Annotated in this window: 110 protein-coding genes, 2 tRNA genes and 1 riboswitch (1 of these 113 cut by a window edge); of the genes, 57 read left to right on the plus strand and 55 right to left on the minus strand. The window is 64.4% G+C overall.

Annotation, left to right across the window (positions count from 1 at the left end):
* The 3 genes from ACZ1JX_RS16910 to ACZ1JX_RS16920 all read left to right on the plus strand — a co-directional run.
* A protein-coding gene (locus ACZ1JX_RS16910) for an alpha/beta hydrolase family protein (protein WP_465124654.1) crosses the window boundary here: on the plus strand, nt 1–986 show its 3' portion. Its footprint begins 925 nt before the window's first position; the window shows 986 of its 1,911 coding nt (coding positions 926–1,911); the start codon falls outside the window, past its left edge; the stop codon is at nt 984–986.
* A 78-nt stretch (nt 987–1,064) separates the two neighbouring features.
* Nucleotides 1,065–1,484 carry a DUF983 domain-containing protein gene (locus tag ACZ1JX_RS16915; protein WP_465124655.1) on the plus strand — a complete coding sequence of 140 codons (420 nt, stop codon included), beginning with the start codon at nt 1,065–1,067 and terminating at the stop codon, nt 1,482–1,484.
* A gap of 132 nt (nt 1,485–1,616) precedes the next feature.
* Entirely contained in the window at nt 1,617–3,032 is a 1,416-nt protein-coding gene (locus ACZ1JX_RS16920) for a sugar porter family MFS transporter (RefSeq protein WP_465124656.1), read from the plus strand.
* Nucleotides 3,033–3,036: 4 nt separating this feature from the next.
* Here ACZ1JX_RS16920 and ACZ1JX_RS16925 read toward each other — a convergent pair whose 3' ends face one another.
* From ACZ1JX_RS16925 to ACZ1JX_RS16940, 4 genes are all read right to left on the minus strand, one after another.
* Entirely contained in the window at nt 3,037–4,341 is a 1,305-nt protein-coding gene (locus ACZ1JX_RS16925) for a cytochrome P450 (RefSeq protein WP_465124657.1), read from the minus strand.
* A gap of 18 nt (nt 4,342–4,359) precedes the next feature.
* Nucleotides 4,360–5,901 carry an acyl-CoA synthetase gene (locus ACZ1JX_RS16930; RefSeq protein WP_465124658.1) on the minus strand — a complete coding sequence of 514 codons (1,542 nt, stop codon included), beginning with the start codon at nt 5,899–5,901 and terminating at the stop codon, nt 4,360–4,362.
* Nucleotides 5,902–6,071: 170 nt separating this feature from the next.
* The gene (locus ACZ1JX_RS16935; protein ID WP_465124659.1) at nt 6,072–6,632 is read right to left on the minus strand and encodes a fasciclin domain-containing protein; all 561 of its coding nucleotides are present in this window, start codon (nt 6,630–6,632) and stop codon (nt 6,072–6,074) included.
* A gap of 33 nt (nt 6,633–6,665) precedes the next feature.
* Entirely contained in the window at nt 6,666–7,598 is a 933-nt protein-coding gene (locus tag ACZ1JX_RS16940) for a hypothetical protein (RefSeq protein WP_465124660.1), read from the minus strand.
* 91 nt (nt 7,599–7,689) lie between these two features.
* Between ACZ1JX_RS16940 and ACZ1JX_RS16945 the strand changes: the two genes are divergently transcribed.
* Nucleotides 7,690–8,373, plus strand: coding sequence for a polyamine aminopropyltransferase (locus ACZ1JX_RS16945; protein ID WP_465124661.1), 684 nt, complete (start codon nt 7,690–7,692; stop codon nt 8,371–8,373).
* 842 nt (nt 8,374–9,215) lie between these two features.
* Here ACZ1JX_RS16945 and ACZ1JX_RS16950 read toward each other — a convergent pair.
* The 5 genes from ACZ1JX_RS16950 to ACZ1JX_RS16970 form a co-directional block, all read right to left on the minus strand.
* Nucleotides 9,216–9,572 (minus strand): hypothetical protein, encoded by a 357-nt coding sequence (locus ACZ1JX_RS16950; protein ID WP_465124662.1) that lies wholly within the window; start codon nt 9,570–9,572, stop codon nt 9,216–9,218.
* A gap of 18 nt (nt 9,573–9,590) precedes the next feature.
* A complete protein-coding gene (locus ACZ1JX_RS16955) occupies nt 9,591–10,415 on the minus strand; it encodes a hypothetical protein (RefSeq protein WP_465124663.1) in 825 nt (274 codons plus the stop codon).
* Nucleotides 10,416–10,509: 94 nt separating this feature from the next.
* Entirely contained in the window at nt 10,510–11,082 is a 573-nt protein-coding gene (locus ACZ1JX_RS16960) for a Smr/MutS family protein (RefSeq protein ID WP_465124664.1), read from the minus strand.
* Nucleotides 11,079–12,296: a murein transglycosylase A gene (gene mltA / locus ACZ1JX_RS16965; RefSeq protein ID WP_465124665.1), complete on the minus strand. Its 1,218-nt coding sequence runs from the start codon at nt 12,294–12,296 to the stop codon at nt 11,079–11,081. The genes ACZ1JX_RS16960 and mltA overlap by 4 nt, the downstream gene beginning before the upstream one ends.
* Nucleotides 12,297–12,304: 8 nt before the next feature.
* Nucleotides 12,305–12,991 (minus strand): Tim44/TimA family putative adaptor protein, encoded by a 687-nt coding sequence (locus ACZ1JX_RS16970; RefSeq protein ID WP_465124666.1) that lies wholly within the window; start codon nt 12,989–12,991, stop codon nt 12,305–12,307.
* 237 nt (nt 12,992–13,228) lie between these two features.
* Here ACZ1JX_RS16970 and secB point away from each other — a divergent pair, with 237 nt between their 5' ends.
* The 4 genes from secB to ACZ1JX_RS16990 all read left to right on the plus strand — a co-directional run bounded on the left by secB (nt 13,229) and on the right by ACZ1JX_RS16990 (nt 17,275).
* Nucleotides 13,229–13,747 (plus strand): protein-export chaperone SecB, encoded by a 519-nt coding sequence (secB, locus tag ACZ1JX_RS16975; protein WP_465124667.1) that lies wholly within the window; start codon nt 13,229–13,231, stop codon nt 13,745–13,747.
* A gap of 36 nt (nt 13,748–13,783) precedes the next feature.
* Nucleotides 13,784–15,355: a murein biosynthesis integral membrane protein MurJ gene (gene murJ, locus ACZ1JX_RS16980; RefSeq protein WP_465124668.1), complete on the plus strand. Its 1,572-nt coding sequence runs from the start codon at nt 13,784–13,786 to the stop codon at nt 15,353–15,355.
* 10 nt (nt 15,356–15,365) lie between these two features.
* The gene (gene trpS, locus ACZ1JX_RS16985; protein WP_465124670.1) at nt 15,366–16,385 is read left to right on the plus strand and encodes a tryptophan--tRNA ligase; all 1,020 of its coding nucleotides are present in this window, start codon (nt 15,366–15,368) and stop codon (nt 16,383–16,385) included.
* 155 nt (nt 16,386–16,540) lie between these two features.
* Nucleotides 16,541–17,275, plus strand: coding sequence for a DUF4136 domain-containing protein (locus tag ACZ1JX_RS16990; RefSeq protein ID WP_465124671.1), 735 nt, complete (start codon nt 16,541–16,543; stop codon nt 17,273–17,275).
* Between the two features lie 209 nt (nt 17,276–17,484).
* Here the strand turns inward: ACZ1JX_RS16990 and dut are convergent, their stop codons facing one another.
* On the minus strand, nt 17,485–17,952 hold the full coding sequence (gene dut / locus ACZ1JX_RS16995) for a dUTP diphosphatase (RefSeq protein WP_465124672.1): 468 nt from the start codon (nt 17,950–17,952) through the stop codon (nt 17,485–17,487).
* The gene (gene coaBC, locus ACZ1JX_RS17000; protein WP_465124673.1) at nt 17,939–19,141 is read right to left on the minus strand and encodes a bifunctional phosphopantothenoylcysteine decarboxylase/phosphopantothenate--cysteine ligase CoaBC; all 1,203 of its coding nucleotides are present in this window, start codon (nt 19,139–19,141) and stop codon (nt 17,939–17,941) included. The genes dut and coaBC overlap by 14 nt, the downstream gene beginning before the upstream one ends.
* 101 nt (nt 19,142–19,242) lie before the next feature.
* On the opposite strand from coaBC, the gene ACZ1JX_RS17005 reads away from it, so the two are divergent.
* The gene (locus ACZ1JX_RS17005; protein ID WP_465124674.1) at nt 19,243–19,641 is read left to right on the plus strand and encodes a hypothetical protein; all 399 of its coding nucleotides are present in this window, start codon (nt 19,243–19,245) and stop codon (nt 19,639–19,641) included.
* 34 nt (nt 19,642–19,675) lie between these two features.
* Here the strand turns inward: ACZ1JX_RS17005 and ACZ1JX_RS17010 are convergent, their stop codons facing one another.
* From ACZ1JX_RS17010 to ubiE, 4 genes are read right to left on the minus strand one after another with little or no spacing between them, the layout of a single operon-like run.
* Nucleotides 19,676–20,239 (minus strand): DUF1993 domain-containing protein, encoded by a 564-nt coding sequence (locus ACZ1JX_RS17010; RefSeq protein ID WP_465124675.1) that lies wholly within the window; start codon nt 20,237–20,239, stop codon nt 19,676–19,678.
* A complete protein-coding gene (locus tag ACZ1JX_RS17015; protein ID WP_465124676.1) occupies nt 20,236–21,372 on the minus strand; it encodes an acyltransferase family protein in 1,137 nt (378 codons plus the stop codon). The genes ACZ1JX_RS17010 and ACZ1JX_RS17015 overlap by 4 nt, the downstream gene beginning before the upstream one ends.
* A 13-nt stretch (nt 21,373–21,385) precedes the next feature.
* The gene (ubiB, locus tag ACZ1JX_RS17020) at nt 21,386–22,945 is read right to left on the minus strand and encodes a 2-polyprenylphenol 6-hydroxylase (RefSeq protein WP_465124677.1); all 1,560 of its coding nucleotides are present in this window, start codon (nt 22,943–22,945) and stop codon (nt 21,386–21,388) included.
* Between the two features lie 4 nt (nt 22,946–22,949).
* On the minus strand, nt 22,950–23,699 hold the full coding sequence (gene ubiE / locus ACZ1JX_RS17025) for a bifunctional demethylmenaquinone methyltransferase/2-methoxy-6-polyprenyl-1,4-benzoquinol methylase UbiE (RefSeq protein WP_465124678.1): 750 nt from the start codon (nt 23,697–23,699) through the stop codon (nt 22,950–22,952).
* 60 nt (nt 23,700–23,759) lie between these two features.
* Here ubiE and mutM point away from each other — a divergent pair, with 60 nt between their 5' ends.
* Nucleotides 23,760–24,572, plus strand: a complete 813-nt coding sequence (mutM, locus tag ACZ1JX_RS17030) for a bifunctional DNA-formamidopyrimidine glycosylase/DNA-(apurinic or apyrimidinic site) lyase (protein WP_465124679.1) — start codon at nt 23,760–23,762, stop codon at nt 24,570–24,572.
* 373 nt (nt 24,573–24,945) lie between these two features.
* Nucleotides 24,946–25,500, plus strand: coding sequence for a hypothetical protein (locus tag ACZ1JX_RS17035; protein WP_465124680.1), 555 nt, complete (start codon nt 24,946–24,948; stop codon nt 25,498–25,500).
* 237 nt (nt 25,501–25,737) lie between these two features.
* Here the strand turns inward: ACZ1JX_RS17035 and ACZ1JX_RS17040 are convergent, their stop codons facing one another.
* The 11 genes from ACZ1JX_RS17040 to ACZ1JX_RS17090 all read right to left on the minus strand — a co-directional run bounded on the left by ACZ1JX_RS17040 (nt 25,738) and on the right by ACZ1JX_RS17090 (nt 32,362).
* Complete coding sequence (locus tag ACZ1JX_RS17040; protein WP_465124681.1) at nt 25,738–26,469, minus strand: hypothetical protein; 732 nt, start codon at nt 26,467–26,469, stop codon at nt 25,738–25,740.
* 30 nt (nt 26,470–26,499) lie between these two features.
* Nucleotides 26,500–27,642, minus strand: a complete 1,143-nt coding sequence (locus ACZ1JX_RS17045; protein ID WP_465124682.1) for a hypothetical protein — start codon at nt 27,640–27,642, stop codon at nt 26,500–26,502.
* On the minus strand, nt 27,624–28,493 hold the full coding sequence (locus ACZ1JX_RS17050; protein WP_465124683.1) for a hypothetical protein: 870 nt from the start codon (nt 28,491–28,493) through the stop codon (nt 27,624–27,626). Before ACZ1JX_RS17050 ends, ACZ1JX_RS17045 begins: the two co-directional genes overlap by 19 nt.
* The gene (locus tag ACZ1JX_RS17055) at nt 28,493–28,723 is read right to left on the minus strand and encodes a hypothetical protein (protein ID WP_465124684.1); all 231 of its coding nucleotides are present in this window, start codon (nt 28,721–28,723) and stop codon (nt 28,493–28,495) included. The genes ACZ1JX_RS17050 and ACZ1JX_RS17055 overlap by 1 nt, the downstream gene beginning before the upstream one ends.
* Nucleotides 28,720–29,001, minus strand: coding sequence for a hypothetical protein (locus ACZ1JX_RS17060; RefSeq protein WP_465124685.1), 282 nt, complete (start codon nt 28,999–29,001; stop codon nt 28,720–28,722). The genes ACZ1JX_RS17055 and ACZ1JX_RS17060 overlap by 4 nt, the downstream gene beginning before the upstream one ends.
* Complete coding sequence (locus ACZ1JX_RS17065) at nt 28,998–29,216, minus strand: hypothetical protein (protein WP_465124686.1); 219 nt, start codon at nt 29,214–29,216, stop codon at nt 28,998–29,000. The genes ACZ1JX_RS17060 and ACZ1JX_RS17065 overlap by 4 nt, the downstream gene beginning before the upstream one ends.
* A 3-nt stretch (nt 29,217–29,219) precedes the next feature.
* On the minus strand, nt 29,220–29,444 hold the full coding sequence (locus ACZ1JX_RS17070; RefSeq protein ID WP_465124687.1) for a hypothetical protein: 225 nt from the start codon (nt 29,442–29,444) through the stop codon (nt 29,220–29,222).
* 91 nt (nt 29,445–29,535) lie between these two features.
* Complete coding sequence (locus ACZ1JX_RS17075; RefSeq protein WP_465124688.1) at nt 29,536–30,219, minus strand: hypothetical protein; 684 nt, start codon at nt 30,217–30,219, stop codon at nt 29,536–29,538.
* A 49-nt stretch (nt 30,220–30,268) separates the two neighbouring features.
* On the minus strand, nt 30,269–30,763 hold the full coding sequence (locus ACZ1JX_RS17080; protein WP_465124689.1) for a hypothetical protein: 495 nt from the start codon (nt 30,761–30,763) through the stop codon (nt 30,269–30,271).
* Between the two features lie 96 nt (nt 30,764–30,859).
* Complete coding sequence (locus ACZ1JX_RS17085) at nt 30,860–32,095, minus strand: tyrosine-type recombinase/integrase (protein WP_465124690.1); 1,236 nt, start codon at nt 32,093–32,095, stop codon at nt 30,860–30,862.
* Between the two features lie 193 nt (nt 32,096–32,288).
* A tRNA-Gly gene (locus tag ACZ1JX_RS17090) sits at nt 32,289–32,362 on the minus strand.
* A 167-nt stretch (nt 32,363–32,529) separates the two neighbouring features.
* On the opposite strand from ACZ1JX_RS17090, the gene ACZ1JX_RS17095 reads away from it, so the two are divergent.
* From ACZ1JX_RS17095 to ACZ1JX_RS17105, 3 genes are all read left to right on the plus strand, one after another.
* The gene (locus ACZ1JX_RS17095) at nt 32,530–32,820 is read left to right on the plus strand and encodes a DUF2218 domain-containing protein (protein WP_465124691.1); all 291 of its coding nucleotides are present in this window, start codon (nt 32,530–32,532) and stop codon (nt 32,818–32,820) included.
* Nucleotides 32,821–32,914: 94 nt separating this feature from the next.
* Complete coding sequence (locus ACZ1JX_RS17100) at nt 32,915–33,859, plus strand: fumarylacetoacetate hydrolase family protein (RefSeq protein WP_465124692.1); 945 nt, start codon at nt 32,915–32,917, stop codon at nt 33,857–33,859.
* 64 nt (nt 33,860–33,923) lie between these two features.
* Nucleotides 33,924–36,041: an acetate--CoA ligase family protein gene (locus tag ACZ1JX_RS17105; protein WP_465124693.1), complete on the plus strand. Its 2,118-nt coding sequence runs from the start codon at nt 33,924–33,926 to the stop codon at nt 36,039–36,041.
* Between the two features lie 57 nt (nt 36,042–36,098).
* Here the strand turns inward: ACZ1JX_RS17105 and ACZ1JX_RS17110 are convergent, their stop codons facing one another.
* The 7 genes from ACZ1JX_RS17110 to lgt form a co-directional block, all read right to left on the minus strand.
* Entirely contained in the window at nt 36,099–36,770 is a 672-nt protein-coding gene (locus ACZ1JX_RS17110; RefSeq protein WP_465124694.1) for a phytanoyl-CoA dioxygenase family protein, read from the minus strand.
* Between the two features lie 7 nt (nt 36,771–36,777).
* Nucleotides 36,778–37,314, minus strand: a complete 537-nt coding sequence (locus ACZ1JX_RS17115; RefSeq protein WP_465124695.1) for an adenine phosphoribosyltransferase — start codon at nt 37,312–37,314, stop codon at nt 36,778–36,780.
* A gap of 107 nt (nt 37,315–37,421) precedes the next feature.
* Nucleotides 37,422–38,237 (minus strand): cytochrome c1, encoded by an 816-nt coding sequence (locus tag ACZ1JX_RS17120; RefSeq protein WP_465124696.1) that lies wholly within the window; start codon nt 38,235–38,237, stop codon nt 37,422–37,424.
* Between the two features lie 31 nt (nt 38,238–38,268).
* Entirely contained in the window at nt 38,269–39,558 is a 1,290-nt protein-coding gene (locus ACZ1JX_RS17125) for a cytochrome b (protein ID WP_465124697.1), read from the minus strand.
* Nucleotides 39,559–39,569: 11 nt separating this feature from the next.
* A complete protein-coding gene (petA, locus tag ACZ1JX_RS17130) occupies nt 39,570–40,133 on the minus strand; it encodes a ubiquinol-cytochrome c reductase iron-sulfur subunit (RefSeq protein WP_465124698.1) in 564 nt (187 codons plus the stop codon).
* 278 nt (nt 40,134–40,411) lie between these two features.
* Nucleotides 40,412–41,467 carry a class I SAM-dependent methyltransferase gene (locus ACZ1JX_RS17135; RefSeq protein ID WP_465124699.1) on the minus strand — a complete coding sequence of 352 codons (1,056 nt, stop codon included), beginning with the start codon at nt 41,465–41,467 and terminating at the stop codon, nt 40,412–40,414.
* Complete coding sequence (gene lgt / locus ACZ1JX_RS17140; RefSeq protein WP_465124700.1) at nt 41,464–42,351, minus strand: prolipoprotein diacylglyceryl transferase; 888 nt, start codon at nt 42,349–42,351, stop codon at nt 41,464–41,466. Before lgt ends, ACZ1JX_RS17135 begins: the two co-directional genes overlap by 4 nt.
* Nucleotides 42,352–42,530: 179 nt before the next feature.
* On the opposite strand from lgt, the gene ACZ1JX_RS17145 reads away from it, so the two are divergent.
* Genes ACZ1JX_RS17145 through ACZ1JX_RS17155 form a run of 3 tightly spaced genes read left to right on the plus strand, consistent with a single transcriptional unit; the run spans nt 42,531 to nt 47,635 of the window.
* A complete protein-coding gene (locus ACZ1JX_RS17145) occupies nt 42,531–44,234 on the plus strand; it encodes a class I adenylate-forming enzyme family protein (protein WP_465124701.1) in 1,704 nt (567 codons plus the stop codon).
* Between the two features lie 48 nt (nt 44,235–44,282).
* The gene (locus ACZ1JX_RS17150) at nt 44,283–47,027 is read left to right on the plus strand and encodes a [protein-PII] uridylyltransferase (protein ID WP_465124702.1); all 2,745 of its coding nucleotides are present in this window, start codon (nt 44,283–44,285) and stop codon (nt 47,025–47,027) included.
* Nucleotides 47,028–47,074: 47 nt separating this feature from the next.
* Nucleotides 47,075–47,635, plus strand: coding sequence for a YqgE/AlgH family protein (locus ACZ1JX_RS17155; RefSeq protein WP_465124703.1), 561 nt, complete (start codon nt 47,075–47,077; stop codon nt 47,633–47,635).
* Between the two features lie 127 nt (nt 47,636–47,762).
* Here ACZ1JX_RS17155 and bfr read toward each other — a convergent pair whose 3' ends face one another.
* Complete coding sequence (bfr, locus tag ACZ1JX_RS17160) at nt 47,763–48,242, minus strand: bacterioferritin (protein ID WP_465124704.1); 480 nt, start codon at nt 48,240–48,242, stop codon at nt 47,763–47,765.
* Nucleotides 48,243–48,355: 113 nt separating this feature from the next.
* A complete protein-coding gene (locus ACZ1JX_RS17165; protein WP_144907489.1) occupies nt 48,356–48,532 on the minus strand; it encodes a (2Fe-2S)-binding protein in 177 nt (58 codons plus the stop codon).
* 154 nt (nt 48,533–48,686) lie between these two features.
* Nucleotides 48,687–48,803, plus strand: a riboswitch (SAM-I-IV-variant riboswitch).
* Nucleotides 48,804–48,852: 49 nt separating this feature from the next.
* Between ACZ1JX_RS17165 and ACZ1JX_RS17170 the strand changes: the two genes are divergently transcribed.
* The 13 genes from ACZ1JX_RS17170 to ACZ1JX_RS17230 all read left to right on the plus strand — a co-directional run bounded on the left by ACZ1JX_RS17170 (nt 48,853) and on the right by ACZ1JX_RS17230 (nt 61,794).
* Nucleotides 48,853–49,761 (plus strand): homoserine O-succinyltransferase, encoded by a 909-nt coding sequence (locus ACZ1JX_RS17170; protein WP_465126449.1) that lies wholly within the window; start codon nt 48,853–48,855, stop codon nt 49,759–49,761.
* Between the two features lie 263 nt (nt 49,762–50,024).
* The gene (rpmI, locus tag ACZ1JX_RS17175) at nt 50,025–50,228 is read left to right on the plus strand and encodes a 50S ribosomal protein L35 (RefSeq protein ID WP_039333769.1); all 204 of its coding nucleotides are present in this window, start codon (nt 50,025–50,027) and stop codon (nt 50,226–50,228) included.
* 13 nt (nt 50,229–50,241) lie between these two features.
* Complete coding sequence (gene rplT / locus ACZ1JX_RS17180; protein ID WP_196275514.1) at nt 50,242–50,604, plus strand: 50S ribosomal protein L20; 363 nt, start codon at nt 50,242–50,244, stop codon at nt 50,602–50,604.
* 135 nt (nt 50,605–50,739) lie between these two features.
* A complete protein-coding gene (locus ACZ1JX_RS17185; RefSeq protein ID WP_465124705.1) occupies nt 50,740–51,624 on the plus strand; it encodes an AraC family transcriptional regulator in 885 nt (294 codons plus the stop codon).
* Between the two features lie 44 nt (nt 51,625–51,668).
* On the plus strand, nt 51,669–52,769 hold the full coding sequence (pheS, locus tag ACZ1JX_RS17190; RefSeq protein ID WP_465124706.1) for a phenylalanine--tRNA ligase subunit alpha: 1,101 nt from the start codon (nt 51,669–51,671) through the stop codon (nt 52,767–52,769).
* Nucleotides 52,766–55,156: a phenylalanine--tRNA ligase subunit beta gene (gene pheT / locus ACZ1JX_RS17195; RefSeq protein ID WP_465124707.1), complete on the plus strand. Its 2,391-nt coding sequence runs from the start codon at nt 52,766–52,768 to the stop codon at nt 55,154–55,156. The genes pheS and pheT overlap by 4 nt, the downstream gene beginning before the upstream one ends.
* A complete protein-coding gene (locus tag ACZ1JX_RS17200; protein WP_465124708.1) occupies nt 55,153–56,037 on the plus strand; it encodes an aldose 1-epimerase family protein in 885 nt (294 codons plus the stop codon). The genes pheT and ACZ1JX_RS17200 overlap by 4 nt, the downstream gene beginning before the upstream one ends.
* Before the next feature lie 9 nt (nt 56,038–56,046).
* A complete protein-coding gene (locus ACZ1JX_RS17205; RefSeq protein WP_465124709.1) occupies nt 56,047–57,567 on the plus strand; it encodes a peptide chain release factor 3 in 1,521 nt (506 codons plus the stop codon).
* A 58-nt stretch (nt 57,568–57,625) separates the two neighbouring features.
* Complete coding sequence (locus ACZ1JX_RS17210; RefSeq protein ID WP_465124710.1) at nt 57,626–58,498, plus strand: alpha/beta fold hydrolase; 873 nt, start codon at nt 57,626–57,628, stop codon at nt 58,496–58,498.
* On the plus strand, nt 58,498–59,055 hold the full coding sequence (locus ACZ1JX_RS17215) for a pyridoxamine 5'-phosphate oxidase family protein (protein ID WP_465124711.1): 558 nt from the start codon (nt 58,498–58,500) through the stop codon (nt 59,053–59,055). The genes ACZ1JX_RS17210 and ACZ1JX_RS17215 overlap by 1 nt, the downstream gene beginning before the upstream one ends.
* 7 nt (nt 59,056–59,062) lie before the next feature.
* The gene (locus ACZ1JX_RS17220; protein WP_465124712.1) at nt 59,063–59,776 is read left to right on the plus strand and encodes an endonuclease/exonuclease/phosphatase family protein; all 714 of its coding nucleotides are present in this window, start codon (nt 59,063–59,065) and stop codon (nt 59,774–59,776) included.
* 225 nt (nt 59,777–60,001) lie between these two features.
* Entirely contained in the window at nt 60,002–60,340 is a 339-nt protein-coding gene (locus ACZ1JX_RS17225) for a P-II family nitrogen regulator (protein ID WP_465124713.1), read from the plus strand.
* A gap of 35 nt (nt 60,341–60,375) precedes the next feature.
* Nucleotides 60,376–61,794 (plus strand): ammonium transporter, encoded by a 1,419-nt coding sequence (locus tag ACZ1JX_RS17230; protein ID WP_465124714.1) that lies wholly within the window; start codon nt 60,376–60,378, stop codon nt 61,792–61,794.
* A gap of 285 nt (nt 61,795–62,079) precedes the next feature.
* Here the strand turns inward: ACZ1JX_RS17230 and ACZ1JX_RS17235 are convergent, their stop codons facing one another.
* Together ACZ1JX_RS17235 and rpmG are read right to left on the minus strand one after the other, a co-directional pair.
* On the minus strand, nt 62,080–62,739 hold the full coding sequence (locus ACZ1JX_RS17235; RefSeq protein WP_465124715.1) for a LolA family protein: 660 nt from the start codon (nt 62,737–62,739) through the stop codon (nt 62,080–62,082).
* A 97-nt stretch (nt 62,740–62,836) separates the two neighbouring features.
* Nucleotides 62,837–63,004: a 50S ribosomal protein L33 gene (gene rpmG, locus ACZ1JX_RS17240; RefSeq protein ID WP_011446825.1), complete on the minus strand. Its 168-nt coding sequence runs from the start codon at nt 63,002–63,004 to the stop codon at nt 62,837–62,839.
* Between the two features lie 188 nt (nt 63,005–63,192).
* Here rpmG and phhA point away from each other — a divergent pair, with 188 nt between their 5' ends.
* Nucleotides 63,193–64,131, plus strand: a complete 939-nt coding sequence (phhA, locus tag ACZ1JX_RS17245; protein WP_465124716.1) for a phenylalanine 4-monooxygenase — start codon at nt 63,193–63,195, stop codon at nt 64,129–64,131.
* Nucleotides 64,132–64,204: 73 nt separating this feature from the next.
* Here the strand turns inward: phhA and ACZ1JX_RS17250 are convergent, their stop codons facing one another.
* The 4 genes from ACZ1JX_RS17250 to ACZ1JX_RS17265 form a co-directional block, all read right to left on the minus strand.
* Nucleotides 64,205–64,489, minus strand: coding sequence for a hypothetical protein (locus tag ACZ1JX_RS17250; RefSeq protein WP_465124717.1), 285 nt, complete (start codon nt 64,487–64,489; stop codon nt 64,205–64,207).
* Nucleotides 64,490–64,562: 73 nt separating this feature from the next.
* Entirely contained in the window at nt 64,563–64,829 is a 267-nt protein-coding gene (locus tag ACZ1JX_RS17255; protein WP_465124718.1) for a GlsB/YeaQ/YmgE family stress response membrane protein, read from the minus strand.
* 93 nt (nt 64,830–64,922) lie between these two features.
* Nucleotides 64,923–65,735, minus strand: a complete 813-nt coding sequence (locus tag ACZ1JX_RS17260; protein ID WP_465124719.1) for an undecaprenyl-diphosphate phosphatase — start codon at nt 65,733–65,735, stop codon at nt 64,923–64,925.
* 42 nt (nt 65,736–65,777) lie between these two features.
* Nucleotides 65,778–67,580: an ABC transporter transmembrane domain-containing protein gene (locus ACZ1JX_RS17265; protein ID WP_465124720.1), complete on the minus strand. Its 1,803-nt coding sequence runs from the start codon at nt 67,578–67,580 to the stop codon at nt 65,778–65,780.
* Nucleotides 67,581–67,751: 171 nt separating this feature from the next.
* Between ACZ1JX_RS17265 and ACZ1JX_RS17270 the strand changes: the two genes are divergently transcribed.
* On the plus strand, nt 67,752–69,008 hold the full coding sequence (locus ACZ1JX_RS17270; RefSeq protein ID WP_465124721.1) for a polyhydroxyalkanoate depolymerase: 1,257 nt from the start codon (nt 67,752–67,754) through the stop codon (nt 69,006–69,008).
* Between the two features lie 53 nt (nt 69,009–69,061).
* Here ACZ1JX_RS17270 and ACZ1JX_RS17275 read toward each other — a convergent pair whose 3' ends face one another.
* The gene (locus ACZ1JX_RS17275; protein ID WP_465124722.1) at nt 69,062–69,724 is read right to left on the minus strand and encodes a hypothetical protein; all 663 of its coding nucleotides are present in this window, start codon (nt 69,722–69,724) and stop codon (nt 69,062–69,064) included.
* Nucleotides 69,725–69,921: 197 nt separating this feature from the next.
* Here ACZ1JX_RS17275 and ACZ1JX_RS17280 point away from each other — a divergent pair, with 197 nt between their 5' ends.
* Entirely contained in the window at nt 69,922–70,899 is a 978-nt protein-coding gene (locus ACZ1JX_RS17280) for a glycosyltransferase family 2 protein (RefSeq protein WP_465124723.1), read from the plus strand.
* Here ACZ1JX_RS17280 and ACZ1JX_RS17285 read toward each other — a convergent pair.
* The 3 genes from ACZ1JX_RS17285 to ACZ1JX_RS17295 form a co-directional block, all read right to left on the minus strand.
* A complete protein-coding gene (locus ACZ1JX_RS17285; protein WP_465124724.1) occupies nt 70,880–71,341 on the minus strand; it encodes a MaoC family dehydratase in 462 nt (153 codons plus the stop codon). The two genes, ACZ1JX_RS17280 and ACZ1JX_RS17285, sit on opposite strands and share 20 nt — an antisense overlap.
* Before the next feature lie 81 nt (nt 71,342–71,422).
* A complete protein-coding gene (locus ACZ1JX_RS17290) occupies nt 71,423–72,793 on the minus strand; it encodes a putative O-glycosylation ligase, exosortase A system-associated (protein ID WP_465124725.1) in 1,371 nt (456 codons plus the stop codon).
* Nucleotides 72,786–72,947: a hypothetical protein gene (locus tag ACZ1JX_RS17295; protein WP_465124726.1), complete on the minus strand. Its 162-nt coding sequence runs from the start codon at nt 72,945–72,947 to the stop codon at nt 72,786–72,788. The genes ACZ1JX_RS17290 and ACZ1JX_RS17295 overlap by 8 nt, the downstream gene beginning before the upstream one ends.
* Nucleotides 72,948–73,013: 66 nt before the next feature.
* Between ACZ1JX_RS17295 and ACZ1JX_RS17300 the strand changes: the two genes are divergently transcribed.
* The 4 genes from ACZ1JX_RS17300 to ACZ1JX_RS17315 all read left to right on the plus strand — a co-directional run bounded on the left by ACZ1JX_RS17300 (nt 73,014) and on the right by ACZ1JX_RS17315 (nt 82,176).
* Nucleotides 73,014–74,240, plus strand: a complete 1,227-nt coding sequence (locus ACZ1JX_RS17300) for a TIGR04063 family PEP-CTERM/XrtA system glycosyltransferase (RefSeq protein ID WP_465124727.1) — start codon at nt 73,014–73,016, stop codon at nt 74,238–74,240.
* A gap of 54 nt (nt 74,241–74,294) precedes the next feature.
* Nucleotides 74,295–75,830, plus strand: coding sequence for a hypothetical protein (locus tag ACZ1JX_RS17305; protein WP_465124728.1), 1,536 nt, complete (start codon nt 74,295–74,297; stop codon nt 75,828–75,830).
* A gap of 258 nt (nt 75,831–76,088) precedes the next feature.
* Nucleotides 76,089–80,729 (plus strand): glutamate synthase large subunit, encoded by a 4,641-nt coding sequence (gltB, locus tag ACZ1JX_RS17310; RefSeq protein WP_465124729.1) that lies wholly within the window; start codon nt 76,089–76,091, stop codon nt 80,727–80,729.
* 13 nt (nt 80,730–80,742) lie between these two features.
* Nucleotides 80,743–82,176, plus strand: coding sequence for a glutamate synthase subunit beta (locus ACZ1JX_RS17315; protein ID WP_465124730.1), 1,434 nt, complete (start codon nt 80,743–80,745; stop codon nt 82,174–82,176).
* 222 nt (nt 82,177–82,398) lie between these two features.
* Here the strand turns inward: ACZ1JX_RS17315 and ACZ1JX_RS17320 are convergent, their stop codons facing one another.
* Complete coding sequence (locus ACZ1JX_RS17320; protein WP_465124731.1) at nt 82,399–83,727, minus strand: hemolysin family protein; 1,329 nt, start codon at nt 83,725–83,727, stop codon at nt 82,399–82,401.
* A gap of 179 nt (nt 83,728–83,906) precedes the next feature.
* Here ACZ1JX_RS17320 and ACZ1JX_RS17325 point away from each other — a divergent pair, with 179 nt between their 5' ends.
* Entirely contained in the window at nt 83,907–84,599 is a 693-nt protein-coding gene (locus ACZ1JX_RS17325; RefSeq protein WP_465124732.1) for a YiaD family glycine zipper/OmpA-like lipoprotein, read from the plus strand.
* 129 nt (nt 84,600–84,728) lie between these two features.
* On the plus strand, nt 84,729–85,724 hold the full coding sequence (locus tag ACZ1JX_RS17330; protein ID WP_465124733.1) for an aldo/keto reductase: 996 nt from the start codon (nt 84,729–84,731) through the stop codon (nt 85,722–85,724).
* On the opposite strand, the gene ACZ1JX_RS17335 is transcribed toward ACZ1JX_RS17330, so the two are convergent.
* Nucleotides 85,721–86,503 carry a 3'(2'),5'-bisphosphate nucleotidase CysQ gene (locus ACZ1JX_RS17335; RefSeq protein WP_465124734.1) on the minus strand — a complete coding sequence of 261 codons (783 nt, stop codon included), beginning with the start codon at nt 86,501–86,503 and terminating at the stop codon, nt 85,721–85,723. The two genes, ACZ1JX_RS17330 and ACZ1JX_RS17335, sit on opposite strands and share 4 nt — an antisense overlap.
* Nucleotides 86,504–86,725: 222 nt before the next feature.
* Between ACZ1JX_RS17335 and sucC the strand changes: the two genes are divergently transcribed.
* From sucC to ACZ1JX_RS17350, 3 genes are all read left to right on the plus strand, one after another.
* Complete coding sequence (gene sucC / locus ACZ1JX_RS17340) at nt 86,726–87,925, plus strand: ADP-forming succinate--CoA ligase subunit beta (RefSeq protein ID WP_465124735.1); 1,200 nt, start codon at nt 86,726–86,728, stop codon at nt 87,923–87,925.
* A 203-nt stretch (nt 87,926–88,128) separates the two neighbouring features.
* Nucleotides 88,129–88,881 carry an electron transfer flavoprotein subunit beta/FixA family protein gene (locus ACZ1JX_RS17345; protein ID WP_465124146.1) on the plus strand — a complete coding sequence of 251 codons (753 nt, stop codon included), beginning with the start codon at nt 88,129–88,131 and terminating at the stop codon, nt 88,879–88,881.
* Nucleotide 88,882: 1 nt separating this feature from the next.
* Nucleotides 88,883–89,815, plus strand: a complete 933-nt coding sequence (locus ACZ1JX_RS17350; RefSeq protein WP_465124145.1) for an electron transfer flavoprotein subunit alpha/FixB family protein — start codon at nt 88,883–88,885, stop codon at nt 89,813–89,815.
* Between the two features lie 337 nt (nt 89,816–90,152).
* On the opposite strand, the gene ACZ1JX_RS17355 is transcribed toward ACZ1JX_RS17350, so the two are convergent.
* The 5 genes from ACZ1JX_RS17355 to ACZ1JX_RS17375 form a co-directional block, all read right to left on the minus strand.
* Nucleotides 90,153–90,836, minus strand: coding sequence for a glutathione S-transferase family protein (locus ACZ1JX_RS17355; RefSeq protein WP_465124736.1), 684 nt, complete (start codon nt 90,834–90,836; stop codon nt 90,153–90,155).
* A gap of 196 nt (nt 90,837–91,032) precedes the next feature.
* Nucleotides 91,033–91,581, minus strand: coding sequence for a glutathione peroxidase (locus tag ACZ1JX_RS17360; protein ID WP_465124737.1), 549 nt, complete (start codon nt 91,579–91,581; stop codon nt 91,033–91,035).
* 16 nt (nt 91,582–91,597) lie between these two features.
* The gene (locus ACZ1JX_RS17365) at nt 91,598–92,257 is read right to left on the minus strand and encodes a CoA transferase subunit B (RefSeq protein ID WP_465124738.1); all 660 of its coding nucleotides are present in this window, start codon (nt 92,255–92,257) and stop codon (nt 91,598–91,600) included.
* 21 nt (nt 92,258–92,278) lie between these two features.
* A complete protein-coding gene (locus tag ACZ1JX_RS17370) occupies nt 92,279–93,136 on the minus strand; it encodes a hypothetical protein (RefSeq protein ID WP_465124739.1) in 858 nt (285 codons plus the stop codon).
* Complete coding sequence (locus ACZ1JX_RS17375; RefSeq protein WP_465124740.1) at nt 93,133–93,843, minus strand: CoA transferase subunit A; 711 nt, start codon at nt 93,841–93,843, stop codon at nt 93,133–93,135. Before ACZ1JX_RS17375 ends, ACZ1JX_RS17370 begins: the two co-directional genes overlap by 4 nt.
* Before the next feature lie 106 nt (nt 93,844–93,949).
* Here ACZ1JX_RS17375 and ACZ1JX_RS17380 point away from each other — a divergent pair, with 106 nt between their 5' ends.
* A complete protein-coding gene (locus ACZ1JX_RS17380) occupies nt 93,950–94,822 on the plus strand; it encodes a LysR family transcriptional regulator (protein ID WP_465124741.1) in 873 nt (290 codons plus the stop codon).
* Here the strand turns inward: ACZ1JX_RS17380 and ACZ1JX_RS17385 are convergent.
* Nucleotides 94,819–95,463 carry an HAD-IA family hydrolase gene (locus tag ACZ1JX_RS17385; RefSeq protein WP_465124742.1) on the minus strand — a complete coding sequence of 215 codons (645 nt, stop codon included), beginning with the start codon at nt 95,461–95,463 and terminating at the stop codon, nt 94,819–94,821. The two genes, ACZ1JX_RS17380 and ACZ1JX_RS17385, sit on opposite strands and share 4 nt — an antisense overlap.
* Before the next feature lie 148 nt (nt 95,464–95,611).
* On the opposite strand from ACZ1JX_RS17385, the gene ACZ1JX_RS17390 reads away from it, so the two are divergent.
* The 3 genes from ACZ1JX_RS17390 (at nt 95,612) to ACZ1JX_RS17400 (ending at nt 99,948) form a co-directional block, all read left to right on the plus strand.
* Nucleotides 95,612–96,391 carry a universal stress protein gene (locus ACZ1JX_RS17390; protein ID WP_465124743.1) on the plus strand — a complete coding sequence of 260 codons (780 nt, stop codon included), beginning with the start codon at nt 95,612–95,614 and terminating at the stop codon, nt 96,389–96,391.
* A gap of 44 nt (nt 96,392–96,435) precedes the next feature.
* The gene (locus ACZ1JX_RS17395; RefSeq protein ID WP_465124744.1) at nt 96,436–96,888 is read left to right on the plus strand and encodes a COG3650 family protein; all 453 of its coding nucleotides are present in this window, start codon (nt 96,436–96,438) and stop codon (nt 96,886–96,888) included.
* A gap of 741 nt (nt 96,889–97,629) precedes the next feature.
* Nucleotides 97,630–99,948: a CDC48 family AAA ATPase gene (locus ACZ1JX_RS17400; RefSeq protein ID WP_465124745.1), complete on the plus strand. Its 2,319-nt coding sequence runs from the start codon at nt 97,630–97,632 to the stop codon at nt 99,946–99,948.
* Between the two features lie 34 nt (nt 99,949–99,982).
* On the opposite strand, the gene ACZ1JX_RS17405 is transcribed toward ACZ1JX_RS17400, so the two are convergent.
* Nucleotides 99,983–101,305 carry a sensor histidine kinase gene (locus ACZ1JX_RS17405; RefSeq protein WP_465124746.1) on the minus strand — a complete coding sequence of 441 codons (1,323 nt, stop codon included), beginning with the start codon at nt 101,303–101,305 and terminating at the stop codon, nt 99,983–99,985.
* Between the two features lie 171 nt (nt 101,306–101,476).
* Here ACZ1JX_RS17405 and rpmH point away from each other — a divergent pair, with 171 nt between their 5' ends.
* The 7 genes from rpmH to dapE all read left to right on the plus strand — a co-directional run bounded on the left by rpmH (nt 101,477) and on the right by dapE (nt 106,926).
* A complete protein-coding gene (gene rpmH, locus ACZ1JX_RS17410; protein WP_039336437.1) occupies nt 101,477–101,611 on the plus strand; it encodes a 50S ribosomal protein L34 in 135 nt (44 codons plus the stop codon).
* A gap of 37 nt (nt 101,612–101,648) precedes the next feature.
* A complete protein-coding gene (gene rnpA / locus ACZ1JX_RS17415) occupies nt 101,649–102,050 on the plus strand; it encodes a ribonuclease P protein component (RefSeq protein WP_465124747.1) in 402 nt (133 codons plus the stop codon).
* A complete protein-coding gene (gene yidD, locus ACZ1JX_RS17420; RefSeq protein WP_084278662.1) occupies nt 102,047–102,256 on the plus strand; it encodes a membrane protein insertion efficiency factor YidD in 210 nt (69 codons plus the stop codon). The genes rnpA and yidD overlap by 4 nt, the downstream gene beginning before the upstream one ends.
* A 34-nt stretch (nt 102,257–102,290) precedes the next feature.
* The gene (yidC, locus tag ACZ1JX_RS17425; RefSeq protein WP_465124748.1) at nt 102,291–104,093 is read left to right on the plus strand and encodes a membrane protein insertase YidC; all 1,803 of its coding nucleotides are present in this window, start codon (nt 102,291–102,293) and stop codon (nt 104,091–104,093) included.
* Complete coding sequence (yihA, locus tag ACZ1JX_RS17430) at nt 104,090–104,743, plus strand: ribosome biogenesis GTP-binding protein YihA/YsxC (protein WP_465124749.1); 654 nt, start codon at nt 104,090–104,092, stop codon at nt 104,741–104,743. The genes yidC and yihA overlap by 4 nt, the downstream gene beginning before the upstream one ends.
* A gap of 381 nt (nt 104,744–105,124) precedes the next feature.
* Nucleotides 105,125–105,802: a glutathione S-transferase family protein gene (locus ACZ1JX_RS17435; RefSeq protein ID WP_465124750.1), complete on the plus strand. Its 678-nt coding sequence runs from the start codon at nt 105,125–105,127 to the stop codon at nt 105,800–105,802.
* Nucleotides 105,799–106,926 (plus strand): succinyl-diaminopimelate desuccinylase, encoded by a 1,128-nt coding sequence (dapE, locus tag ACZ1JX_RS17440; protein WP_465124751.1) that lies wholly within the window; start codon nt 105,799–105,801, stop codon nt 106,924–106,926. Before ACZ1JX_RS17435 ends, dapE begins: the two co-directional genes overlap by 4 nt.
* Here the strand turns inward: dapE and msrA are convergent.
* Entirely contained in the window at nt 106,923–107,459 is a 537-nt protein-coding gene (gene msrA / locus ACZ1JX_RS17445; RefSeq protein ID WP_465124752.1) for a peptide-methionine (S)-S-oxide reductase MsrA, read from the minus strand. The two genes, dapE and msrA, sit on opposite strands and share 4 nt — an antisense overlap.
* 87 nt (nt 107,460–107,546) lie before the next feature.
* Between msrA and ACZ1JX_RS17450 the strand changes: the two genes are divergently transcribed.
* The 4 genes from ACZ1JX_RS17450 (at nt 107,547) to ACZ1JX_RS17465 (ending at nt 109,919) form a co-directional block, all read left to right on the plus strand.
* Nucleotides 107,547–108,389, plus strand: a complete 843-nt coding sequence (locus ACZ1JX_RS17450; RefSeq protein ID WP_465124753.1) for a class I SAM-dependent methyltransferase — start codon at nt 107,547–107,549, stop codon at nt 108,387–108,389.
* Nucleotides 108,390–108,440: 51 nt separating this feature from the next.
* Nucleotides 108,441–109,289 (plus strand): N-carbamoylputrescine amidase, encoded by an 849-nt coding sequence (gene aguB, locus ACZ1JX_RS17455; RefSeq protein ID WP_465124754.1) that lies wholly within the window; start codon nt 108,441–108,443, stop codon nt 109,287–109,289.
* A 23-nt stretch (nt 109,290–109,312) separates the two neighbouring features.
* The gene (folK, locus tag ACZ1JX_RS17460; protein WP_465126450.1) at nt 109,313–109,780 is read left to right on the plus strand and encodes a 2-amino-4-hydroxy-6-hydroxymethyldihydropteridine diphosphokinase; all 468 of its coding nucleotides are present in this window, start codon (nt 109,313–109,315) and stop codon (nt 109,778–109,780) included.
* Nucleotides 109,781–109,843: 63 nt separating this feature from the next.
* Nucleotides 109,844–109,919, plus strand: a tRNA-Lys gene (locus tag ACZ1JX_RS17465).
* Nucleotides 109,920–109,990 lie beyond the last annotated feature (71 nt).

A 109,990-nucleotide genomic window follows, 5' to 3' on the forward strand; every position in this document is an offset into this window, starting at 1 on the left:
TATGGATCGACGAGGGCCGGAAGAAGATTCAGGCGCAGCTGGAGGCGAACTTCCCCGGCAAGCAGATCCGCATCGTCAGCCTCAGCGAGGACGAGAAGGTCCTCCTGTTCAAGGTCGAAAGTCCTTCTGCACCGGGCGCCTACTATGTGTTCGAAGCCGGCCAGCCACTCACCCGGCTTGCGCTTGAAAACGCGACGCTCGGGACAAGAGCGCTGGCACCGGTCAGGACCGTTGCCTACAAGGCCCGCGACGGGATGGACCTGACTGCGGTGCTGACTCTGCCCGCAGGCGTCGACGCGAAGAACCTGCCGGTAATCGTGATGCCCCACGGTGGTCCCGCCGCGCGCGACGACGAGAGCTGGGATTGGTGGGCGCAGTTCCTGGCCGATCGCGGCTATGCGGTGATCCAGCCCAACTTCCGCGGTTCCACCGGCTTCGGCACGGCATTCCAGCAGGCCGGTGCGGGCCAGTGGGGCTACAAGATGCAGGACGATGTCGACGATGCCCTTGCCTATCTCGGCAAGGAAGGGATCGGCGACGTCAAGCGGGCTTGCGTGGTCGGCGGTTCCTACGGCGGGTACGTTGCCATGCGCGCGGCCGAGCGCAATCCGGACCTCTATCGCTGCGCGGTGAGCTATGCCGGGGTTGCCGATCTGCCCGAGATGATCAAGTACGACCGCAACTTCATCGGCGGTCTTGGCAGCACCGAATATTGGCGCACGCGCGCAGAGGACCTGTCAGAAGTCTCTCCGAACAATCACGCTTCACGGACAGCAATTCCGATTCTGGTGATCCACGGCAAGAAGGATCGGCGCGTTCCGTTCGCGCAGTCGAAGAACTACGTCGACAGGCTCAAGAAGGCGGGCAAGGCGCACGAGTTCTTCATCCAGCCCGAGGGCGACCACTTCTTCAGCCGCGAGGAAGACCGGCTGACCTTCCTGACCCAGATGGAAGCCTTCCTCGACAAGCACAACCCGGCGAACTGATCGCGGCCTTCGGGCTTTGCGGTTGCGCGGTGGAGGCCTATGGGGGCTGCAACCGCGCAACTGCAGGGCGTTCGTTTCATGGCCTTTTTTACCCAGAACCCCAAGTTCGACTGGATCCTTCGCTGCGGCTGGAAGGGCCTGTGCCCGAAGTGCGGCAAGGGCCCGATGTTCGCGGGCTGGCTCAAGCTGCAGAAGACCTGCCCGGAATGCGGGCTGGATTACCGCTTTGCCAATGCCGACGATGGTCCGGCCTTCTTCGCGCTGTGCATCACGGCTTTCCCGCTGACCTTCTTCGCGGTCTGGCTGGAGGTTGCCTACGCGCCGCCGTGGTGGGTCCATGTGCTGACATCGGTGCCGATCCTCGGGATCGGCTGCCTTGCCACGCTGCGACCGTTCAAGGGCTGGCTGGTCGCCTCGCAATATGTGAACAAGGCAACCGAGGCTGGCACCGAAGGCCTGTGGGCCAAGCTCCACGCACGCGAGGACGAAGCACAGTAAGGCAATCGCCCGAAGGCAGACGTATGCGTTGATTGCAGATTGCCGCAAACCGGTTAGGCATGGCCCAAGATGATCCCGGGGAACGTTCACGCATTGGGGGACGTGACGCCTGCGGGACAATTGGAGAGCGGAATGTCTCAAGGCAACGGCGCACACGGCGCAGGCGGCAACCTCGGGTTTATCGGACTGATCGTCGCGGTCGCCACCATCGGCGGCTTCATGTTCGGCTACGATTCCGGCGCGATCAACGGCACGCAGGACGGGTTGAAGCATGCCTTCGGGCTGGGCGAGGCCGAGCTGGGGCTGACGGTCAGCTCGCTCCTGCCCGGCTGCGCGCTGGGCGCGTTCCTTGCCGGACGCTTTGCCGACATCTGGGGCCGCCGCGCGGTGATGATGATGGCGGCGGCGCTGTTCGTGCTATCGGCCATCGGCTCGGGCGCAGCCCCTTCGGCGCTGGTGCTGGCGGTAGCGCGCTTCCTTGCAGGCGCTGCTGTCGGCGCGGCGAGCGTGCTTTCGCCTGCCTATATCTCCGAGGTGACGCCTGCCCATATTCGCGGCCGTCTGTCGAGCGCGCAGCAGGTAATGATCATTTCCGGCCTCACCGGAGCGTTCCTTGCAAACTACTGGCTGGCAGGAGCCGCCGGGTCCTCGCTCGGGGCGTTCTGGGGCGGTTATCCTGCGTGGCGCTGGATGTTCTGGGTTCAGGCGGTCCCGGCGTTGCTGTTCCTGGTGACGCTGCTGCTGATCCCGGAAAGCCCGCGCTTCCTTGTCGCCAAGGGCCGGATCGAGGAGGCACGCGGCGTGTTGGCCAAGCTGTTCGGCGCTGCTTCTGCCGATATCAAGCTCGCCGAAATCCGGGCCTCGCTCGCGGTCGACCATCAGCCGAGCCTTGCCGATATCCAAAAGCCCGGCGGCGGCTGGCGGCCGATTGTGTGGGTCGGCATCGGGCTCGCCGTGTTCCAGCAACTCGTCGGCATCAACGTGGTGTTCTACTACGGCGCGGTGCTGTGGCAGGCGGTTGGCTTTTCCGAAGCCGATGCGCTGAAGATCAACATCCTGTCGGGCGTGGTTTCGATTGCCGCCTGCCTCGTCTCGATCGGGCTGGTCGACAGGATCGGGCGCAAGCCGCTGCTGCTTATTGGCTCTGCGGGGATGACGGTGACGCTGGGCGTGCTGGCCTGGTGCTTCGCGCAGGCCTCGACCGGAGCGGACGGCGCGCTGGTCCTGCCTGACGGCGTCGGAACCATCGCGCTCTATGCGGCGAACCTCTACGTCGTGTTTTTCAACATGAGCTGGGGCCCGGTGATGTGGGTCATGCTGGGCGAAATGTTCCCCAACCAGATGCGCGGATCGGCGCTGGCGGTGGCGGGCGCGGCGCAGTGGCTGGCGAACTTTGCGGTCAGCTCGAGCTTCCCGTGGATGGCGGGCAACATCGGCTTGCCGGTGACCTACGCCGCCTACACCGCTTTCGCCGCGATCTCGCTGGTGTTCGTGTGGACCTCGGTCAGCGAAACCAAGGGCAAGGAACTGGAGGCGATGGAAGGGTAAAGGCTCAGGCCGTCTTCCACCGCACCGGCAGGGCCTTGAACCCGCCGACGAAGGTGGAGTTCACGCGGCGCGGTTCTCCCGCAAGTTCGAGGCTGTCAACGCGGTCGAGCAGCACGTCGAGCAGGATGCGCATCTCAAGGCGTGCGAGGTGCAGGCCGAGGCACTGGTGCGAGCCTGCGCCGAACGCTGCGTGGCGGTTGGCCGGGCGCGTGGGATCGAACTTGCGCGGATCGGGGAACTGCGCCGGATCGTGGTTCGCCGCGACATAGTTGAGCATCAGCCAGTCGCCCGCAGCGATCTGCTGGCCGCCAAGCTCGGTGTCGGTCGCTGCCGTGCGCATGAAGTGCTGCACCGGCGTGGTCCAGCGGATCGCTTCCTCGACGATGCCCGGCAGCAGGCTGCGGTCGGCCTTGGCGCGGGCGAAGAGGTCCGGATCGCGGGCGAGGGCGAGCACGGCACCGGCGGACGAGGCCGAGGTGGTATCGTGCCCTGCGCTGGCGATGATAGTGTAGTAGCCCGCCGTATCGCGATCGCTCATCGGTCCGCCGTCGATCACTGCGTTGGCGATGACCGTGGCAACGTCCTCGCTCGGGTTGCGCCGACGTTCCGCGGCAAGGGCTGCAAAGTATCGTTCGAATTCGGCAACTGCCCCTGCAAATATCGCCGCGATCTGCTCGGGTTGCAGGTCCTTCATGCCTGACTGGTTAAGATCCTCGTCCTGTGCCCCGAACAGTTGCTGGGTAAGGAACAGCATTTTGGGTTCGTCTTCGGGCGGCACGCCGAGAATCTGCATGACGACATGGAGCGGATAAGGGGCAGCGACAATCGCCACGAAATCACCCTCTCCTCCATTGGCGTCGCCAGCCGCCACCATCCGGTCGATGGATTCGTTGGCGATCCTGCGGATCTCGCCGTCCAGTTTCGACAGGTTCTTGGGCATGAACCAGTCCTGCGTCAGGCGGCGCAGCTTGGGATGCTTGGGCGCGTCCATCTGTACCAGCGATTCCACCAGATGCGGGCTGCCGCCGGTGATCGAGCGGGCGAACGCGTCGGCAACGCGCAATGTGAAAATAGGGGACTTCGGGTTGTTGAGGAACGTCGCATTGTCCTTGCTGACCTTCATCACCTCGTCAAAGCCCGATACCAGCCAGAACGGCTCGTGCTCGTCACCGGGCGCGACGACGCGGGCGACCGGGGCATTCGCGCGCAGGGTGTCGAACTGGTCGAGCAGCGGGTCCCACGCGCCGTAGGACTTGGGATCGATCACTGCGCGGCCCAGTTCGGGCGCGACAAGGGGGAGGCTGGCCATGGTTCGGGTCCTTGTGAGTCAGGCGTTCGCGGCTTCGTAGGCCTGCTTGTATTCGTCGCGCAGCAACCGCTTGAACAGCTTGCCGGTGGGCTCGCGGGGAAGTTCGGCGCGGAAGTCGATCTGGCGCGGCATCTTCACGCGCGAGAGCTGCGGTCCGAGCCAGTCGGCGAGTTCGGCAGCGAGCGCCGGCCCCGCTTCGGCCATGTCGCGCGGCTGGACGACGGCAACGACCTTCTCGCCCATGTCGGGATCGGGCGCGCCGATTACCGCGACGTCCGCCACCTTGGGGTGGGTGACGAGCAGGTTCTCGATCTCCTGCGGGTAGATATTCACCCCGCCCGAAATGATCATGAAGCTCTTGCGGTCGGTCAGGAACAGGTAACCGTCTTCGTCGACCCAGCCGACGTCGCCGAGGCTGGTCCAGCCGTGCTTGTTGGTGGCATCGCGGGTCTTGTCGGGATCGTTGTGATAGCTGAACGGGCTGCCGCCTTCGAAGAAGACCTGGCCTTCGCTGCGAGGCGGAAGTTCGTCGCCCTCCTCGTTGCAGATGCGGATCGTGCCGAGGATGGCGCGGCCGACCGAGCCAGGGCGCTGCAGCCATTCCTCGCTGGTGATGAAGGTGAAGCCGTTGCCCTCGGTGCCGGCGTAATACTCGCGCAGGGCCGGGCCCCACCATTCGATCATCGCCTGCTTGACCGGCACCGGACAGGGCGCGGCAGCATGGATCGCGCACTTGAGCGTGGAGGTGTCGTACTTCGTACGGACATCGTCGGGCAGCTTGAGCATGCGGACGAAGTGCGTCGGCACCCACTGGCTGTCGGTCACCTTGTACTTCTCGATCAGTTCGAGCGCGTGTTCGGGATCGAACTTCTCCATTGCCACGACGGTGCCGCCCATGCGGTGGATGGTCATCGACCAGCGCAAGGGGGCGGCGTGGTAGAGCGGGGCGGGGGAGAGATAGACGGCGTCGCCGGTGATGCCGAAGGCTTGGGCAGCGATGCCGATCAGCGAGTTGACCGCGCCGATCTCAGGATCTTCGGGCAGGGGAATGCGCACGCCCTTGGGCTTGCCCGTGGTGCCCGAGGAATAGAGCATGTCGCAGCCCGCGCGCTCGTCGGCGATGGGCGTGGTGGGCATGGCATCGAGCGCGGCGTTGAGCGAGAGCGATCCTTGCGTATCAAGGCGGAGCTGCGGAACGTCGGGCGAGAGCTTGGCCACTTCGTCGAGCACCGGCCCGGTATAGGCCGAGCCGATCAGCAACCGGCTGCCGCTGTCCTTGGCGATATAGGCGATTTCGGGCGCGGCGAGGCGGCTGGAAACCGCGACATAGACCAGCCCTGCCCGCTGCGCGCCCCAGGCCAGCGAGAAGAAATCGGCGCGGTTTTCAAGGCACAGCGCGATGGTGTCACCGATCTGCAAGCCCCGTGAGCGCAGCAGCTGGGCGAACTGGTTGGAGCGGGCGTCCATCTGCGCATAAGTCACCACCTCGCCGCTGCCGCCCATGATCACGGCGGGGCGGTCAGGGTTGCGGGTGGCGTGGTACTTGGGGTGGAAGTGCACCGGCCTCGTCCTCTCGTTCAGGGCGGACTCACGCCGCCTTTGCCCGAGAGATTAACTGATCAGTTAAGTCGCGCAACCGCCATTTGCGCGCACACCTGTCGAGGCCTGTCGCAATTCTTGCCCGATCCTTTCATGCTGCGGCGATCCGCCAAACCCGTCACTTCGCCCGGTTACTTCGGCGCAGGCAGTACCCTGTCGATCGGATAGATCACGCCATTGCGCGCCATGATCGGCTCACCGACAAGCTTGGGCGCGTCATCGCCTTGCCCCAGCCGGACTTCATTGCCCTGTCGGGAGAGCGCGATGGGCTCGCCGCCGAGCGTGGCGAGGCGGACGGTGCCCTTGGTGCGGTCCAGCCCCTGCTCCAGATCGCTGCGCCCGACATAGCCCGGCGAGAGATGCTGGCTGACCAGCGCGAGTAGCTGCACTTTGCCCTCGTCGCTCTTCAGTGCGTTGCGATCGGCTTCCGGCAGCGCGGCGATGGCTTCATTGGTGGGCGCGAACAAGGTGTAGCTGCCGACGCCTTCGAAGGTCTTCTCGAGCCCTGCGGCCTTGACCAGTCCGGCGGTCTCCGAAAGGTCGCTGCTGTCATCGAGCGCGTCGAAGAGGTCCTTGTCCGTTGATGCCTGCGCGGCGGCAGTGCTGCCTTTTGCGTCGGGCGCCGAATCGTTCTTGTCGCAGCCTGCCAGCCCCAGTGCGGCGGCGGCGATCAGCATGGGCCAACGTACCATTTGCATCCCCTATTTCTGTTCTGTTCTGGCGGTTCAGGCGATCAGTTCGATCACGGTGCGGACCAGCTGCGTGGTCGGGTCGACTTCGTAGACGTAGCCGTCGCTGTAGCGATAGAGGCTCTCGGGCGTATCGGCGTAGCGGTCGCGCCAGGTGGGGGGCACGTTGTAGAAGTCGTAGCCTGCGGGCATCGGCTGGCCGACGGACCACTGGTCGCCCGTCAGCAGCGCGGCGATGCCCTGGATCAGCTGCGACTGCGGATCGACCTCGAAGATTGCGTTCTGGGCGTAGCGATAGGTGTTGCGATCATCGAAGCCGTAGAAGCGGTCGTAGTAGGTCGGCACGGCGTAGTCGGTGTACTGGCCTGGCCAGACCTGACCGCCGAACAGCGCGCCGCCTAGCAGCGGCACTACGCCCGAGACGAGGCCGGTGCTGCCGACGCGGTACATGTAGCCGTTGCCGTAGCGCCAGTCGTTATCGTTGCCGAGGTAGCGCACGGGGTACCAGTCGCCCCAGCTGCGCGGGGCCGAAAGCTTTTTTGCCTGTCCGGGGGGCAGGCAACCATTGTTCTTCTTCGCAAGGCCCGGTGGGCAGTTGGTCGATACGGGGATCAGGAAGCGGCTGTCGTCGTAGCGATAGCGTCCGTCCTGCCACTGGCGGCTGGCGACGCGTATGATGTCGCGGTCGCCGCGTGCGATCTGGCGGTCGGGTCTGTCATTCCTGTCGGGGCGAGAAATCTTGTCCGGGTGCTTGTCCGGATTTGCGGGCATTGCCTTTTCCGGCCGCGCATCGGCGTGCTTTTCGGGGCCGCGGACCTTGTCCGGGCCGCGGTCGGCCTTGGCCGGCTTTCCGGCTTTCTCGGCTTTGGCAGGGCCGCCCCCGTGGCCACCGTCGTGTCCGCCCTGTCCGTTGCCCTTGCCCTGGGCGAGGGCAGGCGCGCCGATGGCGAGGGTGGCAGCGCCAGCCATGAGCAGAAATAGCCGCATAATCATTCTCCGGAACCGTCGGGTCTGACAACGTGCGCCTTGTCCCTGCGGTTCCCGCGCTCTAGGGCGAGGCATGATTGCACGCGAACTTCTCGGCACCGCGCAGGTGCCCGATGGCGAAGAGCTCAAGCTCTACCGGCACGACCGCGATTTCATGATCGTGCTCGGCCACAACGAACTGATGAGCACGCGGCAGAACGGCTCGGAGATCGCGCTGGCCACGCAAAGCTGGGCGCGGATCGCCAAGGCGCAGCGCCCGGCGATGCTGATCGGGGGCTATGGCATGGGCTTCACCCTGCGCGCCGCGCTGGAGAAGCTGCCGTCCGATGCGCACGTGACCGTGGCCGAACTGGTGCCCGAGATCATCCAGTGGGCGCGCGGGCCGATGAAGGATCTGGAAGCGGGCTGCCTCGACGATCCGCGCGTGCGGCTGGTGATGACCGACGTTGCCGACGTGATCTCGGCCAATGCGCTCTCGGTGGGCGGCACGGGCTATGACGCGATCCTGCTCGATGTCGACAACGGGCCGGACGGGCTGGTGCGGACGAAGAACAACCGGCTCTACACGATGCGCGGGCTTCGCACCGCGATGGACGCGCTGCGCCCCGGCGGCGTGCTGGCGATCTGGTCTGCGGCGCGCGACCCGAACTTCACCCAGCGGCTGAAGGTGGCGGGCTTCGACGTGGACGAAGTGGAAGTGCGCGCGCGGACCAATGGCAAGGGCGCCAAGCACGTGATCTGGTTTGCGAGCGTTTGATGCTTAGCGCGGGGGTCTGCCCACCCCGCTGCGACTAACTTCACTGCGTTCAGTAAGTCTCGCGGCCCTCCCGCCTGCGGGAGGGCTGGATGAAGCGCTGCGTGTCTCTCCCCTCCCGCAAGCGGGAGGGGCTGGGGGTGGGCATCGCGGATACGCGATAAAGCAAAGCATCCGCTGGCGAGTGCGGACGGTAACGCCGGTGGGAAAGCACAGATCGCGCGACCGGTGCGGTGCCGTTGCGGCACGCGCGGGAAGGGCGCGGGACCGGTTGCGAGTGGCCGGGGGGGCGGTTCCGAACCCCTTGTCGGCTCAGCCTGAGGGCGGACATATGTGAAAGGACGAAGCTTTGGCAGCGGCTCGCGGGCTGCCTTGGCTTCTGGCAAGCGGCTGCGTGAAAAGAACCTGTCGTTTGCGCAGACTTCGTCACGCAAGCATGGCGGGTTCCGCATCCTCAGGGTTCGGCGCCGTGCTATCAGCCCTGGGTTGTCCTGTCTGTCCTTGGGTAACGACAGGGTTTGCCCGGTGGGTCTTGGGCTTAACGCCCCGCATTGAACCCACGCGCACCTGCCGCACCGATCGCGCCGGAAGCTTCGGCAAACGCCTGACCTCCGAAGGGAGAGGAGCTGGTTGGCCTATTGCCCTCTCCTGACCTGTGGGCGGGGCGTATAACCTATATGGTTCGTTTTGTCAAGGTTTTCCTTGCCCCTCCCGTCGTCATCCCGGGCTTGACCCGGGATCCCGCTTTTTTTGCTCAGAGGGGGTGCAGAAGAAAAGCGGGGCCCCGGGTCAAGCCCGGGGCGACGACATGAATGGGGGTGAAAAGCAGTTAAGAATTCTCACTATCATGTAGGCCGACGGTAAAAACCTCTGTAGACCCAGACCACGAGGCAGCAAGTGCCAAGCAGAAGAATAGGGAATACAGCAAAGAATATTGCTATATCGATCTGAGCTTTTTTCGCCTCTCTCTGATGATAGAAGCAGTTTCTGATGCCATGGCGCGGTGCGGCCTCGGCGATCGCGTCTGGAAGTGGGCTTGCAGAAGCAGGGCGTGAATCGAGAACTTCACACTCCAACTGGGCCTTGTGCATCAACTGATACTGCCGTGCTTCCACGATGATGAACAAAATCATCCAAAGCGTCAGAGCGATCACAAGTCTTCTGAGCCCTTGTCGCATTTGATCCTCTGCCGTGGTTTGCAAGGCGTCTGCCTCGGCTCTTTAACTGTCGTCTGGCAAATCAATAACAGAATGCACTGCGACAAGTCTGTATGCTATCGGTTTTCCGGCCTTCATCTCAACATTCACATCTACGTCGAAAGCTTTTTTGTAGACGTTTTCATCGGCTTCAGCAATTTCATGCCGAATACGCTCTTCAGCGAGATTTGATGCATATACGATGGGTAAAGGCTTTGCATTGATGCTGTCAATCTGGACTAAGTCACCCGATCTTTTGCCCGTAACTGCATGCGCTACGTTAGTTCGAGTGAAAATCATTATAACGCGTTTATGGTCGGCTTCGCTCGTCTGATCTAATTCAGCGCGATGCTCGAGAATATTCCGTTCCGCCTCCCGCGCCTCTCTCGTTGTAAACTGAAAAGCCACGCGCTTCTGACCATCGTCAAATACTGCTAACGAGAGGCTGCCATTGGTGTCGTGTGAAACCGCTTCGACGGTTCGAAGATAATCAGCCAAATCTCCTTTGCTTGCTCCCGTGTCCCGTCCACCCCGGCGAAAATATTTTTTCAGTTTACCGCCATACGTTTCGACAAACTTCGCCAAGTCATTCGCGTGTTTGACTGCCGCAAGTGCGCCTGCAATCACAGGTGCCGCTGGGAGCATGTAGGGAACCAACTCTGCGATGATTGACCCTGCTCTAACTTCGCGAACGTAGAAGCGTACGTTTCCACGTTCGGCGGGGTGCTCTTCATCGTAAAACTGCTCAAATTGATGGCCCAAGCCGACAAAGGCTGCAACGAAATCCGATAGTTCTACTGGACTTTCTGTTTCGATCTTTAGAACGATGTGTGCGTCATCTTTCGGCATCAGCACATAAGCCCGCAAAATGCGTCAGTTCGCAACAAAAATCGGAAGATCGCGCTTACAGTAAAGAAACTAAACGGGTCAGTAGCTGACCTCGCTACCGCCCCTTCCGCAGCACAATATAAACCGCCCCCGCGCCGCCATGCCTCGGCTGCGCGGGCCGTACCGCTGCGATCTGGCCCGCGTGGGGGCTGTGGGCCAGCCAGTCGAGCAACTTGGCGCGGATGACGCCTCGGCGGTTGCCGCGTTGGTCTTGTTCGTCGTGGGGGCGGGGTTTGCCGGCGATGAGGAGCATGACGCGGGCGCCCATGGCGATGGCCTGGGCGATGCTGCCGGTGAGGCGGGCGTGGGCGGCGTCGAGGGTGAGGCCGTGGAGGTCTATGGTGACGTCGGGAGTGATGGGCCCTCGTGCCAGTTTGCGGTCCCAGCTGGAATCGAGGCCGTGGTTTTGCAGGGGGCGGGCGACTGGTGTGGGCGCAGGCGTCGGAAGTGGCGGGGGGACGCGGCCTTTCACGCGCTTTGCCGGTGGCGGCGGCGGGAGCGTGATGGCGGGCGTTGCTTCAAGCGCCTTTGCCTTGGGGCGGGGCGGGTGGAGCGGGGTGATCGTGGCGGCGACCTTGTTCCACAGGTCGGCCTCCTCCGGGGAGAGGCCTCGGGGCGCCCTGCTCACTGCTGGCCGAGACGCGCCAGCGTCCCCTTGGGCAGGAGGATGAGGGCGCGGCCCCGTGCGCTCATGCCGCCCGCGATCTGGCGGGCTTCGAGGCCTGCGCCCCAGAAGCTGTCAAAGCGGTTGGCGCCCTGGATCGCGCCGCCGGTGTCCTGCGCGACCCACAGGCCGCTGGCTTCCTTGCGGTCCACCTGCAGCCATACGGGTGCGCCCAGCGGCACGAAGGCGGGGTCGACCGCGACGGTGCTGCGGCCCGCGATGGGCACGTTCAGTGCGCCGACCGGGCCGGGGCCGGTCAGTTCGCGGAAGAAGACGTAGCTGCGGTTCTGGCGCATCAGTTGTTTGCCGGCGTCGGGGAAATCGCGCAGGTATTGCTGGATGCCCTGCATCGAGCCGGAATACTGGCCGGGCGAGGAGCCGATGAGGCCGCGTTCGCGCATCAGGGAGCCGATGCCGGTGTAGGGGTGGCCGTTCTGCCCGGCAAACCCCAGACGGATCACGCTGCCATCGGGGCCGCGCAGGCGCCCCGAGCCCTGGATCTGGAGGAAGAAGAACTCGACCGGGTCTGCCGCCCATGCCAGTTCGAGGCCCTTGCCTGCGAGCACGCCGTCCTCGATCTGGCCGCGATCGTAGTAGGGGGTGAAGACGCCCGCGTCGTCGTAGCGGCCGAGCGGCATCTTGCCATCGGGCAGGGGTGGCGCGTCGCCGGGGTTCGCGCGGACGAGGTCTTTGGGCAGGGCATAGACCGGCACGTCAAAACCCGGCTGGCGGGTGCGGGAGCCTGCGATCTCTGGCTCGAAATAGCCGGTGACGAAAGCCGCGCCATCGCCGACCTCGGCGGTCTCGAAATAGGTGGTGAAGAAGCGCGCGGCCTCACCCTCGGGCCAGGTGGAGGCGGCGGCGCAGGCGGGGGCCCAGTCCTCGGGACGGGTGAGGCCAGAATTGTCGGTGCGCTTGGTGACGCGGGGGCAGGACTTGGCGAAGGCCTGCAGCGCGGCGGCGGTGTTCTCGGGCTTGAAGCCGAGGCCTGCGGCAACGGGGCCGCGCATGACGCCGGTGAGCGCGGCATTGGCGGGCTTTACGGTTGGCGGCGTGGGCGGGGTGACGGGGCGCGGGCCGGTGGCTTCGGGCACGAGACGCACGCAGCCGCCAAGCAGAAAGAGCGCCGCGATGATCGCAGCGCTCTTGTGTTTGCCGGACTTGGTAGAAGCTTTCACTTGAAGCCTCAGGCCTCGTCGGTCTCGTCGAGCAGCCAGTCGGGATCGCGCGAGGTGAGGTCGCGGCTGAAGGTCCACAGGTCGCGTGCTTCGATCGCATCGTCGAGCGAACCGGCGATGACCTGACCTTCGGCGTTGCGGGTGACGGACGCGATGTCAGCCAGGAAGCGGACGGTAATGCGCGCGGTGCGGCCTTCGATCGAGGCGGCGACGATGCGCGCTTCCTCGATGCGAATCACGCGCGCGTCGATCACTTCGCCAGCTGCGGTGCGGGCATCGATCGCGGCGGTGAAGCCTTCGAGCACGTCAGCGTCGCAAAGCTGGGCCAGTTCGTCCTTGTCGCCGCGCCAGAAGGCTTCGAGGATCATGGCATAGGCGCCCTTCGATCCTGCGAGGAACTGGGCGACATCGAAGCGGCGGTCAGCCGAGATGATGGCGCGCACGCCTGCTTCGGCGCTGTTGTCGAACGTGTTGATTTCAGGCGCTGCCAACTCGCGCGAGCGCGGGGCGGCCGAGCCACCCGCCTGCGTCACGGGCGGCTGGGCGGCCTTGGGGTTCTGCGCGGAGGGATCGGGCTGTTCGATCCGGCGGCGCATCGGCTCCTCGTCACGCTCGGGCCGTCGGCCGAGGACGGAATAGAGACGCAGGCCAAGGAAGGCTGCAATCATCGCCAGGATCACAATTTGAACAATCACGCGCAAGATTCCCGAACTGTCCATGGCCTGCAAGAGCGCATGGCGTCATTCCAACGTGCCTCAAATAGGTACGGATTACAAATGAACAACGCGTGCATGGCCCTTTGGGCGGATCACTTGGGCTGAAATTTCGCCCGTCTGTGGCAGTTTGGTTCCAGAGAAAGGCGGATTGCGGGGCAAACCCCATGGTGCTAGTCGCGCCGACCAAGGGAAACCCAGACAGAAAGCACGTCTCTCATGGCCGAAGAAGGCAACATCATCTCGAATCTCAACCTTGATGGCCCAGTGCCGAACGGTGAAGACACCTCACCCGCGATCGGCCTGATCTCGCAGTACGTGAAGGACCTGTCGGTCGAGAACCCGAATGCGCCCGAATCCTACCAGTGGACCGAAGCGCCCGACATCGCGGTCGACTTCAACATCTCGGCCCGCGCGATCCAGCCCGAGATCCACGAGATCGAGCTGAAGATCAACGTGACCTCGAAGGGCGCGCAGGGCACCGCGTTCATCGTCGAGCTGGCCTATTGCGGTCTGATCGGCATGCGCAACGTACCCGAAGACCAGGCGCATCCGTTCCTGTTTGCCGAAGGTCCGCGCATCCTGTTCCCGTTCGCCCGCCGCATCATCGCCGATGCCGTGCGCGATGCAGGCTATCCGCCGCTGATGCTCGAGCCGGTCGACTTCACCGGCCTGTACATGCAGCAGCTGGCGCAGGCCCAGGCGGTGGCGGAAGCCGAGCCCGCCGGTCAGGCCTGATCTGACACCTGATCCGGTGGCCCGAGGGATGCGCCCATGAACCTCCTCAAGGCCACCGGTTCGATTGGCGGGCTGACGCTGCTCAGCCGCATTCTGGGCCTTGTGCGCGACAGTCTGTTTGCGCGGTTTGTCGGCGCGGCGTTTGCCTCGGACGCGTTTCTTGTCGCGTTCCGGCTGCCCAACATGTTCCGCGCGCTGTTTGCCGAAGGGGCGTTCGCCAGCGCCTTCATCCCGATGTTCAACAAGAAGGTTGCCGACCCCGAGGGCAAGGGCCTGCGCGACGGGCTGGACTTTGCCGAGGCGGCGCTGGCCGTGCTGCTGCCGGTGCTGCTGTTCATGACGGTGGTGCTCGAGGTCTTCGCCTGGCCGGTGACGCTGCTGCTGTCGGGCAGGTTCAACGGGGTGAGTGCGGATCAGTTTGCCTATGCGGTGGAACTTTCGCGCTGGACGATTCCCTATCTGATGCTGATCAGCATCGTCTCGCTGTTTGGCGGGATACTCAATTCGCTGGGCAAGTTCTGGGTCAATGCTGCGGCGCCGATCCTGCTGAACCTGACGCTGATCGTGGCGCTGCTGGGCTTCCATTCCGACGATCCGCTGGTGACCGCGCGCAATCAGGCGATTGCGGTCTCGGTTTCGGGCGCGCTGCAGCTGGCGTGGCTGGCGTGGGCCTGCCGGAAAAACGGGGTGCGGCTGCGATTGCGGCGTCCGCGCTTGTCGGCGGAAGTGAAGCAGTTGCTCAAGCTGATCCTGCCGGCGGCGGCGGGTGCAGGGGCGGTGCAGATCAATCTGGTGATCTCGACCGCCCTTGCCGCATCGCTCCTCGATCATGGTTCGGTCACCTATATCTATATGGCGGACCGGCTTAACCAGCTGCCGCTGGGGCTGATCGGCATTGGCCTTGGCACCGTGCTGCTGCCGACTATCTCGCGCCAGCTGGGCGGGGGCGAAGAGGCCGCCGCGATGGAGACGCAGAACCGGGGGATGGAGCTGGCGCTGCTGCTGACGCTGCCCGCGACGGTCGCGCTGGTGCTATGTGGCGAGCCGATTGCTGCGGCGCTGTTCGGCTATGGCAAGTTCGACGCCAACGACACGCACTTTACCGCGCAGGCGCTGGCGGCTTTCTCGATCGGGCTGCCGAGCTACATTCTCGTCAAGGTGCTGACGCCCGGATACTATGCGCGGCAGGATACGAAGACGCCGGTGCGCTATGCCACGATCTCGATGGTGGTGAACCTCGTCGGCAATCTCGCGCTGATCGTGCCGCTCAAGCACATGGGTCCGCCGCTGGCGACCGCGATTGCCTCGACCGTCAACGTCTGGCTGCTCTATCATACGCTGGTCAAGCGCGGGCACTTTGCGGCGGACGCCAGGCTCAAGCGGCGGACGGTGCGGCTGGCGCTGGCGGCGGTGGCGATGGGGGCGGTCCTCTGGGCAGGACAGGGGCTGGTGATGCCCTATGTCCATGGCACATGGACTATCCGGATCGCGGCGATGGCGTCTCTGGTCACGTCCGGGGTCGTCGTCTATGGCCTTGCCGCCGTCCTGACCGGGGCTTTCCGGGTGGACGACCTCAAGCTTCTCCTGCGGCGTCGCCGCTCCAACTGAAGGCAGTCAAATGCGTATCGTTTCGGGCATCCAGCCAACCGGCAATCTCCACCTCGGCAATTACCTGGGTGCGATCCGGAACTGGGTGCGCATGCAGGACGAATGGTCGGCCAAGGGCGGGCAGTGCCTCTATTTCCTCGCCGATCTTCACGCCATTTCGATGCCGCATTCCCCGGCAGAGCTTGCCGCCAACACGCGCGAGATGGTGGCGGCACTGGTTTCGTGCGGGATCGATCCGGACAAGTCGATCCTGTTCAACCAGGCGCAGGTTCCGGCCCATGCCGAGCTGCAATGGTTGCTGAACGGCACGGCGCGGATGGGCTGGCTCAACCGCATGACGCAGTGGAAGGACAAGGCGGGCAAGAACCGCGAAGGCGCGAGCGTGGCGTTGTTCACCTATCCGGTGCTGCAGGCGGCTGACGTGCTGCTCTATCAGGCGACGCACGTGCCGGTGGGTGAGGACCAGAAGCAGCATCTGGAGCTGGCGCGCGACATCGCGCAGAAGTTCAACAACGACTTCTGTTCAGAAGACGCGCCGCTGTTCACGCTGCCCGATCCGATCATCCCGCCAGAAGCCGCACGCATCATGTCCCTGCGCGATGGTTCGGCCAAGATGAGCAAGTCCGATCCTTCGGACATGAGCCGCATCAATCTTACCGACGATGCCGATGCGATCATGCAGAAGGTGAAGAAGGCCAAGACCGACCCCGAGCCGCTGCCGGGCACGGTCGAAGGGCTGGCCGGACGGCCCGAGGCGAACAACCTCGTCGGCATCTATGCGGCGATGGCGGGCACTTCGCCTGCCGAAGTGCTCACGCAGTTCGAGGGCCAGGGCTTTGGCAAGTTCAAGCCTGCGCTGGGCGAGCTGCTGGTCGAGACGCTGTCACCCATGGCGGCGCGTTATCGCGAACTGCGTGAGGATGGCGAGGCGCTGGACGCGATCCTTGCCAAGGGTGCACTGAAGGCCCGCGACCTTGCCGCGCCGACGCTGGCGAAGACCTATCAGGCACTCGGCCTTGTAAGGGGCTGATTTTTCGCAAGTTCGTTGCGAAACGTTACGTGCCTGCAACATATGTTGCAGGCACCATTCAACGTGCATTCAGCACTTCCCGTCCAAAAAGGCGGCATGCTATGCAGTGCGTGTGTCTGGCAAGGGGCGGCGGACGCATAACAGGAGTCGCAAGGATGAATTCCGTTTCGCAAGTGAAGCCCTCTTCCCCCACGCGGCGCAGGCTGCTCGGGCTTTCGGCAGTTTCGCTGATGCTCGTCACGCTCGCCGGTTGCACCACCCCGTTCAAGGCCGACGTCAAGCGTTTCCAGGCGCAGCTGCCTGCGCCCGCCGGACAGACTTTCGCGGTCGTGGCTGACGATCCCAGGGATGCCGGTGGCCTCGAGTTCGCGCAGTATGCCTCGCTGGTCGGCAAGCAGATGGAAAAGCTCGGCTATCGTCCGGCCAGCCCGGAAGCCGCCGACCTGCTGGTCAAATTCGACTATGGCATCGATGGCGGTCGTGACCGCGTGCGCTCCACCGGCTTTGCCGACCCGTTCTGGGGCGGTTGGGGTGGCTGGGGCGGCTGGGGCCCGGGTTGGGGTCGGGGCGGCTGGGGCCGTCGTGGCTTTGTCGGCGGCGGCTGGGGCTGGGGATGGAACGATCCGTTTTTCTTCGGCGGTGGCGGCTGGGGCGGCGGCGTTGACGTCGTGACTGTCTATACCTCGGGCATCGACCTCAAGATCGACCGCCGCGCCGATGGCCAGCGCCTGTTCGAAGGCAAGGCCGAGGCTGCGTCCTCGTCGAACCGTCTGTCCTATGTCGTGCCGAACCTTGTCGAGGCGATGTTCACCGATTTCCCGGGCAACAACGGGGAAACGGTTCGCATCTCCATCGCGCCGGAAAAGAAGACGGTGAAGAAGGTCGACTGATCTTTGTCGTTCTGGATTTGAAAGAGGCCTCGCAGCGATGCGGGGCCTTTTTTATCGCTGACGTTGGGTGCCCACCCCGCTGCGACTAACTTCACTGCGTTCAGTAAGTCTCGCGGCCCTCCCGCCTGCGGGAGGGCTGGAGCAGGTCTCGCATCCCCCTCCCCCCTTCGACAGGCTCAGGATGAGCGCGAGGGGGTGGGGGTGGCTTCTCAGCCCTTGAGCGCAGCGACGCCGCCGGTCGAGCCGAAGCCGCCTTCGCCGCGGGCGGTGTGGTCTAGTTCATCGACCTCGACCCAGGTGCCGCGCGTGACCGGGGCGAGGACCAGCTGGGCGACGCGGTCACCCCGGCGGATGGAGAAGACTTCCGTACCGAGGTTGATCATGATGACCTTCAGCTCGCCGCGATAGTCGCTGTCGATGGTGCCGGGGGTGTTGGGCACGGTGACGCCGTGCTTGAGCGCGAGGCCCGAGCGGGGGCGGACCTGGATTTCGTAGCCTGCGGGGATTGCGACCGAGAGCCCGGTGGCGACGGCGTGGCGTGCGCCGGGGGCAAGATCGACGTCCTCCGCCGAGACCACGTCCATGCCGGCTGCGCCTTCGGTCGCATAGGCGGGCAGCGGCAGGTCTGCGCCGTGGGGCAGGCGCTTCAACAGGACGGGGACTTCAGGCGAGTGCATCGGCAATTCTTTCGATCAGGAGGGCGGCGGCCGCGTCCTTGGGCAGTTCGGGAAGGCTTTCGACGCCGCTGGCGCTGACGAAATGCAGGGCGTTGATCTCGCCGCCCATCTGGTGCGTGGCGACATCGTTGGCGACGATCCAGTCGGCACCCTTGCGCGTAAGCTTGGCGCGGGCGTGATCGAGCACGTCGTTGGTTTCGGCGGCAAAGCCGACGACCAGCGGCGGGCGGCGATCGGACTTGCACAGGCCCGCGAGGATATCGGGGTTTTCAACGAGGTGCAGCGGCGGGACCTGGCCCGAGCCGTCCTTCTTGATCTTCTGCGCGGCTTGCTCTTCGCTGCGCCAGTCGGCCACGGCGGCGACCATGATCGCGACATCGGCGGGCAGCGCGGCCTCGACAGCGGCGGCCATCTGGCGTGCAGTCTCGACGTCGATCCGGGTGACGCCGGGCGGTGTGGGCAGGTTGACCGGGCCGGAGACGAGCGTGACCTTTGCGCCCGCCTTTGCGGCGGCGGCGGCGATCGCATAGCCCTGCTTGCCGCTGGAGCGGTTGGCGATGTAGCGCACCGGGTCTATCGGCTCGTGGGTGGGGCCTGCGGTGATGAGGACGTGTTTGCCGGAGAGCGGTCGCGCGCGGTGATCGAGCTGACGGGCGATCTCCGCATAGATTGCAGGCGGTTCGGGCAGGCGACCGGGGCCGAATTCGCCGCAGGCCATCGCGCCTTCGTCGGGCTCCATCACGGTCACGCCATCGCCGCGCAGGGTGGCGACGTTGCGCTGCGTGGCAGGGTGCTGCCACATCCGCACGTTCATCGCAGGGACGGCGAGGACCGGCTTGTCGGTGGCGAGGAGCAGCGTGGTGGCGAGATCGTTGGCAATGCCACCGGCCATGCGCGCCATGAGGTCTGCCGTGGCCGGGCAGACGACGACGAGATCGGCCTGGCGGGAGAGCTGGATGTGGCCCATCTCGACTTCGTTCTTGAGGTCCCACAGCGTGGTGTGGACGGGGTTCTCGCTCAGCGCCGCCAGCGTCATGGCCGTGACGAAATGCGCGCCGCCTTCGGTCAGCACACAGGTGACGTCCGCCCCTTCCTTGCGCAGCAGGCGGACGAGTTCGCACGACTTGTAGGCCGCGATGCCGCCGCCGATGATGAGCAGGATGCGCCGACTGTTCAGGGTGCCGTTCATGGCTGGCGCTTGTGCAATGGTGGGCGCGCTCGCGCAATCCTTTTGCGTGCGGAGCGCCGATGCGGCACAGTTCGCAACAAACGAGAACGGGGGATGGTGTGATGAGACTGATACTGACGGCGCTGGTGTTCCTTGCAGGTCTGTTCGACCTGTTCCTGGCTATCGGCTTCCTGACGGGACCGGAGCAGGCGGCGACGGGCTTCGGCATTGCCGCGACGGGCCTTGGCGGCGTCTCGACGATCCGCGCAGACTTCACCTCGTTCTTTGGCGTGGCGGCGTTCTGCATGATGTGGGGCGCGTGGCGCAGGAACGCGGACCTTATGCTGGTCCCGGCGCTGCTGTTCGGGACCTCGTTCGTGGGCCGCGCGTTCGATCTGGTGCTGACCGGTCCCTATCCGGGGTGGCAGGTGCCGATGGCGGTGGAAGCCGCGCACGTGGTGCTGATGCTGGCAGCGTGGCGCATGCTGCCGCATCACAAGCTGGGCGAGATTGCGGGGTGACGCCGCAAGCCTTCCTGCCTGGGCTATGATCCGGTCAGGCCGTGGGCCTCGTCCCGGGCCGGAGATACGCGAACATATGCGCGACGTAATCTGCCTTGCCCAGACTGACGCCCAGATGACGAAGAATGGCGTAGGCAATCATGATGTGGAAGTAGAACTGCCCTAGCGCCCAGTCACGGCTGTACTGGTCCGCGGTCAGGTCAAACACCATGCCATTGGGAAGCGCGTGTGCGATCGCAGCGGTGCCGTCGGCGCCTTCGCCTGCGGACAACGCCGATACCAGCGCAATGGTCTCGGCGATCCTTGCCCGTGCGTCGCCCAGCGATCCCGGCCGCTCCCCGGCGTTGCGGCCTTCCTCCAGCAGGATCGCATGAAAGGGTGGCAAGGCAATCCCCTGCAGCCGGTGGACGCCTTCCAGCGCCTGCGCGCAGGCAAAGCGGATCTGGGTGGAGAACGGGAACATGTCGGGCGCAAGCCGCGCTGAAGGCAGCGCAGTCACTTGCGCAACAGGTAATTCGCGTTCGGCCTTGTCCAGCCAGTTCGACAGTGCGGCGAGCATCTGCAGATAGGTCGGGGCGAGAAGTTCGAACGGGGTCATGGCTTTTCCTTGTCGACGGGATTGGCCCGTGCCTTCCATCGCGCCCAGAGCGCGAAGATGGCGCGTTGGGCGGGGCGTTCGAACCGGGCGTGGCTGACGAAGCCGGTGGCGATGGCAAGGCTCACGTAGAAGATCAGGAACCACGGCTCGCGGGCGATGTCGCGGGTGAGGCCGGTGGCGTCGATGATCAGGACCAGCGTCAGCTGGATCGGGATGTGCCACAGGTAAATGCCGTAGGAGGCATCGCCCAGCTTCTGGCCGAACTTGAGGCGACTACCCCCCTCCCTGTGATCGTCGTCGTTGAGATCGAGCGCCAGGGTCAGGAACAGGACCGAGAACGTGCCCGCGATGGTAGCGGCATCGCCGCTGCGGTAGTCGGCCTTGAGCAGGAAGGCGCTGGCCAGCAGGGCCATGCCCAGTGGCAGCAGAGTGGCCGGGCGCAACCAGCCTTTCAGCGTGGCGCCATAGGCCGCGCAGCCAAGGAAGAAGTAACCGATGCAGGCGAGGACGTCCTTGTTCGGCGCGTTCCTGAGCATGGCCCAGAGCATCAGCGCGCCGATCGGCAGGGCGAGCGCCAGCGGTGCGCGGCGCAGGGCCGGGATGCTGACGAAGAACACGAGATAGGCCAGAATCTCGGTCGAGAGCGACCATGACGGGCCGTTGAACGACTGGTCCTCCTGCCAGCCCCAGTACTGCATCAGGGGGATCGACAGCAGGAAGTGCTTGATATCGTTTACGTGGTAGATGAACTCGGTGCCGTTGCGGGCAAGGTACAGGCCTTGCAGGATGGCCATGAGCGCGAGCGTCAGCAGGTGCAGCGGCCAGAGGCGCGCCACGCGGGCGAGCCAGAAGCGGGCCTTGTAGTTGGTGTCGGCAAGATAGACGTGGGCGAAAACGAAGCCCGAGACCGCCCAGAAATACTGCACGGCGGTGTGGCCGTGATTGTAGAACCAGCTGAGCCATTCGTACCACGGCTGGATCGCGCGGTTGACGTTCACATGGTACGGCACCGGAGGCACGAAGATGTGCTGGTAATGCCAGAACAGCACCATGATTGCGGCAAGCAGGCGCGACAGGTCCAGCGCGTGGAAATGGCGCTTGGGGACGCGCAGGTGCGAAAGTCTGTGCGGCAAGATGGCGGCCTTCTCAGCCCCACCAGCCCAGCGCGTGGGTGCCGATGACCAATGCGCCGCCGGCGAGGAAGGTGACGATCTGGCCAAGCAGGCCGGGCCCGCGCTTGCGGCGCTTGCGCTGCCACATCAGCTCGATCTTCGGCAGCGGCGGGGCTTCGGGTGCGCCGCCCTTGGGGGGGAAGCGGTCCTCAATGCGGCGGATGAGGTCGGGGATGCGCAGCAGCGTCTGCGTGTCCTCGCGAATGCGGTCGGCGATGGCGGCTTCGGGGCCGAGTTCATCGCGCACCCATGCGCGGACGAACGGGGCCGAGGTTTCCCACATGTTGATTTCAGGGTCGAGTTGGGTGGCGATGCCTTCGACCATGACCATCGTCTTCTGCAGCAGCAGCAGGTGCGGCTGTGTCTGCATGTCGAAATCGCGGGTGATGGCGAACAGGCCATCGAGCATCTGGCCGACCGAGAGTTCGGACACAGGCTTGCCGCGCATCGGTTCACCCACCGCGCGCAGGGCCGTGGCGAATTCGTCGACCGAGTGGTAGCTCGGCACGTATTGCGCTTCGAAATGGATTTCGGCGACGCGGCGATAGTTGCCGGTGGTCAGGCCGTAGAGGATTTCGGCAAGCCACTGGCGGGCGCGACGGTCAATCCGGCCCATGATGCCGAAGTCGATTGCGGCTATGGTGCCATCGGGTTCGACGAACAGGTTGCCCTGGTGCATGTCGGCGTGGAAATAGCCGCCACTGATCGCCTGGGTGAGGAAGGCGAGGACGAGGCGCTGGGCGAGGTTCTTGCGGTCATGGCCTGCGGCGTCGAGCGCATCGACATCGCTGATCTTGATGCCGTCGATCCAGTCGAGCGTCATCACCCGGCCGTTGGTGCGGTCCCAGTCGATGTCGGGCACGCGGTAGCCTGCGTGGGCACGCATCGTGTCGGCGAGTTCCGAGGCCGAGGCAGCTTCGCGGCGCAGGTCCAGCTCGCGCACGGTCCAGCGCTTGAAGTTGGCGATGACCATGCGCGGGCGCAGGCGCGAGGCCTCGCCGCCGAAGGCTTCGAGATGGGCGGCGGCCCATTCGTAGGTATCGATGTCGCGCGCGAACTTCTCGCGCACGCCGGGGCGCAGGATCTTGACCGCGACCTTGCGGCCTTCGGTCGTCACCGCGCGGTGGACCTGCGCGACCGAAGCTGCGCCGATGGGTTCGGGATCGAACGAGGAGTACAGCGCTTCGAGCGGCTTTCCGAACGTGCTCTCGATTTCCTTGCGGATCAGCGTGAAGGCGACCGGGGGCAGGTTGTCCTGCAGGGCCAGCAGGTTGTGCGCGGCTTCCTCGCCGACAAGGTCCGGCCGGGTGGCGAGCGTCTGGCCGAGCTTGATCGCGGCCGGGCCGATGGCGCGGAAGGCACCGGCATAGTCCGGGGTTTTCGGCTGGAGCGTACCGAAGCGCGCCACCTTGCACAGCGTGCGTACCGGCGCAGGCGTGTTCGGATCGTTCTCGATCCCGCGCAGCGCGCCGTGGCGGGCAAGCGTGCGGCCCCAGCCGAGCAGGCGGCGAATATGCGTGGCGGGAAGGGTCAAACGCTCAGACCTTCCAGCCCGAATGGATTGCAACGAGACCGCCGAGGATCGGCTCGACCCGGGTGCGCTTGAACCCGGCGGCCTGGATCATCTTCTCGAAGTCCGGCATCGTCGGGAAGCGGCGGATCGATTCGATCAGGTAGCGGTAGGAGTCTTCGTCGCCCGCGATCATTTGGCCGAGCTTGGGCACCAGCTTGTGCGAATAGGCGTCGTAGATTTCGGAAAAGCCGGGCCACTCGGTGGTCGAGAATTCGAGGCAGAAGAAGCGGCCGCCGAACTTGAGCACACGGTGCGCTTCGGCAAGGGCGCGGTCGATGTGGGTCACGTTGCGGATGCCGAAAGCGATGGTGTAGGCATCGAACACGCGGTCGGGGAACGTCAGTTCCTCGGCGTTCTGGCGCGACCACTCCAACCCTTCGATGCCGCGCTTGGTAGCGCGTTCGATGCCCACATCGAGCATGTCCTGGTTGATGTCGGACACGGTGATCTGCGCACCATGCTTGGCCATGCGGAAGGCGATGTCACCTGTGCCGCCCGCCATGTCGAGAATCGCTTCGCCCGGCTGGGGGCGCACCCGACGCACGAACTTGTCCTTCCACAGGCGGTGCATGCCCACCGACATCGCATCGTTCATCACATCGTACTTGCGCGCGACGTTCGAGAAGATCGCGCCGACGCGCTCTTCCTTCTGGTCTGCCGGGATGTCTTCGTAGCCGAACGAGGCGGTTTCTTGTGCGGTTTCCGTGGTGCTCATGCCTTGGCCCTTTAGTGGGGAATTGCCCGGACGGCAAAGACTGTTAGGGGTGATGGCGACATGCCCGAATTGCCCGAAGTAGAAACGACCGTGCGAGGTCTTGCAACCGTGCTCGATGGGCAGGTCATCACCCGCGTGGCTGTGAACCGGCCGGACTTGCGGCGGCCTTTCCCGGTAGACCTTGCGCAAGGCCTGACCGGAGCACGGGTGACAGGGCTGTCGCGGCGGGCGAAGTATGGTCTGATCCATACTGACCGCGAGCGGACGATGGTGTTCCACCTCGGCATGTCGGGGCGCTGGCGAATCGATCCTGAGGACATCGGCAAGCACGATCACCTTGTGCTGGAGACGGCGCAGGGCCGCGTGCTTTCGTTAAACGATGCGCGGCGGTTCGGTTCCGTCGATCTGGTGGATGACGCAGCGCTTGATCAATGGCCGCAGTTTGCTGCGCTGGGACCCGAGCCACTGGGGCCGGGGCTGACGGCGGGCCACCTTGCCGCCGCGTTCAAGGATCGCATTGCGGCGGTGAAGCTGCTGCTGCTGGATCAGCGGATCGTGGCGGGGCTCGGCAATATCTACGTTTGCGAAGCGCTCTATCGCGCGCACATCCATCCCGAGCGCGAGGGCGGCAAGGTCTCGCGCAAGGCGCTGGGCCTGCTGGTCCCGGCCATCCGCGAAGTGCTGGAGGAATCGATCGCGGCGGGCGGCTCCACCTTGCGCGACTATGCCCGGCCCGATGGCGAACTGGGCTATTTCGCCAAGGACTGGCGCGTCTATGGCCGCGAGGGCGAGCCATGCAGCTGCGGCGCAGCGGTGGAGCGGATCGTCCAAGGCGGGCGTTCGACGTTCTTCTGCGCCAAGTGCCAGAAGTAGCTGCTGCCCGGCTGTGCGAGGTGGGAAGTTGGAGGTAGCGGGAACCGCGAAATGGCATGAAAAGCCAGTGAAATAGGAGTTATGAGGGGAGGTATTTTTCAGGATACCCCCAATGATACCCCCTCGCGTGATCTGCTACCCCCAACGCGATAAGCGAATGGCTGCGATCAGACTGCAAGCAGTCCAGCGCAAATCGGCTGGAGTCGGTGGCAGTCTGCATTCCCGAGATGCGCGGGAAACTGCGGTTTCCGAACAATCGAGCGTGACGGTGGAGACGCAGCGATAGTTTGAGTTTCGGTTGCAGTTTGCATGCGGCATGTAGTGCACTGTCATCTAGTCCAGACGATTCGTTTGACTATTCGGGGGTAGCACCATGGCACTAATCAAATGCGCGGAATGCAGTAAAGACATCTCCGATCAAGCCAGTTCTTGCCCCGGCTGTGGTGCTCCAGTTGTTGTGAGCGATGGCACGGCGCGGGCCCCGGAACGTCTAGCCCTGAGCGAGGGCAAATTCATCGCAACACGAGAGATGATGGCGGCGCTCGGAAAAGCAGCTGTCCACGCCTGCAATTATCGCGTTGACGCGGCTGATGATTCAGCTGGAACAATCACGTTCACGACTGGTGTCACCATGGGTTCATGGACCGGAGTAAGCGGGTCTATCATCTATCGAGAGGTGGCGCCCTATCTGTTCGAAGTGGCAGGAGCGGCCAAGCAAAACGTCCGCGGTGGGCAGGTAGTCGCACTGGATCTCTTCGGCGAGGCCAAGAGCAAGGTTGATAACGTCATATCTGAGATGCGCCGCCAAGCGCAGGCAGGTCAGATTACGCCAGTGTCCGCCGATGCTGGCGCATCCACGGGATGTGTCGTGCTGCTCCTAGGGCTGGCATTCGGACCGACTGCAATGGCGGTTGGTCACTTCGTCTAGCGTCAGAATCGCGGGTCCTACCTGCAGCATTTCGGGACCCTAAGCGCTGAAGGACCGCAAAAATCGTTCGCCGCCCCCATTTTCGGGATCGATACAGTTTCGAGTTCGAGTTCTGAGGGCACGAAAAAGCCCCCGAGCGGGCACACTCGAGGGCTAGAGGTTGGGGAGGGGCACCTTGGGCCTTGCCGCCTCCCCGGCCCGGTAGCGAAAGGAGCCGAAACTCCCGGGCCTATTCGGTCATCCCATTGCCTGCTTTGCCGCCATCGCAGCAATGAGGGAGGTTGTCGCGATATCTTCAGGCACCCCGATGCGGGACGGGACATTGCCGGCCGCTGCAACGCCCTTGCTTGCGAGAGGGGTGAGCATCTCTGCCACGCTGTCCGGGACCGGGAGCACGTCACGGCGTGGGATGAGTTCGGAGCGCATCAGCTTTGCCAGCGCCTGGCCGAGCATTTCGGTTTCGGCGGTGAAGCCCCGAGCGCCTGCGGTAATACCCGCCACGGTCGCATAAACCCGCCCGATCGTGTCAGCCGCTGCCCGCGCTTCGGCAAGTAGATCGTCAACCACAGGGCGAAGTGCCGGCACAACTTTGCCCAACGCCGCGCCCTTGAGCCGAGCCATGGCGTCCGAGTTCTCCCGGCTTCGGTCCTGCAGTTCGCGAATGCCAGCGCGCAAGGCGTTCTGTTCGTCCCTGAGGTCGCGTTCCTTGACCATGGTTCCGGCCGCCTGCGCTGCATCAGCTTCCCCCAAGAGGGCATCCGCCACGGCCACGGCGGCGCGCTTGTCGGCCATGCGGTCCTGCAGGATTGCGGAAAGCTGCCCCTGAATTTCACCGAGGCGGGTTTCGGCCTTGGTGATCGCTGCCGAGATGCGCTCGCCCTCCGCGGCCATGTCGGCAAGTGCCTGGTTCTCGTGGTCAAAGGTGAGCGCGGCAAGATCGAGAGCGGCGCGGTCATAGATGGCAGTCATGTTTCGGTGTCCTTCAATTCGCAGTGTCGATTATCGGCTGGCCTGAGGCTTCATTTTGGCAATGACGTTGCCCCATGGGTCCGCCTTGGCCTGTGCCTGCTGTTCGCGCTCAGCATCGGTAGGCGACACGTTGAGCGCGTTGAGGATGTTTGCGGCCGGGTAGTTGTCACCATGAGCCAGAAGCGCGGCGGCGAGCCGTTCGCGGCCCTGGCTGGCTTGCCCGGCAAACACCGATGCCCAGCGCTGGCGTTCGCTCTGCTGTGCCTTGGCGCGTTCGGCCTTGGTGTCCACCTTGGGCGCGATCATCGCAGCCACTTCGGCCTTGGTCTTGGCGTCGAGGCCCGCAACGATATCCCGCGCTGACAGGTCGAGCTTGCCGCCCGATGCTGCAGCACGAGCCAGAGCGCTTGCAAGGCCAACTTGGGCAGGGGACACGCCAGCCGCTTTTGCGCGCTGTGCGGCGAGGCGGGACGAACCGCCTACAGGCCCGGTGAAGCGGGAAAGGTCTTCAGACATTTGTTGTTCCTTTTCGTGAGAGGTTGGGCACGAATGGGGGTCAGAAGCTGCCCCGCGCCGTGCCTGGCCGTTCTTCTTCAGGGAGCGTGCCGAGCCGGTCGCGCCTGTCGCTGCAACCCCGGCGCCCCGCACGGCGAGCAAGGGGAAGCCGTTGACCGACTTTAGCAGCACGAGAGGGCCAATCCGGCGATCTAGCCCAAGATTATCCCAACTTCCGGGTGTGACGCGTTGGCGCTGTCCCTTGCCGCCTGCCACGCGCTGCAGGTCCGGTGTCGGGACCCAAAGCCACCTGCCACGGGTCGGCCGGATCTCGCTTCCCGAGGTGTAGCTTTCAACCGCGCCTCGCGTGCGCTCAGAGCGGGACCTGACAAACACGGTGCCCGATGCGCTCCAGCCGCCTGCCTCGCGTCTGTGAATGCCCCGGCCGCTGCTGAGGTCCGAGGCTGAGCCAAGCCCGTTGCCCAGCCGCCCGAGCCCTGCGCCTGCCATGGCCTCCCGGATCGATCGCACCGCAACCTTGGCGGCCCTGTCGGTCGCCTCCAGTGCGGCGAGTTCCATTCTGCGATCAATGGCCTTGCCAAACGCACGGTAGGGGCCTGCGTAATCGGAGCGCTGAAATTTTGCGGCGAGGCGCGGCATCAGGCGGCGTCCTTCCATTTGCGATAGGGGAGGGCACGTCCGCACGCTTCCTGCAGCTTGACGTGATAGTGGCCGGGGAGGCCCTTGCCGTTCTTGAACCGGCTCAAGGTCGCTTCCGGAATGCCGGCATCCTTCGCAAGCAATTTCGCACCGCCTATTTTGGCGATGGCATCACGAGTCCAAGCCCGAAGTTCATCGAGGGGGGCCACGATGGAATCACCCCTCTGAGATGGTGAAATTCCAGAGACCGGAGAGACCCGTTGAACGGGGGAAGACTGGTTAACTAGAAAGGGTGCGATAGTCGCAACGCTGGAATCGGTCGAAAAGTCAGCAATTCCGGGTTTCAGCGTTGCGGTATTCGCATCGTGAAATTTCACCTGCGGTGCGGTAGCTGCAACGGATTTCACGTCTCGCGTTGCGGAAACCGCACCGCCGAATTTCATCGGTTCGGCTGGCTGCTTTGGGCCGAAGCCGCGCTTTGTCCGCCCTGCAGGTCGCCATGACTGGTATTCGTTCGTCGCGGCTTGGCTGCGCTTCCCCTCTCCGGTTGAAACAAACGTGATGCGATAGGTCCGGGCCTTCGCCTGCCCATGGTCGGCACCGCTTGTGCATTCCAAAAAGCCGAGTTCGATCAGTTCGGCCAATGCTTGCCCGTTGGCGGCGTGGTTCTGATTATTGAGGGACTTCCCGATCTGCTTGACCGCAATTGCAATCTTGCCGTTGTTCCAGCCGTCATGGTGGAACAATAGCACCTGCAGGACCGCACGAGCCCGCATGGAAGCGTGCCGCCATGCCGCGCTATCCAGCACGGCGCGGGGGATCATTATGAAGTTGCCCCGGTGGTCGGCTTTCTGCGGCCCTTGGCTCATTACGCAGTCTCGCCGTCCCTGAGGTCAAAAAAGGGAAGTCGGCGCGTTTCGGACTGGTCGAGGGCGTAGGCCAAGGCGTGCGCTTGGTCCCCGAACCAACGGCGACACGGCGAGCCCGAGCGGCCCCGCACTGTCACGCTCCAGACGGTCACGCCCGCGCTTTCCAGCGTCTCCAAGGTCACGGCGAGCCAATCGCCCGAGCGCAACGGAGGGAGTTTGAACGCCTTCACCGCTTCGCCTCCCGGACCTGCACACCCATCCGGGCGCCCAACTTGCGAGCCATCGATCGCGCCTGGGTGAGGTTCGGATAGTGCGTTGTCGCCAGTCGGATGGCCTTGCCAGCATCATCGCGGCCCATCACGTCGAGGCGCACGCCCCGGCTGAGCGGCTGGATAAGGATATGACCGTCCCGCACCGGCACCCGCTGCGTTTTCGGTTCGCGGCGGTCGAGGATGGCGAGGGCTTCGCGACGAAAGGCGGCGACAAGGGGCGAGGACTCCACGGTCATGCAGGTCCGCCCTTCAGCTTCTCCACAATCGGAAAGCCGGTCGCCTTCGCGATGAATGCCGCTCTCGCGCGTGCTCGCTCCAAGGTCGGCTCATGAACGGGATCTAGCTGCTGATACTCGCCCGAGGCCGGGTGCACCGCGTGAATGTCGATGCGCACGCTGTGGGCGAGTTCAACGATTTCGATCCTGTCGCGCGGGTCGAGAGGCGCGGCCATCGATCAGGCGGCCTTGCCGTAATCGGGCAGGCTGGCAATGTAAGAATCGATGCTTTCGAGGTCGAACAACGTAGTGCGGCCGACCTTCTTGGCCTTGATAACCCCCGCGTTGAGGAGTTCATAGCGGCGCGTCTTCCGGAGCATTCCGGGATAGACAGCTTCGACGGTGCGGCCATCGGCCCAGCGCGGGCGGATGCTGCTTGCGGTATCGGTAGCGGTGTTGGGCATGAATTCACCTCCGTTGATGTTCGGAGATGATCGCTCGCGCCCGCTAACCTATCTAGGGCGGCCAATTTCCAGTTAGCGGGAAACCCCGGATCTAAGGGGTTTCAGGTGGTCGGAGTTCCCAGAGTGAAAGCATCTGGACAACGATATCGTTGATATCGGCATCTGCTAGGTTCGGAAACTCCGCCTGCAGGTAGGGCTTTATGTGGTGAATTCGCTGCAATAGAGTTCGTTCGTACTCTTGGACGGTGGGCGGAGACGGCTTTTTCCAACCTCCAGCCGATATGGCCGACCAATGCCAAATATCTCTTAATGCTCCATCACCGATACTTGCAAACATCCCGCCTTGCAGCTTGGCCGCTTCTATCCAGTCGTCGCAGTTCTTGGCGTAGTAGTACCGTTTTCTCCAATAGGTGTCATCGTGCCCATTGTTTTCCGCGGCGATTATAAAGCCATCAACCACGCCATGCGTGTCGCGATAGGGCTTCGCTCGTAAGCCGTCAGCGTACCATTGCCGTCTAATCTGGAGCGCCTCAACTCGCGAAGCTTGGGCATCGTGTCCATCCAAGCTGATAGACACACCTCCTGAACTTTTACCTCTGAGTGCATCCACCAATTCGAGGCGGACAAGATCGTTTATTGGCGCGCCAGACTCGAGAAGGCGTGCGATGCTCTCATTTCCGTTTCGTGCTAGGCCCCAGAGTGCGCGCAAGGCTTCGGCATTTAGCAACATGGCTTCGGCGGGCGTGAAGCCGGAGTTCTCAGCATCGTCGCTCATTGGTGCCCCGGGATTGGGCGCGGCTGGTTGCCCGGCCGCGCCGTCATGTTCATGCGGCCACATGCGCCCATGCTGCTTGCAATGCTGCGCTGTCGTCTGCGATGATCTTGAAAGCGTCACCGATCTGTGAATCGTTATCCATTTCGTGCTCCATGATCAGCGCTACTTTGAGCCGCACGGCGAACGGGTCGGGGGCCGGGGTTTTCAGAACCTTCCGAATTGCATCCCAATAGGGCCTCAAATTGTTGACCCTGTGCCGCTCCTCAGCGTCGGTGACGGCCAGATATGACGCTTCAAGTTCTGCAGGTTGGACCTGCCTCATCAGTGTGAGGTCATGTGCATCCCAACGCCGGGAAAGTTCGCCGAATTCCTGTTCGGCCATCATCAGGGATTCCCAGACGAGAAGTTCGCCGATTGCCCGATCCCAATCCGCTCGAGCCTCTGCATTGGCAGGGTTGCGCCATTCCATCGAAGCGGCTGCAAGAGCGGCTATGCCTTGGCCCGTGACGGAAGCGGCTGGGGTGACTACTTGGTGCATATTCATCGATTCGGCTCCTTGGTTGCCGGTTGGTGATAGGGGGCGCGCGGCGGTGGTCCAGTTGCCGCGCCCCCCGCTTCATCGGGACAAGCCCGTGAACAGTTAGCCGGTCGCCCGGTCTGGAAAGGGCACGATATCCGCACCCGTGCGCAACGTGTCGAGGTAATCCGACCACCATTGCGCCATTGCGACACGTTCGGCCCAATACTCGCCGCGGTGATAGGCGGCGCGCACCTTGTCGCTGTCGCCATGGGCGAGGGCGCGCTCAATCGCATCAGGGTTCCACTTGCCGCTCTCATTCAAGAGCGTGGAAGCCATAGAGCGGAAGCCGTGCGCGGTCATTTCATCGCTGGAATAGCCCAGACGGCGAAGGCCCGCGTTGATCGTGTTTTCGCTCATTGGACGGGTGCGAGAGCGGATTGAGGGAAACACGAAACCTGCCGGCCCGGTGATCTCCCGCACCTCGCGAAAGATTGCGACGGCCTGACTTGATAGGGGAACGTGGTGCGGCTTCCTCGCCTTCATCTTTCCGGCTGGGATGCTCCAGACACTTCCGTCGAGGTCAATCTCGCTCCAGTCGGCATGTCGCAACTCGCCGGGACGGACAAAGACGTGGGGGGCTAGCCGCAAGGCAATTTTGGTCAGGACCTGCCCGTCATAGCCGTCGATCGCGCGCAAGAGTTCCCCCGCCCGCTTTGCATCGGTGATCGCGCCGTAGTGCGTGACGGTCGGAGTAGTGAGGGCACCGCGCAAGTCGCGCGTCGGATCTGAGCGAAGGCGCGCGGTCGCAACCGCATACCTGAATACCGCGCTGGCAAGCTGGAGGGTGCGGCGCGCGCTTTCCAAGTTGCCCTTGTTCTCAATCTTGCGAATCGCCGCGAGCACGTCAGCCGGTTCAATATCGGCAATGGGCAGGCGGCCTATGCTGGGATTAAGGAGTGAGAGGAGATATTCGCTTCTGACAGCCGTAGCCGGAGCCCAGCCCTTTTCACCGTCCCGCTTCCGCTTCGCTGCATATTCGGCCGCGATGGCCGTGAAGGTGTCTGCTGCTTGGAGCCGTGCCTTGACCTTCTCGCGCTGCTTTTCCCGCGAAGGATCAAGTCCGTTGGCGATTTCTGCCTTGGCCATGTCCCGGCGCTTGCGGGCTTCGGATAAGGTCACGTCTGGGTAGACGCCCAAGGCGAGCAACTTCTCGCGCCCGTCGATTCGGTACTTCAAGCGCCAAAGCCTGCCACCGGCTGGCGTCACAAGCATGAACATGCCCGCGCCGTCTGACAGCTTGAACGGCTTCGCGCCTGGCTTGGCCTTCGCCTTGATCTCCATATCCGTGAGAGCCACCGCACTGCCTCCGATGATACCCCCTGCGATGGGGGTATTGCGTTGGCCGTCTCTCAGTACCCCCCAATGATACCCCCATCCGATGGGCGCACCGCCAAGAACGCATCCGAACGCAACCGGCCTTCGATGCCCGTAAATACCGCGAATATCGGGGGTTTGTCCAGACGGTGGCGAACGCTTGCGGTCTGGAAGTTGGAGCGGGTAGCGGGAATCGAACCCGCCTAGCTAGCTTGGAAGGCTAGTGCATTACCACTATGCTATACCCGCTCAGGGTCAGCGCGCTTCGAACGGCGTGGCTGCGATGGCGGGCGCTTGCCACGGCGGACGCGGGTTCGTCAACCGGGGATCGTCGCGAAGTTTGAATCAGGGTCTTGACGGGCGCATTCAAAGATATATCTTAGACGTAACGAAATTGATCTTGAAAGCGAGTCTCCATGCCTGCCAGCCGTGCCGTTGTTCCTACCGCCAGTGCCAGCCGTTATCTCCAGCAGCTATGCAAGCACTGGGGCCACAAGTTCGAAGTCTCGTTCGATCCGCATGCCGGAAAGGTGGCGCTTCCGTTCGGGCCGGTGGAACTGGCCGCGTCCGATGCTGCGCTGGAAGTGACTTGCCGGATCGAGGGCGAGGGCGATCTTTCCCGGATGCAGCAGGTGGTGGCCGACCATCTCAACCGCTTCGCCCATCGCGAGGGCGAGTTGCAGTTCGACTGGCAGCCGCTCGACTGAACATCATTCATCGCGTGTATGCCGGGCGATAAAAACCATTCCTTTGCGCGTGACCTGAGCCGAGGCTAGGTCACGGCCGCAAAGGGAGAATGAGATGCGCCTCGCAACATTGAACGACGGCACCCGTGACGGGCGGCTGGTGCTGCTATCGCCTGCGGGGGACCGCTATGCACTGGCCCCGGTGGCGACGCTGCAGGACCTGATGGAGCAGTGGACCGCGCTGGCGCGGCAGCTGGCGGCGATCGCGGAGTTCCCTGAAGCGCTGGATCAGGCCGCTCTGCTCGCGCCGCTGCCGCGTGCGTGGCAATGGCTCGATGGCTCTGCCTTCCAGAGCCACGGCGACCTGATGGACGCGGTGCTCGGCATCACCAAGCCCAAGACCGACGTGCCGCTGATGTACCAGGGCATGTCCGATACCTTCATGGCCAGCGGCAGCGACGCGCGGTTTCCGTCCGAGGACCTCGGCATCGATTTCGAGGGCGAGTTCGGGGTGATTGTCGATGCGGTGCCGATGGGCACCACTGCGGCTGAGGCGCTGGGGCATATCCGCCTGATCGTGCAGATAAACGACTGGTCGCTGCGCACGCTGGCAGGCCCGGAAATGAAGACCGGGTTCGGCTGGATCGGCGCAAAGCCTGCCTGCGCGATGGCACCTTTCGCGGTGACGCCCGACGAGCTGGGCGATGCGTGGAAGGACGGACGCGTTTGCCTCGACCTGCTGGTTGACTGGAATGGCAAGCGCTTCGGCTCGGCGAACGGCCACGCGATGGGCTACGGCTTCCATGAGCTGGTTGCGCATGCTGCCCGCACGCGCGATCTGGTGGCGGGCACGGTGATCGGTTCGGGCACCGTCTCGAATGCCAACTTCCGCGAAATCGGCTCCTCCTGCATCGCCGAGCGGCGCGGGATCGAGGTGCTGGACGAGGGTGAGCCGAAGACCGCATTCATGGCCTTTGGCGATACAGTGCGGATGGAGGCGGTCGATGCCACAGGCCGCGCGCCGTTTGGCATCTTGCACCAAAGGGTCGTGCAGGCCTGACCGCAGGCCACTTGCCCTCCCTCCGATCATTGTTATATCGCATAGCGAAATCGGAGGATGCCTGATGACCGAAGCGAGTCTTTCTCACGCCGCGCTGGACCGTCTCCTGCGCCCGAAATCCGTGGCGATCATCGGGGCTTCGGACAAGCCGGGTGCGCTTGGCGCGACGATCCTGACCAATCTCGATCGCAATGGCTATGCGGGCGCGATCTATCCGGTGAACCCCAAGCGCGAAGAGATCATGGGCAAGCGCTGCTACCCATCTGTCGAGGCGCTGCCCGAAGGCGTGGACGTTGCCGTGCTGGCCATTCCGCGCGTTGGCGTGCTGGGCGCGGTCAAGTCGCTCGCGGCGCGCAAGTGCGGCGGCGTGGTGATCTTCTCGGCAGGCTTTGCCGAAGGCGGCGAGGAAGGCCTTGCCGAACAGCGCGAGATCGCACGCATCGCGCATGAGGCAGGCATGGTCGTCGAGGGGCCGAACTGCCTTGGCCTTGTCAACTATGTCGACCGTATTCCGCTGACCTTCGTCGAGACCAATGCCGTGCCGCCTGCGGGCAAGCGCGCGGTGGGCATCGTCTCGCAGTCTGGCGCGATGGCAGCGGTGCTGGGCACGATGCTGCTCGCGCGCGATTGCGGCGTGTCCTACTCGGTCTCGACCGGTAACGAGGCGGCGAGCGGGGTCGAGGACTATGTCGACTGGCTGGTCGATCAGGACGATACCCATGCCATCGCGATGATCGTCGAGCAGTTCCGCAAGCCGCAGGCGTTTCTGGCGGCGGCGCGACGGGCCATGGCGGCGGGCAAGCCGGTGGTGCTGCTCCACCCCGGCAAGTCGAGCGCGGCGCGTGAATCGGCGGCGACCCATACCGGCGCGATGGCGGGCGACTACAAGCTGATGCGCGCCATGGTCGCGCGCGCTGGCGTGATCTTTGCCGAGACGCTGGAAGAACTGGGCGACATTGCCGAGATCGCCGCGCGCTGCCCGGTCCTGCCTTCGGGCAATACCGCGGTGCTGGGAGAATCGGGCGCATTCAAGGCGCTGACGCTGGATCTGGCGGAGGAACTCGATCTGCCGCTGGCCGATCTGCACGATGAGGATTCGCCGCTGTTGCGCGCCGCGCTGCCACCGTTCGTGCCGGTTTCGAACCCGCTCGACATCACCGCGCAAGGGTTGTCCGAACCGGCGATCTACACCCGCTGCATCGAGGCGCTGTTGGATGATGATCGCGTGGGCACCGTGTTCGCCGGGATCATCCAGGCCGAACCGATCACCTGTGCGATCAAGTTCCCCGCGATCCTTGCTGCCGTCGAGGGCAAGGCGCTGACCAAGCCGGTGATCTTTGCCGGCCTCGACGAAGGGGCCGAGGTTCCGGCCGAGCGCATCGCGGCGCTGCGCGCGGCGGGCATTCCGTGGTTCCCGACGACCGAGCGCGCGCTGCGGGCCGTGACGCGGCTGACGCACTGGGCGGCGCAGGATCTTTCGGTCAACGATCTTCCGGCAACTCCGCTGGCGGGGCTGGCGGATGTCCATGGCGTGATCCCTGAATACAAGTCTAAGGAGCTGCTTGGCCCCATCGGCGTGTCGTTCCCCAAGGGCGGTTTCGCTGCGAGCGCCGATGCCGCGGTCGCGGCGGCGAAGGCCGTGGGCTATCCTGTGGCGATGAAGGCACAGGCCGCTGCGCTCGGACACAAGAGCGACGCGGGCGGCGTAATCCTCAACCTTGCTGGCGATGCCGCCGTGCGCGAGGCGTGGGAGCGCATCCACGCCAATGTCGCGGCCTATTCGGCGTCGATCCGGCTCGATGGCGTGCTGATCGAAGGCATGGGCAAGCGCGGCATGGAGATGATTGTTGGCGCGAAGAACGATCCCGAATGGGGACCGGTCGTACTGGCGGGCTTCGGCGGGGTGACGGCGGAAATCCTGCAGGACGTTCGCCTGCTGACCGCCGACCTGACGCAGGAGGCGGTCGAGGCCGAACTGATGAAGCTCAAGAGCGCGGCGCTGCTGTGCGGCTATCGCGGCTCACCGGCGCTCGACGTGCCTGCGCTCGCGGAGCTGATCGTCAAGGTCGGGCAGGTGCTGCGCGCGGAGCCCTCGATTCGCGAGATCGACCTCAACCCGGTCATCCTGCACCCCATGGGCGAGGGCGTGGTGGCGCTCGATGCCCTGATGCTGGTGGAGTGATTTTGCTGCCCGGTTGAATATAAAAAAGGGCGGTCCGGTGGGCCGCCCTTAGTCATTTCAAATACCTGCCCAAGTCAGTCCGTTCGGCAATGCGCCGGCAGCATAATCGATTTGCAGGACCCGGCGGCGGCTGGGGGCGGCAGCGGCCTCGGAAGCATGCAATATCGGTGTCGAATACAGCCAGACATCACCGGCGTGTGCGACACAGGCAACTGTGCCACATCGCTTCACCGTTTCGGCAACGTCACACTCGGCTATGCGACCCATGCGATGGGACCCGGGTGCAATGAGGAGAGGTGCATTGCTCTCGGGAACGTCGTCCAGATGGATCCGCATCGTCACCATTCTTTCGAGCAGTTCGATGGGCGGGGCGACATGGTGAATGCCCTGCTTGACCGTCCATGGCCCGTAACCCGGCGTGTCGATCCTCCCATTCACGCAGATCGTACGGTCCTGATGCCAACCAAGGGACCAGTTTACCTTCGTTGACTTGTCAAAAAGAATCGCGCGAACTGGCATGGCGCCGGGGCCTATGGCGTGCCGTGCCGTCTGCCCGATGCTGCTTTGTCCTCCGATCAGTTCGCGGAGGGCTGCATTGTCACGAAGGCGAAGACCGGCATGTCCGTTAGGTAGGCAGTCCAATGCCTCTACAACGCTGGTGATGGCATGCAAAGCGTGGCCCGGCAGACGAACTGCACCAATCATCGAGAACTGGTCGAGATCAAACATTACCGGATCAATGCCCCGGAAAATCCATCAGTGCCTCGACCGTGAGTCCTGCATCGCGCAGGCGGGCGGCGCCGTGGAGGTCGGGGAGGTCGATCACGAAGAGCGCGTGGGTCACGCGCGCCCCGGCCGTGCGGAGCAGTTCGGCAGCCGCTAGCGCGGTGCCGCCGGTGGCGATCAGGTCGTCGATCATCACCACGCACTGGCCCTGCGGAATGGCCGTAGGGTCGATCTCCAGCCTATCTCGGCCATATTCGAGCGCATAGTCGATGCCGATGGTCTTGACCGGGAGCTTGCCCGGTTTGCGCACCGGGATGAAGCCGACGCCCATCCGTGCCGCCACGGCCGCGCCGAAGATGAAACCGCGCGCTTCCATGCCTGCGATTGCTTCGGCCCCTGCGGCGCGCGCCCTGTCGGCGAGGTGATCGACGCAGGCTGACAATCCCTCACCATGCGAAATCAGCGTAGTGATGTCGCGGAACAGGATACCGGGGGCAGGGAAGTCCGGCACGGTGCGGACGAGGGCTTTGATTTCTACGGGTGTCATCGCGGCGTGATGCTATCGCTGGATACGAAAAAGGCCACCGTTTCCGGTGGCCTTTGTTCGTTTCGCCTTGGCGAAGAACTCGGTGTCTGAAGCTTAGTGCCTGAAACTCAGTGCTTGTCAGCCCAGACGTTCTTCTTGGCGAGGTAGGCCAGCACCGTGGCGACCAGCAGGAAGCCGAGCACTGCCCAACCGGTCTGCTTGCGCTTGTCCATCTTGGGCTCTGCCGTCCAGATCAGGAAGGCCGAGACGTCGGTCGCCATCTGGTCGACGGTGGCCTTTGTGCCATCCGCATAGGTAACCTGTCCGTCGCCCGAGAGCGGTGCCGGCATCGCGAGGTTGAGGTTCGCGAAGTACGGGTTGTAGTACAGGCCGTCCGGGGTCTTGGCATCCGGGAACTTCTTGAGAAGCTCGGCGGGCTGCTCCTGATAACCGGTCAGCAGCGAGTGCACGTAGGCACCACCGTCGTGACGAGCCTTGGTGATCAGCGAGAGGTCTGGCGGATTGCCCTGGCCTGCGTAGTACACGGTCGGGAAGTAGTCCGACGGGATGTTGTCACGCTCGCCGCGCTCGCCGGTCTTCGGGTCGAAGGTCGGCTGCTTGGCGCCCCATTCCTTGGCAATCGCCTTCACTTCGGCTTCCGAGTAGCCGAGGGCAGCAAGGTCACGGAACGCGACATGCTTGAGCGAGTGGCAGGTCGAGCAAACTTCCTTGTAAACCTGGAAGCCGCGCTGGAGCTGCTGCTTGTCAAACTTGCCGAAGGCACCATCGGAAGCGAACTTCACTTCCTTGGGGTGGAGATGGAACTCGTGCTCTGCCGTGGGGGCAGCGGGTTCCTTGATCGCGGTGTAGGCGCCGTTGCCGAACGACCAGAGCAGCGCGACCGCGAAGAAGAGGCCGACCAGGGGGCCAAAAAGACGGACCATAGGGTTCTCTTTCTCTAACGCTTCGGCTGGCTCAGGCAGCAGCGGGGTTGGCGTTGAGCACGGCGCTCTCATCCTTGCCGAGCACGGCTTCGGTGATCGAAAACGGAAGCGGTTCCGGTTTCTCGATCGACGAAACGAGCGGGAGAATGACGAGGAAGTGCAGGAAGTAGTACATCGAGGCGATCTGCGAGATCATCACGAAAGGTTCCGCAGCAGGCGCGCCGCCGCAGTAGCCGAGAACGGCCACGTCGATCAGCAGGAGCCAGAAGAACTTGCGGAACAGCGGACGGTAATGGCCCGAACGCACCGGCGAGGTATCCAGCCAGGGCAGGAAGAACCACACCAGGATCGCCGAGAACATCGCAAGGACGCCCATCAGCTTGGCCGGGATGAAGAAGAAGTCCGACGTGAAGGCGCGCAGGATCGCGTAGAACGGCCAGAAGTACCATTCCGGAACGATGTGTGCAGGCGTCGAGAGCGGGTTCGCCGGGATGTAGTTGTCCGGGTGACCGAGCATGTTCGGCGCAAAGAACAGCACTGCGCAGTAGATCAGCAGGAAGATGCCGAGTCCGAAGCCGTCCTTTGCCGTGTAGTACGGGTGGAACGGAACGGTGTCGCTTTCGCTCTTCACTTCGACGCCGGTCGGGTTCGACGAGCCGGGGATGTGCAGCGCCCAGATGTGCAGGATGATGACACCCGCGATCACGAAGGGCAGCAGGAAGTGCAAGCTGAAGAAGCGGTTCAGCGCGGCATTGTCAGGCGCATAGCCGCCCAGCAGCCAGACCTGAAGCGGTTCGCCGACGACCGGGATCGCGCCGAACAGGCCGGTGATGACCTTGGCGCCCCAGAACGACATCTGGCCCCAGGGCAGCACGTAGCCCATGAACGCGGTTGCCATCATCAGCAGGAAGATGACCACGCCAAGCAGCCAGATCATCTCGCGCGGGGCCTTGTACGAAGAGTAGAAGAAGCCGCGGAAGATGTGGAGATAGACGACGAAGAAGAACGCCGAGGCGCCGTTGGCGTGCGCATAGCGCAGCATCCAGCCCCAGTTCACGTCGCGCATGATGTGCTCGACGCTGTCGAAGGCAACGCCTGCGTTGGCGGCGTAGTGCATCGCGAGGATGACGCCGGTCACGATCTGAAGCACGAGGCAGAAGCCGGCGAGAACGCCGAAGTTCCACATGTAGTTCAGGTTGCGCGGAACCGGATAACCGGCGCCGACCGCGTTGTAGACGAAGCGGGGCAGCGGCAGCTTTTCGTCAAGCCACTGCGTCAGGCCGTTGGCCGGCTTGTATTCATTTGCCCAGGGAAAGCTCATGTTTCCTGTCCTCAGCCGATCTTCACGACAGTGTCGGAAGTGAATGCGTACTCGGGCACCTCGAGGTTCTTCGGTGCCGGGCCCTTGCGGATGCGCGCCGCGGTGTCATAGGACGAACCGTGGCACGGGCAGAAGTAGCCGCCGAACTCACCCTTCACTTCGCCTTCGCCGGCGCCCAGCGGCACGCAGCCGAGGTGGGTGCAGACGCCCATCGTGATGAGCCAGTTGGTCTTGCCTTCCTTGGTGCGCTCTTCCAGCGACTGCGGATCGCGCAACGAGGAGACGTCAACCTTTTCGGCCGCGGAGATTTCTTCCGGCGTCAGGTTGCGGATGAAGACCGGCTGCTTGCGGAAAACCGCCTTGATCGCCTGCCCCGGCTGGATCGCCGAGATGTCGATTTCGGTGGAGCTCTGCGCCAGAACGTCTGCCGACGGTGCCATCTGACTCACCAGCGGGACCAGCACGGCAGCGCCGCCAACTCCCGCAAAACTCACCGCCGCGATATTGATGAAATCGCGCCGGCGCACGCCTTCTTCGGCCTGTGCCGAAGTGTCGATGCTTGCCTGTTCAGCCATTGAAATTCCCTGCCTGCTGCCGCCGCGCACGCGGATCGCGCACGGTCCAACTTGCCCCTTTGGAACGGCTCTGGAAATTGCCCATGGGGCTAACCACATGGGCACCGGAACCGCACGGGAACCGGGCACGCGCAAATGCACGGCCCCGGCCCCCACTTGGCGCGCCTGATAGACGCAAAGCCCCGGCTTTGCCAACAGGCATTTTGGTGCGGGAATCAGCCCTTGTCACACCCCGTGTTTCGGGGCTTTTTCAGGCCTGTGGCGCTGCTTTGCGGCGATCAGGCCGGAGATGCGAATCCTGCACCATCCGGCCAGCGCGGCCCGGCGAGTCCCATAACCTTGAACAGGACGCCCATCTGTCCTTCGCTGGTCAACCTCTCGCGCGCGGCGTGGATAGCCTCGGCGTGGTCGGGGGCATAGGCGGCCAGCGCATCGGCGCGGGCTTCGATGCCGAGCGCGCGCAGCCAGCGGCCCTGCTCGACCGTGCCGAGCCAGCGCACGCCGCGCGACAGGGCGATGGGGGCGAGCGCAGAGAAATCGACGTGCGCGGTCAGGTCCGCTTCGCCGGGCGAGGCAAAGACATCGACCTTGCGATGCTCGCGCACCGCTTGCAGCGACGAGCCGAAGCGCGGCAGGGCATGGCCATAATCGATGAACAGCGCTGCTCCCTCCTGCGCCGCCAGTCGCCCGGCGACTTCGTAAATCACCGCAGCGCATGCGGGTGAGGTCTCGACGATGGTGCCTTCGGGTGCTTCGCGGCGGTCTGCGGGGACAGCAGGGTCCATGGGCGCGCTTCCGGCCACCGGGATCAGGCGACCGTCGGCGAGGCCCACCATGCGCTCTCGCCAGCCATCGGCCATGCGCACCAACTGGCGCACCGGCAAAGCGTCGAGAAATTCGTTGGCGACGATCAGCAGTGGACCGTCGCTTGGCAAGGTCGAGAGGTCGGCATGCCAGATCGCATCGCGGTGCAGTTCAAGCTGCATCGCCTTGAGCGCGGTGCTGGTCTCGACGAAGTGGACGCGAGGGCTGAGGCCATAGCGCCTTGCCGCGCCCAGGGCGTCGCGGGCCAACGTGCCACGGCCAGGTCCGAGTTCGACGTAGTGGACCGGCTCAGGCCGTCCGGCGCGGATCCACATGTCGGCCAGCCACAGCCCGATCAGCTCGCCGAACATCTGGCTGATCTCGGGTGCGGTGATGAAGTCGCCTGCCGTGCCGAAGGGGTCGCGGCTGGAATAGTAGCGCGCGTTGGATTCGGCCATGTAGTGGGCCACGCTGATCGGCCCGGTGTTTGTGATCAGCCGGGCAAAGGTATCGAGCAGCGGAGGGTTCACGCCGGAACGGCTCCGCCTGTTGCCAGCGGCTTTCTCAGGAGGCCGCGCAGCAGGAAGAACAGTCCCACGGCCATCATCGGAATGGTCAACCACTGGCCCATAGACAGGCCCGTCTGCAGCGCGAAGTCCTGCAACTGCGCGTCAGGCTCGCGGAAGAACTCGACGGTGAAGCGCGACAGGGCATAGCCGAGGGTGAACGTGCCGACGAGCAGGCCGGTGCGCCAGCGCGCCTTGGTCTTCCAGAACAGCAGCAGCAGCACGATGGCCAGCACAAGGCCTTCTAGCCCGGCTTCGTAGAGCTGGCTCGGGTGGCGCGCGACCAGACCGCCGCCGGGGAAGACCATCGCCCAGGGCACATCCGGCCCGGCCTCGCGCCCCCAGAGTTCACCGTTGGCAAAGTTGGCAAGGCGACCGAACAGCAGGCCGAAGGGCACGCAGACCGAGATATAGTCGCACACGCGGACAAAGCTGAGTTCGCCGCGCCACGAGACCCATGCGATGGCCAGCACCGTACCGATCAGGCCGCCGTGAAAACTCATCCCGCCTTCCCACAGCTTCAGCAGGTTGCCGGGGTGCGTCAGCAGTTCGGGCGCATAGAAGATCGCATAGCCGAGGCGCCCGCCAAGAATGATGCCGAGCGTTGCGTAAAAGAACAGGTCGTCGGCATGGCGCTGCGCCATGGGCGATCCGGGCTGCTTGATCATCTTGGACAGGTGCCAGTAGCCGAGCACGATCCCTGCCAGATAGGCCAGCGAATACCACTTGAGCGCAAAGAAGCCGAGGTCGAGCGCGATCGGCCCGATGCCCAGATCCTCCCAGCGAATCGGCGCATGTCCGCTTGCTGCGGAGGCCGACGCTACGGCAAGCGCGGTTGTTGTTGACACTAGTGACAGCAAGGAACGAACTCCCTAGAACTTTAAGGCCAGCATGTTTTGGTTGGCCCGTTTTCATGCTGTCAAACGCGCCCGATAGGCTAACGTATTGGCACAGGGAAAAGGTTGCAGGCAAACCCGAAAAAGGCGCGAAACAAGACGGCGTCAGGGTGAGGAGACGAAAGGGTATCATGAAGACCGAGCTGGACCTTGCCATGGACGGCGCCTTTGGCGCGCTTACTGCCGATGGGGCGATGTTCCACACGGTTCCGATAGAGCGGTTCGGGCAGCAGTTGCCGATGATCGCCGCCGCACCGCCACATCTTCCGGCCTACTTCGCCTATTTCTGCGCCACCCATGGTGGCAAGACGTTCATCGTCGATGGCGAGACGCGGCTGAGCTTTGCCGAAGTCTACAAGGCCGCGCGCCATGTCGCGGGCGGTCTGGTCGAAGGGCTGAAGCTGCAGAAGGGCGAACGTGTCGGCATTGCCGCGCGCAATTCGGCCAACTGGGTCATCGCCTACATGGGCGTGCTCATGGCGGGCGGTTGCGCCACCCTGCTCAACGGCTGGTGGCAGGGCGAGGAACTGGCCCACGGCATTGATCTGGTGAAGTGCCGCTTCGTCATCGCCGATGCACCGCGCGCCGCGCGGCTTGAAGGCCATGCCCATGGCGCGCAGATCCTGCCGATGGGCCACGACTGCGATTATGCGCAAGGCCTTGCCGCTCTGCTCGCAAACGGCGGCGGGATGGAGACGATCCTGCCGGACCTCACCGGCGATGATCTGGCCACCGTGCTATTCACTTCCGGTTCCACCGGATCGGCCAAGGGCGCCTATTCCGACCATCGCGGCGTGGTGCAGGGGACGATGAACTACGTCTGCCAGTCCGCTGCCATGCTCGCGATCCTGACGGCGCGGGGCGAGGGTCCGGCGGAAGGTTCGCAGCCGGTCACGCTGGTCAACGTGCCGCTGTTCCACGTGACGGGCGAGGTCCCGGTGTTCCTTCAGTCCTTCGCGCTGGGCCGCAAGCTGGTGCTGATGCCCAAGTGGGATGCGGTCGAGGCGATGAAGCTGATCGAGCGCGAGAAGGTGACCTACTTCGTCGGCGTGCCGCTGATGAGCTTCGAGATCGCCACCCATCCGGACCGCGACAAGTACGACCTGTCCACCTGCGTCTCGTTCGCCGCAGGTGGTGCGCCGCGCCCGGTCGAGCATGTCGACCGCATCCGCAAGGCACTGCCCCACGCCTTCCCGCTGCTCGGCTATGGCCTGACCGAGACCAATGGCGTGGGCTGCGGCAATCTCAACGAGAACTACCTCGCCAAGCCAGGCAGCACCGGCACCGCCTCGCGCCCACTGGTCGATCTTGCCATCCTCGACGATGACGGCAAGCCCGTCCCGCAGGGACAGGTCGGCGAAGTCTCGATCCGCTCGATCTGCAACTTCCTCGGCTATTGGGACAACGAGAAGGCGACGCGCGAGGCGATCACCGCCGATGGCTACTTCCGCACCGGCGACCTCGGCTATCTCGACCCCGAGGGCTACCTGTTCATCGTCGACCGCAAGAAGGACATCATCATCCGTGGCGGCGAAAACATCTCGTGCATCGAGGTGGAAAGCGCGATTTACGCCCATCCCTGCATCGCCGAGGCAAGCGTGTTCGGCCTGCCCGACGAGAAGCTCGGCGAAGTTCCGGCTGCGGTCTATCTCGCCAAGGAGGACTGCTCTGCCACCGAGGAGGAGCTGCGCGAGTTCCTGAAGCAGCACATTGCCCCGTTCAAGATCCCGGTGCGCTTCTGGGAAGTGCACGAGGCCCTGCCGCGTCTGGGCACAGAAAAGGTCGACAAGCGCTCCTTGCGGGAACGCTATACGAAGGAGTGGCTGGCTTCCTGATAGCCTTTGTTACTGGACGCTAGGACCTGAGGCGATAATGGTGGGAGCATGATGCTCCCCCGGATCGCCAACCAGCGTGCCATTATCGACCGCCGCCATCTGGCCGACGCCATTGCCGCGGCCTTTGCCGAGAAGGGCGAGAAATCGCGCGCCGCGGTGGTCGAGCTACTGCGTGGCGCTCTTGAGGACGGGCGAGCCGAGATCGCGCGCAGGCTCGAGGCCAAGCCTTCGGCGGGGACCGAGTGCGCGCAGGCGCAGGCATTCCTCGTCGATCAGCTGGTCCGTATCATCTACGATCACGTCGTCGGCCGCATCTATCGTGCCAGCAACCGTTCGATGGGCGAGCGTATCTCGCTGATCGCCGTGGGCGGCTACGGGCGCGGCGAAATGGCGCCGCATTCGGATGTCGACATTGCCTTCGTCACCCCGATCAAGCCGACCTCGTGGTGCGAGCAGGTGATCGAGGCATTGCTCTATTACCTGTGGGACCTGGGCCTGAAGGTCGGCCATTCCAGCCGCTCGCTCGACGAAGTCGTGCGCATGGCCAAGAGCGACCTGACCATCCGCACGGCGCTGCTCGAAGGACGCTATGTCTGGGGTGACCGCGATCTGTTCGATGCCGCTTCTGCGCGGTTCTGGGCGGAGGTCGTCAACGGCACCGAAAAGCAGTTCGTTGCGGAAAAGCTCGAGGAGCGCAACCAGCGCCACAAGCGGCTGGGCGACAGCCGCTATGTGGTCGAGCCGAACGTCAAGGAAGGCAAGGGCGGCCTGCGCGACCTGCACACGCTCTACTGGATCGGCAAATACATCCACAAGGTGCGCGACGCTTCCGAACTGGTCGATGTCGGGCTGCTGACCGCAGAAGAGTACCGCGCGTTCCGCCGGGCCGAGAACTTCTTCTGGGCGGTGCGCTGCCATCTCCACACCATCACCAAGCGCGCCGAGGACCGGCTGACATTCGATCTTCAGCGCGAAGTCGCCATGCGGATGAACTTCGCCGACCGCCCCGGCAAGAGCGCAGTCGAGCGGTTCATGCAGTACTTCTTCCTGCAGGCAAAGCAGGTCGGCTCGCTGACCGGCGTTTTCCTTGCGCAGCTCGACGGGCAGTTCGCGGGCGAGAAGCGCGGCTTCTTTGCAGCGCTGCGCAGCCGTCGGCGCAAGAAGGTCGGGCCGTTCGTGATCGACGCGGGCAAGCTTGCCGCACCTTCGGACACTACGTTTCAGGACGAGCCGGTCCGCCTGCTCGAACTGTTCTCCTGCGCGGCGGCAGAGGGGGTGGAAATCCATCCCGAAACCATGCGCATCGCCCGGCGCGATTCCGGCCTGATCGATGCCGCCATGCGCCGGGACCCGCGCGCGAATGCGCTGTTCATGGAGACGCTGACCAGCCGCAACGATCCCGAGACCGTGCTGCGCTGGATGAACGAGGCAGGTGTTTTCGGCCGCTTCGTGCCAGATTTTGGCCGCGTCATCGCGCAGATGCAGTTCGACATGTACCACCACTACACGGTGGACGAGCACACCATCCGCGCCATCGGCCTGCTCGCCAAGATCGAGAAGGGCGAGGCCAAGGCCGATCACCCGCTGGCCAGTGAAGTGGTCAGCAAGGTCGCCTCGCGCCGCGTACTCTATGTCGCGACGCTGCTTCACGACATCGCCAAGGGCCGCAAGGGCGACCATTCGGTGCTTGGCGCAGAAGTTGCGATGAAGCTGTGCCCGCGTCTGGGGCTTTCGGCAGCCGAGACCGAACTTGTCGCGTGGCTGGTACGCTGGCACCTGCTGATGAGCGCGACCGCGTTCAAGCGCGATTTGGCCGACTACAAGACGATCGCCGACTTCGTGAACACTGTGCAGAGCCAGGAGCGCCTGCGCCTGCTGCTGATTCTGACCGTGGTCGACATTCGCGCGGTGGGACCGGGCGTGTGGAATTCGTGGAAGCGGCAGCTTCTGGGCGATCTGTTCGTCTCGGCCGAGGAGATGCTGCGGCTGGGCCACAAGACCCACGGCCGTGCCGAGCGCATCGCGGCCAAGAAGAAGGCCGTCGCCACGATTCTTCGCGAGCGCGATGCGCTCATCGGCACGGTGGGCAAGCAGTTGCGCGATGCCTACTGGATCGCCGAGCCGGAGGACATCATCGCGCTCAATCTGCAGCAGATGGACACGGCGCTGGGCGAGCCGCTTTCGGTCGAGGCGCACTGGTATCCGGCGCGCGGGGCGACGCTCGTCACCGTGCTGGCGGCAGACCATCCCGGCCTGTTCTATCGCATCGCAGGCGGCATCCACCTTGCCGGCGGCAATATCATCGACGCGCGCATTCACACCGCGCGCAACGGTACGGCGGTCGACAACTTCCTCGTGCAGGACCCGCTCGGCCGCCCGCTCAACGAGGCGAGCCAGATAGCGCGGCTCAAGAACGCGATTGCCGATGCTCTGGCCAACCGCGTCAAGCTGGTGCCGCAGCTGGCCGCGCGCCCGCTCGCCCGTCCACGCGCGGATGCCTTCGACGTCCGCCCCATCGTCATTTTCGACAACAAGGCCTCCAACCGCTATACCGTGATCGAGGTTGGCGCGCGCGATCGTCCGGCCCTGCTCAGTCAGCTGGCGCGGGCCCTGTTCGAGGCGCGGCTGGTCGTCCATTCGGCGCATATCGCCACTTATGGCGAGCGCGCGGTCGACACCTTCTACATCACCGACGTTCTGGGCGAGAAGATCGACAGCGAAAGCCGCATGAATGCCGTCGAGAAGAAGCTGCTGGAAGCTGCGGAGGACCGCAAGATCAAGGCCGCAGCCTGAATGGGCGGCTCTGGCAACCGGACGCATGCATCCCTATCTCCTGACGGATGAGTGAAGCCGAGTATCTTTCCGGGCGCCTGCTCCTCGCCATGCCGGGCATGGGCGACGAGCGTTTCGATCATGCCGTGGTGGCCATGTGCGTCCATGACGAGCACGGCGCGCTCGGCATAGGCATCGGCCACGTGCGCGATGGCATCACCCTGCACGGGCTGCTCGAGGATATCGGCATCGACCCCGGCCTCGCGCCCGACGTTCCGGTCCTGAACGGCGGCCCGGTGGAAACCGCGCGTGGCTTCGTGCTCCATTCGAACGACTGGAGCGGCGAAGGCAGCGTCACGGTCAATCCGCTGTGTGAGCTGTCCGCATCGATGGATGTGCTGCGCGCGATTGCCGAAGGGCGGGGGCCAAGCCGCTATCTCGTCGCGCTCGGCTATGCCGGGTGGGGCGCAGGCCAGCTCGAAGGCGAGATGCGCCGCCATGGCTGGTACGCCGCGAAGGGGCGGAGCGAGATCCTGTTCAACACCCCCACCGGCAGACGCTGGCTCCAGACGTGGAAGAGCGAGGGGATCGATCCTTCGCATCTCGTGGCGCAAACCGGCAGCGCGTAATTCCCTCCAAATCTCTCGTCATCCCGGGCTTGACCCGGGATCCCGCTTCCTAGGTTCACAGGAAGCGGAGAGCAGGAGCGGGGCCCCGGGTCGAGCCCGGGGCGACGATGTATCGGGCGGTGAGAGCTCAGGCTTCCGCCGCTTCGCTGTTGAGCTGGATGTAGTTGGCCAGCCCCATGCGTTCGATCATGTCGAACTGCTTTTCGATCACGTCGACGTGCTCCTCCTCGCTCTCGAGGATCTTGGCAAAGAGATCGCGGCTGACGAAATCGCGCACGCTCTCGCAATGGGCGATGGCGTCTTTCAGCAAGGGCAGGGCGTCCATTTCCAGGGCGAGGTCGGCCTTGAGGATTTCCTCGACCGATTCTCCCACGCGCAACCGGCCCAGCGCCTGGAAGTTGGGCAGGCCATCAAGGAACAGGATGCGGTCCGCCAGCATGTCGGCGTGCTTCATCTCGTCGATCGATTCGTGGCGCTCGTACTCGGCGAGCTTCTTGACGCCCCAGTTGGCGAGCAGGCGGTAGTGCAGCCAGTACTGGTTGATCGCGGTCAGCTCGTTGAGCAGGGCCTTGTTGAGATATTCAATGACCTTGGCGTCGCCCTTCATGGCGCTGGCTCCATTACGATTGATGGCGCCACGTTACGCCGCACTGCAGTGCCGACAAAGCGCGAACGACTCGCACCGGAGCCGCGCAACACTTTGCAATGACGGGCGAAGCGTCAGGCCAGGGCGCAGGAACGCTCGTCGGCGATCACGTCCTCGGCATCATCGAGGCATTGGCGGCACTGTGGCTTGAAGCCCATGCGGCCGTAGATTTCCTCGGCATTGCCGGCGTGGCAGCGCGCCGTGGCGCGGATGTCCTTTTCACGGATGGCATTGCAGATGCAGATGAACATTGCGTCCGGTCTCCGTGGCGGTGTCCGTGGCAGGGGCTACCTGCCAATGATTCGCATTAATAATGCGAGTGGATTGCAATAGCAAGTCCTGCGAGCGGCATCCGCACCTGTCCGCGTGGGCCGTTGCAAAGCTATCAACGTCGCACTATCTGTCGGTCTACATCGAGAGTTGGGGTGACGCTCCAACGCCAACCTGCCGATCCGGGCAAGGTGGTACCTGATCCAGCGATGGAGATGGGATGTGGCCGATCCGGCAACCAAACGGACACGGACACCGCTGCAGCGTCTTCCCCCTCAGGTTGAAGAAAGACGCGAAGACCGTGCCGATCAGGATTGCCGACAATCTCCCCGCCCGCCGGACATTGGAAGCCGAGGGCGTCATCGTGATGAGCGAGACCGAGGCCGCGCGCCAGGACATCCGCCCGATGCGCATCGCCCTGCTCAACCTGATGCCCGACAAGATCACCACCGAAACCCAGATCGCCCGCCTGCTCGGCGCAACGCCGCTGCAGGTGGAACTCGAACTCGTGCGCATTTCGGACCACGTCAGCAAGAACACCTCGGCGGGCCACATCTCCTCGTTCTACCGCCCATGGGAGGAAGTGCGCTCCGAGAAGTATGACGGGCTGATCGTCACCGGCGCGCCGGTCGAGACGATCCCTTATGAAGATGTGAGCTATTGGGACGAACTCACCCGCATCTTCGACTGGTCGCAAAGCAACGTCCACCGCACCCTGTCGGTCTGCTGGGGCGCGATGGCGGCACTTCATCACTTCCATGGCATCGACAAGCACCCCCTGTCGACCAAGGCCTCGGGCGTATTCCGCCACGTCAACCACGCGCCCGCCAGCCCGTTCATGCGCGGACTGCCCGACGTGTTCGACGTGCCCGTCTCGCGCTGGAGCGAAGTGCGGCGTGAGGACCTGCCCGAAGGCCGTGGCCTGACGGTGCTGGCCGACAGCGCCGAAACCGGCCTGTGCCTGATTGACGACCCGGCCCACAACACGCTGCACATGTTCAACCACCTCGAGTACGACACGCTGACGCTGGCAGGCGAATATGCGCGCGATGAGGGCAAGTACCTGCCGCGCCACTACTTTCCCGGCGACGACCCGCAGGCGATGCCAGCCAACACCTGGCGCGGCCACGGTCACCTGCTCTACGGCAACTGGATCAACGAGACGTATCAGACCACGCCATACGATCTGGCGGACATCGGGAAGGGCTGAGTCATTTGTTGGGTGCGCCCCCGACGTCCGTCGGGGGCTTGCGGCACCGGCCCGCTCCCCCGCCAGGCCACCCAAAGCCTGCTCCGAGAGGTGGCCGGGCGGGGAAGCGGACCGGTGCTCCCAGAACTTCTCCCCCTCTCAACCCTTGCCTTTCCGCGCCGCTTCCCCTAACGGCCCCACCTTCAACCGACACGGATTCGATGATCGGCCTGGCCACAAGGGCTGCCAAGGCAGATCGGACGCGTCGAACTCAGGAGACGAAAATGCCCAAGATGAAGACGAAGAGCGGCGTGAAGAAGCGCTTCAAGCTCACCGCCACCGGCAAGGTGAAGCACGGCGTTGCCGGCAAGCGCCACCGCCTGATCAGCCACAACGCCAAGTACATCCGCCAGAACCGCGGCACTGACGTGATCTCCGATGCAGATGCAAAGGTGATCAAGAAGTGGGCGCCCTACGGGCTGAACTGAGGAGCGCTGAACTATGAGCCGTATCAAGCGTGGTGTAACCACCCGAGCAAAGCACAAGCGGATTCTGGATCAGGCGAAGGGCTATCGCGGCCGTCGCAAGAACACCATCCGCGTCGCCCGTCAGGCCGTCGAAAAGGCAGGCCAGTACGCCTATCGCGACCGCAAGGTTAAGAAGCGGTCCTTCCGCGCCCTGTGGATCCAGCGCATCAACGCTGCTGTCCGCGCCGAAGGCCTGACCTACTCGCAGTTCATCCACGGCACCAAGCTTGCCGGGATCGAGCTCGACCGCAAGACCATGGCCGATCTGGCGATGAACGAAGGTGCGATCTTCACCGCCGTCATCGCTCAGGCGAAGGCTGCGCTTCCCGCCGCCTGACCGGCGCGAGAACGCTAACACGTCAAAAAGGGCGGTTCCTTCGGGAGCCGCCCTTTTTCGTTGCGATTCGCGCAAGTGCGAGGCAGTGTGCGGATGAACAATGCATAACTAAAGTAAAACAGGGGCGCACACAGCTTGACCGGGGACTGCACAGTCCGGGTTCGATTCCATCGGCCGCCAGAGCCGCTGCAGCGCTATTTCACAACCTTTTACCTCACCGAGATCGACGTGGCAGACGGTGGCCGCGTGACCGACCACCTCCATCCCGAATGGGCGAACCTGCGCGTATATCAGGGTGACTTTCCGGATTCGCAACTGCCTGGCCAGCCCCCGTTCAAGGGCGTGCAGGCCAATGCCACCGGGCCTACCAGCATTGCGCTTGAATTCACCACCGGCACCACGCGCATATGGGGCATAGGCCTGTTGCCACTGGGCTGGGCCCGCTTCGTGCGGCAACCGGCAAACCTCCATGCCGACCGGATCTACGATGTCGCCAGCGAGCGCTTCCTCGCGCCGTTCCGCACCTTGGTGCGCGACGTGTTCGGCCCCGGCCGCGACGAGCAGGCCGAACTCGCCCACATCACGCGCTTCTTCGAGCGGGCGCTGGAACATGATCCGCAACCCGATGATCCCCGTATCGCCGCCTGCCATGCCGCTCTGATTGATCCTGACGTGGGTACCGTTCACGAAATGGCCGAGGCCGCGCACTTGCCCGCCCACACGCTCGAACGCCTGTGCCGCAAGCATTTCGGCTTCCCGCCGCGCCTGCTGCTGCGCCGCCAGCGCTTCATGCGCAGCCTCGTCCAGTACATGATGGACCCGTCGCTGAAATGGATCGGGGCGATTGACAGCCATTATCACGATCAGGCGCAGTTCGTGCGCGACTTCCATCGCTTCATGGGGATGAGCCCCAGCGAATATGCCCATTCTCCCAAGCCGATCCTGCAGGAAGTGATGCGGGCGCGGCAGGAGTTTGTTGGCGCTGCCGTTCAGGCACTTCACGCGCCAGCCCGCGCGTAACTCCAGACTTTGATTCCCGCGCATTTGCGGCTAGCGGCTTGCCGATGGAAAACCTCGATCAACAGCAGGCCGAAACGCTTGTCGCCATTGCGGAAGCGGCCACCCCCGATGCCGTGGAGGCGATCCGCGTCTCCGCGCTTGGCAAGCAGGGCTGGGTCAGTGCCCTGCTCAAGTCGCTGGGCGCAATGACGCCCGAGCAGCGCCAGAGCGAAGGCCCCAAGATCCACGCCGCGCGCGAAGCCGTCACCGCCGCGCTGGCAGAGCGCAAGGGCGCGCTGGAAGGTGCAGCGCTCGAAGCTCGCCTTGCCGCCGAAACGGTCGATCTTTCGCTGCCCGCACCGCAAGCGCCCAAGGGGTCGGTCCACCCGGTCAGCCAGGTCATGGACGAACTGGCGGAAATCTTCGCGGACATGGGCTTTGCCGTGGCGAGCGGTCCCGAGATCGAAGACGGCTGGCACAACTTCACCGCGCTCAACATGCCCGAAACCCATCCGGCGCGCGCGATGCACGATACCTTCTATTTCCCCGACAAGGATGCAGAAGGCCGAGACATGCTGCTGCGCACGCATACCTCGCCGGTGCAGATCCGCTCGATGATCGCGCAGGGCGCACCCTTGCGCATCATCGCGCCGGGCCGCGTCTATCGCTCTGACTCGGACGCGACGCATACGCCGATGTTCCACCAGATCGAAGGTCTGGTGATCGACAAGGGCATCCACCTCGGCCACCTCAAGTGGACGCTGGAGACTTTCCTCAAGGCCTTCTTCGAGCGTGACGACATCGTCCTGCGTCTGCGCCCGAGCTACTTCCCCTTTACCGAGCCTTCGGTGGAAGTCGACGTCGGCTATACGCTTATCAATGGCAAGCGCGTGGTCGGTGGCAGCGGCGATGCCGAGAACGGCGGCTGGATGGAAGTGCTGGGTTCCGGCATGGTCAACCGCAAGGTCATCGAATTCGGCGGGCTCGATCCCGATGAATGGCAGGGCTTTGCCTTCGGCACCGGCGTCGATCGCCTCGCCATGCTGAAGTACGGCATGGATGACCTGCGCGCCTTCTTCGATGGCGATGTGCGGTGGCTCGGCCACTACGGCTTCGGCGCGCTTGATGTGCCGACCCTTTCCGGCGGTGTTGGAGTACGTTCGTGAAGTTCTCGCTTTCGTGGTTGAAGTCGGTCCTCGATACCAAGGCCGACGCCCGCACCACCGCCGAAAAGCTGACCTCGCTCGGTCTGGAGATCGAAGGCGTCGAGGATGCCTCGGCTGCGCTCAAGAGCTTCCGCGTCGCCCGCGTGCTGACGGCGGAAACGCACCCGCAGGCCGACAAGCTGCAGGTCCTTTCAGTCGATCTGGGTGACGGCAACCCGCTGCAGGTCGTCTGCGGCGCTCCCAATGCGCGTGCAGGCCTTGTCGGCGTGCTTGGCCTTCCCGGCGCCGTGGTTCCGGCCAACGGCATGGAACTGCGCAAGTCCGCCATCCGTGGGGTCGAATCCAACGGCATGATGTGCTCGACGCGCGAGCTTGGCCTTGGCGAAGAGCACGACGGCATCATCGAACTGCCCGAGGACGCGCCGCTGGGCACGACGTTCGCGGACTATCTCGGCTCCGATCCGGTGTTCGATGTGGCGATCACGCCCAACCGCCCGGACTGCATGGGTGTCCACGGCGTTGCCCGCGATCTGGCGGCAGCGGGCCTCGGCGTTCTGCAGCCGATCGACGCCGCGCCTGTCGCTGGCAGCTTCCCCTGCCCGGTCGAAGTGCGCACCGACGATCCCGAGGGATGCCCCGCCTTCTACGGCCGCGTCATTCGCGGCGTGAAGAACGGGCCGAGCCCCAAGTGGCTGCAGGACTGTCTCAAGAGCGCGGGCCAGCGCCCGATCTCGGCGCTGGTGGACATCACGAATTACGTCATGCTCGGCTATGGCCGTCCAGCCCATGCCTATGACATGGCCAAGCTTTCCGGCGCGGTCGTTGCCCGCAAGGCGCGTGAGGGCGAGACCTGTCTGGCGCTCAACGGCAAGGAATACGCGCTGCAACCGTGGATGACGGTGATCGCCGACGATGCCGGCGTGCACGACATTGCCGGGATCATGGGCGGCGAGCATTCGGGCTGTTCGGACGATACGACCGACGTGCTGCTCGAAGTCGCCTACTTCAATCCCGCTTCGATTGCCCGCACGGGGCAGGCGCTGGCGCTCGCTTCGGATGCACGCGGGCGGTTCGAGCGCGGCGTCGATCCGGCCTTCCTCGATACCGGCCTCGACCTGCTGACCAAGTTGATCCTCGAGATCTGCGGTGGCGAGGCGAGCGAAGTGGTGCGGGCGGGCGAGCCGCCGCTGGCGCGCAAGACTGTCGCCTATGACCCGGCGCTGGCTGGCAGCCTCGGTGGCATCGACGTCGGCAATGGCGAACAGAAGCGCATCCTTGCCGCGCTCGGCTTTGAAGTGGCGGACGACTGGACTGTCACGGTGCCGACCTGGCGCCCCGACGTGGACGGCGCGCCCGACATCGTCGAGGAAGTGATCCGCGTTCACGGTCTCGATGCCGTGCCGTCAACGCCGCTGCCGCGCGCAGATGGCGTGGCCAAGCCGACGGCAACGCCGGTGCAGACGCTGGAGCGCCGCGTGCGCCGTGCGGCGGCCTCACGCGGCCTGCATGAAGCGATCACATGGTCGTTCCTGCCCGAGAAGGAAGCCGCGCACTTTGCCGATGGTGAGGCGTTGTGGAGCCTTGCCAATCCGATATCGGAAGACCTCAAGGTCATGCGCCCCTCGCTGCTGCCGGGCCTGCTCTCGGCGGCGCAGCGCAACCTGCATCGTGGAGCCACCTCGGTCCGCCTGTTCGAAATTGGCCGCCGTTACCTACGTGGGGCCAACGGAGCGAGCGACGAGAAGCTGAGCCTTGCCGTTGTTCTTGCTGGCGAATCCGTCGCACGTGGTTGGGCAACTGGCAAGTCCAAGCCCTTCGACGCCTTCGATGCCAAGGCCGAGGCTCTCGCGCTGCTCGCCGAAGCGGGCGCTCCAGTCGACAACCTGCTGGTGATGGGAGAGGCTGGAGCGCAGTTCCACCCCGGCCAGTCGGCCACGCTGCGGCTTGGGCCCAAGCAGGTGCTGGCGCGCTTCGGCATGCTGCATCCGGCGACGGCGAAGGCCTTCGATCTGGATGGTCCGGTGGCGGTGGTCGAGCTGTTCCTCGACCGTATTCCGCCGCGCAAGGGGCCGGGCCAGTTCGCCCGCCCGCACTTTGCGCCGCCCGCGCTGCAGGCGGTAACGCGCGACTTTGCGTTCCTGGTCGAGGCCGCGGTTCCGGCGGGCGATCTGCTCCGCGCGGTCAAGGGTGCGGACAAGCAGGCGATTGTTTCGGCTCGGGTTTTCGACGATTTCCGGGGGCAGGGTGTGCCCGAGGGCCAGAAGAGTCTGGCCATCGAAGTCACGCTCCAGCCCGTCGAAAAGTCGTTCGACGAAGCGACGCTCAAGGCGATTTCGGACAAGGTGGTGGCCGCTGCCGCCAAGCTGGGTGGTGTCCTGCGCGGATGAGTGACGATCTCGTCACCATCGGCGGCGGGGAGCTGACGGCGCGGATTAATCCTTTCGGCGCAGAGCTTTGGTCGCTGACCGACGCTGCGGGTACCGAGTACATGACCGACGCCGATCCGGCGTTCTGGTCGGGCCGCGCGCCGCTTCTATTCCCGATCGTCGGCGCGCTTTCGGGCGATACGCTCCGGCTGGATGGACGCGAATTTTCCATGCCGAAACATGGGTTTGCGCGTCGCAGCGCGTTTGCGCCGGTCCATGTCGAGGAGGCCGAGGCACGGTTCCGGCTGACCGATTCCCCCGATACCCGCGCGGTCTATCCCTTCGGGTTCGTGTTGGAGATGACCTTCCGGATCGAGGGGATGACGCTGCGGATGGAGGCGAGCGTGTTCAATCCGAACGCGCAAGCCCTGCCTTTCAGCTTCGGCTTCCATCCGGCCTTCGCCTGGCCGCTTCCCGGAGGCTTTCCCAAGGAAAATCATAAGCTTGTTTTCGAGAAGGTCGAAAGTCCAACTCTACGGCAACTCTACCCCAACTCTGGCGAACTCTCCCCCAACTCCGTCCCAAGTCCCGCCAACTCTCGCGAGCTTTTGCTGAGCGAAGAGCTGTTCCGCAATGACGCGTTGATCTGGGACGTGTTCGAGAGCAAATCGCTCACCTATGGAACCGATGACGGCACCTGCCTCGACATCGCATTTCCGGACACCACCGCAATGGGCGTCTGGCAGGTCCCCGGCGCGCGCTACATCTGCATCGAACCGTGGCAAGGCCATGCCGACCCCGCAGGCTTCACCGGCGACTTCCGCGAAAAGCCCGGCATCGTCCTTCTGGAACCCGGCGCAACCCGCAGCTTCCGCATGGACGTAACCGTCAAGCCGCGCTAACCGCGCCCGATGTCCAATCGCCGTACCTTCGCCATCATCTCGCACCCTGACGCGGGCAAGACCACGCTGACCGAGAAGCTGCTGCTGCAGGGCGGCGCGATCCATCTGGCTGGCGAGGTCAAGGCTCGCGGCGCCGCCCGCCGCGCGCGGTCGGACTGGATGAAGATCGAGCAGCAACGCGGCATTTCGGTGACGTCCTCGGTGATGACCTTCCAGAAGGACGGCGTTGTCTTCAACCTGCTCGACACGCCGGGCCACGAAGACTTTTCCGAAGACACCTACCGCACGCTGACCGCGGTCGATTCGGCGATCATGGTGATCGACGCGGCCAAGGGCATCGAGCCGCAGACGCGCAAGCTGTTCGAGGTCTGCCGCATGCGCTCGGTCCCGATCATCACCTTCGTCAACAAGGTCGACCGCGAAGGGCGCTCGGTGTTCGAGACATTGGACGAAGTGGCCGATGCGCTGGCGCTGGACGTGGTGCCGATGTCCTGGCCGATCGGCATGGGCGGCATCTTCCAGGGCGTGATGAGCTTTGCCGACGAGACGATCGCGCGGCCCGAGGGCGACAGCCGCGAGTTTCTGGGCAAGGTTGAACCCGCGAATGATATTCCCGAGGACATTGCCGAGGAAATCGAGCTGGCCCGTGCCGGCTACCCCGAGTTCGACATCGAAGCCTATCGCAATGGCGACCTGACGCCGGTCTATTTCGGATCGGCGCTCAAGAACTTCGGCGTTGTCGACCTGATCGATGCCATTGCCAAGTTTGCCCCGCCGCCGCGCCCGCAATCGTCGAGCGTGGGCACGGTGGACCCCGAGCGGCCCGACGTGACCGGCTTCATCTTCAAGGTGCAGGCCAACATGGACCCGCAGCACCGCGACCGCATCGCGTTCATGCGCATGGTTTCGGGCACGTTCCGGCGCGGCATGAAGCTGACGCCTTCGGGCCTTGGCAAGCCGATTGCGGTGCATTCGCCGATCCTGTTCTTCGCGCAGGACCGCGAGATTGCCGATACCGCTGAAGCGGGGGACATCATCGGCATTCCCAACCACGGCACCTTGCGCGTGGGCGATACGCTTTCGGAAAAGAACGACCTGCGCTTTACCGGCCTGCCCAACTTCGCGCCGGAAATCCTGCGTCGCGTGGTGCTGAAGGATCCGACCAAGACCAAGCAGCTCAGGAAGGCGCTCGACGACCTTTCGGAAGAGGGCGTGATCCAGGTGTTCTATCCGGAGATCGGTTCACAGTGGATCGTTGGCGTGGTCGGCCAGCTGCAGCTCGACGTGCTCGTTTCGCGGCTGGAGGCGGAATACAAGGTCGAGGCGGTGCTCGAACCATCGCCCTTCGATACCGCACGCTGGATCAAGGGGAGCGATGCGGCGCTGAAGAACTTCGCCGATTTCAACGTTTCGAACCTTGCCAAGGACCGCGACGGCGATCCGGTGTTCATGGCCCGATCTTCGTGGGACGTCGGTTACCAGCAGGAGCGCAATCCGGAGCTGACCTTCTCGGCAACGAAGGAAAGGTAATCGCTTCGGGGGCATCCGGGGGTTGAAACCGGCGACCATCCGGCGCAGTTACCCTCCCATGCAATTACTCGGCCCTACCTCGAACACGTTCATCTCGCAGCGCCTGCGCCTCCACTACGTGGATTGGGGCAATGCGGACAAGCCGCCGCTCCTGCTCGTCCATGGTGGGCGCGACCATTGCCGTTCGTGGGACTGGACCGCCGAGGCCCTGCGCGAGGACTGGCACATCATCGCGCTCGACCATCGCGGCCATGGCGACAGCCAGTGGACGCAGGACGGCAACTACCGCACGATGGACCTTGTCTATGACGTGGCGCAGCTGATCCACCAGCTCGATCTGGCACCGGTCACGATCGTCTCCCATTCGTGGGGCGCCAACACCAGCCTGCGCTATGCCGGGCTGTTCCCCGAGAACGTGCGCAAGATCGTGGCGATCGAAGGCCTGTTCCCGACGCCCGAGCGCGAGGCCCTGCTCAAGGATGTGCCGTTCGCCCGGCGCGTGCGCGAGTTCATCGGTGAGAAGCGCAAGGCCGCAGGTCGCCTGCCGCGCCGCTATGCCTCGCTCGAAGATGCCTATGCACGCATGAAGGGGGAGAACCCCTACCTGACCGACGCACAGGCGCGGCACCTGACGCTGCATGGCATCAATCGCAACGAGGACGGGACGTTCAGCTGGAAGTTCGACCCGCACCTCAATGTCGATGGCGCGCCCTATGACATCACCGCCGAGCAGCGCAACGACCTGTGGAAGGCGATCACCTGCCCGACTCTGCTGCTGAACGGGGCGGATTCGTGGGCGGGCAATCCGACCAGGAACGGCATGGCCGAGCATTTCCGGAATGCGGAAGTGATCGAGTTCGAGAACGCCGGGCACTGGTTGCACCACGACCAGTTCGACAAGTTCATCGCGACGCTCAAGGACTTCCTCTGATGGCACAGTTCACCGACTGCATCCTGCCCGAACACATCGAGATGATCGGGCGGCAGTCGGTGTTCTTCGTGGCGACGGCGGCTGCGGAGGGGCGCATCAACCTTTCGCCCAAGGGCTATGACTGCTTCCGCGTGCTCGGGCCGAACCGGGTGGCCTATCTCGACCTTGCAGGGTCAAGCAACGAGACCCACGCGCACCTCGTGGCCGATGGGCGCATCACCGTGATGATGACCAACTTCCAGCAGCCTGCCCTGATTCTGCGGCTCTATGGCCATGGCAGGCCGGTTCTTCCGGCCGATCCGGAATGGGATGAACTGACCGCGCATTTCACCGTGCTGCCCGGCATCCGCCAGATCTTCGACATCGCGGTCGACAGCGTGCAGACGAGCTGCGGCTGGGGCGTACCGATCATGACGGTGGAGCAGGAGCGGCAGACGCTGGTCAAATATCACGCGCAGTCCGATCCGGCGGCATGGGAAGCCAAGATGGCGAGCCGGACGCAGAGCATCGACGGGCTGCCGGTCACGCCGACCGACCGCTATATCGCGGGGGCCTGAGCCTGCATTGAAACTCAAGGTTGCCAGCTACAACATCCACAAGGGCGTCGGGCTTGACCGGCGGCGTGATCCCGACCGCATCCTGACGATCCTGCGCGAGATCGATGCCGACGTGATTGCCTTGCAGGAAGCCGACCGGCGCTTTGGCCTGCGCGAGGCGGTGATTCCGCGAGGGGTCCTCGACGATCACAGCCCGTGGCGCGCGGTGGAGCCCGGACACTACGACCGGGCGCGGACCGGGGCGAGCATGGGCTGGCATGGCAACGCGCTGCTGGTGCGGCGCGACATCGAGGTGCTGGAGGCCTGCGCGGTGCCGCTGCCGACAATCGAGCCGCGCGGCGCGGTCTGCGCGACATTGCGTCTGGGCGGGGGGCTGGTGCGCGTGGTGGGGATGCACCTGGACCTTTCGGGCCTGCGCCGCCGCCAGCAGGTGGAAGCGGTCTGCGGACATGTGGACGGGCATGACGAGCCGGGCCACGCGGTGTTCATGGGCGATCTCAACGAATGGTCTCCATCGGGCGGGGCGCTGTCAGCTTTTGCACCGCCGCTGCGCGTGCTGGCGCCGGGGCGCAGCTTTCCTTCGCGGCGTCCGGTGGCGCAGCTCGATCGCATCGTGGTGAGCGAGGGTGTCGAGGTCGAGCAGGCGGGGGTACACCACAGTCCTCTGGCCGCGGTGGGATCGGATCACCTGCCGGTCTGGGCAAGTTTGCGCCTGACCTGAGCGACCCGTTTCGCATCCCCGTGCCTTGAATCGAGGCATGGGTTTCTGCCTAAAAAATGGGCAGCGCTCATTCCCTGCACAAGATTCGAGCGCGCAAAACCGTCAGGCGGCCATTTTCGTTCCCGTAAATCGCTGAATCCGTAAATTTCCGGATTTGGCACGCCCTTTGCTTAATCTCTTTTGCCGGCAGGTCGCCCGGCGAGTGGGCAATAGAAGGGGGCATGAATGAAATTCATCATCGCCATCATCAAGCCGTTCAAGCTCGACGAAGTGCGTGAAGCGCTCTCGGGGCTGGGCGTGGCTGGGATGACGGTGTCGGAGGTGAAGGGCTTTGGTCGGCAGAAGGGCCAGACCGAAATCTACCGTGGCGCCGAATATTCGACCAACATGCTGCCGAAGGTGAAGATCGAAATCGCTGCGAGCGACGATCTCGCGCCGCAGATCGTCGAGACGATCCAGCAGGCTGCCAGCACCGAGGCCATCGGCGACGGGAAGATTTTCGTCCTCGACCTCGCTTCGGCAACCCGCATTCGCACCGGCGAAACCGGGGATACCGCGCTTTGAGCGGGCCTTCCATTTCCGACCTTAGGGGAACCAACATGATCCGTAAGATGATCGGTGGCTTGGCGGGAACGGGCGCTTCGCTCTTCGCTGCCACTGCCGCTTTTGCACAGGATGGGCCAATCAAGGGCCCGACCGCCGAACAGATGGCCGGCATGGTCAACAAGGGCGATACGACCTGGATGCTGATGAGCTCGGTGCTCGTCCTCCTGATGAGCATTCCTGCTCTTGCCCTTTTCTACGGCGGCCTTGTCCGCACCAAGAACATGCTCAGCGTGCTGATGCAGGTGTTCATGATCGTTTCGGTCGCAGCGCTCGTCTGGGTGAGCTGGGGCTATTCAATGGCCTTCACCAGCGGCAACGAGTTCGTTGGCGGCTTCTCGAAGATCTTCCTGATGGGCGTGGATGCCACGACCTATGCAGCGACGTTCTCGAACAACGTCTACATCCCTGAATTCGCGTTCGTCATCTTCCAGATGACCTTCGCCTGCATCACCCCGGCGCTGATCGTCGGTGCATTTGCGGAACGCGTGAAGTTCACGCCGCTGATGGTCTTCACCGTCCTGTGGCTGACTTGCATCTACTTCCCGATGGCCCACATGGTCTGGTACTGGGCTGGCCCGGACTTCCTGGTCGATGCTCCGACCGACTACGGCATGCTCTGGGGCTGGGGCGCGCTTGACTTCGCTGGCGGCACCGTGGTGCACATCAACGCCGGTATCGCTGGCCTCGTCGGCTGCCTCATGATCGGCAAGCGCGTCGGCTTCGGCAAGGAAGCCACCCCGCCGCACTCGCTGACCATGACCATGATCGGCGCCTCGCTGCTGTGGGTGGGCTGGTTCGGCTTCAACGCCGGCTCCAACCTTGAAGCCAATGGCGTGACCGCTGTGGCCTTCATCAACACCTTCGTCGCCACCGCTGCCGCTGCCGTCTCCTGGGCGATTGTCGAGCAGCTTCATCACGGCAAGCCTTCGATGCTGGGCGCTGCCACGGGTGCCGTTGCCGGTCTCGTCGCGGTCACTCCGGCTTCGGGCTACGGCGCTCCGATGACCTCGATCGTCCTCGGCCTCGTCGTCTCGCCGATCTGCTACCTCTTCGTCAGCACGATCAAGAACAAGCTCAAGTACGACGATACGCTCGACGTGTTCGGCGTGCACTGCGTGGGCGGCATCGTCGGTGCGATTGCCACGGGCATCATGGCGGCTCCGTCGCTCGGTGGCCAGGGCGTGTTCGACTACACCGTGTTCCCGGCCGGCTTCGACGCCGCCAGCTACGACATGGCCAAGCAGGTCTGGATCCAGACCAAGGCCGTGCTCTTCACGCTGGTCTTCTCGGGTGTCGGTTCCGCGATCCTCTTCTTCATCGTCGACAAGATCTTCGGTCTGCGTCCGACGGAAGAAGCCGAGCGCGAAGGCCTCGACATCTCCGAACACGGCGAGCGTGCCTACAACTACTAAGTTTTGACCGAATTGGCGGGGTGGGGGCTCCAGATACTCTCCCTCTCAAATCCCCACTCCGCCAAACCTTGTTCCTCCTGCGAACAGACTAAGGCCGGAAGCGCTAGCCCGCTTCCGGCCCTTTTTTGTCGTTCGCTCCCGCTGTCAGGCCGGCAACGCGCTACCGGGCAAGCCCCCGGTCAAGGCCGCACCGGGTCGATCCACCCGAGTATGACCCCGGCAGCGATGTTCGGAAAGGTCCGCGACAAGGGCGCCGATCTCTGCTGCGGCAGCAGCAGCCGCCGCCTAGCGTGTGACGGGGCGGCGGGGGTCGGTCCAGCGGAAGGTCTTGTCGTCCACCGCTATGCCGTACTGGTGGCCCGAGAGGCGGACGGTGGTGCGCTTGTTCTGCGAATCGAGGGCGACCCACGAATCGAGCTGCAGCCCGCCCGGGGCGCCTGCGTTGCGCACGAAGATCATGGTGATCGTGCCGTATTCGGGATGCTTGGGATCGCGCACCTGCAGGCTGATCACGCCCGGATCGCCGGTGGGCAGCTGCCTGGCAAACCGCGCGACGTCCTTGTTCGGATCGAGCAGCGCGCCCAGCGGGCTGTTGCCGATCGGCCAGCGCTGGACCTGACGCACTTCGTAGTCGATCATGGTCAGCGCCTTGCCATCGCCGACGATCAGCAGCGGCACGCCCTTCTGGTACTGAAAGCGGATCTTGCCGGGGCGCTTCATCGTCAGCACGCCCGAGACGGTCTGGCCGGAGCGGTCGGTCTGGACGAAGTTGGCGCGCAAGGTCGTCACGCCGCGAAGGGCGGCGACGGCCCGGTCAATGTCGGAGGCTTGCGCCTGCGCTACCGTTGGCGCCACGAGCATCGCAGGCGTGGCCGTGGCGAGGGCAAGCGAAAGGGCCGCCAAAGGACGGCCCATCTTGCGAATCGAGGTGTAGATCATGTTCATCGCCGTTCCTTGCAGTGTCGGCGTTGAACTCGCCGTGAACCGTCCCGGTTCCGAAAATGGCGGGACAGGCTTCACGGGTAAAGCGCGAATGCGCTTGTTACTTGATCTTCGCTTCCTTGAACTCGACGTGCTTGCGCACGACCGGGTCATACTTGCGGAAGGTCATCTTCTCGGTGGTGTTGCGGGGATTCTTCTTGGTCACGTAGAAGAAGCCGGTGTCAGCGGTCGAGACCAGACGGATCTTGACGGTGGTGGGCTTTGCCATGGCTCTATCCTGAACTTTCGCGCGAATCTGAAACAAATGTAGCGGCGCGTTTCCACGCCGCCGTCACAGGGTCGGGCCGTTGGGGGAGAATCGGGGCAAAGTCAAGCGAGGAGAGAGGGCTGCCACGATTTGCCGGAATGGCATCGCCATGCTATTGGTTGCATAAGAAACCAGATTGAAAAGCCGAAATGACCGCTGCCGATACCCTGCCGTCTGACTTCACGCGCCTGCCGGACTTGCCGGACGGGGTCTATACCGCTCCGCTCAAGCGCCCTGCCCGGGTGGGCGAGGACTGGCTGGAGCCGGCACAGCGGACCTACACCGCAGACGAGCATGCCATCTGGGACGAACTCTATGCCCGGCAGATGGACGTGCTGCCCGGGCGGGCCTGCAGCGCCTTCCTGAAGGGGTTGGAGCGGCTCGATCTCGGGCGCGGGGGTGTGCCCGACTTTGCGCGGCTCTCGGACGGCCTCGGCGCGCTGACGGGGTGGAGCGTGGTGCCAGTGCCGATGCTGATCCCGGACCATGTGTTCTTCTGGCATCTGGCCAACCGGCGCTTCCCGGCGGGCAACTTCATCCGCACACGCGAGACATTCGACTATATCCAGGAGCCCGACGTCTTCCACGACGTGTTCGGCCACGTGCCGATGCTGACCGACCCGACCTATGCCGACTATATGCAGGAGTATGGCCGCGCCGGGTGGAAGGCGATGCGCTACAACCGCCTCAAGTCGCTGGGCGCGCTCTACTGGTACACGGTGGAGTTCGGGCTGGTGATCGAGGACGGCGCGCCCAAAGTCTATGGCGCGGGCATCCTGTCGGGCCCGCGCGAGGCGGTATTCGCGCTGGAAGGCCAGTCGCCCAACCGGATCATGCTCAATGTCGACCGGGTGATGCGCACCGATTACGTGATCGACGACCTGCAGCCGACCTACTTTGTCATCGAAAGCTTCGAGGATCTCTATCACCAGACGGTGGAGCGCGATTTCGACCGGCTCTATCGCGGGCTGGGGCCTGGGTTCACTTATGCCAACACGGCGGTGATCGACGTCGACGACGTGCTGCAACGGGGCACGCTGGAATACCATCTGCGCGGCGGGCGCGGGTCGGGGGCGGACCCGATCTGACGCGCACAAAAAAAGCCCGGCGCCTTCCAGGGTGCGCCGGGCTTCCTTGGCCGTTAGGCGGAAAAGAGCGGGATCAGCCCGGGGTCTTGTCCATCTTGTCGGCCTGGTCTTCCATGGCGTCGGCCTTCTTCTCGCCGGTCTCGCGCACGGCATCCGCCTTGTTCTCGAGCGCGTCTTCCGAAGCGCCGCCCATGGCGTCAGCCTTGTTTTCCATCGTGTCAGCCGCTGCTTCCGACGACTGGCGCACTGCGTCAGCCTGATCTTCGGCGGCGTTTTCCTTGGCGCTGTCGCAAGCCGAGAGGCCCAGGCCCATGGCCAGAACCGATGCCATCATCGCGCCCTTGAAAATTGCCTTCATGTCAGTCCCCTTCAGGTGTGGTGAAGGCGGCCCTTGCGAACCGCCTTCGTTTTGAAAAATCGGATAGTCAGGCTCAGCGCACCGAGCCGCGACGGACGAGGTTTACGATCGCGAGCAGGATCAGCGCGCCGAGGAACGACACGATCAGCGTGCCGGCCGAGATGCCCTGGGTGATGCTGCCGCCGCCGATCAGCGGTGCCAGCAGGAAACCACCGAGCAGCGCGCCGACGATGCCGACGACGATGTTGAGGAAGATGCCCTGCTGACCATCGGTGCGCATGACGATGCTCGCCAGCCAGCCGAGAATGCCGCCGACGACGAGAAGAATGATAAGGCCCATAATGCTAACCCCTTGAAGTGCAGTCTGTTCGGTCAATTCCGAACGAGGCACTTTGTTCCGCTTATGCGGTGGGGCGTTTGGGCGTGTCGGGTCTCAGCGCATCCCGAGCCAGACCAGCGCGACGGCGCCGGCAACGATGCGATACCACGCAAAAGGCTTGAATCCTGAGCGGCTTACGTAGGCAACGAACAGCCGGATCACGGCCAGTGCGACGACGAAAGAAACTGCAAAGCCCACGCCGATTTCTGCCCAGCCCACGCCCATCGTGCCGCTCATCACGGCATCGCGGTTGTCGAGCAGTTCGAGGGTGGTGGCGCCGAGCATCGTCGGGATGGCGAGGAAGAAGCTGAATTCGGCCGCGGTTCGGCGCTCGATGCCCATGGCCAGCGCGCCCATTATCGTCGCGCCCGAGCGGCTGACGCCGGGGACCATGGCAAGGCACTGTGCAAGGCCGACGCCAAGCGCCTGACGCAGCGGCAGTTCGCCGATGCCGGTAAGTTCGCCGGTCTTCGCGCGCTTCTCGATCACGAGGATGGCAATGCCGCCTGCGATCAGCGCCCAACACACCACCGAGGGACTGCCGAGCAGGACGTCGATGTATTTCTTGAGCGCAATACCGAGCACCGCCGAAGGGATGAATGCCGCCAGCAGGTTGCGCAGGAAGCGCAGGGACGTCGGGTTGAGCTTGAGCAGGCCCATGCCTACCGCCCAGAAGGTGCGCCAGTACTGCACCACCACCGCCAGGATCGCGCCCAGCTGGATCACGACGTTGAACATCGCCCACTGGTGCGCGTCATAGCCGAACAGCTCGGTGGCGAGGATGAGGTGACCGGTCGAGGAGACCGGCAGGAACTCGGTGAGGCCCTCGACGATGCCGAGCAGGATGGCGGTGACGATCGTGTCCATGATGTCCCCAGCACTTGCCGCAGCGCAGCATCAAGTCAAGCGTTACGCGGCCAGCCCTTCGAACTGCAGGCGGGCGAGGCGGGCGTAGAGGCCGTCTGCCGCGCTGAGCGTGGTGTGCGTGCCCTGTTCGACGACGCGCCCGGCGTCCATCACGATGATCCGGTCAGCCGCGCGGATCGTGGCGAGGCGGTGGGCGATGACCAACGTGGTGCGGTCCTTCATCAGCCGGTCGAGCGCTTCCTGCACCAGCCGCTCGCTCTCGGCATCGAGTGCGGAGGTCGCCTCGTCGAGCAAGAGGATCGGCGAATTGCGCAGCACCGCGCGGGCAATGGCGATGCGTTGGCGCTGGCCGCCCGAAAGGCGCGCGCCATCCTCGCCAAGGAAGGTGTCGAGCCCCTGTGGCAGATCGCGCAGGAACTGTTCGGCGTTGGCGGTGCGGGCTGCTTCCCAGATCTGGTCGTCGCTGGCATCCCAGTTGCCATAGCGCAGGTTGTCACGCGCCGAGGCGGCGAAGAGCGTGGCGTCCTGCGGCACGAGCGCGGTCCGGGCGCGGATGTCGGCAGGGTCGGCGCTGGTCAGCGGAACGCCGTCGATGCGGATCGCGCCGCCGTGCGGATCGTAGAAGCGCTGGGCGAGGAGGAACAGCGTCGACTTGCCTGCGCCCGAGGGGCCGACAATGGCGACAGTCTCGCCCGGCTCGACGGTCAGCGAGAAATCGTCGAGCGCGAGGACTTCGGGCCGCGAGGGATAGCGGAAGGTCACGTTCTGGAACGCGATCTGGCCGCGCGGCGGGACGGGCAGGGCCGTGGGCCGGGCAGGCGGAGCGATTTCGGGCTCCTCGCGCAGCAGTTCGGCAAGGCGCCCGGCAGCGCCTGCACCGCGCAGGAGATCGCCATAGACTTCGGACAGTGCGCCAGCAGCGCCGGCGACGAGGCCTGCGGTGATCACGATGGCAAAGATCGTGCCGCCACTGATCGTGCCTTGCGCGACGCCGATCGCGCCTTCCCAGACGAGCATGGTTATGCCGCCGAAGATCAGCAGGATAACGATGGCCGTCATCACTGCGCGCAGGGAAATGCGGCGCAGCGCGGTCTGGAACGTCGCTTCAACCTTCTCGCCAAAGCGGTCAAGTTCGCGCTTTTCCTGGCCGAAAGCCTGAACGATCTTCATCGCGCCCAGCACTTCGGACACGATCACGCCGATGCCGGCCACCCGGTCCTGGCTCGAGCGCGAGACGTTGCGCACGCGTCTGCCGAAGAACACGATGGGCCCGACGACGAGCGGGATGCCGATCATCAGGATCGCGGTCAGCTTGGGCGCAAGGAAGAACAGATATCCGAGGCCGCCGATGGCGGTGATCGTGTTGCGCAGGGCGACCGACACGGTCGTGCCCACGACCTGCTCGATGATCGCGGTGTCCGAGGTCATCCGCGAGGAGATTTCCTTGGGGCTGTTGGTCTCGAAGAACGACGGAGGCAGGCGCAGCAGGTTGGCCTGCACGCGCAGGCGGATGTCGGCGACCACGCGCTCGCCCAGCCATGACACGAAGTAGAACCGGCAGGCCGTGCCGATGGCCAGCACCAGCACGATCAGCAGGAGATACTGGAACCAGCGGCCCAGCGCTTCCACGTCGGCCCCGGCAGAGAAGCCCTTGTCGATGATCAGACGGAAGCCCGAAGGGATCGCCAGCGTTGCGGCAGATGTCACCAGCAGCGCGGCGGAGGCCGCGGCGACCCGCCCGGGATACTTCATTGCCTCGCGCCAGATCATGCGCAGCGGCCCCAGGGTCTTTGCCTTGGGGGCGGCTTCAACAGGGGTCGGCGGGTTCGGGGTTTCCTCGTCCATTGCGGGTGCCTAGCCGATGGCGGGCCGGACCGGAAGGGGCCGATTGGCCAGTCTGCCCCTCGGACAATCGTGACGGGTGATTTGTTGCGTTGCACAAGCAATCGTTTCGCGGCAATCTGCGCCCAACGACTCCCGGTGCTTTCCGGGCAACAAGCCAAAAAGGTGTTCGCAGTGCTTTACAAAGCGTATGAAATCCAGCGCTCGCTGATGAATGCGAGCAGTGCCTGGGCATCGATGGTGGCCGATGCCATGACCGATCCCCGCAATCCCTGGGCAGGCATCGGCCCGTCCCAGACAATCGCCAACGCGCTCGACGTGTTCGCACATGCGGCGGCGCCGCGTGGCAAGCCCGCGTTCGGCATCAAGGTCATCCATGTCGACGGCACGGCCCACGCGGTGAAGGAGACCACGGTCATCACCCGGCCGTTCGGCGACCTCAAGATGTTCACCCACGAAGGTCTGCCCAAGAACGCGCCGCGCCTGCTGATCGTCGCACCGATGAGCGGCCACTACGCCACGCTGCTGCGCGGCACGGTGGAGCGCATGCTCGAACGCTGCGTCGTCTACATCACCGACTGGGCAGATGCGAAGTACGTGCCGCTGGCCGAAGGCGTGTTCGACCTTGACGACTACATCGACTACCTGACCGGCTTCCTCGAATATATCGGCGAAGGCGCACACATGATGGCGGTCTGCCAGCCGTCGGTCCCGGCCTTTGCCGCCACCGCGATCATGGGTGCGAAGAAGCACCCATGCCGCCCGCTGACGCTGACCATGATGGGCGGCCCGATCGACACGCGCGAAAGCCCGACTGCGGTCAACGACCACGCGATCACCAAGCCCTACGTGTGGTTCAAGCACAACGTGATCACCACGGTGCCTGCCAACTATCCGGGCGAGGGGCGGCGCGTCTATCCGGGCTTCGTGCAGCTCGCCAGCTTCATGTCGATGAACCTCGGCAGCCACATGATGAGCCATTACAAGCTGTTCCAGCACATGAACGCCGGTGCCGACGAAAGCGCCGACGCGACCAAGGCGTTCTATGACGAATACCGCGCGGTCTGCGATCTGCCGGCCGAGTTCTACCTGCAGACCGTCGACGTCGTGTTCCAGCGCCATGCCCTGCCCAAGGGCGAAATGGTCCATCGCGGCCAGGCCGTCGATCTGGGCGCGATCACCGACACCGCGATCCTGTGCATCGAGGGCGAGCGCGACGACATTTCGGGCATCGGCCAGACCAAGGCCGCGCTCAAGGTCACGCCCAACCTGCCCGACGAGATGAAGCATTACCTGCTCGCCCCCGAAGTCGGCCACTACGGCATCTTCAACGGCTCGCGCTGGCGCTCGTCCATCGCGCCGGTGGTGGAGCAGTGGATCGGCAAGTTCGAAAAGAAGGCCAAGGGACGCAAACTGACCGTCGTGGCCTGAGCCTTAAGGGGGGAGGCAGCCTCGGTGCAGCCTCCCCGCGTTGACTCTCAGGCTCAGGCAGGAGCCGGCGCGCCAAGATACTTTGCCACAAGGCCCTGTTCGACAAGGGCATCGAGCGAGGCCTTGAAGCCATCGTTGATCATCCCTTCGAAGCCGTCGATATCGAACTTGGCGCGGGTGCCGACACCTGACGTCTTGACGACCTCGACCACCTTCTTCTGGGCGCGGTCGAAGATCTGCCACTCGACCGAGATACTGATCTCGCCCTTGTAGCCATTTACCGAATCGCACATCCGCACGTTCGTGGGCTGCAGCGTCGCCCCGAACAGGAAGTTTGCCTGATTGGGATCGCCGTCACCCTCGAACAGATCGTTCGAGGTCGCCTGCACCTTGAAGCCCTTGGCCTTCAGGTGGTCTGAGAAAAGCCGCTCGAAGCGCTCGAAGTTCAGGGTGCGCTGATCGTCCCCGAAGTTTACCGGGCTACCGCTCAGCAGGCAGATCGTGCCGACCTTGATCTTCTGGTTTTCCTTGGTGATTTCCGGATTGAGGATGATCTTGCTGAACTTCGCGATCTTTTGCGAAGTGGCCGCCGGAGCCGAAACCGGTGCAGCGCTTGTTGCCGCAGGTGCAGCCGTTGGGGCGGATGCTGTCTCCTGCGCATTTGCAGTTGTCGCAAGAACAACCGCGAGAACCAAACCCGAAACCGCAATCTTCATGATGTAATGCCCCCACTGTGCCGGAGTTTAGCTACCAAGCTGCGCTCTTGCGTCAATATGCAGACATGCCAGGCTGAGGTTCATACCTTAAGGCTGCACCGTTCCAATCCGGTACAGGCTTCCCGCTTCGCCCGCGCGAAACATTGCGCAATCTTGCGGACAACCGGCGGTTGCCTTCGCCTGTCACAAGTCCGCCAGTGGACACGGATTTCGAAAGCATTCGCTGGAGCGACCGCAGCCTGCTCTGCGACGTGGACGGCGCAGACCGGGTGGCGATCGCGCGAGCGCTGGTTGGCCCGCGCGTCAGCGTTGTCCTGCCCGTCCACAATGGCGCGGCCTATCTCGAGGAAGCCCTTCACTCCATTCGCAATCAGACCTTCGCCGATTTCGAACTGATCTGCGTTGATGACGGTTCGACCGACGAGACACCTGAAATTCTCTTGCGGCATGCAGCTGCCGACCGCCGCATCCGCATAATCACCAATCGTCCCAACAAGGGCCTGCCCGGAGCGCTCAACACCGGCTTTGCGGCAGCGCGCGGGTCGCTGCATTGCTGGACCTCGGACGATAACATCGCCCGCCCGCAGATGCTGGAGCGACTTGTCGAGGCGCTGGATGCCGATCCGGACGCAGCGATTGCCCACGCGAACTACAGCGTGATCGACGCGACCGGGGCTGTCACCGGCTTCCAGAAGGTCGGCCCCGCCTCCGAGATCCTGTTCGGCAACCGTATCGGCGCGGCGTTTCTCTATCGCGCCGAAGTGACGCGCACACTTGGCGGTTATGACGAGGGCCTGTTCGGCGTGGAAGACTACGACTTCTGGCTCCGGGCCGCGCGCGCCTTCCGCTTTGTCACGCTGGACGAGGACTTATATCTATATCGCCGCCACGATGGCAGCCTGACCGACCGCCGAGCCTTGAAGATCCACCGCCTTGTTGCGCGGGTCATCACGCGTGAACTCGCGCTGGTCGAAAATGATGCGACGACCGCCAGCGTGCTGCTCGAACACGGCCTTGCCAGCCGGATCGATCCAAGGCTCGACATGCTATGGCGGGCATTCCGCCTGAGGCCGGGTCTGGCACTGCGCAAGGCCCCGGCCATTTGCCGGCACCTCGCGCATCACTTGCGCCGCGCGCTTGGCAGTGTCGCGGGCCTTACACGAAGAACTGGGTGATCCACTCGCACATCAGGGCGGGCTTGTCCTCGCCCTCGATCTCGACCGTGATCTCCATCGTCTGCTGCCATTGGCCGGGGCGTTTTTCTTCCATGTCGAGCAGCTTGAACACGCCGCGCACGCGCTTGCCGACCCGTACCGGGGCGAGGAAGCGGGTGCGATTGCCGCCGTAGTTGACGCCCATCTTGATGTGCTCGGGCCGCGGGCAATCGCTTTCCATGGTCAGCAGCGGGATCAGCGACAGGGTCAGGAATCCGTGCGCGATCGGGCCGCCAAACGGGGTGAGCTTCGCCTTCTCGGGATCGACATGGATGAACTGGAAGTCGCCCGTCGCCTCGGCGAACTTGTTGACGCGCTCCTGCGTGATCTCGACCCACTTCGACGTGCCGACGACCTGGCCGATCATGGCCTGGACGTCTTGCGGGGGGACGAACCTCGTCATTGCCATTGCTCTCCTGCGATCCTCTTGTTGCGACACAATGGCCGCAAGCAGGGTGTGGAGCAAGGGGCTTTAAGCGCTTGGTTAAGCGACTGAGGGAAGGGGCGCTGCAGGGCTCTTCGGTTTGCGGAACGGCTCATGCGTCGCGGTGCGCACGCGCTTGATATAGGCCCACAACCCGCATTGCAGCCCGACCAGCATGTAGCAGAACGGCTGGAACGCGATGCCGACGAAGGTCGAGCCGACGAGGTAGATGATCTGCGCCTGCTGCAGCGCCTCGGCGAGCGGCGAGACCCAGCGAAACTCGGGCGAGGTTTCCTTGCGATAACGTCGTCGCAGCACTTCCATCTGCCACACGCCAAGCAGGTGGAGGGCGAGCCACAGGGCAAGGCCGGGATAGCCCTGCTCGCCCAGCATCTCGAAATAGCTCGAGTGATAGGCCCGGCCTTCCTCGACGATCGGCTGGTACTCAAGCGCGGCGTTGTTGTCCCCAGCGTAGTCGGCCTTGACGGTATCGTAGGTAAGCTTGTTCTGGCGATAGGCTTCGAAGCCGCCGCCGAAGGGGTGGCGCTTGGCGAATTCGATCGTCCACTTCCACACCGCCACGCGGGTCGAGGCGGACTGGTCGGACTGATGGTTGCGGATCGTGCTCATGCGGTCGGTGAACTCCTTGGGCAGGAGCGGGACCGCGATCAGGGCGCCTGCGGCCATGACCGAGACGATCAGCATTCTCCGTTTGGCCGTGCGCAGGATCATGGCCGCCAGCACCACCACACAGACAAGGCCGGTGCGCGCGCCCGTGCCGATGGGCATCAGCACGCAGGCAAAGCACAGTGCCCAGGCGAAGATCTTCACGCGCCAGTCGGGCGGGAAGATCGTGCCGAACCGCGTCAGCCACAGCGCCAGCGGAATCACCGCGATGGCCACCGCCGAAATGATCGAGCCTTCGTAAAGCCCGGTGTTGTCGTTCACCAGCAGGCGCAGTTCGCCATAGCCGCCGCCGCCCGCTGCCGTCTTGATCCCGCCGCCGATCACGATCACGCCGATCGACAGGACAAGGATCAGCGTGATCGCCTCGATGCGCAGGCGCGTGCGCAGGGTCAGCGGCATGAACAGCGCCCAGAGCAGCGCCTTCCACACCCACGCCCACTTCTCTGCCGCCTCGACCGGGAAGTCGGCGGTCTGGGTGGTCAGGCCGCAATAAACCAGAAGGGTCAGCAGCAGGAACTGCCGAAGCGAGATGCGGATGCCGTTCTTGTCCTCGGCCACGAACCACGAAATGAAGGCGCAGAGAAACGCGATCAGCGAGACCGGGATATGGCTGAGGATACCCCAGCTGACCTTCTGCGGCGCGACGATGTCGATATAGCTGTAGGCGAGCACGAAGATGAACGGCTTGCGAAAGCCCGCGCCGATGAAAGCGAGCACACAGGACAGCAGGAAAAGGTCAAGCATCGCTGCTTCCCGGCGCAGGGTCACGCGGCTTGCGGAAAGGCACCTTGCGGCTTGGCAGCGAGGGATCGTCATCGAGATCGTCACGATGCAGCAGCCGCCAGACGGCAATCGCCATCAGGATATGCGGCAGGAATATCGTGAACTTGTCGATCATGTCCGGCCACCGCTACCCGATCGAGGTTGACGCGGCGTTAAGCCTTCCGTGGCAGGTGTGAGCGCCATGACCCGCGTGCTCCATGTCCTCGACCACTCGCTGCCGCTTCACAGCGGCTACACCTTCCGCACCCGCGCGATCCTGAAGGCGCAGGAGGCGATGGGGCTGGAAGTGCGCGGGGTGACCGGGCAGCGCCATGCCGCGCAGTCGCCGAGCGATCCCGAAGTGGTCGACGGCCTGACCTTCCATCGGACACCCGGTGAAGCAGGCGGGTTGCCGCTGGTGCGCGAATGGTCCGAAGTCTCGGCTATGGCTGACCGGATCGTGTCTCTGGCCGGGGAATGGCGGCCCGACGTGCTCCACGCCCACTCGCCAGCGCTTTGCGGTCTTGCCGCGCTCAAGGCCGGGCGCAGGCTCGGCATTCCGGTGGTCTACGAGATCCGCGCCTTCTGGGAGGATGCAGCGGTCGGCAATGGCACCGGGCGCGAAGGCTCGGCAAAGTACTGGCTGACCCGTGTGCTCGAGAATGACGTCGTCAGCGGGGCCGACCGGGTCGTTACGATCTGCCAGGGCCTGCGCGACGACCTGATCGCGCGCGGCTTTGCGCCCGAAAAGCTCTCGATCATGCCGAACGGCGTTGACCTCGAGATGTTCGGCGATCCCTTGCCGCACGATCATGCGCTGGCCGCCGAACTGGGGCTGGGCGAAGGGCCGGTGATCGGCTTCCTCGGCAGCTTCTACCCCTACGAAGGTCTCGACGACATGATCGCGGCCATGCCCGCCATCGTCGCGAAAGTGCCCGATGCGCGCCTGTTGCTCGTCGGCGGAGGGCCTGCCGAAGCGGCGCTGCGTGCGCAGGCCGAAGCCTCGCCTGTTGCCGATGCCATTCGCTTCGTCGGCCGCGTGCCGCATCGCGAGGTGGACCGCTATTACTCGCTGGTCGATGTCGTATGCTATCCGCGCAAGGGCATGCGCCTGACCGAACTGGTCACGCCGCTCAAGCCTCTGGAAGCCATGGCGCAGGGCAAGCTGGTCGGCGCATCGGACGTGGGCGGCCACCGCGAACTGATCGTGCATGGCCAGACCGGCACGTTGTTTCCCGCCGATGACCCCGCCGGCCTTGCCGCCGCAATGGCGCAATTGCTCAGCTCTTCCGCCGATTGGCCCGCACGGCGCGAGGTCGCGCGCAGCTTCGTGCGCGAGCATCATGACTGGGCTCGCAACGTCAGGCGTTATCTTGCTGTTTACCAAGCCCTGTTACCGAGTCTCGACTTGCCATCGGTTGCGGCCTGACGGTCGCTCTGTCGGCAAGACACGATCTGGGACGAGAACAGGGACGACCGCCACGTGACCGCGACCAAGCGCAAGCCAAAGCCCATCACCGCGCATCCGCTGTTCCCGGTCGTGACCGCGCTCTGGTTCGCCACCTTCTTCGGCCTTGGCAGCTTTGCCGTTGCGCCTGCCGTGCTCGAAGGCCCGGTCGTTGCATTGGGCATCCCGGCACTTATCCCCGCCGCCGCGCCGCCGCTCGGCTTTACCGCCAGGGTCATGCTGGCGTTGGCCATGCTTGTGGCGGGAGGGGCGATCGGTTTCCTCGTCGGACGCAAGCTGGGTCCAGGGACGGCTTCCGCCGCTCCGCGCAAGCGCGCTGCCGCGGGCTTCTCGCGCCGCGATTCGGGCACCTTCGAGGCCGAAGCGCCCCGCCGCCCGCTCAATCCCGCAGAAGACCTCGACGATCCGCCGCTCGACGCGCCGTCGGCCGAACCCGCACCGCTGCGCCGTCGCAGTCTGTCACTTTCCGACGAGGGTCAGTTGCACGTGCCGAGCGAGCTGGCACCGCTGCCCGGTCACCTCCCATGGGAGCGTGAGGAACGCCCTGTCGGGCAGGTCCCTGCGCGCCATGGCACTACCGAGGATCCGCTGGCGCTCGACCTCCTGTTCGAGAATGCGCAATCGCACGTCGAGGCCGTCGAACCCGCGCCTGTAGCAGCTCCCGCCCCATTCCGGACAGAACCTGAAGTTGCTCCACTGCAACCCGCGCCTGTGCCGCCTGCCGCTCCGGTGGTGGCCGAGCCAGTCCAGAGCAAGCCCGCGCCGCTGCTTCAGGCCCCGGTGGCCGACATCACTCCGCTCGAGCGTGCGCCGCTGGAAAGCCTCGGCCTGGTCCAGATGATCGAGCGGCTTGCGCTTGCCATCTCGCGCCGCACGGCTCCGAGCAGGGACATCTCGGCACTTGAAGAGTCGAGTTTTGCGCAGCCCGTGCGCGAGAGTGCTCCAGCCATGGCCCCCGCACCGGTCGAGCCCACGATTGCCGTGCAGCCGTCGGCAGCGCCCCAGACCGAGCGCGTCGTCCGCCTGCGCCCTGCAGCCCTGCAGCAGGTTGCACCGACAGATGTAGTGAATGCCGATCCGGACGAGGACTCCGACGTCCCCGGTCTCGACCGCTTCCTTCGTGTGAGCAAGACCAGCGCGCCAGCCTCCGAAGACGTTGCACCGGCCGAGCCCGAAGTCGCCGAAGACCGCTATCCCTCGCTGCTCGACATGGGACCCGCGCCCCACCGCCACGAAGGCCTGCGGATCGACGATGGCCTTGGCCTTGCCGAACTGCCGGAAAGCGATGGCGAGATCGAACCGGTGGTGGTGTTCCCGGGGCAGGATTCGCCCCTGCTCGGAGCAACGCGCCCGTTCGAGCGGCCCTCGATCCTCACCGTGCCCGGATCGCCGCTTGCCGCGCCTGGCCGCGCCGCCCCCTCCGCTCCCGGCGAGCAACTGGCCGAGGCTGGCGCTGCCGCAACGCCGCCAGTCCTTGCCGATCCGGCGGAAGCGGACCGCGCACTGCGCGCGGCCTTGGCAACCCTTCAGCGGATGACCGCTCAGGGCTGAACAATTCAGGCCGTTGTGACGGCTTTTTCGGCCTGCAAACGCCCGAAAAACCGTCCTTTCTGCCGTATCGCAACCGTATTTTCGGCATTAACCGCCCGGTTGATGCCCCTGCGCAGTTGCAAAATAACTTTCCTGCAGTCATGGGGGCACTTCGCGCAATTTTCGTCGCTTTTCCGCGAGGGTGATTCGCGTGTCGTTGTCATTTTGGCCGCAGCTTTTTAGCCGCCGCCTCTTATTGAATGCAGGACGATCATCGAGATGGGATTTCCGCCGGTTCAGGGCCTCTACGATCCGCGTAACGAACATGATGCTTGTGGCGTGGGCTTCATTGCCCACATCAAAGGCCAGAAAAGTCATGCCATCGTGGACCAGGCGCTGGAGATTCTGCACAATCTCGACCATCGCGGTGCCGTCGGCGCCGACCCGCTGCTGGGTGACGGTGCGGGCATCCTGATCCAGCTGCCCGACCAGCTGTTCCGCAAGTGGGCCGCTTCCGAAGGCAAGGACCTGCCGCAGCCGGGCGACTATGCCGTGGCCATGTGCTTCCTGCCGCAGGATGAGCCTTCGCGCCTGTTCGTGACCGAATTCTTCGAGAAGTTCATCGCCAAGGAAGGCCAGGAACTGATCGGCTGGCGCGACGTGCCGACCACGCTGGACGGCCTCGGCAAGACGGTGATCGAACAGATGCCGGTGATCCGCCAGTGCTTCATCAAGCGCGGGCCGACCACGCCCGATCAGGACGCGTTCGAGCGCAAGCTGCTCGCCATCCGCAAGCAGACGCAGAACCCGCTCGCCGCCATGGCCGAGAAGCACAACCTTCCCGGCGTGACGCAGCTCTACATGCCGAGCTTCTCGACCCGTACTATCGTGTACAAGGGCCTACTGCTCGCAAACCAGGTCGGCTCGTTCTATGACGACCTGCGCGATCCGGACTGCGTCTCGGCGCTCGGCCTCGTGCACCAGCGCTTCAGCACGAACACCTTCCCGAGCTGGAAGCTGGCGCACCCGTTCCGCTTCATCGCCCACAACGGCGAGATCAACACCGTTCGCGGCAACGTGAACTGGATGAACGCGCGCCGCCGCACGATGGAGTCCGAGCTGCTTGGCCCGGATCTCGACAAGATGTGGCCGCTGATCCCGCACGGCCAGTCCGACACCGCCAGCCTCGACAATGCGCTCGAGCTGCTGCTGGCCGGTGGCTACAGCCTTGCCCACGCGGTGATGATGCTCGTGCCCGAAGCCTGGGCCGGCAACCCGCTGATGAGCCCTGCGCGTCGTGCATTCTACGAATACCACGCCGCCCTGATGGAGCCGTGGGACGGCCCTGCCGCCGTCGCCTTCACCGATGGTCGTCAGATCGGCGCCACGCTGGACCGCAACGGCCTGCGTCCCGCACGCTTCTCGATCACGCGCGATGACCTGATCTGCATGGCCTCGGAAAGCGGCGTCCTGCCCTTCCGCGAGGAGGACATCGTCCGCAAGTGGCGCCTCCAGCCGGGCAAGATGCTCCTGATCGACATGGATCAGGGCAAGATCATCGAGGACGAGGAAATCAAGGCCGAGCTGGCCAATGCCGAGCCTTACGAAGAATGGCTCGAGCAGGCGCAATACAAGCTCAAGGAGCTTGAGGTCATCGAGCCCGAGCTGGCCGCGCTGCCGGTGGAAACCACTTCGCTGCTCGATCGCCAGCAGGCTTTCGGCTACACGCAGGAAGACCTCAGCAAGTTCCTCGAGCCGATGGCCGTGGCTGGTGACGATCCGATCGGTTCGATGGGTACCGACACGCCGATCGCGGTGCTGTCGCAGCGCTCGCGCCTGCTCTACGACTACTTCAAGCAGAACTTCGCGCAGGTCACCAACCCGCCGATCGACCCGATCCGCGAGGAACTGGTGATGTCGCTGGTGTCGATGATCGGCCCGCGCCCGAACCTGCTCGGCCACGATGCCGGCAGCCACAAGCGCCTCGAAGTCGACCAGCCGATCCTGACGAATGAGGACATCGCCAAGATCCGCTCGGTCGAGGCTGCGCTCGATGGCGCGTTCCGTACCGCGACGATCGACACCACCTGGGACGCCGCTGCCGGGGCCGATGGCCTTGAAATGGCGATCAAGGAAATGTGCTGGGCCGCCACCGAAGCGGTGCTTGCCGACAAGAACATCCTGATCCTGTCGGACCGCGCCCAGAACGAGAACCGCATTCCGATGCCGGCCCTGCTGGCAACCGCTGCGGTGCACCACCACCTCGTCCGCCAAGGCCTGCGTATGCAGACCGGGCTCGTGGTGGAAACCGGCGAAGCGCGCGAAGTGCACCACTTCTGCGTGCTGGCGGGCTATGGCGCCGAAGCGATCAACCCATACCTCGCGTTCGAGACGCTGGAGCAGATCCGCGTTGCGAAGGAGCTTCCGCTTGAAGCCAAGGACGTCAAGAAGAACTACATCAAGGCCATCGGCAAGGGCATCCTCAAGGTCATGTCCAAGATGGGCATCTCGACCTACCAGTCCTATTGCGGTGCCCAGATCTTCGACGCTGTCGGCCTGTCGACCGAGTTCGTGAATGCCTATTTCACCGGCACAGCGACCACGATCGAAGGCGTCGGTCTCAAGGAAATCGCCGAGGAAACCGTGCGCCGTCACGCCACGGCTTATGGCGACAACCCGATCTACAAGAAGATGCTCGACGTGGGCGGCATGTACCAGCTGCGCCTGCGCGGCGAGGAACACGCCTGGACGGCTTCCAACATTGCCAACCTGCAGCACGCCGTTCGCGGCAACATGCCGGAAAAGTACAAGGAATTCGCCCAGTCGATCAACGACCAGTCCGAACGGATGCTGACCATCCGCGGGCTGATGGACCTGAAGCTCGCCGATGAGCCGATCTCCATCGACGAAGTTGAACCCGCTGCCGAGATCGTCAAGCGCTTCGCCACTGGCGCGATGAGCTATGGCTCGATCTCCTGGGAAGCGCACACCACGCTGGCGCTGGCGATGAACCGCATCGGCGGCAAGTCGAACACCGGCGAAGGCGGTGAGGACCCTGCGCGCTTCAAGCCGCTGGCCAATGGCGATTCCATGCGGTCGGCGATCAAGCAGGTGGCCTCAGGCCGCTTCGGCGTGACTGCTGAGTACCTCGTCAATGCCGACGACGTGCAGATCAAGATGGCGCAGGGCGCAAAGCCTGGCGAAGGCGGCCAGCTGCCGGGTGACAAGGTCGACAAGACCATCGGCAAGACCCGTCACTCGACGCCGGGCGTCGGCCTGATCTCGCCGCCGCCGCACCACGACATCTACTCGATCGAAGACCTTGCGCAGCTCATTCACGATCTCAAGAACGTGAACACTGGCGCGCGTATCTCGGTCAAGCTGGTGTCCGAAGTGGGCGTGGGCACCGTGGCTGCGGGCGTTTCCAAGGCGCGTGCCGATCACGTGACGATCTCGGGCTACGAAGGCGGCACCGGCGCATCGCCTCTGACCTCGCTGACGCACGCCGGTTCTCCGTGGGAAATCGGCCTTGCCGAGACCCAGCAGACCCTGCTGCTCAACAACCTGCGCAGCCGCATCTGCGTGCAGGCCGATGGTGGTCTGCGCACCGGTCGTGACGTTGCCATCGCCGCCCTGCTCGGCGCGGACGAGTTCGGCTTTGCCACCGCTCCGCTGATCGCGGCCGGGTGCATCATGATGCGCAAGTGCCACCTCAACACCTGCCCGGTCGGCGTTGCCACGCAGGATCCGGTGCTGCGCGCGCGCTTCACCGGCCAGCCCGAGCACGTGATCAACTACTTCTTCTTCGTCGCCGAGGAACTTCGCGCGATCATGGCCGAAATGGGCTTCCGCACGGTTGCCGAAATGGTCGGCCGCGTGGACCGTCTCGACACCAAGAAGGCGATCACCCACTGGAAGGCACAGGGCGTCGACCTGTCGAAGCTGCTGCACCAGGTCGATCCGGTTCCCGGCACGACCCTGAACTGGAGCGAGACGCAGGATCACGGCCTCGAAGCCGCGCTCGACAACGACCTTATCGCCGCCAGCGCTCCGGCGCTGGAAAAGGGCGAGCCGGTCCGCCTCGAACGCAAGGTCATCAACGTCAACCGCACGGTCGGCGCGATGCTTTCGGGCGAAGTCGCCAAGAAGTACGGGCACAAGGGGCTGCCGGACAACACCATCCACGTCTCGTTCAAGGGCGTGGCAGGTCAGTCGTTCGGTGCGTTCCTGGCACACGGCGTGACGCTCGATCTCGTCGGCGATGCCAACGACTATGTCGGCAAGGGTCTTTCGGGCGGTCGCGTGATCGTTCGCCAGCCGGGCCATGTCGATCGTGACCCGACCGAGAACATCATCGTCGGCAACACCGTGCTCTACGGCGCCATCGCGGGCGAGGCCTATTTCAACGGCGTCGGCGGCGAGCGCTTCGCGGTCCGCAACTCGGGCGCGATCGCGGTTGTCGAAGGCACGGGTGACCACGGCTGCGAATACATGACCGGCGGTGTCGTCGTCGTGCTCGGCCGCACCGGACGCAACTTCGCGGCCGGCATGTCGGGCGGCGTTGCCTACGTCTATGACGTCGACGGCAACTTCGCCCAGCTCGTCAACGGCGCGATGGTCGATGTCCTGCCGGTTTCGGCAGAGCGTGACGAGGATGAAGGCACTGGCCGTCCGCAGCAGCGCGGGGTCGATGTCAACGACTACGGCATGGGCGACATGCTGCGTCACGATGCCGAACGCCTGCGCGTGCTGGTGGAACGCCACCACCTCTACACCGGCAGCAAGCGCGCCCGCGAGATCCTCGACAACTGGGGTGAATCGCTCGCGAAGTTCGTCAAGGTCATGCCGCGCGACTATGCGCGGGCGCTCCGTCAGATGGAGGCCGAGCGCCTCGAAGCCGCGTCGGTCGCGGCTGAGTAAGGGTTAGATTGCAATGGGTAAGGCAACCGGCTTTCTCGAAATCGATCGTCAGGACCGCAAGTACGATGCGCCTGCCGAACGCCTGAAGCACTATCGCGAGTTCGTGATCCCGCACGATGACGCCGGCCTCAAGGGGCAGGCGGCGCGGTGCATGAACTGCGGCATTCCGTACTGCCACAACGGCTGTCCGGTGAACAACCAGATCCCCGACTGGAACCACCTGGTCTACGAGAACGACTGGCGCGACGCGCTGACCAATCTCCACTCGACCAACAACTTCCCCGAGTTCACCGGCCGCATCTGCCCCGCCCCGTGCGAGGCGGCCTGCACGCTGAACATCGTCGACCAGCCGGTCACCATCAAGTCGATCGAATGCGCCATCGTCGATCGCGGGTGGAAGGAAGGATGGATCGAGCCGCAGGTCCCGGCAAAGAAGACCGGCAAGTCGGTCGCTGTCGTCGGCTCAGGTCCCGCAGGCCTCGCCGCTGCCCAGCAGCTGGCCCGCGCCGGTCACTCGGTGACGGTGTTCGAGAAGAACGACCGCATCGGCGGGCTGCTGCGCTACGGCATCCCCGACTTCAAGATGGAAAAGACCCACATCAACCGCCGCGCGATGCAGATGGAGGCCGAAGGCGTCCAGTTCCGCACCAGCGTGGAAGTGGGCGTGACCGTCTCGTTCGCTTCGCTCCAGGAAAACTTCGACGCGGTGGTGCTCGCAGGCGGCGCGGAAGATCCGCGCGGCCTCAACATCCCCGGTGCCGAGCTTCCCAGCGTGCGCATGGCGATGGAATTCCTCACCCAGCAGAACAAGCGCAACGCAGGCGACGATGAACTGCGCGCCGCCCCGCGCGGCTCGCTCTTCGCCACCGGCAAGCATGTCGTCGTCATCGGCGGCGGTGACACCGGCTCGGACTGCGTCGGCACCTCGAACCGCCAGGGCGCGCTCTCGGTCACCCAGCTCGAGATCATGCCCAAGCCGCCCGAGAAGGAAGACAAGGCGCTGTCGTGGCCGAACTGGCCGCTCAAGCTGCGCACCTCGTCGAGCCACGAGGAAGGCTGCGAGCGCGAGTTTGCCGTGCTGACCAAGCGCGTCGTCGGCGAGAACGACGTCGCCGGTCTCGAATGCGTCCGCGTCGAGTGGGTCGGTGGCCAGATGCAGGAAGTTGCAGGCAGCGAATTCACCATTCCCGCCGATCTGATCCTGCTCGCCATGGGCTTCGTCGGCCCGCGCAAGCAGGGTCTGCTCGAACAGGCCGGCGTCGAGCTTGATCCGCGCGGCAACGTCAAGGGCAACGTGGTCGACTACAAGACCAGCGTCGACAACGTCTTCGCCTGTGGCGACATGCGCCGCGGCCAGAGCCTCGTCGTCTGGGCGATCCGCGAAGGCCGCCAGTGCGCGCGCGCAGTGGACGAAGCGCTGATGGGCGTGAGCGAACTGCCGCGCTGATCGTCAGGCCATTGCTGAAAAAGGGAAGGGGCGTCCGCAAGGGCGCCCCTTTTCGTTGGCGACGCAAATCGCCGCCTGATCCGCGTCACTCGCTGATCACGTCATCCCTGCGAAGGCGGGGACCCATTACGCTGCGTCAAACGCCACGGTCAGTTACCAACGAAAGGTTATGGGCCCCGGCCTTCGCCGGGGTGACGGGGTGTGGTGGGAGAGCGTCGCGCTCTACCCATCCCCCTCCGGTGCTACCGCGGGCATGGCCTTTGTCCGGCAGACCAGCAGCTTGTCGATCTTGCGGCCGTCCATGTCGACCACCTCGAAGCGCCAGCCCTGATCGTGAAAGTGGTCACCTTCCGAAGGCAGGCGCTTGAGTACCGAAAGGCAGAAGCCCGCGGTCGTCGCAAATTCGCGATCGTCGGGCAGGTCGAGGCCCAGCCGGTCAGCCAGGGCATCGGCGGGCAGCGCGCCCGAGATCAGCAGCGAGCCATCCTCGCGCTCCACCACCATCGGTTCGTCGCCCGCGTCGGAATGGCCGACGAAGTTGCCCGCGATGGCCGCCAGCAGGTCTGCAGGCGTGACGATCCCTTCGAGATGGCCGTACTCGTCATGCACCAGTGCGATGGCCACCTCGGCCTGCTGGATCATCGTCAGCGCATCCATGGTGTCGAGTTGGTCCGGCACGATGGCGGGCTTCTTCATCAGCCGTCCCAGCTGTACCTTGCGCCCGCGCAGCAGCGTGGAGAGCACGTCGCGCACCTTCACCACGCCGACGATCTTGTCGACCGAACCGTCGGCCAGCAGCAGCAGTGAGTGCGGCGAATCCTCGATCGCGGCGCGCAATTCCGCTTCGCTCGCCTTGCGCTCGATCCAGTGGAGTTCGGTGCGCGGCGTCATCACCTCGCGGACCGGGCGCTCGGCCAGGCGCATGATGCCGGTCATCAGCGCGCGCTCTTCCTCCTCGATCACGCCCGATCGCGTGGCCTCGGCGAAGATCATGTGCAGTTCCTCGGCGGTCACTTCCTGATCGTTGCCCTGCTTGAGGCCCAGCAGGCGGATGATCGCGCTCGAGGAATTGTCGAGCAGCCACACGAACGGCGCGGTGATCTTCGACATCAGCGCCATGAATGGGGCCGCGATCTTGGCGATCGGCTCGGCCGCCCGCAGCGCCAGCTGCTTGGGCACCAGCTCGCCCACCACGAGGCTCAGGTAAGTGGTTATCGCAATGACGATGATGAAGCCGACGTCATCGGCATATTGGGCCGGGAAGCCCCAGGCGACGAGCCGGTCGGCCATCGGTCCGCCAAGGCTCGATCCCGAATAGGCACCGGCGATGATGCCCACCAGCGTGATGCCGATCTGCACGGTCGAAAGAAACTTTCCGGGGTCCGCAGCCAGCGCCAGCGCGACCTTGGCGCCCTTGCTGCCTTCCTCCGCCGCAACCTTCAATCGCGCCGGACGTGCCGAGACGATCGCCAGTTCCGACATGGAAAACAAGCCGTTGAGCACTACGAGGCCCAAGATTACGAAGACGTCAGACCAGGGAAAAGGTGTCACTCGCGGGGCCCTAACAGATTTCTGCGCAAAGGCGAAGTCCGCCGTAATGTTCCCGCTGCGCAGGGACCGCCGGGTTCCCGTTCGGGAACCGTTCAGTCGAAACGGGCTTATCTAAACTGTCAAAGCGGCAATCTGTTGCATAGAGTGTTTTGCGGGATGCCGATGCAAGGGGACTTATAATGAAGATTCGTCGTGTCATGATGTCGAGCCTGTGTGCGGTTTCGCTGGTCAGTCTGTCTGCATGCGTCACCGATCCCAACACCGGTGAGAAGAAAGTCTCGCGCACGGCTATCGGCGGTATCGGTGGTGCGCTTGGCGGCGCGCTGCTGGGCGGCCTCATCGGCGGCAAGACCGGGCGTATCGTCGGCGCAGGCCTTGGCGGCGTTGCCGGTGGCGTCATCGGCTACCAGAAGGACAAGCAGATCAAGCAGCTGCGCGAGCAGACCGCTGGCACCGGCGTTGACGTGACCGAGACCGACAACGGTCAGGCGATCCTCGTCAACCTGCCCAACGGCGTGACCTTCGATGTCGACAGTTCGGCCGTGAAGCCCGGCTTCCGCGATACGCTAGACCGGATCGCCGCGTCGATGGTCCAGTACCCGAACTCGCTGATCGACGTGTACGGCCACACCGATTCGACCGGCTCGGACGCCTACAATCAGGCCCTGTCCGAACGCCGCGCCCGCGCGGTGGCGGATTACCTGATCTCGCGCGGCGTAGGGTACGCCCGTATCCGCAGCCAGGGTTACGGTGAATCGCAGCCGATCGCCTCGAACGACACCGAGGCTGGCCGCTCGGCCAACCGCCGCGTCGAGATCAAGATCGTGCCGATCAGCCAAGACGACGTGAACGCAGCGCGCTCGGGCCAGTAAGACTTACCAAGCTTTCATCAGCGGCGCTGCCCTTCGGGGTGGCGCCGCTTTTGTTATGGTTCATGCGTTTCGATGTTGACCGGGATCGGGCGGGGCTGGCATCGGCGCGCTCGAAGGAGACGAGTTCGCATGTCGATTCAGCGCCGCACGATCAATGGACGCGAGACCAACCCGATCGGGCTTGGCTGCATGTCGCTGAGCTGGGCCTACTCGGGCCGACCGAGCGAGGAGGATGGCATCCGCCTGCTCCAGCACGCGGTCGACATCGGCTATGACCATTTCGATACCGCCCGCCTCTATGGCCTCGGCCATAACGAGACGCAGGTCGGCAATGCACTCAAGGGCCGCCGCGACAAGGTCTTCCTCGCCTCGAAAATGGGCATCTTCGCCAGCGGCGACAAGCGCGGGATCGATTGCCATCCCGATACCATCCGCAGCGAACTCGAAGTCTCGCTCCGCCTGCTGCAGACCGACCACATCGATCTCTACTACATGCACCGCCGCGATTTCACCGTGCCGATCGAGGATTCGGTCGGCGCGATGGCGGACCTCGTAAAGGAGGGCAAGATCGGTGGCATCGGCCTCTCCGAAATGTCGGCAGACACCCTGCGCAAGGCAGCCGCTGTCCACCCCATCGCTGCGATGCAGACCGAGTATTCGCCGTGGACGCGCCAGGCAGAGATCGCCGTACTGGAGGCCTGCCGCGAACTGGGCACGACTTTCGTCGCTTTCTCGCCCGTCGGGCGCGGCGTGCTCGCCAATGGCCTGCGCGATCCGCAAGCACTGCCCGACGGCGACATCCGCAAGGCCATGCCGCGCTTCACCGGCGAGAACTGGCAGAAGAACCTTGCTCTGGTGGATGCCTTCAACGCCATCGCCGCGCGCGAAGGCGTGACACCTGCGCAGCTCTCGCTCGCATGGGTGCTTTCGCGGGGCGAGCATGTCGTCGCCATCCCCGGCACCGGCAAGATTGCCCACCTTGAAGAGAACATCGCCCGCTGGGACTGGGAAATTCCTACCGCGGTCGCCGCCGAGGTCGATGCCCTGATCAACCAGCAGACCGTCGCCGGTCACCGCTACGCTGGCGCGATGCTGCCGACCATCGACACCGAGGATTTCGTCTAGGTCTGAACCAGCTTCGCCGCGCGATCTGCCAGCCGCTCTACCGCAGCAGCGTGGATCGCGGGCGCGGTCACCAGCAGGCCGAATGCGCGCGGGTCGCGCTTGTTGTAGTCGAGCGGTTGGCCGAACGCGTCTGACACTACCGCGCCCGCCTCGCGTGCGATCAGGGTGGCTGCGGCAATGTCCCATTCGAAGCCCCAGCGCAGGGTCGCCAGCAGGTCGGCCTCGTTCGCGCCGACCATGGCGATGCGCAGGGCAATTGAGTTGGGCTTTTCCACCGTCACCAGATCGGCATCGGCCTTGGGCAGGCTGTCTGCCGGAACCCTGGACCCTGCCAGCACCGTGCGCGTGCTAGCGCTGAGCGCGAGGCCGTTCCTCGTCGCCCCCTGTCCTGCAACGGCTGACCAGTATTCGTTCCGCGCAGGCGCGCTGAGCATCCCGATCAGTGGGCGTCCTTCGCTGACCAGCGCCACCGAAACCGACCAGCCGGGCCGTCCGCGCACGAAATCGCGCGTGCCGTCCACCGGATCGACCACCCAGCACAGCCCCCGTTCGAGGCGTTCGGGATGGTCGACCGTCTCTTCGGACAGCCACCCCGCCGAGGGGAGGAGCGCGCCGAGTTCGCGCTTCAGGAAGGCGTCGACCGCGAGGTCGGCATCGCAGACCGGGCTGCCCGGGGTCTTTTCCCACACCTGCGGAGCGTGGCCATGTCCCGGCCAGAGTCCGAGCGCCATCTCTCCGGCTGCGCGGACGATCTGGTGGAGGCGGTCATAGTCGATCATTCTGCGCCCTTGAACTTCGGAACTCTCAGGATAACTTGCAATTGCGAGTTGTTATCAAACTTTGGTTGAGACCTCGCGTTTACGCCCCTTTTCAAGCTCCCTCGGCTGTGCTTAAGGCATTCCGACTCAAAGCGCCAACCGCGGCGCATACCTTTGCGCCGATAGTGGCGCGCCTGTCGGTTTTCCGGTGCAAGCCGGGGCCATTCAAGTCGGGGATCACGCATGAACGTCCATGAATATCAGGCCAAGGAACTGCTCGCGAAGTTTGGCGTCGGCATTCCGGCCGGCATCGCCGCGCTGACCGTGGAAGAGGCCGTCGCCGCTGCCAAGCAGCTGCCCGGACCGCTCTATGTCGTCAAGGCGCAGATCCACGCCGGTGGCCGTGGCAAGGGCAAGTTCAAGGAACTCCCCGCCGATGCCAAGGGCGGCGTGCGCCTCGCCAAGAGCATCGAGGAAGTCGAATCGTTCGCCAAGGAAATGCTCGGCAACACCCTCGTCACCGTGCAGACCGGTGAAGCAGGCAAGCAGGTCAACCGCCTCTATGTCACCGATGGCGTTGATATCGCCAAGGAATACTACCTCTCGATGGTCGTCGATCGCGCCACCAGCCGCGTCGCGATGATCGTGTCGACCGAAGGCGGCATGGACATCGAAGAAGTCGCCCACTCGACGCCGGAAAAGATCGCCACGATCACCATCGATCCGGCTGAAGGCTTCATGCCGCACCACGGTCGTGCCGTCGGCTATGCGCTCAAGCTGACCGGTGACCTCAACAAGCAGGCCGGCAAGATTGCCGAGCAGCTCTACAACGCATTCGTTGCGCTCGATTGCGACATGCTCGAGATCAACCCGCTGGTCGAAACCAAGGACGGCAATCTCCTGGTGCTCGACACCAAGATGAGCTTCGATTCGAACTCGCTCTATCGTCACCCCGATGTCGTCGCCCTGCGCGACGAGACCGAGGAAGACCCGGCGGAAATCGAAGCCAGCAAGTATGACCTCGCCTACATCAAGCTCGATGGCAACATCGGCTGCATGGTCAACGGCGCTGGCCTTGCCATGGCAACGATGGACATCATCAAGTTGAACGGCGAATTTCCTGCCAACTTCCTCGACGTGGGCGGCGGCGCCACCACCGAGAAGGTGACCGCGGCATTCAAGATCATTCTGCGCGATCCGGCGGTGAAGGGCATTCTCGTCAACATCTTCGGCGGCATCATGAAGTGCGACATCATCGCCGAGGGCATCGTTGCCGCGGCGAAGGAAGTGAACCTCTCGGTTCCGCTGGTCGTGCGTCTCGAAGGCACCAACGTGCAGCTCGGCAAGGACATCCTCGCCAACTCGGGCCTGCCGATCGTCCCGGCAAACGACCTTGGCGATGCTGCCAAGAAGATCGTTGCCGAGGTTCGCGCCGTCGCCTGATCGGGCGCTGGAGGCGACAGAATGAACGAAAGGGGCGCTGGGCAACCGGCGCCCCTTTCTGCATTCTGCACCGGCAGCCGTGCGCCAATCGGAGGCAGACATCTCATCTGCGATAAGGCACCGAACGGCAGCAATCGTGGTTGACGTTTACGTAAGCGCGAATTATGCCGCGCCCACTGGTTTTGAGGAAAGGACTGCTGGCAATGAAAGCCCTGGTCTGCGTGAAGCGGGTGATTGACTACAACGTGAAGCCGCGAGTGAAGGCGGACGGCACGGGTGTTGATCTTGCGAACGTGAAGATGAGCATGAACCCGTTCGACGAGATCGCGGTCGAGGAAGCCATTCGCCTGAAGGAAAAGGGCGTGGTGACCGAGATCGTGGCGGTGTCGGTGGGCGTTGCCAAGAGCCAAGAAACGTTGCGCACGGCGCTGGCCATGGGCGCGGACCGGGCGGTGCTGGTGCAGGTTGACGACGGCACCGAGGTCGAGCCGCTGGCCGTCGCCAAGATCATCAAGGGGATTGCCGATGAAGAGCAGCCCGCCCTGATCATCACCGGCAAGCAGGCGATCGACGATGACAGCAATCAGGTCGGCCAGATGGTCGCCGCGCTGCTCGGCCGTCCGCAGGGCACGTTCGCCAACGAAGTTGCGGTCGAGGGCGACGCGGTCGTCGTCAAGCGCGAGATCGACGGCGGTCTGCAGACCGTTCGCCTCGCTCTGCCCGCGGTCGTCACCACCGACCTGCGCCTGAACGAGCCGCGCTATGCAAGCTTGCCCAACATCATGAAGGCCAAGTCCAAGCCGCTGGCGAACAAGACCCCCGCCGACTACGGCGTGGACATCGCCCCGCGCCTCAAGACGCTCAAGGTCTCCGAACCGCCGGTGCGCTCGGCCGGCATCAAGGTGCCCGATGTCGACACGCTGGTCGCCAAGCTCAAGGAAATGGGAGTAGCCTGACATGGCCAATGTTCTCGTTCTCGTCGAACACGACAATGCCTCGGTCAAGGACGCCACCCTTGCCGCGGTGACCGCCGCATCGCAGTTGGGCGAAGTGACCGCGCTGGTCGCAGGGGCCAACTGCGACGGTGCCGCAAGTGCCGCCGCGCAGATCGCAGGCGTCGCCAAGGTGCTCAAGGCCGATGACGCCGCGCTTGCCAACGCACTGGCGGAAAACGTCGCCCCGCTCGTCGCGGGCCTGATGGCGAACTTCGACGCCTTCGTCGCGCCCGCCACGACCACCGGCAAGAACGTCGCCCCGCGCGTTGCCGCGCTGCTCGACGTGATGCAGATCTCGGACATCCTCTCGGTGGAGGGCCCCAGGACCTTCACCCGTCCGATCTACGCCGGCAACGCCATCGCCACGGTCGAATCGAGCGATGCCAAGCTGGTCATCACCGTGCGCGGCACCGCCTTTGCGAAGGCGGCCCCCACCGGCGGCTCTGCCAGCGTCGAAGCCGTCGCAGCCACCGCCGACAGCGGCCTCAGCACTTTCGTCAGCGCCGAGATCGCCAAGAGCGAGCGCCCGGAACTGACCAGCGCCAAGATCATCGTCTCGGGCGGCCGCGCGCTGAAGGACGCTGCAACCTTCGAGCAGGTCATCACCCCGCTGGCCGACAAGCTGAACGCCGGCATCGGCGCATCACGCGCCGCGGTCGACGCAGGCTACGTGCCCAACGACTACCAGGTCGGCCAGACCGGCAAGATCGTGGCGCCCGAAGTCTACATCGCGGTCGGCATCTCGGGCGCGATCCAGCACCTCGCTGGCATGAAGGACTCCAAGACCATCATCGCCATCAACAAGGACGAGGACGCCCCGATCTTCCAGGTCGCAGACATCGGCCTCGTCGGCGACCTCTTCACGCTCGTCCCGGAACTCACCGGGAAGCTGTAATCCGCACAATGCCATGTTGGAGTGTTTCCCCGGGGAAACACTCCATATGGGTTAGTTGGTCAACAGAGAGGCCTCGCCATGACGGCGAGGCCTTTTGCGGATGCGGACGTCGGAGGTCCACCCCTGACCCCTCCCGCCTGCGGAAGGGGGATGATCCAGGGAATTCGCATGAATTGCATCTCGTGCAACTGCAACTCCGTCCTTCGCACTTGCGGAATCGGGCCAGAAACCGCACATAGGACAGGCCTTTCAGGCATCCTCTCCCAAACTTTCCAAGGCTGGTCTTCGGACCAGCCTTTCTTTTTGCGCAATTGACTCGTGTGATAGCGAGTGCTGCTCAGGCCTTGCGGTAGTCCGCGACGATCTCGCCGCATTCCGCGAGTTCGGTTTCGTGGCCTTCCTCGCGCCATGCTTCGTCCAGCGCTTCGGCTTCCCACTGCTGCATTGCCGGGTGGGCAAGGACATGATCGACCCAGGCCTGCCCCTTGCCGACATCGAGACCATAGGTGCGGATGCGGAAGGCGACGGGGGCGAAAAAGGCGTCCAGCGCGGTGAAGGCGGGGCCTGCAAGCCACGGGCCGCCGAAGCGCTCGAGGCCTTCCTCGAAGATCTCGCGCACGCGGGCCACGTCGCGCACGAGAGCGGGCCGCATCGGGCGAGGCTTGACCCGCACGCCGACGTTCATCGTGCAGTCGTTGCGCAGCGCCGAGAAGCCGCCGTGCATTTCGGTTACCGCGCATGTGGCGAAGGCGCGGGCGGCTTCATCGGCGGGCCAGATGCCCTGGTGTCGCTCTGCCAGATAGAGCGTGATGCCGAGCGAATCCCAAACCGTGCGCGCTCCATCGAGCAGGACCGGCACCTGCCCGGTCGGCGAGAAGGTGCGGAATTCGTCGTAGTTGGAGGGCTTGGTGAAAGGCTCGATCCGGTCGGCGAAGGGAATGCCGAGTGCCTTCATCAGCACCCATGGGCGCAGCGACCAGCTGGAGTAATTGCGGTTGGCGGTGATCAGGGTGTAGCTCATGAGGCGAACCTATTCGTTTCGAGCCATTGCGCGCCACCCTTTTTTCGTTTCCCCGGGCTGGACCTGGGGCCTCTCTTTTCTGCGATGTTGGGAGACAAAAGCGGGATCCCGGATCAAGTCCGGGATGACGATGATGAGACGGAGTGGGGGAATCCAGCAAGCCAGAGCCGCAGGACAGGTGGGTAAGGCCCGCGCGTTACTTCGCCAGTTCAGCCTCGATTGCTGCGAGCAGGGCAGGGTCGTCGGGCGTGACGCCGGGGGCAAAGCGGGCGGCGACCTTGCCGTCGCGGCCGATCAGGAACTTTTCGAAGTTCCACAGGACTTCGGGGTCTTCGGTCGGCGTCATGCCATAGCCCTTGAGCTTTTCGCGGAATTCCTGCGCGGGGCCCTGCTTGGTCGGGGCAGCCTCGGTCAGCGCTGCGTAGAGCGGCTGCTTGTCCGGGCCGGTGACATCGGCCTTGGCAAAGAGCGGGAACGACACGCCGTAGTTGAGCTTGCAGAACTCGGCGATTTCCTCGTGGCTGCCCGGTTCCTGTGCGCCGAAATCATTGGCGGGGAAGCCGAGCACTTCGAACCCGCTGTCGACCTTTGCCTTGTACAGCGCTTCAAGCCCTTCGTACTGCGGGGTCAGGCCGCACTTGGAGGCCACGTTGACCACCAGCAGGACCTTGCCTGCGTGATGCCCGAGCGTGTCGGGGCTGCCGTCGATACGGCTCAGTGGGATCGTAGTCAGATCAGCAGCCATGTCATGCATCCCTTTGCTATTCGACGAAGTGCGCGGTCGTGCGGGCACGGACTTCCTCGGCGGTGACGCCCGGTGCGCATTCGATCAGCTTGAACGGCGAGTTGTGGTCCGGCCGCTGGAAAACCGCAAGGTCGGTCACGATCATGTCGACCACGCCCTTGCCGGTCAGCGGCAGGGTGCAGGCGGGGATGAACTTGGGATCGCCGTTCTTGGCGCAGTGCTCCATGACGACGATGATCTTCTTGACGCCCGCGACGAGATCCATCGCGCCGCCCATGCCCTTGATCATCTTGCCGGGGATCATCCAGTTGGCGATGTCGCCGTTTTCGGCGACTTCCATCGCGCCCAGCACGGTCAGGTCGATCTTGCCGCCACGGATCATGGCAAAGCTGGTCGCGCTGTCGAAATAGGCCGAGTGCGGCAGTTCGCTGATGGTCTGCTTGCCTGCGTTGATCAGGTCCGGGTCTTCCTCGCCCGCATAGGGGAAGGGGCCGATGCCGAGCATGCCGTTTTCCGACTGGAGCGTCACGGTCATGCCTTCGGGCACGTGGTTAGCGACAAGCGTCGGGATGCCGATGCCGAGGTTCACATAGTAGCCGTCCTGCAGTTCGCGCGCGGCGCGTGCCGCCATTTCGTCGCGGCTCCAGCCGGTCTTCAGCCCGTCATGCGTGGTCATGGTCTGCTCTTTCGTATCGGATCACTTGATGGGGGGCGGCGCGAGGAACCAGCCTGCGCCGATGAATTGCTCGAGCGCGATGGCGACCGGGCCATCGGGGTTGCGCAGATAGTCGAAGACCTCGTCGAAATCGGCCTTGCGATCGCCCGCGATGGCCAGCACGCACCAGTCTTCGTCGGCGCGGTCGAGGATCTGCTGCTTGCGCGTTTCACGGCGGGAAAGCAGCATGACCGGATCGATGCCGAGCGGGTCGAGGCCCGTGGCCTTGAGGAGCGTGGCGAGGCGCTTGGCTTCGGTATCGGGAAGCGAGGCGATCCACACCACGGCGGTTCCGGTGCCGCGAATCTGGCGCAAGTGGGAGGCAAGGCCCGGCGCGGGCGAGGGCGGGTCATCGAGATTGAAGGTCTCGCTGCCGGGATCGAGATCGATCAGAACCGCGCTACGCTGGTCGGCACAGGCGGTCATCTTCGGCACTTCGACGAGGCTGCGCTGGTCGAGCAGGGCGGAGGTGCGTGCCTTGCCGGTCTTGCCCGCTTCGGCCTGCGCAAGAACGTAGGCAGCCATGGCGGCGTAGGGATCGTCGGAGGATGCTTCCGGTGCGGGGACAGGGCTTGCAGCGTCGATGCTTGCAGTTTCCGACGGCGCGGGTTCTGCGGGTGTGGCCGCCGGGGCGAGAAGTGGCGGGGTGGCCGAAACGCCCTGGCCGACGGTCACTTCGGGTGCGGGCGCCGGCTTTGCCGGTGCGGGCTTCTTCTTGCCTTTGGCCACTTTGGTGCCGAGCGCGCCGGTAGCCGCAAGCGGCGCGATGGCCGCAGCGACACAGCCCGAAAGCTGCGTTGCCGCCAGCGCCGCCAGCAGGGGCAGCGCGCGCCTGATCACGCGGTTTCCCGCTCGCGCACGGTGCGGAACTCGATCTTCTTGTCGTAAGGCGCGCCGACGATCATGCGCTGCACATAGACGCCGGGCAGGTGGATGCTGTCAGGGTCAAGCGAGCCTGCAGGCACGATCTCCTCGACTTCGACCACGCAGACCTTGCCGCAGGTGGCGGCGGGCACGTTGAAGTTGCGGGCGGTCTTGCGGAACACGACGTTGCCGGTTTCGTCCGCTTTCCACGCCTTGACCAGTGAGAGGTCAGCAAAGATGCCGCGTTCGAGGACGTATTCCTGCCCGTCGAAGATCTTGGTTTCCTTGCCTTCGGCCACGAGCGTGCCCACGCCGGTCTTGGTGTAGAAGCCGGGGATGCCCGCGCCGCCAGCGCGCATTCGCTCTGCCAGTGTGCCCTGCGGGCAGAATTCGACTTCGAGTTCACCCGAGAGATACTGGCGTTCGAATTCCTTGTTCTCGCCGACATAGGACGAGATCATCTTGCTGACCTGCCGCGTGCGCAGCAGCTTGCCGATGCCTTCGTTGTCGATCCCGGCGTTGTTGGAAGCGAAAGTCAGACCCTTCACGCCCGAATCGCGCACGGCATCGAGCAGGCGTTCGGGAATGCCGCACAGGCCAAAGCCGCCACAGGCAATCAGCAGGCCATCGCGCAGCAGGCCATCGAGCGCAGCGGTGGCATCCGGATAGAGCTTCTTCGACATTCAGGACTCTCCCTCTTCGCCCCCCGATACGCCAATTCGCTTAGCACAGCTGACAAATTGAAAAGAGCGATTGTTTTTTATCACAATCGATAACAGTCTCTGATCAATGAAGCGCATTGCCCTCTATCACCTCGAAACCTTGCTGTGGATCGCCCGGCTGGGGACGTTCCGTGCGGCGGCGGAGCGGCTCAATACCACACAGCCTGCGATCTCTGCCCGCGTGCGCGAGATCGAGGAGCAGCTTGGCATCGCCGTGTTCCGCAGGGAAGGGCGTAACATGGTGCTGACCGCAAGGGGAAGGCGGCTGGTGCAGGAATGCGAGCCGCTATGGGCCGGATTCGAAAAGGCGTTGCTGACGGCCTCGGGCTTCGAAGGCGCGACCGGGGTGGTGCGCATCGGCAGTGGCGAGATTGCGGCGGCATCTTGCCTGCCGGGGTTCGTCCATGCGGTGGAGCGTGATCTTCCCGGCGTGACGCTGGAGTTGGAACTCGATCTTACAGCGCGCATGTTCCAGCAACTGCTGGGCGGGACGATCGATCTGGCGTTTCTGGCGGGACCGGTGGCGAGCCCCGGCATCCGCACGGCTCCGATCGGCGCGGTGGGGCTGGTCTGGGTGGCAAGCGCGGCGACGGCGCGGGCAGGGGGCTTTGCCAATTCGCTGCCGGTCTGGTCGATCCCGGATCACTCGCCGCTGCATGGCGTGACGGTGGGGTCGCTCGCTGCGCACGGGATTGTTCCGCGCTCGCTTGGCACATGCAACAACGTGCGGACGCTGATCGACATTTTGAGTGGTGGAGGCGGGGCGGCGGTGCTGCCCGAACCCATGGTGCGACCCTCGCTGGAGAGCGGTGCGCTGGCCGAAGTCCTGCCGCGTCCGGACCGGACGATCCAGTTCGAGGTAGCGATCCGCCGGACGGAGAGCGATCCGCTGGTGCTGGAACTGTTCCGGCGTGCGGGCGAGTTGCGGATTGATTCCTAGAAGGACAGGCCGAGCACCGCGCCGAGGTCTGCCAGCGCCTGTTCGCCGCTCGTCACCTTGATCGCCTGCATGCCGAGCATGGCGGCGGGTTTGCAGTTGATGCCGAGGTCATCGAGATAGACGCATTGTTCCGGGGCGAGGCCGAGGGCTTCGCACATCATCAGGTAGATGCGCGGATCGGGCTTGCGCACGCCGGCCTTGCTGCTTTCGATCACGTGTTCGAAGCGCGCGAAGATCTGCTCCAGCTCGTCGTGGGCGTCGGCGCTGCGGGCCATGCCTGCGCCGTGGCCTGCGGGCACGTTGTTGGTGATGCAGCCCAGGCGGTAGCCTTCGGACTTGAGCCGGTCGAGCGCTGAGACCATGGCCGGGCGGACGGCGCCTGCCAGAACGGCGAGGACCGAGGCACCGTCAAGGTCGTGGCCCAAGGCTTGTGCTTCGGCGCGGAACATCGTGTCGAAGGTGGCGCTGTCGATTTCGGCGCGTTCGAACAGGGCCCAGGCGTTGCTGTCGCCATTGCGGGCATTGACCGAGCGGATGAAATCGCGTGGCAGGCCGCGATCCGACTCGAGACGATTGAACGCCTCGAACGGGGAGGACGTGATGACGCCGCCGAAATCGAAAATCACCGCTGCGTAGGCCATCGAAGCTCCCGGGTTGTTCGTCGGAAGCCTTAACCGGCTGATGAAATCCGGCAAGCCTGTGATTTTGCCGGATCGATTTGACGCAGGTCATGGCGGGGCGCACGATTGGGCAGCAAGGTCGGCATATTGAAAAGACAGGAGGATCCCCATGCGCTCCATTCTTTGCCCGGTCGAAAAATCCGATTCGCTTGATGATCGCGTCGAAAGCGCGCTGGCTCTGGCCCGAGCTACCGGTGGCCACGTAACCTTTCAGGTCGCCACGCCCTTTGCGCAGATGGCGGCATGGGAGCCGTTCGGCGGCGCGGCGCTCTCTGCCGCTGCGATCAACGAGGCACGCGAGCGTGACGAGCAGTTCGCGGCCGAGCTGGATGCGCGACTGGCGCCGCAGGACGTGCCGTTCGACGTCGAGATCGACGACAACGGGCGCGTCGAGGCGGCCGCAGCCGCGGCGCGCTTTGCCGATGTGCTGGTGGCGAGCCTTGACGATCCCGCACTGGAGGAACTGGTGCTCGGCGTGCGCAGCCCGGTGCTGGCGGTGCCGCGCGGGGTCAAGGCTCTGTCGTTCGACCGTCCGGTGCTGATCGCCTGGGACGGCGGGCACGAATCCGCCAATGCCCTGCGCGCAGCCTTGCCACTGCTGGCCAAGGCCCCTGCGGTACACATCCTGACGGTGCGCGAGAAGAGCGACGATTTCCCGGCAACCGGCGCGGCCTGCTACCTTTCGCGGCACGGCATCCATGCCGAGGTGCACGAGCAGGAACGCAACGGCTCGATCGCATTCACCATCGAAGAGTGCGCGCGCGGGCTTGGTGCGGGGCTGATCGTGATGGGCCTGTTCGGCCATAGCCGGTTGCGTGAGCTGCTGATGGGCGGCGTATCGCGCGAGATGCTCGACCGGTCGCAGATACCGCTGCTGCTGGCGCATTGACACTTGGCGCGACGGATGGCGCGGCAGAGGGTAGGGGTATGTCCATGTCCCTACCCCGGTACTTCCGAATCCTGCCCGGACTCGTCCTTGCGATAGCTCCGGCTGTGCTGCTGGCGGGGTGTTCGCAGCCTTCGCCTGTCGAGCCGACGGCAGACGCTTCGGCGCTAGTGCCCGAGCCATCCGCGAGTGTTGAAAACGGTGGCGTTGCTGCTGTCCCCGAGTCGTTCAGGGCGATCGGCACCGAGCCGTTCTGGTCAGCGAAAGTGGACGGCGGGACGCTGACGTGGTCGACGCCCGAGCAGCCTGACGGGGTGGCGTTACCGGTCAGCCGTGTCGAAAAAGATGGAGCGACGATCCTTGAGGGGCAGCTTGCGGGGCGGACTCTGAGACTGGAAGTCCGCTCCGGCGCATGCTCGGACGGCATGTCGGATACCGAATACCCACTTTCCGTAACGCGCCGGATCGGGGCTGATGTGCAGCGGGGATGTGCCCGCTGACTGTGTACAGAATCGGCTTGTGCGACGCACCATCCCGATTCGCAACCTAGTCCTGCAAACAATTGCCAACGGAACGGATACGTCTTGTTGCGGATGAAACAATCATGAAATCCTTATATTTCATGCGTTTGAACTGCAAGTTGCAAAAATTACAACCAATTCAGATCATTTCGCAATTGCACAATTCCTGGGTGCAGTGCATACAGAACCTGCCTTTCAGGCATCCTCTCCCAAAACTTTCCGACCCGGCGGGTAACTGCCGGGTCTTTTTTTGTCTGCGCTTCGGGCGATAGGCCCGGGAGGTCTGTGGTGCCCTTGCTTCCATGTCAGTCTCGTCGCCCCCACGCGGGCTGGATCCCCTGACGTCGGGTGTGAAGCGAGGTCGGGCTGCGGTTGCGACCTCATGGATCCCGGCCTTCGCCGGGATGACGCGGGAGGGATAGAGGGAAGTTGCAAGGGAACGGCTGGTCGACAGAGCTTCACCAGCCCACCATCGTCGCCCCGGCGAAGGCCGGGGTCCACAACCTTTCGGAACGCACCGCGATTGCGTTTCAACCAATGCCCTTGGCTTCCAGCCTTCGCCGGGATGACGCAGGTCCGGGCGGCTTGGTCGGAGGTTCGCAGTGTGCAGGCGGGGAGCGATCCTTCTCGCAACCTTCCCGGCAGTCCCGCGTTTGAAATCCCGTGCGGCGGTTCCCACATCGGAAATCGTCTATCATCCAAGGGGATTTCTCAAAGCTCATGGCAGATGCGGCAACCGAAGCCCGGACCGAGGGGCGCAATGTGCGCCTGCAGGTGGCCGGCGCACGTCAGGAAGAAAGCGGCCACGGCATTGCCCGCATCAGCAGGCACGTGATGTCGCAGCTCGGCGTGACCGAGGGTGACGTGATCGAGATCGTCGGCAAGCGTTCGACTGCGGCGCGCGTGATCCAGCCCTATCCCGAGGATGAGGGACTCGAACTGATCCGGCTAGACGGGTTGCAGCGCGCCAATGCCGATGTCGGCTCGGGCGAGCACGTCGAAGTGCGCAAGATCGATTCGCGCCCGGCGCAGCGCGTGGTCTTTGCGCCTGCCCAGAAGGACTTGCGCCTGCAGGGACCGGCGGTTGCGCTGAAGCGCAACTTTGCCGGGCGTCCGCTGGTGACCGGTGATCTGGTGGCAACGGCGGGGCAGCAGCAGGTCAGCCGCTCCGACATGCCGCCACAGCTGCGCCAGATGCTCAATGCACCGGCCTTTGCGCTGACGCAGATCCGCCTGACCGTGGTTTCGACCAGCCCCAAGGGCGTGGTGCACATCGACGAGAATACCGAAGTCGAGCTGCGCCCCGAGTACGAGGAGCCGCGCTCGAGCCGCGCCGACGTCAACTATGACGACGTGGGCGGCATGGGCGATACCATCCGCCAGCTGCGCGAGATGGTCGAACTGCCGCTGCGCTATCCCGAACTGTTTACGCGGCTCGGCGTCGATCCGCCCAAGGGGGTGTTGCTCCATGGCCCGCCGGGCACCGGCAAGACGCGGCTGGCGCGTGCTGTCGCCAACGAAAGCGATGCTTCGTTCTTCACCATCAACGGCCCCGAGATCATGGGATCGGCCTATGGCGAGAGCGAGAAGCGGCTGCGCGAGGTGTTCGAGGAGTCGACCAAGAACGCGCCTTCGATCATCTTCATCGACGAGATCGATTCGATCGCGTCGAAGCGCAGCGAAGTGCACGGCGAGGCGGAAAAGCGGCTGGTTGCGCAATTGCTGACGCTGATGGACGGGCTGCACAGCCGGTCCAACCTTGTCGTGATCGCGGCGACCAACCGGCCTGACGCCATCGACGAGGCGCTGCGCCGTCCAGGCCGGTTCGACCGCGAGATCGTGGTTGGCGTGCCGGACGAGAGCGGCCGCCGCGAGATCATCGGCATCCACACCCGCGGCATGCCGCTGGCCGAAGATGTCGACCTGCAGGAACTGGCACGCACGACGCATGGCTTTGTCGGGGCCGACCTTGCCGCTTTGGCACGTGAAGCCGCGATCGAGGCAGTGCGCCGGATCATGCCGCAGCTCGATTTCGAGCAGCAGACGATCCCGCAGGACGTGCTCGACAATCTGCGGGTGGAGCGTGACGACTTCCTCCAGGCGCTGAAGCGCGTGCAGCCTTCGGCGATGCGCGAAGTCATGGTGCAGGCGCCGACTATCGGCTGGGCCGACATTGGCGGGCTGGACGATGCGCAGGACAAGCTGCGCGAAGGCGTGGAACTGCCGCTGAAGAACCCCGAGGCCTTCCACCGCCTTGGCATCCGTCCGGCCAAGGGCTTCCTGCTCTATGGACCGCCGGGCACGGGCAAGACCCTGCTGGCCAAGGCCGTGGCGAAGGAAGCGGAAGCCAACTTCATCGCGATCAAGTCGTCCGACCTGCTTTCCAAATGGTATGGCGAGAGCGAGCAGCAGATTGCGCGCCTGTTTGCCCGCGCCCGTCAGGTCGCGCCTTGCGTGGTGTTCATCGACGAGATCGACAGTCTCGTTCCGGCGCGCGGCAGCGGGCAGGGCGAACCCAATGTCACGGCGCGGGTGGTCAACACCATCCTGGCCGAGATGGACGGACTGGAGGAACTGCAGTCGGTCGTGCTGATCGGGGCGACCAACCGGCCCAACCTTGTCGATCCGGCGCTGTTGCGGCCCGGTCGCTTCGACGAGCTGATCTATGTCGGCACGCCGAGCATGGAAGGGCGGCAGCACATCCTGGGAATCCACACCCGCAACATGCCGCTGGCAGATGATGTGGATCTGGGGCGGATCGCCCGCGAGACCGAGCGCTTCACCGGGGCCGATCTGGAAGACGTGGTGCGCCGCGCAGGCCTTAATGCCATTCGGCGCGCAGGCGGCAATGTCGATCAGGTCAACGGCGAGGACTTCTCCAAGGCGCTGGAAGCATCACGCGCGACGGTGACCGAGCAGATGGAGGAGGAATACGGCCGGATGAAGGGCGAGCTCAAGAAGCGCGCGATGAATCCGGGACCGCTTGGCTTCATCACGCCGGGCATGGTCACGCCCTTGCGGGAATCCAAGCACGGGTGATGCTGAGCTTTGGCGGGGAGGCGGCTGATAGTTTTCAGGCCTCCCCGCCGTCCAGCGTGAAGTCCATCTCCACCACGATACCGTGTGGTTCGAAGCGGCGGACGATGGTGCCGCCAAGCTGGCGTTCGGACGAGCGGATCAGGGCAGAGCCGAAGCCCTCGCGGCCGGGTTCGGAATGCGCGGATGTTTCGGTCGCGCCGATTTCCTCCCAGATAACTTTGGCGCTGTTGTCCTCCCGCTCCCAACGCACGCGGAGCAGGCCGCCGGGAGCCGACCACGCGCCGTATTTCACGGCATTGGTCGCCAGTTCGTGCAGCACCAGTCCCAACGGCACGGCATGGCGACCGGGGAGATTGAGCGTGCCCCCGTCGAGTTCGCACTTCTCTGTCGAGGAGCGGTAGGGCGCGATGACCTTGCCGATCAGTTCGGCAAGATCGACCGTCTGGTCCTGTCCGGCGCCTTGGGTGACTTCGTGCGCCGTCACCAGCGCATGGATGCGCTTGGCGATGCGGTCGACGGCAGGCGCGGCCGCGGTATCGCCGCGCGCGCTCATCTTCACGATGGCGAGGATCACCGCGAAGAGGTTCTTCACGCGGTGGTTGAGTTCCTTGGCGAGAAGGTCGGCCCGGTCGCGCGCTTCGGCGATCGCCGCTGCGCCTTCGGCCAATGCTTCGGCTTCGGCCTTGCGAATCGCCTGCCACAGCCCGAGCGCGAGCGCGCAGACGATCACCACGAACAGGGCTGCCAGCGAGGGCAGGATGCGCGCTTCTGATGCTGCTGCGCGTTGCACGGCTTCGTCCAGTCGGGCGCGCTCGATGGTCTCGAGCCGGGATACGGCCTTGCGCAGCCCGTCCATGGCCAGCTGGCCTTCGTCGGACAGGATGCGCGCGTGCGCATCGGGAATCCGGCGCTCGTCGACCAGCGCGACGACGCCTGCCATCTCGGCCCACTTGGCATCGCCCAGCCGCGCGATGTCGCCGAGCAGTTCTGCCTGATCGTCGGGCAGGGCATCGCCCATCTGCTGTCGCAACTGGGCGAGTTCGGCCACGTAGCGCGCCTGGCCATCGCGGAACGGGGCGAGATAGCGGGTGTCGCTGGTGATGAAATAGCCGCGCTGGCCGGTTTCGCCACTGATCGTGGCGCGCACGATCTCGTCAAGCGAGGCGAGGATCGCGCTGGTCCGCGCCGCCTGCTCGCGCTGCGTGCGTTCGGCCTCGACGGTGGCGATGATCAGCGCGAATGTGCCGAGCAGCGCCAGCGCCACGACGGCGAACAGCGCCAGCGTGGGAATCCGTGGCGCTCTCTGCCACCAGTGCAAGCGCCCCTCCGGCAGCCGGGATTCGGTTTCCCTTTTCATCGCGCGTGCCTAACCGCTAAGGCGAGCATGGGCAACGTATTGAAGCTATTGCCGCTTTGCCTGCAGGGTTGACGCAATTGGCCTTGTCGCCTATCGGCCACCCCCTGATTCCGGCGCTTTGCTTTCCAAGGCGAACGCCCGTCCACAGATTCGATATAGAAGAGAAAAGCCATGAAGCGCACTTTCCAGCCCAGCAACCTCGTGCGTGCCCGCCGTCACGGCTTCCGTGCCCGCACCGCCACGGTCGGTGGTCGCAAGGTTCTTGCCGCCCGCCGCGCGCGCGGTCGCAAGAAGCTGTCGGCCTAAGCCTTCCAGCATAGCTCCGGTTCCGGCGAAGGCGGGGATGACCCGAATCGCCACCATCCGGAAACGGGCAGACTTCGTTGCTGCCAATCGCGGAATCCGGGTCGCAAGGCCCGGATTCGTGCTGTTGGTCAACCGCGATGTCGTTTCGGCTGAGGAAGCCGACCTGCGCTTTGGCGTGACCGTCACCAAGAAGATCGGCAACGCGGTTGTCCGCAACCGGATGAAGCGCCGCTTCCGCGCCCTGCTGCGCGAGGCACTGCCAACAGGCGGCATCCCCGGCGCAGACCATGTGATGATCGGCCGCGAAGGCGGGGTGGAGCGCGATTTCGCCCTTCTGCGCGACGAACTCGCCGTTGCACTGTCACGCGCTGCTGCAGGCAAAGGCGATCCGCCGAGGAAGCGTGGTGGCGCTCGCACTAACCATGGCAGGGGCAAGTGAAGCGCCTGCTCATCCTCATCGCCCGAGGCTGGCAGCTTGGCCCTTCGCGCGTGCTTCCGCCCTCGTGCCGCTACAGCCCTTCATGCTCGCAATATGCGATCGAGGCGCTGGAAAAGCATGGCGCGATTAAGGGTGGCTGGCTTGCGGCGAAGCGGCTATTGCGCTGCCATCCATGGGGTGGGCACGGTTATGATCCGGTGCCCTGACTCACACGACTTCAAGATCTAGGACGCGAACACGGTGCAGAATCAGCGCAATGTCATAATGGCAGTGGTCCTTACCGGCCTGCTGCTGATCGGCTGGGAAGCGGCCATGCGCTGGTTCTATCCGGAGCCGGCCGTCAAGCCGCAGGCCGTGGCCACGGCACCTGCCACGACTGACAGTGGCTCCAAGCCCAAGGCCACGCGCGAAGGCGGCTTGCAGAACGCGGCTGACGTTGCGCTGGAAAAGAAGGATCTGGCGCAGGAACTCGCCGCCGGTCACCGTGTGCCGATCGATGCGCCGGGCCTCAAGGGTTCGATCAATCTCAAGGGTGCGCTGCTCGATGACGTGTCGCTCGTGCGGCATCGTGAGAGCGTGGACAAGAACAGCGCGCCGGTTCGCCTGTTCTCGCCCGCCGGAACGCCCGCGCAGCACTTTGCCCAGATCGGCTGGGTCGGCGAAGGCATTGCCGCGCCCGACGCCAACACGATGTGGACGGCCGATGGCGCGAAGCTGACGCCGCAAACCCCGATCACGCTGCGCTGTACCAATCCCACCGGCCAGACCTTTGCGATCAGGTACGCCATCGACGCCGACTACATGATCACCGCAACGCAGAGCGTGGCGAACACCGGGGCAACCCCGGTGGTGGTTAAGCCTTTCGCGCTGGTCAACCGCACTGACAAGACTGCCAGCCTCGATACCTGGCAATTGCACTCCGGGCCGATTGCCGCGCTTGATGGGTCGGTGACGTTCGACAACAACTATTCGACCGTCACCGAGGCTCCGGGTCAGGCCGTCGCGCTGAAAGGTGCGGCCAACTGGATCGGCTTTACCGACATCTACTGGCTCTCGGCGCTGATTCCCGATGGCAAGGTCAAGACCGAAGCGGCGTTCCGCTCGCTCGGCAATGGTGTGTTCCGCGCTGACCTGATCTATCCCAGCGTGTCGATTGCGCCGGGCAAGGCGCAGGAGCAGTCCGTGCGGCTGTTCGCTGGCGGGAAGGAAAACGCGGTTCTCGAGAAGTACGAGGCAGCAGGCGTTACGAATTTCAGCCTGTCTATCGACTGGGGCTGGTTCCGCTGGTTCGAAAAGCCGATCTTCTGGCTGCTCGATTCGCTGTTCAAGCTGGTCAAGAACTTCGGCGTAGCGATCATCCTGCTGACGCTGATCGTGCGCGGCGTGATGTTCCCGATTGCCCAGCGCCAGTTTGCCTCGATGGCCGCCATGCGCGCGCTGCAGCCCAAGATGAAGGCGCTGCAGGAACGCTACAAGGACGACAAGCAGACGCAGCAGCAGAAGATCATGGAGCTGTACAAGACGGAGAAGGTCAATCCTCTCGCCGGCTGTCTGCCCATGTTCCTGCAGATCCCGGTGTTCTTCGCGCTCTACAAGGTGCTGACGCTGACCATCGAAATGCGTCACCAGCCCTTCGTGCTGTGGATCAAGGACTTGTCCGCGCCCGATCCGCTGCACGTGCTGAACCTGTTCGGCCTGCTGCCGTTCACGCCGCCCAGCTTCCTTGCGATCGGCGTGCTGGCGATCCTGCTCGGCATCACCATGTGGCTGCAGTTCAAGCTGCAACCCGCCGCAATGGACCCGGCGCAGCAGCAGGTCTTTGCGATCATGCCGTGGATGATGATGTTCGTGATGGCCCCGTTTGCGGCAGGCCTGCTGATCTACTGGATCACCTCGAACATCCTGACCATCGCGCAGCAGAAGTATCTCTACAGCCGCCACCCGCAATTGAAGGCCCAGGCCGACAAGGACCAGATCGACGTGGACCGTGTGGTCACGCGCGAGCAGAAGTCGGCTGCCAACCGGAAGCCGAAAACGCGGTGACACCTGAAGAACAAGCTGCCCACGCCGAACTGGTTGAACAGGCGCGCCTGCTCTTTGCGGGGCGCGTCGAGTTCATCAAGTCGGCCCCGGCGCTCAAATTCCTGCCCGATCCGGACGTGCCGGAGATTGCCTTTGCCGGGCGTTCCAACGTCGGCAAGTCGTCGCTGCTCAATGCACTGACGGGCCGCAAGTCGATTGCGCGCACCTCGGTAACGCCGGGGCGCACGCAGGAGCTGAACTACTTCGAAGTGGGCGAACCTACGCGCCTGCGTCTGGTCGACATGCCGGGCTACGGCTTTGCCAAGGCCCCGCCCAAGGTGGTCGAAACCTGGCGGCGTCTGGTGCGCGATTTCCTGCGCGGTCGCGTCGTGCTCAAGCGCACCCTGCTGCTGATCGACAGCCGCCACGGGGTGAAGCCGGTTGACGAGGACATGATGCAGATGCTCGACGAAGCGGGTGTCGGCTATCGCGTGGTCTTGACCAAGGCGGACAAGATCAAGGCGAGCGAACTGGAAGCGGTAACCGCCGCCACCATCGCCGCCGCGCGCAAGCGCACCGCCGCTTACCCCGAGATCATCGTCACCTCTTCAGAAAAGAAGATGGGCATCGAGGATCTGCGGGCTGCCGTGCTGCAGGATTCGCTGGTCTGACCTGCGCGGGCCAGCCATCCAACCGGTAGTACCTCTCGTTCGTCGCCCCGGCGCAGGCCGGGGCCCATTAGCTTTCGTCAAGATGTGCCGTTGCGCGTGCGGACAAGCGTCGTGGGCCCCGGCCTGCGCCGGGGCGACAGGGTTGAGGCGGTTGGCTAGTCTGTTGCTGCAAGACTGTTGAATGCATCACCCCGGCGAAGGCCGGGGTCCATGAGGTATCGTCAGGCTCTGACGTTGCGTGTGTACGGAGGCGTCATGCGTCCCGGCCTTCGCCGGGATGACGTGGAGTTGAGGAGTGCTGGATCACTGCAAGTCTGTTCATGGTCGACACGGCAAACCTGAACGTATAGTCGCAGCCCTCACGGCAACGGGGCGAGTGCGATGAAGCTGATCATCGGTAACAAGAACTATTCCAGCTGGTCCCTGCGCGGCTGGCTGGCTGCCAAGCAGTCGGGTCTGCACTTCAAGGAGATCACCGTCCCGCTCTATGGCGAGGAATGGGATCACCTGCGTCGGACCGACGATCTCGCGCCGTCTTCGGGCAAGGTGCCGATCCTGTGGGATGGTGACGGTCCCGATGCGCCGGTGGTGTGGGACAGCCTCGCGATCATCGATTACCTTGCCGACAAGGTCGGGCGTGACCGCTTCTGGCCCAAGGACGATACCGCGCGCGCGATGGCGCGATCGATGGTGGCCGAAATGCACTCGAGCTACCTGCCGTTGCGCCGCAGCCTGCCGATGAATATCCGCAAGCGCGTCGAAGGCGTGGAGATCAGCGCTGAGGTCCGCGCCGATATCGTCCGCATCCTCTCGCTCTGGGCCGAGGCGCGGGCGCGGTTCGGCAAGGGCGGGCCGTTCCTGTTCGGCACGTTCTGCGCCGCCGACATCATCTACGCCCCCGTCGTCTCGCGCTTCATGACCTATGGGGTGCCTGTGCCCGGCTTTGCCATGACCTACATGGAAGCGGTCTGGACTCACGACTGGATGCAGGCCTGGATCGAGGCTGCCGAGAACGAGGACTGGACCATCGAACAGTTCGAGGAGCCCGCCCGCGCATGAGCCTTGATCCCGTTGTCCTCGCCGAGCAGCTGATCGATTGCGAAAGCGTAACGCCCGCTACTGGCGCGGTGTTCGATTGCTTCGAAGCGATGCTCAAGCCGCTGGGTTTCGAGATTCACCGCTTCATCGCGGGCGAAGCGCCCGACGGTCCGGTGGAGAACATGTTTGCCATCCGTCGCGGTCCTGAAGGCTCGCGCCACTTCGCTTTTGCCGGGCATCTCGACGTGGTTCCAGCGGGCGAGGGCTGGACATCCGGCCCGTTCAAGGCAGAGCGGCGAGGCGAGTTGCTCTACGGACGCGGGGCGGTGGACATGAAGGGCTCGATTGCCTCGATGGTCGCGGCAGCAGCCGAAGTGCCAGCAGACGCAGGCACGATCAGCTTCATCATCACCGGCGACGAGGAAGGCCCGGCGCGCTATGGCACCGTGCCGCTGATCGAACTGATCCGCGAGATTAAGGCCGAGCCGGACCTGTGCCTTGTGGGCGAGCCGACCTCGGTCAACCGGCTGGGCGACATGGCCAAGATCGGCCGTCGCGGCTCGGTGAACATGTGGATCACCTGCAAGGGGGCGCAGGGGCACGTGGCCTACCCGCACCTTGCCGACAACCCGATCCCCCGCCTGATCGCGCTGCTGGCCGATCTGGACGCGCTGGTGCTGGATGACGGGACCGAATGGTTCCAACCCTCGAACCTCGAGATCACCGACCTTGATGTGGGCAACAAGGCGACCAACGTGATCCCCGCCGAGGCGCGTGCGCGCATCTCGATCCGCTTCAATGACCGCCACACCGGGGCCGGGCTGGTGGCGATGGTCGAGGAGGTGGCGCGGCGGCACAGGGGCGAGGTCCGCGCCGTGATCTCCGGCGAGAGCTTCATCACGCTGCCCGGTGATTATTCGACCCTGATCGCCGAGGCGGTGAAGGCCGAGACGGGGCTTGATCCGGAGCTTTCGACCAGCGGCGGAACGTCTGATGCGCGGTTCCTGCGTGCAGTGTGCCCGGTGGTGGAATTCGGCCTGTGCAACGCCACGATGCACAAGAAGGACGAGGCGGTGGCGCTGGAAGACTTGCACGTCCTCCAGCGCATTTACCGGCGCATTACCCTCGCCGCGCTGAAAGCCTAAGCCTTCACCTTGTTGGCGAAGCTCTTGCGCAGCTTCATCAGCTTGGGCGGGATCACGGCGAGGCAGTAGGGGTTCCGCTGGCCTTCGCCTTCCCAGTATTCCTGATGGTAATCCTCGGCCGGATACCAGGTCGCCATCGGCTCGATCGTGGTGACGATGGGCTTGGGCCAATCGGGCTGGGCGCGCTCGATCGCGGCTTCCATTGCAGACATCTGCTCCTCGTCCGCCGGGAACATCGCGGAGCGGTACTGCGTGCCGATGTCGTTGCCCTGGCGGTTGAGCTGCGTGGGATCGTGGGTGGCAAGGAAGATGTCCAGGATCTGGTCGAGGCTGATCGTTTCGGGATTGAACGACACGCGGATAGCTTCCGCATGGCCGGTGGTGCCGGAGCAGACCTGCTTGTAGGTCGGGTTCTCGACTGTGCCGCCGATGTACCCGCTTTCGACATTGCTCACGCCGATTACGTCGCGGAACACCGCCTCGGTGCACCAGAAGCATCCGCCTGCAAGGATGGCCGTTGCTTGTTCGCTCATGCGCTATATTCTCCTGTGTTACGCAAGAGATAGGCAGCCTCAGCGCGCTTGTCATCGGCACCAAGGAGAATCCCCAAGATGCGTCGAATGAGCCTTGCCCTGCTTGCTGCCGTTGCCGGAAGCACCCTTGCCACGACTGCCGTTGCACAGAGCGTCGTCGCAGCCGTGCCAAAGGTCGATCCCGCGCTTGCCGCTGCTGTGGCCGATCCCTTGCGCAAGGAAGACGCTGCGCGCGACAGGTATCGCAAGCCTGATGAGACCCTGGCGTTCTTCGACGTCGGCCCGGCGATGAAGGTGGGCGAATATGCGCCCGGCGGCGGCTGGTACTCGCGCCTGCTAGGTATCTATCTGGCACCCAAGGGCAAGCTCGTGGGTCTGTTCGCCGATGCCAGCAGCGCCAACCCGCAGCGTCAGGCCGCCATGCAGGCCGCCGTGGACAAGTATCCGGTCGAAGTGGCGGGGTGGTCAAAACAGCCTGCCGAAAAGTTCAGCGCCTTCTCGCTTGGTGCCATTCCCGATGGCGAAAAAGGAACTTTTGACCGCATTCTGCTGATGCGCGCCCTGCACAACATGCTGCGCGGCAACGTGGCGGACAGCGAGATCAGGAAGATGCGCGAACTGCTCAAGCCAGATGGCATGATCGGCATCGAGCAGCACCGCGCCAAGGCCGATGCGCCTTTCGCCTTCACCGATGGCTCGAAGGGCTACCTGCGCGAGGCTGATGTCATCAAGCTCATGGAAATTCATGGCTTCACCTTTGTCGGCAAGAGCGAGGCCAATGCCAATCCGAAGGACCCTGCCAACTGGCCCGGCGGCGTATGGACGCTGCCCCCGGTGCTTGAACGAGCAAAGGACGAGGCCGAGAAGGCAAGGCTGCAGGCCATCGGCGAGAGTGACCGGATGACGTTGCTGTTCCGCAAGCGTCCGTGACCAGATACGGCGACGGTTGAATTGCCGGAGCAGGGCGCTTAGGTCCCTCGCATGACCGAGATCTCCGTCGCCGCCCTGCAACTCGCCCTTCCCGGAGGCGAGGCCGAGAACATCGCCGCCACGGCCGCGCTGGTTGAGCAGGCCGCGCGTGAGGGTGCGCGGATCGTCCTGCCGCCCGAACTGTTCGCAGGGCCGTACTTCTGCAAGGTCGAGGATGAGGCGCTGTTTGCCATGGCCTATCCGCTCGATCAGGACCCTTCGGTGCGCGAGATGAAGAAGCTCGCCAAGGCGCACGGCATTGCGATCCCGACCAGTTTCTTCGAACGTGATGGGCATCACTATTACAATACGCTCGCCATGATCGGCCCGGATGGCGAGGTGATGGGCATCTATCGCAAGAGCCATATTCCCGACGGCCCCGGCTACGAGGAAAAGTACTACTTCCGCCCCGGCAATACCGGCTTCAAGGTGTGGGACGTGTTTGGCACGCGCATCGGCGTGGGGGTGTGCTGGGACCAGTGGTATCCCGAATGCGCGCGCGCCATGGCGTTGATGGGTGCGGAACTGCTGTTCTACCCTACCGCCATCGGCAGCGAGCCGTATGACGCCGATCTCGACACCAGCCGCATGTGGCGGCGTGCGATGATCGGCCATGCGGTTTCAAACTGCATGCCGGTGATCGCGGCCAATCGCATCGGGAAAGAAGATGGCCAGAGGTTCTACGGCCACAGCTTCATCAGCGATGAGTGGGGCGATTACCTTGCCGAGTTTGGTGCGGGCGAAACGGGCGTGCTCCATGCGACGATAGACCTGAAGCGCGCCGCCACGCACCGTGCCGGCATGGGCTTTTTCCGTGACCGTCGTCCGCAGCTTTACGGCCGTCTGGCAGAAGACATCTGAGCGGGCATCGCTACCTGATCGCGCTGGGATCGAACCAGCGCCATCCGCGCCATGGCCACCCGCGGACGATTCTGGGGGCGGCTACGGCCGAACTGGCGAGGTATGGGGTTTCGATCGAGGTAGTGGCTCCAGTCATCCAAAGCCGTCCGGTGGGGCCATCGCAGCGCGAGTATGCGAATGGCGCGGCGGTGATCTCCACCTCGCTCGAGCCTCTTGAGCTTCTCGATCTGCTGCAGGATTTAGAAAGCAGGTTCGGCCGCAGGCGGCAGGGCCAGCGCTGGCGCTCGCGCACGCTCGATCTCGATGTGGTGCTGTGGTCGGGCGGATGCTGGGCGGATGACAGGCTGACCGTGCCGCACCGGGAATTTCGCAAGCGTGGCTTCGTGCTCGGCCCCGCCGCGCGCATTGCCCCGCATTGGCGCGACCCGCTTTCGGGCCTAACGCTGCGGCAACTTGCGCATCGCCTAACCCGTTCTTCCGCCAAGGCTTGACCACCCGCCCTACGCCCCCTAGGTGACGCGCCACGCCTCGCGCCCCGTTGCGCGGTTCCGGGCGGGCCCATAGCTCAGTCGGTAGAGCAACTGACTTTTAATCAGTAGGTCGCTGGTTCGAACCCAGCTGGGCTCACCAATCCAAACCAAACCGATGCAATCCCACACACGGCATCTCCGGATGTTTGTGACAGGCAGAGGGTGCTGCTT

It is taken from the genome of Novosphingobium sp. BL-A-41-Hi4A-0G (genome assembly GCF_055521735.1).

Excerpts from the sequence above, each read along its gene's own strand:
- ACZ1JX_RS16915 (WP_465124655.1), top strand. The coding sequence starts at position 1,065 with ATGGCCTTTTTTACCCAGAACCCCAAGTTCGACTGGATCCTTCGCTGC.
- ACZ1JX_RS16920 (WP_465124656.1), top strand. The coding sequence starts at position 1,617 with ATGTCTCAAGGCAACGGCGCACACGGCGCAGGCGGCAACCTCGGGTTT.
- ACZ1JX_RS16925 (WP_465124657.1), bottom strand. The coding sequence starts at position 4,341 with ATGGCCAGCCTCCCCCTTGTCGCGCCCGAACTGGGCCGCGCAGTGATC.
- ACZ1JX_RS16935 (WP_465124659.1), bottom strand. The coding sequence starts at position 6,632 with ATGGTACGTTGGCCCATGCTGATCGCCGCCGCCGCACTGGGGCTGGCA.
- ACZ1JX_RS16940 (WP_465124660.1), bottom strand. The coding sequence starts at position 7,598 with ATGGCTGGCGCTGCCACCCTCGCCATCGGCGCGCCTGCCCTCGCCCAG.
- ACZ1JX_RS16945 (WP_465124661.1), top strand. The coding sequence starts at position 7,690 with ATGATTGCACGCGAACTTCTCGGCACCGCGCAGGTGCCCGATGGCGAA.
- ACZ1JX_RS16955 (WP_465124663.1), bottom strand. The coding sequence starts at position 10,415 with ATGCCGAAAGATGACGCACACATCGTTCTAAAGATCGAAACAGAAAGT.
- secB (WP_465124667.1), top strand. The coding sequence starts at position 13,229 with ATGGCCGAAGAAGGCAACATCATCTCGAATCTCAACCTTGATGGCCCA.
- murJ (WP_465124668.1), top strand. The coding sequence starts at position 13,784 with ATGAACCTCCTCAAGGCCACCGGTTCGATTGGCGGGCTGACGCTGCTC.
- trpS (WP_465124670.1), top strand. The coding sequence starts at position 15,366 with ATGCGTATCGTTTCGGGCATCCAGCCAACCGGCAATCTCCACCTCGGC.
- ACZ1JX_RS16990 (WP_465124671.1), top strand. The coding sequence starts at position 16,541 with ATGAATTCCGTTTCGCAAGTGAAGCCCTCTTCCCCCACGCGGCGCAGG.
- dut (WP_465124672.1), bottom strand. The coding sequence starts at position 17,952 with ATGCACTCGCCTGAAGTCCCCGTCCTGTTGAAGCGCCTGCCCCACGGC.
- coaBC (WP_465124673.1), bottom strand. The coding sequence starts at position 19,141 with ATGAACGGCACCCTGAACAGTCGGCGCATCCTGCTCATCATCGGCGGC.
- ACZ1JX_RS17005 (WP_465124674.1), top strand. The coding sequence starts at position 19,243 with ATGAGACTGATACTGACGGCGCTGGTGTTCCTTGCAGGTCTGTTCGAC.
- ACZ1JX_RS17010 (WP_465124675.1), bottom strand. The coding sequence starts at position 20,239 with ATGACCCCGTTCGAACTTCTCGCCCCGACCTATCTGCAGATGCTCGCC.
- ubiE (WP_465124678.1), bottom strand. The coding sequence starts at position 23,699 with ATGAGCACCACGGAAACCGCACAAGAAACCGCCTCGTTCGGCTACGAA.
- mutM (WP_465124679.1), top strand. The coding sequence starts at position 23,760 with ATGCCCGAATTGCCCGAAGTAGAAACGACCGTGCGAGGTCTTGCAACC.
- ACZ1JX_RS17035 (WP_465124680.1), top strand. The coding sequence starts at position 24,946 with ATGGCACTAATCAAATGCGCGGAATGCAGTAAAGACATCTCCGATCAA.
- ACZ1JX_RS17040 (WP_465124681.1), bottom strand. The coding sequence starts at position 26,469 with ATGACTGCCATCTATGACCGCGCCGCTCTCGATCTTGCCGCGCTCACC.
- ACZ1JX_RS17045 (WP_465124682.1), bottom strand. The coding sequence starts at position 27,642 with ATGGAAGGACGCCGCCTGATGCCGCGCCTCGCCGCAAAATTTCAGCGC.
- ACZ1JX_RS17050 (WP_465124683.1), bottom strand. The coding sequence starts at position 28,493 with ATGAGCCAAGGGCCGCAGAAAGCCGACCACCGGGGCAACTTCATAATG.
- ACZ1JX_RS17060 (WP_465124685.1), bottom strand. The coding sequence starts at position 29,001 with ATGACCGTGGAGTCCTCGCCCCTTGTCGCCGCCTTTCGTCGCGAAGCC.
- ACZ1JX_RS17065 (WP_465124686.1), bottom strand. The coding sequence starts at position 29,216 with ATGGCCGCGCCTCTCGACCCGCGCGACAGGATCGAAATCGTTGAACTC.
- ACZ1JX_RS17070 (WP_465124687.1), bottom strand. The coding sequence starts at position 29,444 with ATGCCCAACACCGCTACCGATACCGCAAGCAGCATCCGCCCGCGCTGG.
- ACZ1JX_RS17075 (WP_465124688.1), bottom strand. The coding sequence starts at position 30,219 with ATGAGCGACGATGCTGAGAACTCCGGCTTCACGCCCGCCGAAGCCATG.
- ACZ1JX_RS17080 (WP_465124689.1), bottom strand. The coding sequence starts at position 30,763 with ATGAATATGCACCAAGTAGTCACCCCAGCCGCTTCCGTCACGGGCCAA.
- ACZ1JX_RS17095 (WP_465124691.1), top strand. The coding sequence starts at position 32,530 with ATGCCTGCCAGCCGTGCCGTTGTTCCTACCGCCAGTGCCAGCCGTTAT.
- ACZ1JX_RS17100 (WP_465124692.1), top strand. The coding sequence starts at position 32,915 with ATGCGCCTCGCAACATTGAACGACGGCACCCGTGACGGGCGGCTGGTG.
- ACZ1JX_RS17105 (WP_465124693.1), top strand. The coding sequence starts at position 33,924 with ATGACCGAAGCGAGTCTTTCTCACGCCGCGCTGGACCGTCTCCTGCGC.
- ACZ1JX_RS17110 (WP_465124694.1), bottom strand. The coding sequence starts at position 36,770 with ATGTTTGATCTCGACCAGTTCTCGATGATTGGTGCAGTTCGTCTGCCG.
- ACZ1JX_RS17115 (WP_465124695.1), bottom strand. The coding sequence starts at position 37,314 with ATGACACCCGTAGAAATCAAAGCCCTCGTCCGCACCGTGCCGGACTTC.
- ACZ1JX_RS17120 (WP_465124696.1), bottom strand. The coding sequence starts at position 38,237 with ATGGTCCGTCTTTTTGGCCCCCTGGTCGGCCTCTTCTTCGCGGTCGCG.
- ACZ1JX_RS17125 (WP_465124697.1), bottom strand. The coding sequence starts at position 39,558 with ATGAGCTTTCCCTGGGCAAATGAATACAAGCCGGCCAACGGCCTGACG.
- petA (WP_465124698.1), bottom strand. The coding sequence starts at position 40,133 with ATGGCTGAACAGGCAAGCATCGACACTTCGGCACAGGCCGAAGAAGGC.
- ACZ1JX_RS17145 (WP_465124701.1), top strand. The coding sequence starts at position 42,531 with ATGAAGACCGAGCTGGACCTTGCCATGGACGGCGCCTTTGGCGCGCTT.
- ACZ1JX_RS17150 (WP_465124702.1), top strand. The coding sequence starts at position 44,283 with ATGATGCTCCCCCGGATCGCCAACCAGCGTGCCATTATCGACCGCCGC.
- ACZ1JX_RS17155 (WP_465124703.1), top strand. The coding sequence starts at position 47,075 with ATGAGTGAAGCCGAGTATCTTTCCGGGCGCCTGCTCCTCGCCATGCCG.
- bfr (WP_465124704.1), bottom strand. The coding sequence starts at position 48,242 with ATGAAGGGCGACGCCAAGGTCATTGAATATCTCAACAAGGCCCTGCTC.
- ACZ1JX_RS17165 (WP_144907489.1), bottom strand. The coding sequence starts at position 48,532 with ATGTTCATCTGCATCTGCAATGCCATCCGTGAAAAGGACATCCGCGCC.
- rpmI (WP_039333769.1), top strand. The coding sequence starts at position 50,025 with ATGCCCAAGATGAAGACGAAGAGCGGCGTGAAGAAGCGCTTCAAGCTC.
- rplT (WP_196275514.1), top strand. The coding sequence starts at position 50,242 with ATGAGCCGTATCAAGCGTGGTGTAACCACCCGAGCAAAGCACAAGCGG.
- pheS (WP_465124706.1), top strand. The coding sequence starts at position 51,669 with ATGGAAAACCTCGATCAACAGCAGGCCGAAACGCTTGTCGCCATTGCG.
- ACZ1JX_RS17200 (WP_465124708.1), top strand. The coding sequence starts at position 55,153 with ATGAGTGACGATCTCGTCACCATCGGCGGCGGGGAGCTGACGGCGCGG.
- ACZ1JX_RS17205 (WP_465124709.1), top strand. The coding sequence starts at position 56,047 with ATGTCCAATCGCCGTACCTTCGCCATCATCTCGCACCCTGACGCGGGC.
- ACZ1JX_RS17210 (WP_465124710.1), top strand. The coding sequence starts at position 57,626 with ATGCAATTACTCGGCCCTACCTCGAACACGTTCATCTCGCAGCGCCTG.
- ACZ1JX_RS17215 (WP_465124711.1), top strand. The coding sequence starts at position 58,498 with ATGGCACAGTTCACCGACTGCATCCTGCCCGAACACATCGAGATGATC.
- ACZ1JX_RS17225 (WP_465124713.1), top strand. The coding sequence starts at position 60,002 with ATGAAATTCATCATCGCCATCATCAAGCCGTTCAAGCTCGACGAAGTG.
- ACZ1JX_RS17230 (WP_465124714.1), top strand. The coding sequence starts at position 60,376 with ATGATCCGTAAGATGATCGGTGGCTTGGCGGGAACGGGCGCTTCGCTC.
- ACZ1JX_RS17235 (WP_465124715.1), bottom strand. The coding sequence starts at position 62,739 with ATGAACATGATCTACACCTCGATTCGCAAGATGGGCCGTCCTTTGGCG.
- rpmG (WP_011446825.1), bottom strand. The coding sequence starts at position 63,004 with ATGGCAAAGCCCACCACCGTCAAGATCCGTCTGGTCTCGACCGCTGAC.
- phhA (WP_465124716.1), top strand. The coding sequence starts at position 63,193 with ATGACCGCTGCCGATACCCTGCCGTCTGACTTCACGCGCCTGCCGGAC.
- ACZ1JX_RS17250 (WP_465124717.1), bottom strand. The coding sequence starts at position 64,489 with ATGAAGGCAATTTTCAAGGGCGCGATGATGGCATCGGTTCTGGCCATG.
- ACZ1JX_RS17255 (WP_465124718.1), bottom strand. The coding sequence starts at position 64,829 with ATGGGCCTTATCATTCTTCTCGTCGTCGGCGGCATTCTCGGCTGGCTG.
- ACZ1JX_RS17260 (WP_465124719.1), bottom strand. The coding sequence starts at position 65,735 with ATGGACACGATCGTCACCGCCATCCTGCTCGGCATCGTCGAGGGCCTC.
- ACZ1JX_RS17265 (WP_465124720.1), bottom strand. The coding sequence starts at position 67,580 with ATGGACGAGGAAACCCCGAACCCGCCGACCCCTGTTGAAGCCGCCCCC.
- ACZ1JX_RS17275 (WP_465124722.1), bottom strand. The coding sequence starts at position 69,724 with ATGAAGATTGCGGTTTCGGGTTTGGTTCTCGCGGTTGTTCTTGCGACA.
- ACZ1JX_RS17285 (WP_465124724.1), bottom strand. The coding sequence starts at position 71,341 with ATGACGAGGTTCGTCCCCCCGCAAGACGTCCAGGCCATGATCGGCCAG.
- ACZ1JX_RS17290 (WP_465124725.1), bottom strand. The coding sequence starts at position 72,793 with ATGCTTGACCTTTTCCTGCTGTCCTGTGTGCTCGCTTTCATCGGCGCG.
- ACZ1JX_RS17295 (WP_465124726.1), bottom strand. The coding sequence starts at position 72,947 with ATGATCGACAAGTTCACGATATTCCTGCCGCATATCCTGATGGCGATT.
- ACZ1JX_RS17300 (WP_465124727.1), top strand. The coding sequence starts at position 73,014 with ATGACCCGCGTGCTCCATGTCCTCGACCACTCGCTGCCGCTTCACAGC.
- gltB (WP_465124729.1), top strand. The coding sequence starts at position 76,089 with ATGGGATTTCCGCCGGTTCAGGGCCTCTACGATCCGCGTAACGAACAT.
- ACZ1JX_RS17315 (WP_465124730.1), top strand. The coding sequence starts at position 80,743 with ATGGGTAAGGCAACCGGCTTTCTCGAAATCGATCGTCAGGACCGCAAG.
- ACZ1JX_RS17325 (WP_465124732.1), top strand. The coding sequence starts at position 83,907 with ATGAAGATTCGTCGTGTCATGATGTCGAGCCTGTGTGCGGTTTCGCTG.
- ACZ1JX_RS17330 (WP_465124733.1), top strand. The coding sequence starts at position 84,729 with ATGTCGATTCAGCGCCGCACGATCAATGGACGCGAGACCAACCCGATC.
- ACZ1JX_RS17335 (WP_465124734.1), bottom strand. The coding sequence starts at position 86,503 with ATGATCGACTATGACCGCCTCCACCAGATCGTCCGCGCAGCCGGAGAG.
- sucC (WP_465124735.1), top strand. The coding sequence starts at position 86,726 with ATGAACGTCCATGAATATCAGGCCAAGGAACTGCTCGCGAAGTTTGGC.
- ACZ1JX_RS17345 (WP_465124146.1), top strand. The coding sequence starts at position 88,129 with ATGAAAGCCCTGGTCTGCGTGAAGCGGGTGATTGACTACAACGTGAAG.
- ACZ1JX_RS17350 (WP_465124145.1), top strand. The coding sequence starts at position 88,883 with ATGGCCAATGTTCTCGTTCTCGTCGAACACGACAATGCCTCGGTCAAG.
- ACZ1JX_RS17355 (WP_465124736.1), bottom strand. The coding sequence starts at position 90,836 with ATGAGCTACACCCTGATCACCGCCAACCGCAATTACTCCAGCTGGTCG.
- ACZ1JX_RS17360 (WP_465124737.1), bottom strand. The coding sequence starts at position 91,581 with ATGGCTGCTGATCTGACTACGATCCCACTGAGCCGTATCGACGGCAGC.
- ACZ1JX_RS17365 (WP_465124738.1), bottom strand. The coding sequence starts at position 92,257 with ATGACCACGCATGACGGGCTGAAGACCGGCTGGAGCCGCGACGAAATG.
- ACZ1JX_RS17375 (WP_465124740.1), bottom strand. The coding sequence starts at position 93,843 with ATGTCGAAGAAGCTCTATCCGGATGCCACCGCTGCGCTCGATGGCCTG.
- ACZ1JX_RS17380 (WP_465124741.1), top strand. The coding sequence starts at position 93,950 with ATGAAGCGCATTGCCCTCTATCACCTCGAAACCTTGCTGTGGATCGCC.
- ACZ1JX_RS17385 (WP_465124742.1), bottom strand. The coding sequence starts at position 95,463 with ATGGCCTACGCAGCGGTGATTTTCGATTTCGGCGGCGTCATCACGTCC.
- ACZ1JX_RS17390 (WP_465124743.1), top strand. The coding sequence starts at position 95,612 with ATGCGCTCCATTCTTTGCCCGGTCGAAAAATCCGATTCGCTTGATGAT.
- ACZ1JX_RS17395 (WP_465124744.1), top strand. The coding sequence starts at position 96,436 with ATGTCCCTACCCCGGTACTTCCGAATCCTGCCCGGACTCGTCCTTGCG.
- ACZ1JX_RS17400 (WP_465124745.1), top strand. The coding sequence starts at position 97,630 with ATGGCAGATGCGGCAACCGAAGCCCGGACCGAGGGGCGCAATGTGCGC.
- ACZ1JX_RS17405 (WP_465124746.1), bottom strand. The coding sequence starts at position 101,305 with ATGAAAAGGGAAACCGAATCCCGGCTGCCGGAGGGGCGCTTGCACTGG.
- rpmH (WP_039336437.1), top strand. The coding sequence starts at position 101,477 with ATGAAGCGCACTTTCCAGCCCAGCAACCTCGTGCGTGCCCGCCGTCAC.
- rnpA (WP_465124747.1), top strand. The coding sequence starts at position 101,649 with ATGACCCGAATCGCCACCATCCGGAAACGGGCAGACTTCGTTGCTGCC.
- ACZ1JX_RS17435 (WP_465124750.1), top strand. The coding sequence starts at position 105,125 with ATGAAGCTGATCATCGGTAACAAGAACTATTCCAGCTGGTCCCTGCGC.
- dapE (WP_465124751.1), top strand. The coding sequence starts at position 105,799 with ATGAGCCTTGATCCCGTTGTCCTCGCCGAGCAGCTGATCGATTGCGAA.
- msrA (WP_465124752.1), bottom strand. The coding sequence starts at position 107,459 with ATGAGCGAACAAGCAACGGCCATCCTTGCAGGCGGATGCTTCTGGTGC.
- ACZ1JX_RS17450 (WP_465124753.1), top strand. The coding sequence starts at position 107,547 with ATGAGCCTTGCCCTGCTTGCTGCCGTTGCCGGAAGCACCCTTGCCACG.
- aguB (WP_465124754.1), top strand. The coding sequence starts at position 108,441 with ATGACCGAGATCTCCGTCGCCGCCCTGCAACTCGCCCTTCCCGGAGGC.